Annotated in this window: 103 protein-coding genes and 1 pseudogene (1 of these 104 running past the window's edge); 47 read left to right on the top strand and 57 right to left on the bottom strand. The window is 67.3% G+C overall.

Translation table 11 applies throughout. The features are described 5' to 3' along the window. Window positions 1-1147, top strand: the 3' portion of a protein-coding gene (gene metC / locus BDO18943_RS10030) for a cystathionine beta-lyase (RefSeq protein ID WP_175022151.1). The gene continues 35 nt to the left of window position 1, outside the view; 1147 of the gene's 1182 nt are visible here — the last part of the coding sequence; its start codon lies beyond the left edge, outside the window; its stop codon occupies window positions 1145-1147. Between the two features lie 73 nt (window positions 1148-1220). Further along, complete coding sequence (locus BDO18943_RS10025; RefSeq protein ID WP_175022150.1) at window positions 1221-1565, top strand: DUF3088 domain-containing protein; 345 nt, start codon at window positions 1221-1223, stop codon at window positions 1563-1565. Window positions 1566-1648: 83 nt separating this feature from the next. Here the strand turns inward: BDO18943_RS10025 and BDO18943_RS10020 are convergent, their stop codons facing one another. Continuing rightward, window positions 1649-2350, bottom strand: a complete 702-nt coding sequence (locus BDO18943_RS10020; protein ID WP_175022149.1) for a helix-turn-helix transcriptional regulator — start codon at window positions 2348-2350, stop codon at window positions 1649-1651. A 77-nt stretch (window positions 2351-2427) separates the two neighbouring features. On the opposite strand from BDO18943_RS10020, the gene BDO18943_RS10015 reads away from it, so the two are divergent. Beyond that, window positions 2428-2796: a VOC family protein gene (locus tag BDO18943_RS10015; RefSeq protein ID WP_175022148.1), complete on the top strand. Its 369-nt coding sequence runs from the start codon at window positions 2428-2430 to the stop codon at window positions 2794-2796. A gap of 58 nt (window positions 2797-2854) precedes the next feature. Here BDO18943_RS10015 and BDO18943_RS10010 read toward each other — a convergent pair whose 3' ends face one another. Beyond that, window positions 2855-3742: a DMT family transporter gene (locus BDO18943_RS10010; RefSeq protein ID WP_175022147.1), complete on the bottom strand. Its 888-nt coding sequence runs from the start codon at window positions 3740-3742 to the stop codon at window positions 2855-2857. A 126-nt stretch (window positions 3743-3868) separates the two neighbouring features. Here BDO18943_RS10010 and BDO18943_RS10005 point away from each other — a divergent pair, with 126 nt between their 5' ends. Beyond that, the gene (locus BDO18943_RS10005; protein ID WP_175022146.1) at window positions 3869-5326 is read left to right on the top strand and encodes an aminotransferase-like domain-containing protein; all 1458 of its coding nucleotides are present in this window, start codon (window positions 3869-3871) and stop codon (window positions 5324-5326) included. 82 nt (window positions 5327-5408) lie between these two features. Beyond that, entirely contained in the window at window positions 5409-6083 is a 675-nt protein-coding gene (locus tag BDO18943_RS10000; RefSeq protein WP_175022145.1) for a hypothetical protein, read from the top strand. 51 nt (window positions 6084-6134) lie between these two features. Here the strand turns inward: BDO18943_RS10000 and BDO18943_RS09995 are convergent, their stop codons facing one another. Both BDO18943_RS09995 and BDO18943_RS09990 read right to left on the bottom strand, forming a co-directional pair. Further along, entirely contained in the window at window positions 6135-7568 is a 1434-nt protein-coding gene (locus tag BDO18943_RS09995; RefSeq protein ID WP_175022144.1) for a nicotinate phosphoribosyltransferase, read from the bottom strand. Between the two features lie 74 nt (window positions 7569-7642). Further along, entirely contained in the window at window positions 7643-8683 is a 1041-nt protein-coding gene (locus BDO18943_RS09990; protein WP_175022143.1) for a bifunctional nicotinamide-nucleotide adenylyltransferase/Nudix hydroxylase, read from the bottom strand. Window positions 8684-8864: 181 nt separating this feature from the next. Here BDO18943_RS09990 and BDO18943_RS09985 point away from each other — a divergent pair, with 181 nt between their 5' ends. The 3 genes from BDO18943_RS09985 (at window position 8865) to BDO18943_RS09975 (ending at window position 11336) form a co-directional block, all read left to right on the top strand. Further along, entirely contained in the window at window positions 8865-9317 is a 453-nt protein-coding gene (locus BDO18943_RS09985) for a type II toxin-antitoxin system RatA family toxin (RefSeq protein WP_027789550.1), read from the top strand. A gap of 213 nt (window positions 9318-9530) precedes the next feature. Then, window positions 9531-10418 carry a DUF4261 domain-containing protein gene (locus BDO18943_RS09980; RefSeq protein WP_175022142.1) on the top strand — a complete coding sequence of 296 codons (888 nt, stop codon included), beginning with the start codon at window positions 9531-9533 and terminating at the stop codon, window positions 10416-10418. Between the two features lie 129 nt (window positions 10419-10547). Continuing rightward, complete coding sequence (locus BDO18943_RS09975; protein WP_175022141.1) at window positions 10548-11336, top strand: lysozyme inhibitor LprI family protein; 789 nt, start codon at window positions 10548-10550, stop codon at window positions 11334-11336. Between the two features lie 168 nt (window positions 11337-11504). Here BDO18943_RS09975 and BDO18943_RS09970 read toward each other — a convergent pair whose 3' ends face one another. The 6 genes from BDO18943_RS09970 to BDO18943_RS09945 are packed head-to-tail and all read right to left on the bottom strand — an operon-like array spanning window position 11505 to window position 15437. Next, entirely contained in the window at window positions 11505-11891 is a 387-nt protein-coding gene (locus tag BDO18943_RS09970; RefSeq protein ID WP_175022140.1) for a hypothetical protein, read from the bottom strand. Window positions 11892-11917: 26 nt separating this feature from the next. Continuing rightward, window positions 11918-12301 (bottom strand): adenosylmethionine decarboxylase, encoded by a 384-nt coding sequence (speD, locus tag BDO18943_RS09965; RefSeq protein ID WP_175022139.1) that lies wholly within the window; start codon window positions 12299-12301, stop codon window positions 11918-11920. Next, window positions 12298-12447 (bottom strand): hypothetical protein, encoded by a 150-nt coding sequence (locus tag BDO18943_RS09960; protein ID WP_155291822.1) that lies wholly within the window; start codon window positions 12445-12447, stop codon window positions 12298-12300. The genes speD and BDO18943_RS09960 overlap by 4 nt, the downstream gene beginning before the upstream one ends. Next, the gene (locus BDO18943_RS09955; RefSeq protein ID WP_175022138.1) at window positions 12444-13961 is read right to left on the bottom strand and encodes a DUF4178 domain-containing protein; all 1518 of its coding nucleotides are present in this window, start codon (window positions 13959-13961) and stop codon (window positions 12444-12446) included. Before BDO18943_RS09955 ends, BDO18943_RS09960 begins: the two co-directional genes overlap by 4 nt. A gap of 9 nt (window positions 13962-13970) precedes the next feature. Then, on the bottom strand, window positions 13971-15023 hold the full coding sequence (locus BDO18943_RS09950) for an SPFH domain-containing protein (RefSeq protein ID WP_043180019.1): 1053 nt from the start codon (window positions 15021-15023) through the stop codon (window positions 13971-13973). A gap of 27 nt (window positions 15024-15050) precedes the next feature. Then, window positions 15051-15437 (bottom strand): DUF350 domain-containing protein, encoded by a 387-nt coding sequence (locus BDO18943_RS09945; protein WP_021163477.1) that lies wholly within the window; start codon window positions 15435-15437, stop codon window positions 15051-15053. A gap of 121 nt (window positions 15438-15558) precedes the next feature. On the opposite strand from BDO18943_RS09945, the gene BDO18943_RS09940 reads away from it, so the two are divergent. The 7 genes from BDO18943_RS09940 to BDO18943_RS09910 all read left to right on the top strand — a co-directional run bounded on the left by BDO18943_RS09940 (window position 15559) and on the right by BDO18943_RS09910 (window position 22212). Continuing rightward, window positions 15559-17073, top strand: coding sequence for a polyamine aminopropyltransferase (locus BDO18943_RS09940; protein WP_089452256.1), 1515 nt, complete (start codon window positions 15559-15561; stop codon window positions 17071-17073). Continuing rightward, window positions 17073-18692, top strand: a complete 1620-nt coding sequence (locus tag BDO18943_RS09935) for an NAD(P)-binding protein (RefSeq protein ID WP_175022137.1) — start codon at window positions 17073-17075, stop codon at window positions 18690-18692. Before BDO18943_RS09940 ends, BDO18943_RS09935 begins: the two co-directional genes overlap by 1 nt. Before the next feature lie 124 nt (window positions 18693-18816). Continuing rightward, entirely contained in the window at window positions 18817-19581 is a 765-nt protein-coding gene (locus tag BDO18943_RS09930) for an N-acetylmuramoyl-L-alanine amidase family protein (RefSeq protein WP_089452254.1), read from the top strand. Between the two features lie 54 nt (window positions 19582-19635). Then, window positions 19636-20025: a lysozyme inhibitor LprI family protein gene (locus BDO18943_RS09925; RefSeq protein ID WP_175022136.1), complete on the top strand. Its 390-nt coding sequence runs from the start codon at window positions 19636-19638 to the stop codon at window positions 20023-20025. 93 nt (window positions 20026-20118) lie between these two features. Beyond that, on the top strand, window positions 20119-20697 hold the full coding sequence (locus tag BDO18943_RS09920) for a hypothetical protein (RefSeq protein WP_175022135.1): 579 nt from the start codon (window positions 20119-20121) through the stop codon (window positions 20695-20697). A 157-nt stretch (window positions 20698-20854) separates the two neighbouring features. Then, window positions 20855-21697, top strand: a complete 843-nt coding sequence (locus tag BDO18943_RS09915; RefSeq protein WP_175022134.1) for a hypothetical protein — start codon at window positions 20855-20857, stop codon at window positions 21695-21697. Further along, window positions 21697-22212, top strand: a complete 516-nt coding sequence (locus BDO18943_RS09910) for a GNAT family N-acetyltransferase (RefSeq protein ID WP_175022133.1) — start codon at window positions 21697-21699, stop codon at window positions 22210-22212. The genes BDO18943_RS09915 and BDO18943_RS09910 overlap by 1 nt, the downstream gene beginning before the upstream one ends. A gap of 3 nt (window positions 22213-22215) precedes the next feature. On the opposite strand, the gene BDO18943_RS09905 is transcribed toward BDO18943_RS09910, so the two are convergent. Beyond that, window positions 22216-23136, bottom strand: coding sequence for a LysR family transcriptional regulator (locus tag BDO18943_RS09905; protein ID WP_175022132.1), 921 nt, complete (start codon window positions 23134-23136; stop codon window positions 22216-22218). A gap of 152 nt (window positions 23137-23288) precedes the next feature. Here BDO18943_RS09905 and BDO18943_RS09900 point away from each other — a divergent pair, with 152 nt between their 5' ends. After that, on the top strand, window positions 23289-24485 hold the full coding sequence (locus BDO18943_RS09900; RefSeq protein WP_175022131.1) for an FAD-dependent oxidoreductase: 1197 nt from the start codon (window positions 23289-23291) through the stop codon (window positions 24483-24485). 29 nt (window positions 24486-24514) lie between these two features. Here BDO18943_RS09900 and BDO18943_RS09895 read toward each other — a convergent pair whose 3' ends face one another. The 4 genes from BDO18943_RS09895 to BDO18943_RS09880 form a co-directional block, all read right to left on the bottom strand. Beyond that, window positions 24515-25594 (bottom strand): hypothetical protein, encoded by a 1080-nt coding sequence (locus tag BDO18943_RS09895; protein ID WP_175022130.1) that lies wholly within the window; start codon window positions 25592-25594, stop codon window positions 24515-24517. Between the two features lie 364 nt (window positions 25595-25958). Then, the gene (locus BDO18943_RS09890) at window positions 25959-27305 is read right to left on the bottom strand and encodes a glutamine synthetase family protein (protein WP_043180034.1); all 1347 of its coding nucleotides are present in this window, start codon (window positions 27303-27305) and stop codon (window positions 25959-25961) included. Window positions 27306-27457: 152 nt separating this feature from the next. Beyond that, window positions 27458-28015, bottom strand: coding sequence for a helix-turn-helix domain-containing protein (locus BDO18943_RS09885; protein WP_111018628.1), 558 nt, complete (start codon window positions 28013-28015; stop codon window positions 27458-27460). 17 nt (window positions 28016-28032) lie between these two features. Beyond that, the gene (locus tag BDO18943_RS09880) at window positions 28033-29322 is read right to left on the bottom strand and encodes an NAD(P)/FAD-dependent oxidoreductase (RefSeq protein ID WP_175022129.1); all 1290 of its coding nucleotides are present in this window, start codon (window positions 29320-29322) and stop codon (window positions 28033-28035) included. A 555-nt stretch (window positions 29323-29877) separates the two neighbouring features. On the opposite strand from BDO18943_RS09880, the gene codB reads away from it, so the two are divergent. From codB to BDO18943_RS09865, 3 genes are read left to right on the top strand one after another with little or no spacing between them, the layout of a single operon-like run. After that, window positions 29878-31173, top strand: coding sequence for a cytosine permease (gene codB, locus BDO18943_RS09875; RefSeq protein WP_374101831.1), 1296 nt, complete (start codon window positions 29878-29880; stop codon window positions 31171-31173). Window positions 31174-31217: 44 nt separating this feature from the next. Then, entirely contained in the window at window positions 31218-32471 is a 1254-nt protein-coding gene (codA, locus tag BDO18943_RS09870; RefSeq protein ID WP_175022128.1) for a cytosine deaminase, read from the top strand. Window positions 32472-32511: 40 nt separating this feature from the next. Further along, a complete protein-coding gene (locus BDO18943_RS09865) occupies window positions 32512-33189 on the top strand; it encodes a TetR/AcrR family transcriptional regulator (protein ID WP_175022127.1) in 678 nt (225 codons plus the stop codon). 72 nt (window positions 33190-33261) lie between these two features. Here the strand turns inward: BDO18943_RS09865 and BDO18943_RS09860 are convergent, their stop codons facing one another. Continuing rightward, window positions 33262-33690, bottom strand: a complete 429-nt coding sequence (locus BDO18943_RS09860) for a hypothetical protein (RefSeq protein WP_175022126.1) — start codon at window positions 33688-33690, stop codon at window positions 33262-33264. Window positions 33691-33772: 82 nt separating this feature from the next. Beyond that, window positions 33773-34102, bottom strand: a pseudogene (locus BDO18943_RS09855) (FAD-dependent oxidoreductase); the annotation flags it as partial. A 194-nt stretch (window positions 34103-34296) separates the two neighbouring features. Here BDO18943_RS09855 and BDO18943_RS09850 point away from each other — a divergent pair. The 4 genes from BDO18943_RS09850 (at window position 34297) to BDO18943_RS09835 (ending at window position 37641) form a co-directional block, all read left to right on the top strand. Beyond that, window positions 34297-34524, top strand: a complete 228-nt coding sequence (locus tag BDO18943_RS09850) for a hypervirulence associated TUDOR domain-containing protein (RefSeq protein ID WP_175022125.1) — start codon at window positions 34297-34299, stop codon at window positions 34522-34524. Continuing rightward, window positions 34521-35099 carry a DUF488 domain-containing protein gene (locus BDO18943_RS09845; protein WP_175022124.1) on the top strand — a complete coding sequence of 193 codons (579 nt, stop codon included), beginning with the start codon at window positions 34521-34523 and terminating at the stop codon, window positions 35097-35099. Before BDO18943_RS09850 ends, BDO18943_RS09845 begins: the two co-directional genes overlap by 4 nt. A gap of 124 nt (window positions 35100-35223) precedes the next feature. Further along, window positions 35224-35961 (top strand): sulfite exporter TauE/SafE family protein, encoded by a 738-nt coding sequence (locus tag BDO18943_RS09840; protein ID WP_175022123.1) that lies wholly within the window; start codon window positions 35224-35226, stop codon window positions 35959-35961. 300 nt (window positions 35962-36261) lie between these two features. Next, the gene (locus BDO18943_RS09835; RefSeq protein WP_175022122.1) at window positions 36262-37641 is read left to right on the top strand and encodes an amino acid permease; all 1380 of its coding nucleotides are present in this window, start codon (window positions 36262-36264) and stop codon (window positions 37639-37641) included. Between the two features lie 67 nt (window positions 37642-37708). Here the strand turns inward: BDO18943_RS09835 and BDO18943_RS09830 are convergent, their stop codons facing one another. The 7 genes from BDO18943_RS09830 to ftrA all read right to left on the bottom strand — a co-directional run bounded on the left by BDO18943_RS09830 (window position 37709) and on the right by ftrA (window position 46717). Continuing rightward, window positions 37709-38287, bottom strand: a complete 579-nt coding sequence (locus BDO18943_RS09830; RefSeq protein WP_175022121.1) for an NnrU family protein — start codon at window positions 38285-38287, stop codon at window positions 37709-37711. Window positions 38288-38596: 309 nt separating this feature from the next. After that, window positions 38597-39238, bottom strand: a complete 642-nt coding sequence (locus BDO18943_RS09825) for a TfoX/Sxy family protein (protein WP_175022182.1) — start codon at window positions 39236-39238, stop codon at window positions 38597-38599. Next, entirely contained in the window at window positions 39235-40344 is a 1110-nt protein-coding gene (locus BDO18943_RS09820; RefSeq protein ID WP_175022120.1) for a malate/lactate/ureidoglycolate dehydrogenase, read from the bottom strand. Before BDO18943_RS09820 ends, BDO18943_RS09825 begins: the two co-directional genes overlap by 4 nt. 40 nt (window positions 40345-40384) lie before the next feature. Further along, window positions 40385-41839 carry a M20 family metallopeptidase gene (locus BDO18943_RS09815; RefSeq protein WP_043180066.1) on the bottom strand — a complete coding sequence of 485 codons (1455 nt, stop codon included), beginning with the start codon at window positions 41837-41839 and terminating at the stop codon, window positions 40385-40387. Between the two features lie 79 nt (window positions 41840-41918). After that, the gene (locus tag BDO18943_RS09810) at window positions 41919-42989 is read right to left on the bottom strand and encodes an NAD(P)H-dependent flavin oxidoreductase (protein WP_175022119.1); all 1071 of its coding nucleotides are present in this window, start codon (window positions 42987-42989) and stop codon (window positions 41919-41921) included. 232 nt (window positions 42990-43221) lie between these two features. Further along, window positions 43222-45648: a DKNYY domain-containing protein gene (locus tag BDO18943_RS09805; RefSeq protein ID WP_175022118.1), complete on the bottom strand. Its 2427-nt coding sequence runs from the start codon at window positions 45646-45648 to the stop codon at window positions 43222-43224. A 94-nt stretch (window positions 45649-45742) separates the two neighbouring features. Beyond that, window positions 45743-46717: a transcriptional regulator FtrA gene (ftrA, locus tag BDO18943_RS09800; RefSeq protein ID WP_175022117.1), complete on the bottom strand. Its 975-nt coding sequence runs from the start codon at window positions 46715-46717 to the stop codon at window positions 45743-45745. Window positions 46718-46828: 111 nt separating this feature from the next. On the opposite strand from ftrA, the gene BDO18943_RS09795 reads away from it, so the two are divergent. Beyond that, window positions 46829-47248: a rhodanese-like domain-containing protein gene (locus tag BDO18943_RS09795; protein WP_175022116.1), complete on the top strand. Its 420-nt coding sequence runs from the start codon at window positions 46829-46831 to the stop codon at window positions 47246-47248. Window positions 47249-47349: 101 nt separating this feature from the next. After that, window positions 47350-47676, top strand: coding sequence for a superinfection immunity protein (locus BDO18943_RS09790; protein ID WP_011354384.1), 327 nt, complete (start codon window positions 47350-47352; stop codon window positions 47674-47676). 15 nt (window positions 47677-47691) lie between these two features. Here BDO18943_RS09790 and BDO18943_RS09785 read toward each other — a convergent pair whose 3' ends face one another. The 7 genes from BDO18943_RS09785 to BDO18943_RS09755 all read right to left on the bottom strand — a co-directional run bounded on the left by BDO18943_RS09785 (window position 47692) and on the right by BDO18943_RS09755 (window position 54223). After that, a complete protein-coding gene (locus tag BDO18943_RS09785) occupies window positions 47692-48867 on the bottom strand; it encodes a cytochrome P450 (RefSeq protein ID WP_175022115.1) in 1176 nt (391 codons plus the stop codon). Window positions 48868-48968: 101 nt separating this feature from the next. Continuing rightward, the gene (locus BDO18943_RS09780; RefSeq protein WP_122947699.1) at window positions 48969-49235 is read right to left on the bottom strand and encodes a YodC family protein; all 267 of its coding nucleotides are present in this window, start codon (window positions 49233-49235) and stop codon (window positions 48969-48971) included. A 335-nt stretch (window positions 49236-49570) separates the two neighbouring features. After that, complete coding sequence (locus BDO18943_RS09775) at window positions 49571-50431, bottom strand: isocitrate lyase/PEP mutase family protein (RefSeq protein ID WP_175022114.1); 861 nt, start codon at window positions 50429-50431, stop codon at window positions 49571-49573. A 175-nt stretch (window positions 50432-50606) separates the two neighbouring features. After that, a complete protein-coding gene (locus BDO18943_RS09770) occupies window positions 50607-52274 on the bottom strand; it encodes an ankyrin repeat domain-containing protein (protein ID WP_175022113.1) in 1668 nt (555 codons plus the stop codon). A 192-nt stretch (window positions 52275-52466) separates the two neighbouring features. After that, window positions 52467-52895 (bottom strand): GNAT family N-acetyltransferase, encoded by a 429-nt coding sequence (locus BDO18943_RS09765; protein WP_043180088.1) that lies wholly within the window; start codon window positions 52893-52895, stop codon window positions 52467-52469. 58 nt (window positions 52896-52953) lie between these two features. Beyond that, window positions 52954-53814: a MurR/RpiR family transcriptional regulator gene (locus BDO18943_RS09760; RefSeq protein ID WP_175022112.1), complete on the bottom strand. Its 861-nt coding sequence runs from the start codon at window positions 53812-53814 to the stop codon at window positions 52954-52956. Window positions 53815-53869: 55 nt separating this feature from the next. Then, window positions 53870-54223, bottom strand: a complete 354-nt coding sequence (locus BDO18943_RS09755) for a YgiW/YdeI family stress tolerance OB fold protein (protein WP_175022111.1) — start codon at window positions 54221-54223, stop codon at window positions 53870-53872. A 232-nt stretch (window positions 54224-54455) separates the two neighbouring features. On the opposite strand from BDO18943_RS09755, the gene BDO18943_RS09750 reads away from it, so the two are divergent. Both BDO18943_RS09750 and BDO18943_RS09745 read left to right on the top strand, forming a co-directional pair. Next, window positions 54456-55118 carry a response regulator gene (locus BDO18943_RS09750; RefSeq protein WP_011354376.1) on the top strand — a complete coding sequence of 221 codons (663 nt, stop codon included), beginning with the start codon at window positions 54456-54458 and terminating at the stop codon, window positions 55116-55118. Then, the gene (locus BDO18943_RS09745; RefSeq protein WP_175022110.1) at window positions 55115-56491 is read left to right on the top strand and encodes an ATP-binding protein; all 1377 of its coding nucleotides are present in this window, start codon (window positions 55115-55117) and stop codon (window positions 56489-56491) included. The genes BDO18943_RS09750 and BDO18943_RS09745 overlap by 4 nt, the downstream gene beginning before the upstream one ends. A 145-nt stretch (window positions 56492-56636) precedes the next feature. Here the strand turns inward: BDO18943_RS09745 and BDO18943_RS09740 are convergent, their stop codons facing one another. Next, window positions 56637-57194: a hypothetical protein gene (locus tag BDO18943_RS09740; RefSeq protein WP_175022109.1), complete on the bottom strand. Its 558-nt coding sequence runs from the start codon at window positions 57192-57194 to the stop codon at window positions 56637-56639. A gap of 135 nt (window positions 57195-57329) precedes the next feature. Between BDO18943_RS09740 and BDO18943_RS09735 the strand changes: the two genes are divergently transcribed. The 3 genes from BDO18943_RS09735 to BDO18943_RS09725 all read left to right on the top strand — a co-directional run bounded on the left by BDO18943_RS09735 (window position 57330) and on the right by BDO18943_RS09725 (window position 58951). Beyond that, window positions 57330-57776 (top strand): MarR family winged helix-turn-helix transcriptional regulator, encoded by a 447-nt coding sequence (locus BDO18943_RS09735; RefSeq protein ID WP_043180100.1) that lies wholly within the window; start codon window positions 57330-57332, stop codon window positions 57774-57776. 33 nt (window positions 57777-57809) lie between these two features. Further along, window positions 57810-58178 carry an antibiotic biosynthesis monooxygenase family protein gene (locus BDO18943_RS09730; RefSeq protein WP_175022108.1) on the top strand — a complete coding sequence of 123 codons (369 nt, stop codon included), beginning with the start codon at window positions 57810-57812 and terminating at the stop codon, window positions 58176-58178. 572 nt (window positions 58179-58750) lie between these two features. Next, a complete protein-coding gene (locus BDO18943_RS09725; protein ID WP_175022107.1) occupies window positions 58751-58951 on the top strand; it encodes a DUF805 domain-containing protein in 201 nt (66 codons plus the stop codon). A 479-nt stretch (window positions 58952-59430) separates the two neighbouring features. Here BDO18943_RS09725 and blaPEN-bcc read toward each other — a convergent pair whose 3' ends face one another. Next, the gene (blaPEN-bcc, locus tag BDO18943_RS09720) at window positions 59431-60378 is read right to left on the bottom strand and encodes a PEN family class A beta-lactamase, Bcc-type (RefSeq protein ID WP_175022106.1); all 948 of its coding nucleotides are present in this window, start codon (window positions 60376-60378) and stop codon (window positions 59431-59433) included. A 128-nt stretch (window positions 60379-60506) separates the two neighbouring features. Between blaPEN-bcc and penR the strand changes: the two genes are divergently transcribed. Further along, window positions 60507-61397, top strand: coding sequence for a beta-lactamase transcriptional regulator PenR (penR, locus tag BDO18943_RS09715; RefSeq protein ID WP_175022105.1), 891 nt, complete (start codon window positions 60507-60509; stop codon window positions 61395-61397). 498 nt (window positions 61398-61895) lie between these two features. On the opposite strand, the gene BDO18943_RS09710 is transcribed toward penR, so the two are convergent. The 5 genes from BDO18943_RS09710 to mreB all read right to left on the bottom strand — a co-directional run bounded on the left by BDO18943_RS09710 (window position 61896) and on the right by mreB (window position 75721). Continuing rightward, entirely contained in the window at window positions 61896-62147 is a 252-nt protein-coding gene (locus BDO18943_RS09710) for a hypothetical protein (RefSeq protein ID WP_175022104.1), read from the bottom strand. Between the two features lie 96 nt (window positions 62148-62243). After that, complete coding sequence (locus tag BDO18943_RS09705) at window positions 62244-64466, bottom strand: amylo-alpha-1,6-glucosidase (protein WP_175022103.1); 2223 nt, start codon at window positions 64464-64466, stop codon at window positions 62244-62246. Window positions 64467-64618: 152 nt separating this feature from the next. After that, complete coding sequence (locus tag BDO18943_RS09700; RefSeq protein WP_175022102.1) at window positions 64619-73231, bottom strand: autotransporter-associated beta strand repeat-containing protein; 8613 nt, start codon at window positions 73229-73231, stop codon at window positions 64619-64621. A gap of 565 nt (window positions 73232-73796) precedes the next feature. Further along, window positions 73797-74456, bottom strand: a complete 660-nt coding sequence (locus BDO18943_RS09695; protein ID WP_175022101.1) for a YdcF family protein — start codon at window positions 74454-74456, stop codon at window positions 73797-73799. 230 nt (window positions 74457-74686) lie between these two features. Next, window positions 74687-75721 (bottom strand): rod shape-determining protein, encoded by a 1035-nt coding sequence (mreB, locus tag BDO18943_RS09690; RefSeq protein WP_175022100.1) that lies wholly within the window; start codon window positions 75719-75721, stop codon window positions 74687-74689. A gap of 270 nt (window positions 75722-75991) precedes the next feature. On the opposite strand from mreB, the gene BDO18943_RS09685 reads away from it, so the two are divergent. Next, entirely contained in the window at window positions 75992-78385 is a 2394-nt protein-coding gene (locus BDO18943_RS09685; RefSeq protein WP_175022099.1) for a patatin-like phospholipase family protein, read from the top strand. 60 nt (window positions 78386-78445) lie between these two features. Here the strand turns inward: BDO18943_RS09685 and BDO18943_RS09680 are convergent, their stop codons facing one another. From BDO18943_RS09680 to BDO18943_RS09670, 3 genes are all read right to left on the bottom strand, one after another. After that, entirely contained in the window at window positions 78446-79069 is a 624-nt protein-coding gene (locus BDO18943_RS09680) for an FMN-dependent NADH-azoreductase (protein WP_175022181.1), read from the bottom strand. A gap of 309 nt (window positions 79070-79378) precedes the next feature. Continuing rightward, the gene (locus BDO18943_RS09675; RefSeq protein WP_043180132.1) at window positions 79379-80509 is read right to left on the bottom strand and encodes an ATP-binding protein; all 1131 of its coding nucleotides are present in this window, start codon (window positions 80507-80509) and stop codon (window positions 79379-79381) included. 64 nt (window positions 80510-80573) lie between these two features. Beyond that, a complete protein-coding gene (locus tag BDO18943_RS09670) occupies window positions 80574-81284 on the bottom strand; it encodes a response regulator (protein ID WP_043180134.1) in 711 nt (236 codons plus the stop codon). A 218-nt stretch (window positions 81285-81502) separates the two neighbouring features. Between BDO18943_RS09670 and BDO18943_RS09665 the strand changes: the two genes are divergently transcribed. Next, window positions 81503-82417, top strand: coding sequence for a glutaminase (locus tag BDO18943_RS09665; RefSeq protein ID WP_175022098.1), 915 nt, complete (start codon window positions 81503-81505; stop codon window positions 82415-82417). A gap of 303 nt (window positions 82418-82720) precedes the next feature. On the opposite strand, the gene BDO18943_RS09660 is transcribed toward BDO18943_RS09665, so the two are convergent. The 3 genes from BDO18943_RS09660 to BDO18943_RS09650 all read right to left on the bottom strand — a co-directional run bounded on the left by BDO18943_RS09660 (window position 82721) and on the right by BDO18943_RS09650 (window position 84977). Continuing rightward, complete coding sequence (locus BDO18943_RS09660; protein WP_175022097.1) at window positions 82721-83104, bottom strand: ATP-dependent protease; 384 nt, start codon at window positions 83102-83104, stop codon at window positions 82721-82723. Window positions 83105-83508: 404 nt separating this feature from the next. Beyond that, complete coding sequence (locus BDO18943_RS09655; RefSeq protein WP_235995901.1) at window positions 83509-84246, bottom strand: AAA family ATPase; 738 nt, start codon at window positions 84244-84246, stop codon at window positions 83509-83511. A 437-nt stretch (window positions 84247-84683) separates the two neighbouring features. Then, on the bottom strand, window positions 84684-84977 hold the full coding sequence (locus BDO18943_RS09650) for a GYD domain-containing protein (RefSeq protein ID WP_043181372.1): 294 nt from the start codon (window positions 84975-84977) through the stop codon (window positions 84684-84686). Between the two features lie 696 nt (window positions 84978-85673). Here BDO18943_RS09650 and BDO18943_RS09645 point away from each other — a divergent pair. Next, on the top strand, window positions 85674-86267 hold the full coding sequence (locus tag BDO18943_RS09645) for a flavin reductase family protein (RefSeq protein ID WP_175022096.1): 594 nt from the start codon (window positions 85674-85676) through the stop codon (window positions 86265-86267). A gap of 185 nt (window positions 86268-86452) precedes the next feature. Here the strand turns inward: BDO18943_RS09645 and BDO18943_RS09640 are convergent, their stop codons facing one another. Next, complete coding sequence (locus tag BDO18943_RS09640; RefSeq protein ID WP_235995898.1) at window positions 86453-86887, bottom strand: DUF4279 domain-containing protein; 435 nt, start codon at window positions 86885-86887, stop codon at window positions 86453-86455. A 514-nt stretch (window positions 86888-87401) separates the two neighbouring features. Here BDO18943_RS09640 and BDO18943_RS09635 point away from each other — a divergent pair. Beyond that, window positions 87402-87839, top strand: a complete 438-nt coding sequence (locus BDO18943_RS09635; RefSeq protein WP_235995897.1) for a hypothetical protein — start codon at window positions 87402-87404, stop codon at window positions 87837-87839. Window positions 87840-88092: 253 nt separating this feature from the next. Here the strand turns inward: BDO18943_RS09635 and BDO18943_RS09630 are convergent, their stop codons facing one another. Beyond that, window positions 88093-88479 carry a VOC family protein gene (locus BDO18943_RS09630; protein WP_043181377.1) on the bottom strand — a complete coding sequence of 129 codons (387 nt, stop codon included), beginning with the start codon at window positions 88477-88479 and terminating at the stop codon, window positions 88093-88095. A 334-nt stretch (window positions 88480-88813) separates the two neighbouring features. On the opposite strand from BDO18943_RS09630, the gene BDO18943_RS09625 reads away from it, so the two are divergent. Then, entirely contained in the window at window positions 88814-89449 is a 636-nt protein-coding gene (locus BDO18943_RS09625; RefSeq protein ID WP_175022094.1) for an isochorismatase family cysteine hydrolase, read from the top strand. A 188-nt stretch (window positions 89450-89637) separates the two neighbouring features. Here BDO18943_RS09625 and BDO18943_RS09620 read toward each other — a convergent pair whose 3' ends face one another. The 3 genes from BDO18943_RS09620 to BDO18943_RS09610 form a co-directional block, all read right to left on the bottom strand. Continuing rightward, window positions 89638-90369: a ribonuclease T2 gene (locus BDO18943_RS09620; protein WP_175022093.1), complete on the bottom strand. Its 732-nt coding sequence runs from the start codon at window positions 90367-90369 to the stop codon at window positions 89638-89640. Between the two features lie 204 nt (window positions 90370-90573). Then, window positions 90574-91152, bottom strand: a complete 579-nt coding sequence (locus BDO18943_RS09615; protein ID WP_089452131.1) for a hypothetical protein — start codon at window positions 91150-91152, stop codon at window positions 90574-90576. A 96-nt stretch (window positions 91153-91248) separates the two neighbouring features. Beyond that, window positions 91249-92652, bottom strand: a complete 1404-nt coding sequence (locus tag BDO18943_RS09610) for an HdeD family acid-resistance protein (protein ID WP_175022092.1) — start codon at window positions 92650-92652, stop codon at window positions 91249-91251. Between the two features lie 344 nt (window positions 92653-92996). Between BDO18943_RS09610 and BDO18943_RS09605 the strand changes: the two genes are divergently transcribed. The 8 genes from BDO18943_RS09605 to BDO18943_RS09570 all read left to right on the top strand — a co-directional run bounded on the left by BDO18943_RS09605 (window position 92997) and on the right by BDO18943_RS09570 (window position 100558). Further along, complete coding sequence (locus BDO18943_RS09605) at window positions 92997-93638, top strand: hypothetical protein (protein WP_175022091.1); 642 nt, start codon at window positions 92997-92999, stop codon at window positions 93636-93638. Window positions 93639-93691: 53 nt separating this feature from the next. Beyond that, the gene (locus BDO18943_RS09600) at window positions 93692-94258 is read left to right on the top strand and encodes a helix-turn-helix domain-containing protein (protein WP_175022090.1); all 567 of its coding nucleotides are present in this window, start codon (window positions 93692-93694) and stop codon (window positions 94256-94258) included. A 144-nt stretch (window positions 94259-94402) separates the two neighbouring features. Further along, window positions 94403-94615, top strand: a complete 213-nt coding sequence (locus tag BDO18943_RS09595; RefSeq protein WP_175022089.1) for a hypothetical protein — start codon at window positions 94403-94405, stop codon at window positions 94613-94615. Between the two features lie 154 nt (window positions 94616-94769). Further along, window positions 94770-95351, top strand: a complete 582-nt coding sequence (locus BDO18943_RS09590; protein ID WP_175022088.1) for an HD domain-containing protein — start codon at window positions 94770-94772, stop codon at window positions 95349-95351. A gap of 72 nt (window positions 95352-95423) precedes the next feature. After that, a complete protein-coding gene (locus tag BDO18943_RS09585) occupies window positions 95424-95621 on the top strand; it encodes a hypothetical protein (protein WP_235995896.1) in 198 nt (65 codons plus the stop codon). 296 nt (window positions 95622-95917) lie between these two features. Continuing rightward, entirely contained in the window at window positions 95918-97111 is a 1194-nt protein-coding gene (locus tag BDO18943_RS09580; protein WP_175022087.1) for an efflux RND transporter periplasmic adaptor subunit, read from the top strand. Between the two features lie 2 nt (window positions 97112-97113). Continuing rightward, a complete protein-coding gene (locus BDO18943_RS09575; RefSeq protein WP_175022086.1) occupies window positions 97114-99171 on the top strand; it encodes a MacB family efflux pump subunit in 2058 nt (685 codons plus the stop codon). Window positions 99172-99184: 13 nt separating this feature from the next. Next, window positions 99185-100558 carry an efflux transporter outer membrane subunit gene (locus BDO18943_RS09570; RefSeq protein ID WP_175022085.1) on the top strand — a complete coding sequence of 458 codons (1374 nt, stop codon included), beginning with the start codon at window positions 99185-99187 and terminating at the stop codon, window positions 100556-100558. Window positions 100559-100600: 42 nt separating this feature from the next. On the opposite strand, the gene BDO18943_RS09565 is transcribed toward BDO18943_RS09570, so the two are convergent. Next, on the bottom strand, window positions 100601-102139 hold the full coding sequence (locus tag BDO18943_RS09565; RefSeq protein ID WP_175022084.1) for an MFS transporter: 1539 nt from the start codon (window positions 102137-102139) through the stop codon (window positions 100601-100603). 178 nt (window positions 102140-102317) lie between these two features. On the opposite strand from BDO18943_RS09565, the gene BDO18943_RS09560 reads away from it, so the two are divergent. Continuing rightward, a complete protein-coding gene (locus BDO18943_RS09560) occupies window positions 102318-103223 on the top strand; it encodes a LysR family transcriptional regulator (protein WP_175022083.1) in 906 nt (301 codons plus the stop codon). A 72-nt stretch (window positions 103224-103295) separates the two neighbouring features. Here the strand turns inward: BDO18943_RS09560 and BDO18943_RS09555 are convergent, their stop codons facing one another. The 7 genes from BDO18943_RS09555 to BDO18943_RS09525 all read right to left on the bottom strand — a co-directional run bounded on the left by BDO18943_RS09555 (window position 103296) and on the right by BDO18943_RS09525 (window position 112612). Next, entirely contained in the window at window positions 103296-104339 is a 1044-nt protein-coding gene (locus tag BDO18943_RS09555) for an AbrB family transcriptional regulator (protein ID WP_175022082.1), read from the bottom strand. A gap of 708 nt (window positions 104340-105047) precedes the next feature. Then, the gene (locus BDO18943_RS09550; RefSeq protein ID WP_175022081.1) at window positions 105048-106187 is read right to left on the bottom strand and encodes an enoyl-CoA hydratase/isomerase family protein; all 1140 of its coding nucleotides are present in this window, start codon (window positions 106185-106187) and stop codon (window positions 105048-105050) included. After that, window positions 106184-106975 carry an enoyl-CoA hydratase gene (locus tag BDO18943_RS09545; protein WP_175022178.1) on the bottom strand — a complete coding sequence of 264 codons (792 nt, stop codon included), beginning with the start codon at window positions 106973-106975 and terminating at the stop codon, window positions 106184-106186. Before BDO18943_RS09545 ends, BDO18943_RS09550 begins: the two co-directional genes overlap by 4 nt. Next, window positions 106975-107874, bottom strand: a complete 900-nt coding sequence (mmsB, locus tag BDO18943_RS09540) for a 3-hydroxyisobutyrate dehydrogenase (protein WP_175022080.1) — start codon at window positions 107872-107874, stop codon at window positions 106975-106977. The genes BDO18943_RS09545 and mmsB overlap by 1 nt, the downstream gene beginning before the upstream one ends. 18 nt (window positions 107875-107892) lie before the next feature. Next, window positions 107893-109407 carry a CoA-acylating methylmalonate-semialdehyde dehydrogenase gene (locus BDO18943_RS09535; RefSeq protein ID WP_175022079.1) on the bottom strand — a complete coding sequence of 505 codons (1515 nt, stop codon included), beginning with the start codon at window positions 109405-109407 and terminating at the stop codon, window positions 107893-107895. A 108-nt stretch (window positions 109408-109515) separates the two neighbouring features. Beyond that, complete coding sequence (locus BDO18943_RS09530; protein WP_175022078.1) at window positions 109516-111222, bottom strand: AMP-binding protein; 1707 nt, start codon at window positions 111220-111222, stop codon at window positions 109516-109518. Window positions 111223-111478: 256 nt separating this feature from the next. After that, complete coding sequence (locus tag BDO18943_RS09525; protein WP_175022077.1) at window positions 111479-112612, bottom strand: acyl-CoA dehydrogenase family protein; 1134 nt, start codon at window positions 112610-112612, stop codon at window positions 111479-111481. A gap of 137 nt (window positions 112613-112749) precedes the next feature. Between BDO18943_RS09525 and BDO18943_RS09520 the strand changes: the two genes are divergently transcribed. Continuing rightward, a complete protein-coding gene (locus BDO18943_RS09520) occupies window positions 112750-113784 on the top strand; it encodes an AraC family transcriptional regulator (RefSeq protein ID WP_175022076.1) in 1035 nt (344 codons plus the stop codon). Window positions 113785-113905: 121 nt separating this feature from the next. Continuing rightward, on the top strand, window positions 113906-115343 hold a 1438-nt coding region (locus BDO18943_RS09515; protein ID WP_175022075.1), incomplete at its 3' end, for an NfeD family protein.

Genomic DNA, 115343 nt, shown 5'->3' with positions numbered 1-115343 from the left:
CCATGAAGGCCGCTCGCACGGCCAGCCCGGCTCGCCGGTCAACCCGCCGGTCTATCGCCAGTCGACGCTGCTCTTTCACGGCACCGACGCACTCGACGCCGTACGCGGCACGCCGCTCGCGTACGGGCGTCATGGCAGCCCGACCACGCGCGCGCTCGAGAAAGCGCTCGCGCGGCTCGAAGGCGCACACGCCGCGTTGCTGACACCCAGCGGCCTGAGTGCGATCACGACCGCATTGCTCGCGGTGCTGAATCCGGGAGACCATCTGCTGATGGCCGACTCGGTGTACGACCCGACCCGGTCGTTCTGCGACGAAACGCTGGCGCGCCTCGGCATCGCGACGACGTACTACGATCCGACGATCGGCGCGGACATCGCATCGCTGATGCGGCCGAACACGCGCGCGGTATTCGCCGAATCGCCGGGCTCGCTGACCTTCGAAGTGCAGGACATTCCGGCCATCTGCAGCGTCGCGCACCGGCACGACGCGGTTGTGCTGCTCGACAACACATGGGGCACACCGCTGAATTTCCGCTCGTTTTCGCATGGCGTCGACGTGTCGATTCATGCCGCGACCAAATACATCGCCGGGCACTCGGACGTGCTGATGGGGGCGATTCTGACGACCGAGGCGCTCGCGCCGAAGGTCACGCGCTTTTATCGGCAACTCGGCATGACCGTCAGCGGTGACGACGCGTATCTCGCGCTGCGCGGCCTGCGTACGCTGTCGGTCCGGCTCGAGCGGCATCAGCGCAACGCGCAGGTGTTGACCGACTGGCTGTCGCGGCAGCCGGAAGTCGCGCGGATCCTGTATCCGGCGCGCCCCGGCGACGCCGGCCATGCGCTGTGGCAGCGCGATTTCACGGGCGCGTGCGGGCTGTTCGGCGTGGTGCTGCATCCGCAGGCCGACGAAGCCGTGCGCGCCCTGCTCGACGGCATGACGTGCTTTGGCATGGGGTATAGCTGGGGCGGCTTCGAGAGCCTGATCATCCCGTCCAATCCGGCTCGTAACCGCACCGCCACCCAATGGGCGGCGACCGGCCCGCTGCTGCGGATTCATGCAGGGCTCGAGCATCCCGACGACATGATTGCCGACCTCGCCGCCGGCTTCGCGAGAATGCGCGCCGCCGCGCTCGCGGAAGCGTGACATTCGGCGACGTCACGCGCCCCCCACATCACGATTTCTTCGACGTTTTTCCCTCTGTCATAGCGAGACCATCATGAAAGACACACTGTTCATTCTCCGCCCTGGTTTCTTCAAGGACTCCGAAGGTCCGTTCTACTGCGGCGATTCGGTTTCCGTCGAAGGGCTGCTGAGTTTCTATCCGCAGTTGCGCGACGCCGTCGACGTCGAATACATCGACGCCCCGCGTCCGCGCCAGCCGATCGTCACACTGCTAGGTGCGGACAACCAGTCGGCACCGGTGCTCGTGCTCGGCGACGGACGGGCGCCGGACGACGACACCCTTGCGATTCGGGAGCACAACGGCAGGCGCTTCATCGATTCGCCTGCCGATATCCGGCGGTACCTGTCGGCGCAATACGGCGTGGCGCACGTCGCCTAAGCGCACCGGCGCGTGCGGTCGAGCGGCCGCACGGAACGGGGCGCGCGATGCGCGGCCCGTTCTCCGCCCCGCCGCCGGCCGCGCTACTTCACCGCCACGCGCACGTCGGCGCCCGCCGCGCGCCACGCCTTCAGCAACGCCGCACGCCGCCGCGGATAGCGCACCTCCAGCGGTTCGAGCCCGACGATGCGATCCGTCCGGAAATGCCGGAAATCGTTCCGGCCTTCACACCACGCCGCCACGATCCGCACGTCATTGAAATAGCCGAGCGCGAACGGCCACACGATCCGTTCGTCGATCGTTTTCCGGCCCTCGCCCGTGTAGCGGATCCTGAGCTTGCTTTCGGTACGGATCGCCGCGCGCACGACACCCATGTCGATGGTTTCCCGATCCACGATCGTGCGCGGGCCGACGAGCAGCGTCGTGCACTCCATCTCGCGACGCAACTCGGCAGGCAGCACGGCGGAGATCTTGGCGAGTGCATCGGCGGCAGCCGTCGTGAGCTGCGCATCCGCAAACTTCCCGACCCAGCGAAAACCGAGCATCAGCGCTTCCAGTTCCGTTTGCGAAAACATCAGCGGCGGCAGCATGAACCCGGCGCGCAGCACATAGCCGACTCCCGGCTCGCCGTCGATGTCGGCCCCCTGCGCCTGCAGCGACGCGATATCGCGATAGACCGTCCGGAGGCTGACGCCGAGTTCCCCGGCCAGCACGCGGCCGCTCACCGGGCGGCGGTGGCGCCGCAGCACCTGCAGCAGCGAGAGCAATCGTTCGGCACGCGTCATCGTTCCATGCTGCCACTTTCTGACAGCATCCATTCATAGAATGGAACGCATCTTAATCGATCCCAGGACGGCTCCGCATGACTTCCCCGAATCTCGTTCTTCTGTATGTCGAGGACCCGGCGCAAAGCGCGCAATTCTACGAGCGCCTGTTCGGGCGACCGCCGGTCGCCGTGTTTCCCACCTATGCGGCATTCACGTTCGACAACGGGCTGCATCTGGGCCTGTGGTCGACCAGCGCACGCGATTTCGTATCGGGCGGCGCCGGCCACCGCTCGGAGCTGGCCTTCATGGTCGACGACGATCGCGAAGTCCGGCGCCTGTACGACGCGTGGAAGGCACTCGGCGTGCCGTTCGAGCAGGCGCCGATGGTGGCGGTATTCGGCCTGACGTTCGTCGCGCTCGACCCGGACGGCCACCGCTTGCGCGTGTGCACGCCGGACGACTGAGCGCGAGCGGGCGCGACCTTCGACCGGTCGCGCCCGCGCATTGGCTCAGGCTCGCACGTCAGCTCGTACGCCGCACGGGTGCTATTTTCGAGAAGTATTTCGCACCCGCCACGCAGCCGACCACGACGACCGTCACCACGACCATCGATGGCGGCACCGTCTCGTGCAGCAGCCCGGCCGCGAGCAGCAAGCCGAAGAACGGCTGCAGCAGCTGCAACTGGCCGACGCCCGCGATTCCGCCGAGCGCGAGCCCGCGATACCAGAACACGAAGCCGATCAGCATGCTGAACAGCGACACGTACGCAAGCCCCCACAGCGCAGCGGCATCGACGCCGTCGAACGACACGGGCCAGGTGAGCCACGTGAGCGGCAGCATCAGCGGCAGCGACAGCACGAGCGCCCACGAGATCACCTGCCACCCGCCGAGCTCGCGCGACAGGCGTGCGCCTTCCGCATAGCCCAGCCCGCACGCGACGATCGAGGCCAGCATCAGCGCGTCGCCGACCACCGACGCCTGGCCGCCGTTGCGCAACGCAAACGCGGCCACCGCGCCGCTGCCGATGATCGAGAAGATCCAGAACGGCAGCCGCGGCCGTTCGCCGCCGCGCCATACGCCGAACAGTGCGGTCGCGAGCGGCAGCAACCCGACGAACACGATCGCGTGCGCGGAGGTCACGTGCTTCAACGCAAGCGCCGTCAGCAACGGAAAGCCGATCACGACCCCGAGCGCGACGATGGCCAGCGACACGGCCTCGGCACGCGTCGGCCGCCGCTGCTTCAGCACGACGAGCAGCAGCAGGCCGAGCGCGCCCGCGATCGTCGCGCGCGCGAACGTGAGGAACAGCGGGTCGAGCCCCTGCACCGCGATACGCGTCGCGGGCAGCGAGCCACTGAAGATGATCACGCCCAGCAAGCCGCTGAGCCATCCGTCGGTCGTCTTTTGCACGGGAAATCCTGAATGGGATAAGTGGATGACCGATGATCCGCCGCCCGCGAAAAGCGCGTAAGCTACAGCCCAATACAATTCGGACAAACTGTACTGGACAACCGGCCGTACAGTTCATTCTTCGCCATGAGCCAGGCCACCCCGCTTCCCGTTCCGCCCACCCCGTCGCGCACACGCGTGGAAACCGTGATGGATACGTTGCGCGCACGAATCGCGAGCCGCGCACTGGTGCCCGGCGCGCGCGCGCCGTCGATCCGGATGATGGCGGACGCGCTCGGTGTGTCGAAATCGACCGTCGTCGATGCATACGAACGGCTCGCGAGCGAAGGCGTGCTCGTCGCGCGCCGCGGCTCGGGTTTCTATGTGTCGGGGCACGCGCCACCGCTCGCGCTCGCCGATCTCGGCCCGCAGCTCGATCGCGGGCTCGATCCGCTGTGGCTGTCGCGCCAGTCGCTCGAGGCGGCGCCGACTTCCGTGAAGCCCGGTTGCGGTTGGCTGCCGCCGTCGTGGCTGCCGGACGAGAGCCTGCGCCGCGCGCTGCGCGCCGCGTCGCGCGACGAATCCGACGCGCTGACCGACTACGCGACGCCGCTCGGCCTGCCCGCGATGCGCCAGCAGCTCGCCTGGCGGCTCGCGCAGCACGGCGTCCAGGCCGAACCCACGCAGATCATGCTGACCGACGGCGGCTCGCACGCGCTCGATCTCGTCTGCCGCCTGCTGCTGGAGCCGGGCGACACGGTCGTGCTCGACGATCCGTGCTACTTCAACTTCCAGGCGCTGCTGCGTGCGCACCGTGCGCGGATCGTCAGCGTCCCGTACACGCCGAACGGCCCCGATCTCGCGCGCTTCGAGCAGGTACTCGCCGAGCACCGGCCGCGCATGTATATCACCAACTCGGCACTGCACAACCCGACCGGCGCGACGCTCGCGGCGCCCGTCGCGCACCGGCTGCTGACGCTCGCGGCCGAGCATGACCTGCTGATCGTCGAGGACGACATCTTCGCGGATTTCGAGAGTACGCCGGCCCCGCGCCTTGCGGCCTTCGACGGGCTGTCGCGGGTCGTGTCGATCGGCAGCTTCTCGAAGACGCTGTCGGCCGCGATCCGCTGTGGCTATGTCGCCGCGCGCCCGGAATGGATCGAGGCGCTCGTCGACCTGAAGCTCGCGACGTCGTTCGGCCATGCGCAGATCGGCGCGAACGTCGTCCACCGGCTGCTCATCGACGGCACGTATCGACGCCACGTCGACAGTCTGCGCGCACGCCTCGCGGATGCGATGGGCGAAACGCTCCGACGCGTCACGCGTGCCGGGCTCCGGATCTGGACGGAGCCACGCGGCGGCCTGTTCGTGTGGGCGGCATTGCCCGACGGTCTCGACGCCGCGCGCGTCGCGCGCCATGCGCTCGATCACGATGTGGTGCTCGCGCCCGGCAATGTGTTCAGCGCGTCGCACAGCGCGACGTCGTACCTGCGCTTCAATGTGTCGCGATGCAAGGGGCCGGCGGTGTTCGATGCGCTGGCACGGGCGATGGACGCGGCGCGGGCGGCACACGCCCCGGAATCGCATCCGACGAGTTGCCAATGATCGAGTTCGGCAATGCCGACAAAGCTTGCCGAACTCGATCGCGGATCACACAATGCCGAAATCCCCGTTCCGAACAAAAATCATGAGATCCATTTCCGGGAAAGCACTCTGGCTCGTCGTGGCGTTGCTACCGACCGCGCATGCGAACGCCGATGCGGTCTACGAGTACGCGAACCACAACGAGTATGTCGAGGCAACCAGGGCATCGTCCTATCTCGGTCACGACGGCAAAACCTTGCTTGTCGCCACTTATGCGTACACGTATACATTCAAAAGCAAGCGCGACATCACCGAAGACCTGAATGCCATCCACAATCCGGACGCAGTCTGGCGGCCCTATCTGTCGGACATCTACGCCGACGCGAATCAGGCCTCGTTTACGACGAACCTCGTCATTTGCTTCGGACATGACAATGGCAGGCCGTCGCCCGCCGAGCGCCTGACGTTGCTGAACGCAGGATTCAAGCCTGACGGTGAATACATCCTCTGCAAGAACTCACCGATGGTCGGCACGAGAGCGCCGTTCCTGAGCGACGCCGCGCTTGGCGCGCTGGCGAAACAGAACGACATGGAGTCGTTCTCGATCGGCGAACCGGCCCGTGACAGCCTGACTGTTCATGTACCGGATACGACCATGGGAAAAGCGGCCAAAGTCGTCAAGGCGCCGTTCAAGAAGGCGGGTGAATTCATCGGACATGCAATCGCACCGTTTGGGCTGATGATGTGCAAAGGCAGTTGCGGCCTGCCGGGCGGCTGACCGGTCGGCGCGGGGCGGCACACACACCGCGTGCCCCCCCGCCCGTCTACCTCACACCTCTCCCGCGTGCGCCCTCGCCCGCACTTCCGCAAACGACGTATCGACGAGCAACCGCCCCGTATCGAACACCGTTTCCAGCGCTTCCTCCCACTCGCTTTCCAGCATCCGGTCGTCCCACGCAGCAGGCAGCGTCGTCGTCCGATACTCACCGGTGCGGAAACTGCGCAGCAGCGTAAGCCGCCCCTTTTTCGAGCGCTTGCCCTGATCGGTGACCGGATCCTTGCAGACGTCGTGCCACACGCCGCCGCGCCGGATCGCCGAGCACTTCATCGCGAAGCGCTGCGTATCGCGATTCACCTGCTGCAGCAGCCCGCCGCCCATGCCGAACACGACGTTGCCGGCCGCATAGCCCGCGTCGTCGAGCGCCGAAAGAATCGCTTCGATCGACAGCTCGTCGACGCCGTCGCCCTGGATCACGCGCACGCGATTCAGCACGCGCCGCCCCTTGCCGTTCAGGGTCGAGCCGAACGATGCGTCGAGCGCACGAACGGTCTGCAGCACGATCGTCACGGGGTCGCCCGAATCGGGGCGCACGACCAGCGTCGCACCTGAATCGAGCACGGCCTGCCGAAGCTCGCCGCCCCACAGATCGAGCGCGGCAAACAGATCGTAGGAGTCCGATACGACCGATACGATCGCACCGGGCAGGCCAAAGCGGCGAATCATGTTCCGGTACGCATCGGCTTCGTGCTCACGCCCCCACGACGTGATCGTGCTGTGCTCGGCCGCGGGCACCGAATATGCAGCCATCGGCTCACGATAGAAGCGGTTCGCGGCCAGTACGCCGAGCACCGTGTCCGAACCCATGAAGTTCACGAGGTGCGCGGCACCGCCGATCGCGGCCGACTCCGCGCTCGACACGCCGCGCGCGCCGAAGTCGTGCAGCTTGAACGGCAGTTGCGCGAGATCGTCGTCGGTCTTTTCGAGGTAGTGGCGGATCGTCTGACGCAGGTGCCAGCTACGCGTCGCGACCGTCACCGGATACCACACGCGCAGCAGCATCGTCTCGAGATACGACGCGAGCCAGAACACCTGCGGGTCGTCGCATTCGACCGTCATCAGCACGTTGTGCACCGGCACGACCGAGCCCTCGGGCACCGCGCGGATCTTCACCGGCAGGTAGCCGTCGTAGCGTTCGACGATGGTGCGCCACCCCGCTTCGTTGAACGGCTCGCCGTGCACCGTGAAGAAATCGCGCGCTTCGTCGATCATCGCGTGCGTGACGGGCTTGCACAGATATTCCTTCAGCAGCATCTGCAGGCCGAAGAACACCGTCCGGTCGTAGCGGCCGCCGCGCGATTCGACGTACGAGAACATCGCCGACGCGTCGGGCGGATATTGCAGGAAGTGGGAAGCCTTGTACGAATCCGTGTTGAGAATCGGATTGGCGAGAACCGCGGCAAAGCCGCCGAGATCGTTTTGCATGGCTAGAGCTCCTCTAGGCCGTTGAAGTGCCGCCGCGTCTGTCGCGGCGGACCGTCGTGCGGGGAATCAGCGAATCACAGCTTCCCCAGGAAGTGATAGGCGATGTCGAAGTGATCCTCGAACATCACGTTGCGCATCTGCGCGAATTCGTTGAGCGGCACCCAGCGCGCCTTGTCGGCGTCGTCGCTGCCCTTCACGCGCGGCAGCTCGCCGGTCGGGAAGTTGAACAGGCACGCGTGCGTGATCGTGCGGCCGCGCAGCGAACGCGTCGGGTGATCGAACACCTGGCGATCCTTGATCGAACCGCGCAGCACGGGCTCCGGCAGCTTCAGGCCGGTTTCTTCGCGCAGCTCGCGGATACAGGCTGCGTCGAGCCGCTCGTCCTGGTTCACGAACCCGCCCGGCAACGCCCACAGGCCGCGGCCCGGTTCGCTGCGGCGGCGCACGAGCAGGATATGGCCCGAGTGCACGACCACCGCGTCGACCGTCACGAACGTGACGGGATACGGGGCGGCCGCCCACGCCTTGCGATACGCGGCGATGAATTCGGCTTCCGACTTCAGCTGCGCGAATTCCGGCTGCGTGCGGAAACGCTCGAGCCAGCCGAACACGGGTTCCGGCACGGCCCACTGCACGAAGCTGTTGGTGCGTTCGGCGAAATACTGGTCGCGGATCTCGGTGGCGGAAATGTCTTCCGTCGCGTCGACGTCAACGAGCTCCCATTGCGGGAACATCCGCAGGTAATACGACGTGGCGTCCTTCTCGTGGCCGATCAGCCCGACCTTGCGCTGCGCGATGTCGCCGAGCGCGGACGCGACAGCGTCCTGTACCCAGCGCACCCAGTCGCCGTCGTTGTAGGTCGAATCCTGCAACGGCGCGATCGTGACGCGGTCGCGCTCGGACGCGTCGAACAGCGAAGCCAGCATCTGGCGGCGCTCGTCGAACGAAAACGGATCCTTGACGGTGCGGGGCTTGTCGGTCGACCCGATCAGCACGCACACGCGCTCGGCCCGACTCAGTGCCGACTTCAGCACGTTCAGGTGACCACGATGCGGAGGCTGGAAACGACCAATGAAAACGAGCGCGTCGAAGCGCCGGTTCTGTTGCGTACTCATGAGGCTCCCTCAAGAGATTGAAACGCTTCGGGTCTTTCCCGAAGGGTTGGAATGAATCCTAGGGGAAATCCCGGAGGGCGTCAATCGAGCCCATCCTCGACTTGACGAAGTCTGAAGAAATGCGCGGCATGGGCGGGTTACACTCGATTTCATCCCAATCCGAGCCAGTGCGCCCGCCATCATGAGGATCTCAGTCAGCCGAACCGTCGGCGTCGATCGCAGACGCCTCTTCACGTGGTCGCAGGATTACGCGCGGCGGCTCGTGTGGGACAGCTTCCTCACCGACGCCTATCTGCTCGACGGCATGACGGCCGACGTCGGCGTCGACGCGTTCTGCCGCAGCCAGTCGGGCGCGACGATGGTGTCGCGCTACATCTCGTACCGTCCGCCGCAAGTCGCCGCCGTCGAAATGGTCGACGGGCCGAAAGTGCTCGAACGTTTCAGCGGCAGCTGGAACTTCACCGAGCACACACCCGGCACGACCGAGGTGAAATTCACGTACCACTTCCGCGCACAGCCGGCCTGGCTGCGCTGGCTGCTCGAACCGCTGATCGGCGCGTTCTATCTCGTGCAGACACGCCGGCGGCTCGATTCGTTCAAGCGCTGGGCCGAAGCCGAAGCACTGCCGCACTGACCGGCGGCCACCGGCCGCACGGCCCGGCGTGTCCGCGCCATCGCCTCCCGAACGGGTTCGAACGCGCCACCGCCGCGCCATCGGGCATGCCCCGCGCATTTGCCAGATTCGCCGAACCCGGGGAAACTACGGGCGGCCGCCATTCCGACGGCGCACCCCGACCGAGAGAACGGGGCCCCCTCCCTGAAACGGCTTCGACACGACCATAATCCAATGAGCCTGATATCCCGATTCTTTGGCCGCAAGGAAGAACCCGAACACACCGTCGCGCTGGTCGCGGCAACCGACATCGAGAATCCGCCGAACGTGACGGTCGTCTTCGACGGCCCGCTGCAGGTCGATATCGCCGCGCTGACCGCCGCGCTGCGCGCGTACCACCCGAGCATGAAGCAGGCGCGCGTCGAGACCGAGCCGACCCTCGAGCAGGTATTCGGGCTCGCCGGCTGGGGCAACCACGTCGTCCAGCTTGTCGGCTTCGACGCGCCCTATCCGTCCGAAGCACTGGAAGCGTGCGTCGCGCCGGCCCACTACGGGCAGGACCTGAAGCAGCAGGTCCGCGCGAGCCGCAGCCATGTGATCCTCTACTACGCCGGGCACGAAGCGGATCCGCTCGAACAGTATGTCGCGCTGGCAGCCGTCGCCGGCGCGCTGGCCGAACAGAACGGCCTCGCGGTGCTGAACGAGCACGCACACACGTCGCTGCCGGCCGGCGTCTTCAATGCGAAGGAACTCGGCGAGGAAAGCCTCGAAGTGCTGCGGGATATCCCGCTGAACCTGTTCTTCTGCGGCTTCGTGAAATACGACGTCGAAGGCGTCGACGGCGTGTGGATGCGCACCTATGGCGCCGACGTGTTCGGCCTGCCCGATTTCGCCGCGCTTGCGGAAGGTCATCACGAAGGCGAACGTTATTCGGGCATCTTCAACAACGTGATGCACTACCTGCTGGAAAGCGGCGCGCAGATGCATGCGGGCGAAACGATGCAGATCGGCGCGGAAACGTTCATGAAGCTGCGCGAACCGCTCGAGCACGAGTACTACCTGCAGGGGCCGGCCCCGGTGCTGGTGGCCGAGCTGATCTCGGCGGACCAGATCAATCGCTGAGCGGGCCCCGTCACACCGCTTCGCACCGTGATGCGCGGCGCCAGGTTCGATGCTTCGCGAACCGCGTGCGCCGCGGCATCACCTGACGGCGGCGTGACCGCCCCGCTCGAACCCGCTGAGGAACCGCCCGTGTTCGGTATTCGCCTGGGTCTCACGTTGGCCGCCATCGGCCTCTCGTTGTCGGCCCATGCCGACAGCATCGACTGCGCGCATTCGAAGACGCGCACCGATCGCCTGATCTGCGCCGACGAGGCGCTCCTGTCGGCCGACAGCGCATTGTCGAGCGCGTACGACGACGCCGTCGGCATCGCCGCCGACCAGCAGGCCGTGATCCGGTCGCAACGCGCGTGGCTCGCGCAGCGCGACGCCTGCACCGACGCCGCCTGCATCGCCACGGCCTACCGCGACCGTACCGTGGCGCTGAAGCAGGTGAAACACGCGGGCTGGAAAACCTATCGCGACCCAGCGCTCGGCGTCTCGTTCGAATACCTCGCGAACCGGCAGGTAAAGAAGCCCTGCCCCGAAATCGGCGGCAACCGCTGCATCGCGATCGTCGGCCGCAACATGACCTATAGCAGCTACCTCATCGCGTTCCAGATCGTCGACGGCGCGCTGGAGCCGGTCGCGGAGAAAGAAGCGGGATTCGAGAAGCAGGACGACGGCAAGTGGGTGACGTCATACGGCTCCGGCATCGCACAGGAAGTCGAGCGTTTCTCCGGTGCCGGCTGGCGCGGCATGCAAGCGACGATCATGTGTCGCATCAACGATCCGAAAACCGGCTTCTACTCGGCGGCCGGCGAGTGCTATTGGGCCGTGCTGAGCAACGGCAAGCGTGCGGTCGTCGCGACGACGCAGGGCTACGTCGGCACCGACGACGCGACGTTGCACAGCGTATCGTCGTTCCGGTTCGACCGTTAGCGGGAACGTCGCGACGGTCGATCGCCCGGCGCCTGAATCGGCGTGCGATGCGTCATCGCAACGAAGCCTCGGCAGCCTGTCGCCAACATCCGCAAGGGTAAAAGCGCACTGTCTGGCCCGATCCGCAACGCTCACTCAATCAGCCGCGCCATTCGAACCGCATCCGCGCTAACGTGCGCCGTCCCCGCGCAACGGGAACGTTTCCGCCCCCGTATCGCGGCGCAACGTGACCTCCGCACCGGTCAGCCATCCTGACGATTTCAGGATCGGTCGCGCCACCGCATACAGCCGGTCAGGGCTGGCGCCATACAGGTACAGATAACCGTCGTTGCCGTCGCGATGCAGTTCGGTCTCGCCCAGTTCGCCGGCGCCTGCCCGCCTCACTGCGCGATCCAGCCGTTGCTCCAGCGCGTAAAGACGCGCCTTGTCCTTCTCGTAGTAATCGAAGTGAACCATCACGACCGGCCCGGGCGGCTTCGGCGGCACATCGGCAGCGGCGTTGCCGGCGAGCAGCCCCCAGCCGAGCCACGCAGCAAACCGGATTCTGTTACGCATATCGATAAAGGGAGTGAATCGCCCGCTCACGTCGGCGCACCGCCGCGCGCAACCTGCTGCCTGACTTGTGCCTGCGCACCGAGCGCAGCGGCGATCGCATCGACCGCATCGGCTGCACGCGCCGCACCGCACATGAACGCGTCGACGGCCGCGAAGCGATGCTCGGGCCACGTGTGGATCGTGATGTGCGACTCGGCGAGCAGCACGACACCCGTCACGCCATGCTCGCCGCCGAAATGATGGAAATGCGCGCCGATCACGCGCGCCCCCGCCTGCCGCGCCGCTTCGGTGAGAAGCGCCTCGAGCCGCGTGGCGTCGCGCAGCAACGCGGCATCGATGCCGGCCAGGTCGGCCAGCACGTGCGAGCCGAACGTCGCGCGCGGTGATGCGATCCCGTCGCGTGCGGTCACTTGTGCGATCCGTACGACGAGTAGCCGCTGCGAGCCGACGAACTGCCCCAGCCGCTGCCGCCCGACCCGCTGCCGCCGATCGACGCGCAGCTGAACAGCGTGACGACGATCAGGCCATAGATGCCGTAGAGGATGTACCGGATCACGCGTTGCCTCCGTCCGACGCAAAACTCTTCCACAGCCATTCAGGCAGCCACAGCACCAGCAGGCCGACCAGCACGTAGACGGAGCGGCCGCTGAACGAAAACAGCGAGCTCATGTTCAGGATCACGAACAGCGCGCTGAACACCAGCGGCAGCGGCGCGAAACTGTGCGGGCCTTTCCGGCCGAACAGACCCGTCGACTCGGTGGCGCCCGTTGCCGCTGCCGCCGCGGCCGTCGCGAGCGCCGGTGTGCCGAAGCGTTCGGCGAGTGTGCGGCCCGACAGCGGCCGCGCGCGCGACCAGACGATCTCCGCGTCGCTGCGCTCGCGCGTCAGCTTGTCCTTCTGCCAGCCGTAGTCGATGATCGACGTGCGATCGCCGACCTGCACGCGCCAGTTGAACGCACCGACCACGTAGACGACCTCCGAGTCGTATTCCTCGCGCAAGCGGTAGGTCTTGTCGCCGTCGGTCACGTCGGCATTGCTGCCGATCGTCGGCCATTGATCGAGCACCTGCACGCGCTCCCAGCGCCCTTCGCTCTGCACGAGCCACAGGAAGCCGCGCTTCGGGTTCAGCAGCAGGTATTCGTCCCACGTCTCGTCGTCGTCCGGCACGCGGCAACGCATCATCCCGATCACCGTGTACTTCACGCCGTCGAACGTGCCGATCGCGCCGAGCTCCAGCGCACCCTTCACCGCTTCGAGCTTGCGCTGCGCCGAGAACACCGTCTGCTGCTCGGCCGTGCACTGCACGCCCGCGTGGCAACTGCCGCACACCACGTAGTCGGCGACGTTCGGCGCATACGACAGCGGCGCGCCGCAGCTCGGGCACGCGAACGGCACCATCTCCGCCCCGCGCTTCTCGCGCGTATCGTGTTCGGTATCGCGCAGCCCGGTGAACGCGAGCGCATCGAATTCGAGTGCTTCGCCCGTATAGACTGCCGGGCTCCCGCCGTTCGAATCGGCGTCGGAATAGTCGTAGGTCGCGAATGCGTTGCCGGTGCGCAGGTCGACGACGCGCGCCTCCCAGCCGGCATCGACGCGGAACGGCAGCTCGCCGTCGCCGCCCGTGCAGCGCGCGGTGCGCACGTCGGACACGAGAAACGCGCGGCCGCCGTGGTCGATCCGCATGCCCGGTTCCAGCGTGCCGAACGCCGGCCACGCGCCGCCGGACGCATCGTCGGGCTCGCGCACCGTGACTGCATACTGACCCGACGCATCCGACAGCCAGCCGAACGCGCCGTCGTCGAACACGACATACCACTCGCTCCATGCGCCGGCGTCGTAGGTCATCTGGATGCGCCCGAGCACCGTGAACGTGCGCTTGCCGTAGCGCCCGGCCGTGCCGATCTGGATCGGCGACGCATCGTCGAGTACCGCGGCCAGTTCGCCAATACGTTCGACGTCGGTGCCGCGCTTGAGCAGCGTGCTGCGGCAGAACGCGCAGACGGCCATCACCGCCGCCGCCGAGCGAAACTCGACCGGCGCGCCGCACTGGGGGCACGAGGTACTGAACATGCGCGACGCTTACCGGGTGAGCTTCGCGAGGATCTCGGCCTTCGCGCGCGAATATTCGTCTTCGGTCACGAGGCCCTTGTCGAACAGCGCCTTCAACTGTTCGAGGCGCTGCACGTAATCGGTGCCTTCCGCCGGCGCGGCAGGCTGCGCGGCGGCGGCCGGTGCCGCGGCGGGCGCAGGCGGTGCAGCCGGCGCCGGTTGCGCGGCACCCGCCATCTGGCCAGCCATCGCCTGCCCGATCACCGCGCCCGCGGCAAGCCCCGCACCCACACCCGCGATGCCGCCCGGATTCTGCGCGGCGAGCGGAATCGCCTGCGCGGTCTGGTATTGCGTGGCGCGGGCGAGATCGCCGGCCATCCCCGCGCCGATCCGCAGATCGAGCGCCTTCTGCAATTCGGCCGGCAGCGACACGCTCTCGACCGCGAACGCGTCGAGCGCGAGGCCATAGCGCGTAAACACCGGCACCAGCGCGTCGGCGACGCGCTGCGACAGCAGCGACTGGTTCGCGGCCATGTCGACGAACGGCACGTCGGCCGAGCCGAACGTTGTACTCATCGCAGTGACGACCAGATTACGCAGCTGCTGTTCGAGATCGTCGACCGTGTACTGCGCGCGCGTACCGCTGACCTCGCGATAGAACGCGCCCGCGTCGACGATCCGGTACGAGTAGATGCCGAACGCGCGCACCTGCACGAAGCCGAATTCGCGGTCGCGGATCGTCAGCGGCTGCGCGGTGCCCCAGCGCCGGCCGAGCTGCAGCCGCGTGCTGAAGAAGTAGACGTCCGACTTGAAAGGCGACTGAAAGAGCTTGTCCCAGTTCTTCAGGTACGTGAGCACCGGCAGCGTGTTCGTCTCCAGCGTGTACAACCCCGCCTGGAAGATGTCGGCGACCTTGCCTTCGTTCACGAAGATCGCGACCTGCGTTTCGCGCACGGTCAGCTTGCCGCCGTACCGGATTTCCATGTCTTCCATCGGATAGCGCCAGGCCAGCACGCCATCGGTGTCTTCCGTCCATTGCAGGACGTCGACGAACTGCTTGCGGATAAACGATCCCAGACTCATGTCGGTCTCCTCGAAACGCGTGGCGTGTCAGGTCAGGCAGGCGGCATTGATGATGCCGACGACGAGCGACGCGGTGCCCATCAGGCCGCCCATCGCGACGTTGCGATCCTCGATCGCATGATTCATGCCGGGCATCAGGCGCGTCAGCGCCGCATAGGTGATCAGTTGCACGACCATCGCACCGACGGCCCAGATCACGACTTCGCCGAGCGTGGAATTGTGCGCGATGCTGGACGCGAGCGTCAGGCAGAAGCCGATCAGCGCGCCGCCGAACGACAGCGTCGCGGCCGCGTTGCCGTCGCGGATCAGCGCCAGTTCGTCGAACGGGGTGACCTTCAGGTACACTGCCGCGAACACAAGAAGCAGCACGAACGCCGACAGTAAATGAACCGCATAGAGATAGGCACTATTCATTCTTTCCCTCGGATTTTGTGCTCGGTTCGCCGCCCCGTCGCCGGCCGGCCCGCGCAGGGCCAGCAGTCAAAATTCCGCGCCAGTATATCCACATTGCCGACCGCTGCACAACGGACGCACCATGCTGCATAAGCGCGCGCTCGTCCTGTCGATTCTCGTGCTCGCGTCGTGCGGGCTGGGCTACGAACTGATCAGCAGCGCGCTGTCCAGCTACCTGCTCGGCGATTCGATCCTGCAGTTCTCGTCGGTGATCGGCTGCTACCTGTTCGCGATGGGGATCGGTTCGTGGCTCGCGAAGTTCGTCGAGGACGACGACGTGCTCGACCGCTTCGTCGACATCGAGCTGCTGGTCGGCCTGCTCGGCGGCGTGTCGGCCGCGCTGCTGTTCGCGGTGTTCGCCTGGCTCGCCGCGCCGTTCCGCGCGGCGCTCTATGCGCTCGTGCTGGCGCTCGGCATGCTGATCGGGATGGAGATCCCGCTCGTGATGCGCGCGTTCCAGCAGCGTCGCCAGGCGTTCCGCCATACCGTCAGCGAAGTGCTGACCTTCGACTATCTCGGCTCGCTCGCCGTATCGCTGATCTTCCCGCTCGTGCTCGCGCCGCGCCTCGGCCTGCTGCGCACCAGCTTCCTGTTCGGGCTCCTGAACGCGTTCGTCGCGCTGTGGACGACGCACCTGTTCCGCGACGAGATCCGCAACGTGCGCGGCAAGCTGATGCGCGCGTCGCTCGTGATCGGGCTGCTCATCGCCGGCTTCGCGCTGTCGGATCGCATCACGCACTGGGCCGAACACGGCGTGTACGGCGACGAGACGATCTATTCGGAAACGACGCCGTACCAGCGCATCGTGCTCACGCAGTGGCACGACGACATGCGGCTGTACCTGAACGGCAACCTGCAGTTCTCGTCGCGCGACGAGCACCGCTATCACGAGGCGCTGATCCACCCGACGATCGAGGCGCTGCCGTGGGCGAAGCGCGTGCTCGTGCTCGGCGGCGGCGATGGCCTCGCGGTGCGCGAGCTGCTCAAGCACCGCAACCTCGAACAGATCACGCTCGTCGATCTCGATCCCGCGATGACGAAGCTGTTTTCCACGTCCGCGCCGCTCGTCAAGCTGAACCAGGGCTCGTTGAAGGACCCGCGCGTGCACGTGATCAACGACGATGCGGTGCGCTGGCTCGAATCGAACGCCGACGTGTACGACGCGATCGTCGTCGACTTCCCCGACCCGACCAACTTCGGGCTCGGCCGGCTGTATTCCGTGCCGGTGTTCCGGCTGCTCGCGCGCCACCTGTCGGAGAACGGCTACGCGGTGATCCAGTCGACCTCGCCGTACTTCGCGCCGCACGCGTACTGGACCATCATCGCGACGCTGCACGAAGCCGGGCTCAACACGTGGCCGTACCACTGCTACGTGCCGTCGTTCGGCGACTGGGGTTTCGTGATCGCCGGCAAGCGCCGCGACTTCACGGTGCCGACGCACTACTCGGTGCCCACGCGCTGGCTCGACGCGCAGACGGCCGCCGAGATGTTCCACTTCCCGGCCGACATGCCGGCGCTGCCGATGTCGCCGAACGAACTCAACGACCAGCCGCTCGTGCGCCGTTTCGACGACGACTGGAAGCACGTGCTGCGCTGATGGACCGCCGCACGTTCCTCGTCGCGTCGGCGGCCGCGTCGCTCGCCGCCTGCGGGCGCACCGGCTGGATCGAGACGACGCCGCAGGTCGGCTACCCCGGCATGCGCGAAGGCCATGCGCTGCGCGACCATGCGACACTGCCGCCGCCGTCCGGCACGCTCGAGACCGACGTCGCGATCCTCGGCGCGGGCGCCGCCGGGCTGTCGTGCGCATGGCAGCTCGCGCGCGCCGGGCACCGGCACTTCACGGTGCTCGCGGGCCCCGAATTCGGCGGCAACGCGGCCGGCGGCCGCTTCGGTGATCTCGGTTATCCGAAAGGCGCGCACTACCTGCCGCTGCCGTCGCTCGAATCCACGCATCTGCGCGACATGCTCGCCGATCTCGGCGTGATCGAATCGGCGCCGTTCTCGGCGCGCCCGGTGTACGACGAGCGCGTGCTCGTCCATGCGCCCGACGAACGGCTCTTCATCGCCGGGCAGTGGCGGGACGGCATCGTGCCGACGGCCGGCCTCGGCGCCGACGCGCTCGCGCAACAGGCACGCTTCTTCGCGTACACGGACACGCTGCGCACCGCGCGCGGCGCCGATGGCCGCAAGGTGTTCTGCATCCCGATCGCGGAATCGTCGCACGACCCGCGCTGGCGCGCGCTCGACCGGCGCTCGCTCCGTCAGTGGCTGCTCGACGAGGGCTACACCGCGAAGGCCCTGCACTGGTATCTGAACTACTGCTGCCGCGACGACTACGGCGCCGGATACGAGCACGTGTCCGCGTGGGCCGGCCTGCACTATTTCTCGTCGCGCGGCGGCCACGCGGGCGACGCGAGCGACGGCGCGGTGCTGACCTGGCCCGACGGGCTGCACACGATGGTGACCAAGCTCACCGATTCGATCACCGCGCGTACCGGTTCGAACGCGTGGTCGCGCGACGGCTTCGCGGTGCGCGCGACCGAGCGCGCGAGCGGCGTCGACGTGCTGTGCGCGCGCATCGGCGACGACGGCGCGCTGTCGACGTTCACGCTGAAGGCGCGACGCGTCGTCTGCGCGATGCCGCTGTTCGTCGCGGCGCGCGTGTTTCCGCAGCTCGGCGCGTATGGCTTCGACCCCGCGCGCGACCTGCCGCCACGCGCGCCGTGGCTCGTGTCCAACTTCCTGCTCGACGGCATGCCGGCCGAAGCAGCGGGCGTGCCGCTCGCGTGGGACAACGTCGTCTACGACGGCGCGGGGCTCGGCTATGTCGTGTCGACGCACCAGTTGATCCGCATGTCGCCGCCGACGCGCTCGGTGTTCTCCGCGTACCAGGCGTTGAGCACGCAAGCGCCGGACGACACGCGCCGCTGGCTCGCGCAGGCGAAGCCCGATGCGTTGCGCGAACAGGCGGCGATCGACCTGCAGGCCGTCTACGGGCGCGACCTGTGGAAACACGCGACGGCGCTCGAGATCACCGTGCGCGGCCACGCGATGGCGACGCCCGACGTCGGCTTCCTGAGCCGGCCGGGGCTGCTCGCGCTGCGCGATGCCGATGGCCCCGTCGTGTTTGCGCATGCGGACCTGTCCGGGCTGTCGCTGTTCGAGGAAGCGTCGTACTGGGGCATGCTCGCCGCCCGACGCGTGCTGGCCTGACGGCCGTCATCCGTCATTGCGGCGGCACCGCCACCCGCTATAATCGCGCGACATTCCGACTGCATTGAGCAGGCCGATGGTGCCGCGCCGTCCGACGCGCCGTATGCCCGCCTCGACAACAACAATGACGAACCGAACCATCCGACGCCTTCGCCCGTTCGCGCGCGCCGCCGCGCGCATGCTCGCCTGCGCCCCGCTGCTCGGCGCGCCGCTGGCACTGCATGCGGCCGACACCGCAGCCCCCGCCGGCACCACGCCCGCCGCCGGGCGCTACATCGTCGTCGACACCGGCCATACGCCGGCGCACCCGGGCTCCACCGGCGCGAGCGGCCGCGTCGAATACCTGTACAACCTCGATCTGTCCGCGGCGGTCGCCGAAAAACTCGCCGCGCATGGCGACCGCGTGCTGCGCACGTCGGCCGACGGCCGCGAGATCGCACTCGACCAGCGTTCGACGCAGGCACCCGACGCGAACCTGTTCGTGTCGATCCATCACGACTCGATGCAGCAGCAGTTCATCGACGCGGGCCGGCAGCGCGAATTCCGCGGCTTCTCGGTGTTCGTGTCGGAACGCAATCCGCACTATGCGGAAAGCCTGCGTTGCGCAAAGGCGATCGCCGAGCGGCTGGTGGCGGCCGGCGAACGGCCGTCGCTGTATCACGCGCAGCCGATCCGCGGCGAGAATCGCCCGTTGATCGACCCGCAACTCGGCATCCACCGCTTCGACGATCTCGTCGTGCTGCGCACCGCGCCGATTCCGGCCGTGCTCGTCGAGGCCGGCGTGATCGTCAATCCGGACGAGGAAGCGCGGCTTGCGCGTCGCGAGACGATCCAGAAGCTGTCCACCGCGATCGCCGGCGGCATCGACGCGTGCACCGCGCCGAAATAAACGACGATGACGCCCGTCGGGCCCAACGGTTTTCACCCAGTCAGGAGCATCACCATGAAAATGAAGAATCTGCTCGCATCCTGCGCCCTGCTCGCGCTTGCCGTTCCGTTCGCCGCGCACGCGGCCGGCTGTGCGAAGCCGCACAGCGCGTTCGACCAGGTGTACTGCAGCAGCACGCAATTCTCGCAATCCGACCGCGACCTCAACGACGAGTACGGCCGCCTGCGCAAGCAACTGAGCAGCGACCAGCAGGCGACGCTGAAGGCCGGCCAGCTCGCGTGGCTGAGGCAGCGCGACGCGCAGTGCAGCGAGACGCGCAACAACGGCTACCTCGTCGATCTCCAGTGCGCGACCGACATGACGCAGTCGCGGCTGTCGTTCCTGCGCGAGCGGGAGCGCGAGTGCACGAGCACCGGTTGCGTGGCGTCGAAGCTCGGCGACTAAGGGCTTCGCGCGTGCCGCGCCGCGAAGCGTTTCGCGACGCGGCGCTTCATGCCCTTGCGATCCCCGCGCGTCGGCACCGCGAAAGGAGCGGCAATGCGACATGAATTCCCGGAAGTCCTCAACGATCTGGTCGACTATTTTCTCGTCGGCGATCTCCTGCTGCTGAAGCGCTACCAGGAGCAGCACGGACTGTCGAACGACGTCGCGACGGCGTTCACGACGAGCGACAGCGGCGACCGCGCCGTGCTGGAAGGCGTCGTCATTCCGCTGGCCGGCATCGAGAACCATCCGTACACGGTGATCTTCACGCTCGATGACGCAACACCCGAACTGCTGAAGACGGGAAGCCGCCTGCAGCATCGGCGTGGCGGGTACGTGCTGCGCGTCGAACATCGTTCGATCATGCTCTACACGTGGCGGATTCTCGAACGCTTCAACGACGCAACGGTCAACGCACTGCTTGCGCGTTACCGCGAACCGGGCAGGCCCGTGATCGAGATCGACAACGGCTGGTATCAGGTCGACATCCTCGGCGGAGAAGTCCCGCGCAACGGCTGGTTCGAGCCTGCGTTCGAATTCGTGCTGAAGAAAACCGCCGCACCGGGCGATGCATCGCAGGTGGACATCAACTACCGTTTTTCGATCGACGGCAGCCTGGATCCGGCGAAATGAATCCGGCAGCAACGCGTGACGACTTCATGGCTTCTTGATGCGTACTCAGTCCGCCCCGTTTCGATGGATCCCCGAAAGCGGGTGTTCCCCTTTCGCGTTGGCCAGACTGCGATCGGCATTTCCGCGCCCGGACAAGCCGATGGGCGAAGCGTGGTTCATGGGAGAACCGCGACGGCTATTCGCCGTGTTGCAAGGCGATCTGCAATCGATCGACATCGCAGAACTCGACACGCCGCTCGAAGAAATCGTCGTCGGCACGATGTCGTTCGGCCTGAGCGACGAATGGCAGCGGTGGTACCACTACTTGCTGGCGCACCTGACCGCGCGCAGCCACGATGGGCAGCACCACGCATTGCTGGAGTGGTTGATCACCGGGTTCGTTTCGCAGCACCCCGATCGCATCTCGCCCGAACCGTACCCGGGGTTCCGCCGCGATGTGCTCGACACGCTCGGGCAATGCCTGATGGAGGCCCGATGCTGGCCATCGGGCGCACTCGATACGGCCGCATGCTTCAATCACGCTCACGAACCCTCATCCGGTAGCGGAGACTGGTTCCATGCGAGCGGACAATTTTCGTCGTCGATGTTCCTGTGCATCAAATACCTGGAAGCATCGGACATCCACGCGTGGCTGACCTCGGTGCTGGGCATCGACGATCCGCTCTGGCGCGCGCAGCTCATGCTCTGGTGTGTCGGTGCGAACGACCTGCTCTCCGGCCGTATCCGGCATCCGTCGGCATTCAGCCCCACCGACTACCCGCGGATCGACTGGCAGGGATCCCGCTGCCTGACCGGCTCGCCCGGCCGCAACACCGCAACGTTTGACTTCATTCATCCCGCGCAGCGCGAAGCAGTCGTCGACACGTTGCAATCGTTCATGACCGAGGCCACCTTTCTCACGTGGCTCCAGTCGCTTGGCCAGTACGAGCGCGTCGAAAGCGAACTGGGCGACCTGCCGTATCGGTTCTATTCTCTTTACGGCGCCGACCAGCGAACCTGATGAAAATCGACATCCGCCCTGCTACGCCCGCCGATGCCCCGGCCATCGCCGCGATCCACGTCGCGTCGTGGCAGGCCACCTATCCGGGTATCATGCCGGCCCCGTTCCTCGCCGGCCTGTCGGTCGAGAAGCGCACCGCTTCGTGGCGTCACGCGCTCGACGCAGGACGGCCGCATGTCGCACTCGCGTTCTCGGAAAGCGGGCCGACAGGCTGGATCGCCTACGGCCCGACGCGCGACACCGACAAGGACCGCACCTGGGGCGAAATCGAAGCGATCTATCTGCATCCGACGCATTGCGGGCAAGGCGTCGGCGCGGCACTGGTCGACCATGCCTGCGATGCGCTGCATGACGCGGGCCATGCGTGGGTGTCGCTCTGGGTACTCGTCAAGAACCGCCGCGCACGGGCGTTCTACGAACGCGAAGGTTTCGTCGCCGAAGACGACATCAAGACGTTCGAGATCGACGGTGCGCCCATCGACGAAGTGCGCTACTGGCGCGCATTGCCGAAATGATCGTCATGACGGCATCGCCCCTGCCGCCGCCAAACGCGCCTGCATCAACTGCAGCAGCTCGCGGATCTTCGCGTTGACGGAATTGCGGCTCGAATAAGCGGCCAGCAGTTCGAGCGGCGCCGGCGCCATCTCCAGCGGCACGCGCACCAGCCGCCCGGCGGCCAGCTCGGCCGCGCACCCGCGTTCGACGAGAATCGCGAAGCCGATCCCGTTCACCGCCGCCAGCCCCGCCATCTCGCCGCTGTTGACGCGATACCGGCTCGCGACCGGAATCTTGTGAACCCGCCCGTCGCCGTCGGCGAACTGCCACGGCTGCCCTTTCAGCGTGCTCAACGTCGTGATGCACGGCAGTTGCCTGAGCTGCTCCGTCCGGGTCGGCATGCCCGTGCGTTCGATCAGCGACGGCGCGGCCACGACGACGCTCGGCAAGTTCACGAGCGGCCTGACGACGAACGTGCTGTCGTCGAGCTTGCCGCGATTGACGATGATCGACAGGTCGAACTCGTCGCGCAGCGTCGATACGCCTGCGAGGCTCGTATCGCAATCGATTTCGACACGCGGATGCCGGCTGGCGAATTCCGCGACGATCGGCCCGAGCATGCGCGGCCCGATTTCACCGGGCACGCAGAGCTTCAGCAGGCCGCGCAGCTCCGTCTGCTGCGAGGTCAGTTCGAACTCGGCGAGCGTCAGCGCGTCGAGCATCGGCTTCGCTCGCTCGTGCAGCAGGCGCCCGGCCTCCGTCATGCGCAGGTGCCGCGTGCTGCGCTCCAGCAGACGCACGCCGAGCCGCGACTCCAGTTGCGCCACATGGCGGCTCACGTTGGAACCGGGTATCGACAGCACGCGCGCGGCACCGGCGAAGCTGCCTTCGTCGACGACCGACACGAACACGCGCACCGCGTTCAGATCCAGCTTGCTGCGCATCATTATCCCGTTTCAGGTATCAAAGCTCGCCGTTTTTCACGGCTTATCCCGTTCGAGACCGTAATTTACGATGCGGATCCAGTCAAGCGTGGCCGCCGACGCACGAACCCGCGCCGACGCGAGCGCACGCACGAACCTACGGGAGCATCAACATGGATATCGCCATTCTCGGCGCCGGCGTGGCCGGCATGAGCACCGCGCTTGCGCTTGCCGGGCAGGGGCACCGGATACGGCTCTACGAACGCAGGCCGTCCGAGACGACGATGGGCGCGGGCGTCGTGCTCTGGCCGAATGCCGGCTTCGTGCTCGAGCAACTCGGCCTCCTGCCGGACATCGTCGCGGTCAGCGGCCACCTGCGCGCGATGCGGTGCATGGACCGTGACGGCGCCCCGTTCAAGCGCGTCGACATCGGCACGCTCGACCGCCGCATGGGTTTCCCGACGCGCTCGATCCTGCGGCGCGACCTGCAGGCCGTGCTGGCCCGGCACGTCGCCGCGCACGACATCGAAGTCTGCTTCGGCCACTGCGCGACGGCCATCGACACCGGCACCGACGGTCGCGCGGTCGTTCGCTTCGACAACGGCGCGACGATCGCCCCCGACCTCGTGATCGGCGCGGACGGCCGCATGAACTCCATCGCGCGACGCCATGTGGTCGGCAACGCCACACCCGTCTACCAGGGCTTCGTCAACTGGATCGGCGTCGCGCAGAGCGATGTGCCGCTCGTCGACGACGTATCGATATTCGACTACTGGAGCCGGCGCGAACGATTCGGCATCGTCGCGCTGGACCCGCATCGCATGTACTGGGCGGCGGCCCGGGCCGAGGCCGAATTCGACGATAGCGACCACGACGACGCGGCGCCGGACGATCCGGGCCCGCTGCTGGAACGGCTCTTCGACGGCTGGCCGGCGCCCATCGCGGACGTGATGCGCGCGACGCCACCGGGCACGATCGCGAAGATCCGCGTGCACGATCTCGACCCGGTGGACGTGTGGCACCGCGGCAATGTGCTGTTGATCGGCGATGCCGCGCACGCACCGCTCCCCACCTCCGGACAGGGCGCATGCCAGGCGCTCGAGGACGCGTGGCATCTCGCGCGCTGCCTCGATGAACACGGGAACGGAAACGGCAACGTCCGCGACCTCGACGCTGCGCTCGCAGCGTTCACGCTGCGGCGCAGCCCGAAAACCGCGGCAATCACGCTGCGCGCACGCGACTTCGCGCAGCGGTTGTTCGGCAACGACACGCACGAACCCGCCCGGCAGGCCGATCCGGTCGCCGAAATCGAAGCGCTCGCGAGCGCGTGGGGAGCGGGCCTGCCGATGACGCCCGCGCGGGACCGATAAGCACCCGAGGGGTCACTCGACGGCGGCGATCAGTTCGCGTCGTCGTCGCACACGGAATCCGGTACTGGCTTGTGAGGATGATGGATCGGGTCCTGCATCGCATCGAAACGCGCCCGATATTCCGGCGCCAGATCGGCAACGCGATATCCGTGTTGCAACAACACCTGCACGAGTACCGGTGTACCGACATACACCGCCCGCTCGAGCGGTGCGATACGATTCTGCGCCGCCGCGCCATCCATCGGTATCTTCGCGGATGCGACGAGCCACGCTTCCGCGCCCTTGCGAGCGATTTCCGGCAGATTCGCGTCGGTCCACTCCGCGAACCAAGCCCAGACCTCGTCCACATCTTCCGCGGCATGGAGCGTGACGCCTGCATTGGCCAGCCAGTCGACCGATGCGATTGCCGCGCCCGCGGCCGCGCTCGCATACAGACTCTCGAAGCGGCTGTCGCCTTGCAGATGCTGCGGATCGACACCCAGCGCAACGAGCTGGTTCATCAGTGCGATCGACCCGCTCATGACAGCGCCTTGCAGCGCGGCGCTCCGCTCGTCGGGGCCCCACAACGGCAGGAACTGGGCCGTGATCGCCGGCACGTTTCGAAAGCCGACGCGCAGCGCGATGTCGGGCGGCATCACATAAGCCACCCCGTCCTTGCAGAACGTCTGCAGTTCGCTCCCGCCCAGGCGTACCTCGCTCGCATGCCTGACGCCTTCGAGCGTGACCGCGAGGCTGCGCGGCGCCGTCTTGCGGACCGCCTCGCTCACCCATGTCGCGCGATCGCAATCGTCCGCACAGTCGGCAAACGCCTGCCGAAACGCGACTGCATCGTCGGTGCGCAATGCGGCTGCCATGCGGGCATAGTCGTCATTGATCTGCTGACCGCGGGCCGCCTCCCGAGGGTCCGGGTGATTGCGTTGGTAATCGTCGATCTTGAACGTGGCAATCAGCGCTATGGCCAGAACCAACAGCAGCACCTGTAGCCAGAACGCCCACGCAAATCGCGGGGCACGCCATGGCTTGCGACTCACTGCGTAGGCCAGCAGCACGACGGCGACCACGGCATACAGCGCGATGCCGACCTCGCTGAGGAAGATCAGCGCACCCATGAACACAATGACCGACAGGTCGCGATCGATCCGCGACACGCATATCACGGCGGCTGCCAGCAGCCCCCAGAGCGGAATGCCGGACACCCACAGCAACACGGCCGGGAGACGCGGCGTGCCGGCCGGTGGCCCGGCATGCTCACTCACGACTTCATCGACGCGCGTGGACGGCGGTTCGGTATCTCGGTGATCGGTCGTCACGGGGCCCTCTCTTTTTGATTATCGAGCGAAGCCGGGATCCGAATCTGCCCATCCGCTGCGCGTCGGGGCAGCCGGTCGCCCGCGGCGGAACCGGAACCGGCCGCCGTGTACGCCGCAGCTTATCAAACACGCAACCGCACAGGAACCGCCGCCCCGTCACCGATCACAAAAACCACCGATACTCCCGCGCGCCAATCTCATTGCGGAAATCCAGCTCCTCCTGCCGCTTGTTCTCGCAATACACCATCACGAACTCGCTGCCGAGCCCTTCGCGCACGGCCGCATGGTCCTGCATCGCCGCGACGGCCGACAGCATCTCCTTCGGAAAATCGATCCCGCTGCCGCGATCCTCGTTGAGCGGCGCGATCGGCTCGATCCTCGCATCGAGCCCGTGCTCCATCCCGGTGAGAATCGCCGCGAGCACCAGATACGGGTTCGCGTCCGCACTCGCGAGCCGGTGCTCGATCCGCAGGTTGCGCGCATCCGACTCGGGAATCCGGATGCACGCATCGCGATCCTCGAAGCCCCAGCTCGCGCGGCTCGCCGCGTTCACCATCGAACCGTAACGCCGGAACGCGTTGTGATTCGGCGCGAACACGGGCATGCAATGCGGCAGCAGCGCGAGGCATCCGGCCACCGCGTGCCGCAGCGGCCGCTGCCCGTCCGCCGCAAGCAGGTTGCGCCCTGCATCGTCGTAGAGGCTCACGTGCACGTGCATCCCGCTGCCCGGCGCATGCAGGTACGGCTTGCCCATGAAGCTCGCGCGATAGCCGTGCTGCAACGCAACGCCGCGCGTGCTGCGGCAGAACATCGCCGACCAGTCGGCCGCGCGCAGCCCGTCGTCGCAATGGCCGAAGTTGATCTCGAACTGGCCCGGCCCGAGCTCGGCGGTGATCACGGTCGCGTCGACCCCCTGCTTGCAGGCGACGTCGACCATCTCGTGCAGCACGTCGGAGAAGCGCGACAGCCGCTCGATATGCATGTTCGGCTGATCGTCGCGATCGTCGGACAGGCGGTCGCGCGGATACTTCGGCATCCCCTCCTCGAGCTGTGCGTCGAACAGGTAGAACTCGAGCTCGAACGCGACGACCGGCCGGATGCCGCGCCGCGCGAGCCGCTTCAGCACGCGCGCGAGCACCTCGCGCGGCTCGAACTCGACCGGCGCGTCGGTGCCGTCCGTCGTGATCAGCATCTGCCCGAGCGGCTGCTTCTCCCAGGTCACCGGCTTCAGCGTGCCGGGGATCAGCCGGCGCACGGCATCCGGGTCGCCGTCGTTGAAACAGTAGTCGCCGATCTTGTAGAGCCCGCCCTGCGTGCCGAGCAGGATGCAGTTCTGCGGCAGCTTCAGCAGCGAGCCGGCCGCCACCTTTTCGAGCGCATCGATCGGGTAGCGCTTGCCGTAGAAATGTCCGGGCAGGTCGAGGCAGATCAGGTCGACATAACGGATCTCGGGGTACGCCTGCCGGAATGCGCGGACTTCATCGACCAGCGCGGGAACGACGTCAGCCATGTCTCATCCTTTCCATGTCTTGTATGGCGGTGCCGCAGCGCGGCGAACCGGATTCACGCGGCACGCCGGACCGCGAGCGCCGCATTTAAATCAGTACTGCAAACAGGCTGCGTGGCGCGGCGGCCTGCATCACCGCCCGCCCCGCCGACTACTCAGGTGAATACCCAGATCACGCGCGTCGGCGCGTCGGTCAGGTTGGCATAGCGAAAGCGCTTGTGCGCGGGAAGCTGGAACGCGTCGTTCGGGCCGAGCGTGATGGGCATATCGTCGCCGTCGATCCAGATCGTCAGTTCGCCTTCGAGCACGAAGCCGCCCTGCTCGTCGCTATCGTCGACGGGCCGCTCGCCGCTGCTCGCGCCCGGCGCGAGATGGCTTTCGAGAATCGAGAAGCGCGAGCGCATGTTCGGCGACACGAGGATGTCGGTAATGCCGGCCGCGTAATACACGGTGCGCCGCTCGTCGGGCCGCGTGACCCACGGCACGCTGCGCGGCTTGCTCAGGCTGTAGAAATAGGTGGTCGGCACGCCGAGCGCCTCGCCGATCGCGGTGAGATCCGCCACCGTCGGGCGCGACAGCCCGCGCTCGACCTGCGACAGAAAGCCGACCGAGCGGCCGATCCGTTCCGCGAGATCGTTGAGCGTGACCTTGCGATGCTTGCGCAGGTCGCGGATCAGGATGGCCAGGCTTTCTATCTCTTCCTGTTCGTTCATGGTGGGTTCCGGTGCAGTCAGACGGTATCGCGCAGACGGTACCAGGCCTTGCCGATCGCTTCCAGCGGCGCGGCGAGCCGGTCGCCGCCGGGGAAGCGCGGGTTGCGGATGCGCTGGTACTGCGCGAGCAGGCGTTCGTCGCCGAGCACCGCGTCGGCCACCGCGCGCGCACCGGCGAGCGTCGGCAGCACGCCGTGCCCCGAGAAACCCTGCAGCCAGAAGCGCTGCCCGTGGCGGCCAATGTCCGGCGTGCGGCGCATGCTGATATCGATATGGCCGCCCCACGCGTAGTCGAGCGGCACGCCGGCCAGTTGCGGGAACACGCGTTCGAGGTGCGGGCGCGTCGCTGCCGCGATATCGGCCGGGATGCCGCCGAGATACGTGCAGCCGCCGCCGAACAGCAGCCGGTGGTCGGGGCTCAAGCGGAAGTAGTCGGGCACGAACTGGTTGTCGATCACGCAACTGTTCTGCGGCAGCAGCGCACGGGCGACGTCGGGCGCGAGCGGCGCGGTCGCGACCTGGTACGTGCCGACCGGCAGCAACCGGCGCGCGAGATCGCGATCGAGCCGGTCGACGTACGCGTTGCAGGCCAGCACAAGCACGTCCGCGCGCACTTCGCCGCGCGCCGTGCGGGCAATGTGACCGCCGGCCGCCTCGCGGCAGTCGAGCACGCGGCTCTGCTCGAAGATGCGGCCGCCCGCGCGCTCGATCGTCTGCGCGAGGCCGAGCGCGAGCTTCAGCGGATTCAGGTGGCCGGCTTCCGGATCGTGCAGCGCCGCGAGATAGCGCGTGCCGCCGATCCATTCGGGCATCTCGTCACGGCCGATCACGCGCAGCCGATCGTAGCCCCAGCGCTCGGCTGCCTCGTCGCGGGCCTGTTCGAGCATCGCGATGCGCCGCGGCCGCACCGCCGCCCACAGGCTGCCGGGCCGGTAGTCGATGTCGAAACCATGCCGAACGGGCAGTTCTCGCACCTCGGCCGCGGCCCAGCGCATGCTGTCCCACAGCAGGCGCGCGCCGTCGCGGCCGAGCGAATCCTCGAGCGGCTGCATGTCGCACGACCAGCCGAGCAGCGCCTGTCCGCCGTTGCGGCCCGACGCGGCCCACGCGACGCGACTCGCTTCGAGCACGACGACGCGCTTGCCGGCAAGCGCGAGACGCAACGCCGTATGCAGCCCGCTGAAACCCGCGCCGACGACGAGCACGTCAGCGTCGATGCGTTCGTCCAGTTCCGGACGATGCGGGATCGGCGCCGGATAGGTGCCGGCGTAGTAGCTTGCGACGTGGCGGTCGGACTGCGCGAACATGCGGACTCCCGTGAAATTTTCGCCGAGAAATTTCATGAAAAATTAGCACGGCAATTTCACGGAAGCAAGCGAGCAAAAAAACGGCGTATCGGTCTGACGAATCAACGCTGCGCCGTTAGTCTGGTTAGCTGAAGATTCGCAGCCTAGGCAGACTCAGCCAGCGCCGAATTCGACGTCCGTGAAAACCGCGAAGATCGATGGCGTCCAGGTCTGGCGGGTTCGTGCTTCCATCCTCGATCGCCGTTGTCGGACGGGTCGGCCGGCCTGCCGCCAGCCGCACGTACCTGCGTTGCCCATGGTGCAGAAACCGGAAACATCGGCTCGACATGCGGCCCGCCCGCGGCATGACGCGCGCCGGACCGGCCGATACCCGAAACGCCGCGCGCGTGAACCGCACGGGCCCGGTGAATGTTCCTGCCATCCACTCGGACGAAATTTTTACCCTTGTAAAAATTTTGAACTGAGAGAATGACCCGCTGAAACAGCGCGTCACCCATCCAAGCACGGCCCCCGTAACCCCTTTCAGACCCAACCCAATCGCTGACGGGAGACAAGATGCCTACGAACCGGGATGCAAGCCCGATGGACGAATCGGATCACGGAGAATTCTCGCTGAGCGAAGTCCCGCTCGAGAAACGCACCGGATTCCTGTCCATCACGATGGTGTTGTTGAGTTTCACGTTCTTCACGGGAACGATGTTTGCCGGCGGCAAGATCGGTGTCGCCTTCGACGTCGTCAGCATGATCCAGATCGCCGTCATCGGAAACCTGTTGCTCGCCGCCTATGCGGCATCGCTTGCGCTGATTGCCGCCCGCAGCGGCCTGAATGCGGTACTGATGGGGCGATTCTGCTTCGGGGAAGTCGGCAGCAAGCTGTCCGATTTCCTGCTGGGCTTCGCCGAACTCGGCTGGTACGCATGGGGAACCGCGACGGTGGCGATCGTCTTGGTCAAGCTGTTGGGTTGGCCGGCCTCCGTGACCACGCCGCTGATGATCCTCTTCGGCTTCGGATTTTCCATCACGGCCATCATCGGCTATCGCGGCATGGATGTGCTGTCGCGCGTCTCCGTGCCGTTGATGTTCGTGCTCCTGATGACGTCGATGTGGATCGCCACCCGCGATATCGGCGGGTGGGCCGGCCTCACGCATATCGCGCCGTCTCATCCGATGCAGTTCTCGGCCGCCGTGACCATGGTCATCGGTACCTTCGCCAGCGGCGCGACCCAGGCAACCAACTGGACCCGCCTCGCACGCAGCGCGCGCAGCGCCGTCTCGGCCAGCATGATCGGATTCTTCGCGGGCAACGGCCTGATGATCATCGCGGGCGCATACTGCGCGATCGTCTATCAGCAAGCCGACATCGTCGAGGTGATGATGCTGCAGGGCCTGTCGATCGCGGCGGTCGTGATGCTGTGCCTCAATCTCTGGACCATCCAGGGGCCGACGATGTACAACGTGGCGGCCGCCGGATGCCATCTGCTGCGCACCGAACGGCGCCGCACGCTCGTACTCGTGGGCGCGGCGATCGGCATCGTGCTCGCGGTCGGCGGGATGTACGAGTTGCTGATTCCGTTCCTGGTGCTGCTGGGCTCGATCATTCCGCCGGTCGGCGGCGTGATCATGGCGGACTACTGGTACCGCCATCGAGGGCAATACCCGTCGCTTGCCACCGCCCGCCTTCCGCGCTTCAACCTGGTCGGCCTGGCCGCGTATGCAATCGGCGCCGGACTCGCCTATACCTCGCCGTGGATCGCGCCGATCGTCGGCATCGCGGCGTCCGCGGCCGCCTACGTCGTGCTGCTGCAGATTGCCCGCGCGTTCGCGCGCGAGCCGTCCGTTCAGGGTGATTGATTCCGCTGCGCGCCCTCCCGCTCCCCCGAACCACAGGAATACTCATGAAAATCATCAACGCCAGATTGCGCGGCCGTAGCGGCCTCTTCACGATCGACATCGATGCGGGCACGATTCGCGGCATCGACCTCCAGCCGTCGCCGCTGACGTCACAAGGGGACGACGTCATCGATGCGGGCAGCAATCTCGTCATCCCGCCGCTGGTCGAGCCGCATATCCACCTGGATGCGACACTGACCGCGGGCGAACCCGAGTGGAACATGAGCGGCACGCTGTTCGAAGGTATCGAGCGGTGGGGCCAGCGCAAGGCCACCATTACCCATGAGGATACGAAAGCCCGCGCCCACACCACGATCGGGATGTTGCGCGACAACGGCATCCAGCACGTGCGCACGCACGTGGACGTCACCGATCACACGCTTGCCGCGTTGCAGGCGATGCTCGAGGTCAGGGACGAAGCGCGCGATCTCATCGATCTGCAGATCGTCGCCTTCCCTCAGGAAGGCATCGAGTCGTTCGAGAACGGACGTGCGCTGATGGAGCGCGCGATCGACATGGGGGCCGACGTCGTCGGCGGCATTCCGCATTTCGAGAACACGCGCGACCAGGGCGTGAGCTCCATCAAGTTCCTGATGGAGCTCGCGGAGCGCAAGGACTGCCTGGTCGACGTTCATTGCGACGAAACCGACGATCCGCAATCGCGCTTCCTGGAGGTGCTTGCCGAGGAAGCGCGGGTTCGCGGGATGGGCACGCGCGTCACGGCCAGCCACACGACCGCGATGGGTTCCTACGACAACGCCTACTGCTCGAAGCTTTTCCGATTGCTGAAGCGGTCGGAAATCCATTTTGTTTCGTGTCCGACCGAAAGCATCCACCTGCAGGGGCGTTTCGACACCTTCCCGAAACGGCGCGGCATTACGCGTGTCGCGGAACTCGATCGCGCCGGCATCAACGTGTGCTTCGGACAGGATTCGATCAAGGATCCGTGGTATCCCATCGGCAACGGCAATATCCTGCGTATCCTCGACGTCGGCCTGCACGTGTGCCACATGCTCGGCTACGAAGACCTGCAGCGATGCCTCGACTTCGTGACGGAGCACAGCGCCGATGCGATGTCCCTGGGCGATCGCTATGGCATCGCGGTCGGGCGGCCGGCCAATCTGCTGATCCTCGACGCGGATTGCGACTATGAAGTGGTTCGCACACAGGCCAAGGTTCGCCTGTCGCTCCGTGCCGGGAAGGTCATCATGCAGCGCGCGCCCGAACGCATCACCTATCCTGAAGCAGGCACGCGTTGAGCGGGCGACGACGCTGGTCCGACATGCTGGAGGAAACATCGTGAGGCACCCGTCCGAGCCGACTGCAGGAACGCCCGGCCGGCCTCACGGCCGGCGCGAAGCGCTGCGCGACACGCTCGAGGCGACCATTCTCGCCGCTGCCGAAGAATCGTTTGCCATTGACGGATTCGAGGGGAGTTCCGTTGCGACTATCGCAGCGGCCGCCGGCCTGTCGAAGCAGAACCTGATGTACTACTTCCCCACGAAGCTGGCGCTCTACCAACGCGTGCTGGACGACGTATTGCGGGACTGGCTCGGCAGGATGCGGGAGTTTGCGGCGCCCGATCGCGAGCCCGCGGAAGCCATGTCGGCCTATATCCGGGCCAAACTCGAATTCTCCAGAAATCGCCCGCATGGATCGCGGGTGTTTGCGCTGGAGATCATCGGCGGGGCCAGGACCTACGGAAAGGAAATCCGCAAACAACTGATTCCGGTGTTGCGTGACGACATCAGGGTGCTCGAACGCTGGATCGAGGAAGGCAAGGTCAGACAGGTCGATGCCGAGCACCTGTTCTTCCTGATCTGGGCGGCCACGCAGGCGTATGCGGATTTCGCCCCCCAGATGCTGCTGGTGCTCGGCAAGCGTGCGCTGGGAAACGACGATTTCGACGCGGCTTACCGCACGATCTCGAATCTGGTACTCAACTCGCTGATCACCGGGGACGGAAAGACGGGTTGACCGCTTGACCGCCTCCGTCGCCATTCATGCACGGCACCCCGGCGCCGTCGACACTCACCGGGGAACCGCCGGTCAGTCGTGCTTGTAGCGCTTCTTGTGCTTGTTGCCGTGGTGGTGATCGTTGGAACGCGAGTTGTTGCGCGACACGTGGCCGCCCAGCGCCGCGCCCGCACCGCCGCCCACGGCGGCGCCGACGAGCCCGCCGGCCGTGCCGCCCATCGCGTTGCCCGCAGCGGCGCCTGCGCCGCCGCCCAGTGCGCCGCCGACGATCGCGCCCGTGCGTTCGCGTTTGTTCGACGTCACCGCACCGCCCGCGCCACCACCCACTGCCCCGCCGATCACGGTGCCCGTGCTGCCGCCAACCGCGTTGCCGACCGCCGCGCCGGCAACGCCACCCAGCGCGCCGCCCAGTGCGTTGTTCGTGTCGCCTGCCACGGCCGGCACCGACGCCACCGCCGCCGCACCGACCACCACGGCCATCCCTGCCAATTTCTTCAGCATCTGTCTGCCCTCTCCGATTGCGAGATATCGATGGGCGAATCTAGCACCTTTCCGGAAGGTCCATCGTAATGAAGCGTTAAATCAGGCATTGCCCTGGCCGGAGCGCAAGCTTTTGCGGATTCAGGTGGCCGGATTCCGGATCGTGGAACCGCGTGAGGTAGCGCGTGCCGCCCGGCCATTCGGACCTCTCGTGACGCCCGATCACGCGCAGCCGGTCGTAGCCCCGGCGCTCGGCCGCTTCGTCGCGGGCCTGCGCGCACATCGCGACGCGCCGCGGCCGCCCCGCCGCCCACAGGCTGCCGGGCCGGTAGCCGATGTCGAAACCGTGACGCGCCGGCAGTTTGCGCACCTCGGCCGCGGCCCAGCGCATGCTGTCCCACAACAGGCGCGCGCCGTCGCGGCCGAGCGAATCCCTGCCGTCGTCAAAATGAAAGGTTGACCGTGTGCCGGCACGCCCATTGCGCCGGCAGCACAGCGCCGCGCCACCGTCTGTGTCTTTTTCCATGGGCGGTCGCGGCCGATAATGGACACGCCAATCCTCGCGGCACGACAACACGCGCCGCGAGGATCGACGCACACCGCAACCGCGCAAGGAGGGCCTCCTGCATGACCACACCATTCAGGTTGGGCGACCACGTCCGGTGGAATTCGGAGGCCGGCTACGTGACCGGCACGATCATCGCGATCCACACCACGGACTTCGACTACAAGGGCCACCGCCATCGCGCATCGCCCGACGATCCGCAGTACGAGATCAAGAGCGACCGCACCGACCACATCGCCGCGCACCGTGGCCGCGTGCTCGAGCGCATCGCGGGCAAGGGCGACGCATGACGCTCCCGTTCTATACGATCGGCCATTCGAACCGCACGCTCGACGAATTCGTCGACATGCTCGGCGCGGTCGATATCGCGCTGCTCGCGGATATCCGCAAAATGACGCGTTCGCGTACCCATCCGCAATTCAACGAAGCGACGCTGCCGGACGCGCTGGCTGCAACCGGCATCGCCTACGAACACATCGCCGAGCTCGGCGGCCTGCGCGGCAAGTCGCACGACGTGCCCGACGACGTCAACGACTTCTGGACCAACCAGAGCTTTCACCGCTACGCCGACTACGCGCTATCACCCGGGTTTCGCGACGGCCTCGACCGGCTGATCGCAGACGGGCATCGGCAGCGCTGCGCGATCATGTGCTCGGAAGCGGTGTGGTGGCGCTGCCACCGGCGCATCGTGTCCGACTACCTGATCGCGCGCGGCGAAACGGTGCTGCACATCATGGGCCGCAACCGCGTGGAACCCGCGCGCCTCACGGCCGGCGCGGTCATCCGGCCCGACGGCTCGATCGTCTATCCGGACGTCGAAAACGACCCCGCCACACCGGAAGCCGGCACGCCACCGCACGCGTGACGTCGCCCGCACGGCCGCGCACCCGCGCCGGCTTCCGACCATCGCGATCTGCATTATCATCGGGCCTCCACCGCGCCTGCCCGCTTCCGGCAAGCGGGCCCCGCCACCTCGCCCGTTGCACCCCATGCTCACTCTCGTCATCGTCGCCGGCTTGTGGGCCGGACTGCAGAACGCCCTCGCGGGCGGCGGCTCGTTCGTCACGCTGCCCGCCCTGATCGTGTCGGGCATGTCGCCGCTCGCGGCGAACATCACGTCGACGGTCGCGCTGTTTCCCGCGCAGGTCACGACCGGCTGGGCGAGCCGCAACATGGTGCGCGGCGTAGGCAAGCTGTCGTTTCGCACGCTGTTCTTCATCAGCGTGGTCGGCGGTGCGCTCGGCGGGCTGCTGTTGCTGAAAACCCCGTCGTCGATCTTCTCGCGCCTCGTGCCGTGGCTCGTGCTGTTCGCAACGATCGTGTTCGCGTGGGGCAGCTTTTTCCGCAAGCCCAGCGAAGGCACGGGCCACCTCGGCACCGTCCCCGCGGCGCTCTCGCAGTTCATGATCGCGATCTACGGCGGCTACTTCGGCGGCGGGCTCGGCTTCCTGATGATGGCCGTGCTGACGATGGCCGGCCTGTCGCCGCGTCACGCGATGTCGACGAAGAACGCGCTCGCGGGCGTGATGAACGCATCGGCCGTCGTGCTGTTCCTGACGTCGCCGCACCTGCACTGGGGCTCGGCACTTGCGCTCGGCGGCGGCGCGATCGTCGGCGGGCTGCTCGGCACGTGGGCGCTGCAACGCGTGAACGAACGCATCCTGCGGATCGGGATCGTCTGCATCGGCGCGGTGCTGACCGTCGGGCTGTTCGTCAAGCCGATCTGACGCACGCCCCTTGCCGCCGCCGCAGCGGCAATTGATGAGCAAACCGCAAGACGTCTTTCGCATATCTCGTTTGCCGTGACGGCGGTGTCCGCCCACAATCGGGGATTGCCGTCGTCATCGCCCGCTCGCGGGCACCGACCGGCACTTCGCGGCCGCCATTCCGATTCACCGCCGGCGGCCCCGCCCATCGCGTCACACACGCTCCCTCGCCATCGGCGCCCGGTGCGGCGGCAGAACGCCTGCCGACGCACCGCCCGATGCGTTCCCGGCCGACAGGCCAACAATAAAAAGAGGTAGGAGATGCAGGACAACTCGTTGAGGCAGAGCCTCAAGCAACGGCACATCACGATGATCGCGCTTGGCGGCGTGATCGGCGCGGGCCTGTTCGTCGGCTCCGGCGCCATCATCGCGACCGCCGGCCCCGCCGCGATCCTGTCGTACCTGATCGGCGGCGTGATCGTGACGCTGGTCATGTTCATGCTCGGCGAAATGGCATCCCGCAATCCCGACAGCGGGTCGTTCTCCACCTACGCGAGCAGCTATCTCGGCGAATGGGCCGGCTTCGCGGTCGGCTGGCTGTACTGGTTCAAGTCGATGATGACGATCACCGTCGAGGCGATCCTGCTCGGCGCGATCCTCCACGATTTCCTGCCGTGGCTGCCCGTGTGGGCCGGCGCGCTGTTCATGCTCGTCACGCTGATCGCGAGCAACGCGTACTCGGTCCGCTCGTTCGGCGAGGCCGAATACTGGCTGTCGTTTGCGAAGGTCGCGACGATCATCGTGTTCATGGCGCTCGGCGCATCGATCCTGCTCGGCTTCCAGCCGCGCATTCCCGCGCCCGGACTCGTGAATCTCACGGATCACGGCGGCTTCATGCCGAACGGCATTTCGCCCGTACTCGCCGGTGTGATGGTCGTGATCTTCTCGCTCGGCGGCAGCGAAATCGCAGCCGTCGCGGCGGGCGAATCCGAGAACCCGAGCAAGAACGTGATCCGCGCGATCAAGAGCGTGATCGTGCGCGTGATGGTGTTCTACGTCGGCTCGGTGTCGATCCTGATCCTGTGCATGTCGTGGACGGACAAGGCCAACCTGAAATCGCCGTATGTATCGCTGTTCAGCTTGGCCGGCTTCACGAGCGCGGCCGTCGCGATGAAGATCGTGCTGTTCGTGTCGTTCATGTCGGTGATGAATTCGTTCCTGTTCTCGAACTCGCGCATGCTGTTCTCGCTCAGCCAGCGCGGCCACGCGCCCGCGATGTTCGGCCGGACCAACGCGAAAGGCGTGCCGATGAACGCGCTCGTGCTGTGCCTGGCGATCTGCGTGTCGATCCTCGGCATTCACTTCGTGAGCGGCAGCGACCTGTTCCTGATGCTCGCGAAGAGCAGCGGCGCGTTCGTGATGATCGTGTGGATCTTCATCATCGTCGCGCACTTCGCGATGCGCCGGCAGGAGAAGCACGCACCACGCGATCCGCAGGCGTTCCGCGCGTGGTTTTATCCGGTGTCGAACTGGATCGCACTGCTGGCGCTGGTCGCCGTGCTCGGCTCGCAGGCGTTCAACCCGGATTCGCGCTTCCAGTTCTGGTTCACGGTATTGACGGCGCTTGCGATCGTCGCGGCGTACTTCCTGCGCCGCAAACCGGCACAACTCGGCGACACGGCCAGCGCGAAGCTGCGCTGACCGTTACCCTCGGCGAGCGAGCGGCACGCCGGCGTGCCGCCGCTCAATCGCCCAACCTCTCGGCCGCTCAGCCGAACGGCCGCACGCCGATCAGCCAGCCGTGCAGGAACAGCGCGAAGACGGCCCACACGACGAGCCCGGCCACGATCGCCACGGCGTCGCCCGACAGCTTGCCCGCCGGATAGCGGACGCCATCGCGGCGGTCACGCGCGCGCCACACGACGAAATCGACGAGCGACCACACGAAGAAGGCACCGAACAGCACGACGGCGTGCAGCGTGCCGTTCGCGAGCAGGTGCGCGATCGCCCACACCGCCACGCCGGCCACCATCGGATGACCGACCAGCGTCTTGATGCGGTTGCCGGGCACGTAGGAGGCGGCGATCAGCACGAAGGCGATCGCGGTCAGCATGCCGGTGAGGTGGCGCACACCGACCGGCGACACCCACAGCAGCGTCGCGCCCTGGCGCGCCATGCCGTACCCCCAGATGATCAGCACGAAACCGACGATCGACGCGATCGCATAGGGGCCCTTCCAGCGTTTCTCGCCGATCCGCGCGATCGTCGCCGACCGCCAGCCGTCCGCGACGATCCGGATCGAGTGCACACCGAGGAAGATCGCTAAACCGAGAATCAGGACGAGCATCGGCTGTCTCCGTCTGGAATGATGAGTGGGGAAGCGTCCCGCACGGCGTACGATGCGCCGTTCGCGGGGCCGGCGGCGAGGCCGGCACGGGTTGCGCCAGGCACGGGTGCGATCCGCGCCGATCATAAACGCCGAGGCCGCCGTTGTGAAGCATGGGGATGTGCGGTGCGGCAAGCCGGAGGTTTTTGCGCACCTGTGCGGTGCGCGCCGCCGGGCATCACGCGCCGCGCACCATGCGTATCGGCCGGCGTTCGAGATCGAAAGAAAGGAAAACGAAATGCGCGAAGCTGTCGCTTCGCTCGATCGGTATTAAGTTTGCTTGCGTTTCGCCGGTGGTTTCGGTGCCGGCTTTGCTATCGGTTTCGCTGTCGACTTTGCTGCTGGTTTCACTACCGGTTTTGCTGGTGGTTTCGCTGTCGGCTTTGCCACCGGTTTCGCCGTCGGTTTCGCTGTCGGTTGCGCTGCTGGTTTTGCCGCCGGTTTCGCTGTCGGTTTCGTCGCCGGTTTCGCTACCGGCCTCCCCACCGATTTCGCCACCGGCTTCTTAGTCCGTGCCCCCGCCGCCTTCCCTTCGGCCACAGGTTTCGCCACCGCCCTCGCCTTGCGCTTCGGCGGCCCCGCCAGCAACGCCGCGCGATACGCGCTGCGGCACCAGTCGAACAGCGCGCCGGCGTCCTCGAGCACGTCGGCCGGCGTTTCGTAATAGCCGTCGAGCGAAACCGTGCGCGTCGGCCGCTCGTACGAGAACGGCCCCATCCCCGCCGCGACGAACGCCGGACGGTTCACGTCATCCACACGCAGGAACAGCGACCCGCGCGACATGAAGCCGAACATCACGCCATCGAGCCGCATCGCCGCACCGCTGAAGAACCGCACAACCGTGACGTTGCCGAGCGGCGCGAGCTGATACGCGATCTCCTCGCCGTGCGCCTTCTCCGACTGCCAGCTCATGCGCGCCCCGTGCAGCGCCGCGTCCACGTGTCGAGCGCCGCGTCGTCGAAGCCGACTGCCGCCGCGCTCTCGCGAATCTGCCGCCACGTCGCGCGGTCGACCGGGATGCCGCCGACACCGCGCGCCGCGCGGCTGGCCTCTTCCGGTTCGCCGGGTACCTGCACCGGCGCATCACCGGCCTGCGGCGACGCCTTCGCCCAGGCGACGAACGCATCGGCTTCGCGCTCGGCATCGGCCGCATCGAATGCGTTCGGATCGATCAGCACCGACAGCATCCCGTTGACGATCGCGCTCGTCTTCTGCAGCGTGTCGCCGTAGGTCGTATGCCCGCCGACGAGCGCGCCGCCGAAAATCTCGCACATCGCCGCCAGCGCATAGCCCTTGTGCAGCCCGAACGGCAGCAGCGCGCCGAACGGCTGCTCGTGCATCACGGCCGGATCGTCGGTCGGCTGGCCGCGATGATCGATCAGCGACCCGGCCGGCACGCGCTTGCCCTGGTTGTACGCGACGCGCGTCTTGCCGTACGCGATCGCGCTCGTCGCGAAATCGAGCAGCAGCGGCGGCCTGCCCGCACGCGGATACGCGGCGCAGAACGGATTCGTGCCGAAGCGCGGATCGGTGCCGTGCAGCGGCGCGACCAGCAGGTCGCCCGGCACGTTGACGAAGTGGAACGACACGAGCCCCGAGCGCGCGCACTGCTCGGCCCAGTGCCCGATGCGGCCAAGGTGATGCACGTCACGCAGCCCGATCGCGCAGATGCCCATGCGTCGCGCGCGCTCGATCCCCTCGACCATCGCCTCGAACGCGATCACCTGGCCGAAGCCGCGCCCGCCGTCGATCGTCAGCACCGCACCGCCGTCGCGGACGATCGACGCATGCCCGTTCAACTGCAACTGCCCTTCCCGCCACGACGCGACGTAGTTCGGAATCATCCCGATCCCGTGCGAATCGTGGCCCGCGAGATTCGCGCCGACCAGATGATCGGCGACGAGCGTTGCTTCGCGCTCGCTGCTGCCCGCCCGTTCCCAGAGTGCCGCGACGAATGCATGCAGCGGTTCGGCGCGCATGCGCAGCGGTTCGGTATCGGGCGTCGGCAGTGCGGTCATCGGCAAGGCTCCGTCAAGTCGGGTCGGGCAGTTGTCACGCTCAGCGCGCGGTCGCGATCACGTCCGCGACCGCCGCCGTCAGCTTCTTCGCGTACGGCACGTGCAGGAATTCGTTCGGACCGTGCGCGTTCGACTTCGGCCCGAGCACGCCGCACACCATGAACTGCGCGGACGGGAATCCTTCCTGCAGCACATTCATCAGCGGGATCGTGCCGCCGAGGCCCATGTACGCGCAATCGGCGCCGAAGTGGCGGCGCGACGCGGCATCGAGCGACGACGCGAGCCACGGCGCGAGATCCGGTGCGCTCCAGCCGGTCGCGGCGCCCGCGTCCGGCTTGAACGTGACCTTCGCGTTGTACGGCGGATCGAGTTCGAGCAGTTCCTTCAGCTGCTGCACGGCCTGCGCGGCGTCGACGAGCGGCGGCAGACGCAGCGACAGCTTGAACGCGGTGCGCGGACGCAGCACGTTGCCCGCATCCGCCAGCGCCGGCATGCCGGCCGCGCCCGTCACCGACAGCGACGGACGCCACGTCGAATTCAACAGCGCCTCGCGCGGATCGGTCGTGGTCGGCAGCACCGGCTTGCCGTCCGCGCCGCACGCCCACGGCAGCCCCTTCCACACGGCGTCGCCGAGGATCGACGCGGCCGCGTCGGCTTCGCGCACGCGGCTGTCGGGAATCTCGCAATGGAACACGCCCGGCAGCAAGTTGCCGTTCTTCGCGTCTTCGAGGCGCTCGAACAACTGGCGCATCACGCGGAAGCTCGACGGCGCGATGCCGCCGAAGACGCCCGAGTGCACGCCTTCCTCGAGCACCTCGACCTGCAGGTCGCCGGACACGAGCCCGCGCAGCGACGTGGTGAGCCACATCTGGTCGTAGTTGCCGGCGCCCGAATCGAGGCACACGACGAGCGACACCTGGCCGAGCCGGTCGCGCAGCGCGTCGACGTACGGCAGCAGGTCGTAGCTGCCCGACTCCTCGCAGGTCTCGATCAGGCCGACGCAGCGCGGCCGCTCGATGCCCTGCTCGTCGAGCGCGCCGAGCGCGGCGAGGCTCGCGTAGATCGCATAGCCGTCGTCCGCGCCGCCGCGGCCGTACAGCTTGCCGTTCTCGTACTTCGGCGTCCACGGGCCGAGGTCCGCGCGCCAGCCGTCGAATTCGGGCTGCTTGTCGAGGTGGCCGTACAGCAGGATCGTGTCGGTGCTGCCCGAACGCGTGGCGGGAGATTCGAAGAAGATCACCGGCGTGCGGCCCGGCAGGCGCACGATTTCGAGCTTCAGTCCCTTCACGGGCTGCCGCTCGGCCCACTGCGCGGCATCGGTGACCACCCGCTCGAGATAGCCGCGCTTCGCCCAGTCGGGGTCGAATGCGGGGCTCTTCGCGGGGATCGCGATGTAGTCGGTCAACGCGTGGAGGATTTCATCGTTCCACTTGCGCTCGATGAAGGTAACGAGCTTGTCATGGTCGAGGACGGGGGTAGTGTCGACGGAGGTCATGGTGGGGGTGCCTGGATCGGGCTGACGAAAACCCAGATCATACGCCGATGCACCCGCGCCGGCGCCCCTTCCCGGTCGTTCAGACCGCCTGCGGGAACGCGTCGCGCAGCCCTGCCGCGCACGCCAGCGCGTCGCGCCACAGGCGTCGCGTCAGTTCGCCCGCCTCCTCTTCACGCGCGAGCGCCGCAGCCTCGCCCGACCACAGCAGCGAGAAGTCGTCGCGGCCTTGCCGCTCGAACGCGCCGCGCAGCGGATCGACCGCGGCCGTCGCGAGCGGGAACGCCGGCGCGAGCGCGCTCATCGGCCCCTGCTCGCGCATGAAGCGCGTCAGCAGCCCGCGCGCGGGGCGGCCCGTGTACAGGTTGGTCATGCGCGTGCCGTCGTCGCGCGCGGCACGCACCGCCGCGCGATGCTGCGCCGAGCGGCCGGCCTGCGGCGTCAGCAGATAGCCGGTGCCGATCTGCACCGCGCGCGCGCCGAGCGCGAACGCGGCCGCGATGCCCCGCCCGTCGGCGATCGCGCCGGCCGCGATCACCGGCGCGCGCACCGCGTCGACGATCTGCGGCAGCAACGCGAACAGGCCCGGTTGCGCGTGGATGTCGTCGGTCAGGAACATTCCGCGATGACCGCCGGCCTCCGCGCCCTGCGCGACGATCGCGTCGACGCCGCGCGCATCCAGCCAGCGCGCTTCCTCGACGGTCGTCGCGGACGACACGACCAGCGCACCCGTGCGCCGCACGCGATCGAGCAGCGGGTCGTCCGGCAACCCGAAGTGGAAGCTCACGACAGCCGGCCGCCATTCCTCGACGACCGCGCACATCGCATCGTCGAACGGCGCGCGGCCGGGGCCGCCCTTCACGCCGGCCGGATCGAGCCCGGCTTCCGCGTAGTAGCCGGCGAGCGCAGCACGCCAGCGCGCGTCGACCTCGGCGTCGGGCGCCGGCGGCGTATGGCAGAAGAAGTTCACGTTGAACGGTGCGGGCGTGCGGGCGCGGATCGCCGCGATCTCGTCGCGCAGTTGCTGCGGGCCGAGCGCCGCGCACGCGAGCGAGCCGAGCCCGCCGGCTTCGCATACCGCAATCGCAAGCGGACTCAGCGAGCCCACCATCGGGGCCTGGATCAGCGGCAAACGGGAAGGCAGCATCGTCATCGGAATCGTCCTTGGGGAAGATGTGAATGTCGCAAAAGAGCATGTTACAAGGCAGTCTTGCGAAGAGGCCGAGTGCGTCTCGCCTCTTCGGTCAAGGACGCCCCTGATCGCATCATCGGGCTTGCCATTGCGTTGGTTGCACCACGGTGCGATCGCGTCTGCAGGCTGCGCGGCCTGCAGACTCTCCCGACATTCATTCCACGAACGCCGGAAAAACGTCGCCGCGACCGCGTCAGCCCGCGTCCGGTTCGGGTACGCACGTGGCGGCCTCGATGCGAAACAGCAGCCGGTCGTCGAGTGCATCCCAGATATCGACCTCGCCGCGCCCGCTCTTCGGCAGGCCGGCAAACACCGGACGCCCGTCGATCCAGCCGGCCTGGCTCTTGAACCACTTCCGCTCGCACCAGCCGCCGCGATGCAACGCGAGCCGCTTGCCGCTGCCGACATCGAACTCGCGCAACACGCATTTCGCATCGCGCGCCAGCACGCTGGCGCCGTCGTCGGAAAACGCGCAGGGGAAGCCGTTGTCCGCCCCCGGCAATTCGCAATCGGCCTCGCCCTCCGTACGCACCGTCAACGCCTCGTCCCGTGCGAACGCACGGCGACGCCGGCCGGCGCTCACCGCGAATGGCGCATCGTGGAAGCGCTGGTCGGCCAGGTCGTAATCGAGCACGTCGAGCGTGCCGCCGTCGGTGAGCGGCACACGGTAGAGCCGGTTGCGGACGCGCACCCACGCTTCGCGCGCGTCGGATGACAGGTGGATCCGCTCCAGATAGTCGTACCGGCTTTCGGCGCGCCAGCACAGGTGCGCCGCACCGCTCGCGGCGTCGACCCGGTAAAGCGCCGTGTTGTCCCAGTACGCGACGATCAGCGTCGACAGCGCCGCATCGGCCGATGCGCTCACCGGCAGGTTGCGCAGCCGGTCCGTGGCCGTCGCATCCGCTTCGTCCGGCACGAACGGACGCGGCAGTTCGAACGACGCGACCACCCGTCGCTGCGCAAGATCCCAGATGTCGCAGAATCCTTCGCCAGCCACGACGAGGCGCGGATCCCCCTTTGCGTCGCGCGTCCATTCGAGCACGCACGCACGACGGGCCGCAACCGTCCCGGCGAGCGCTACTTGCGACGACGCATGCGCCGATACCGATTCGAGCGCCGGAGCGGCAGCGGCCTGCGCGCCCGCTTCGGGCGCCACGTAATCCGGCGGCACGTAGTCGGGCATCGGCGCCCGGTGCCGCGCGCGCCATGCGGCAAGCCACGCCTGATACACATAGCGGCGGCTACCGTCCGTGCCGGTATCCGGCTGCTCGAGGCGAAAGCCGGCCGGATCGACGCCCGGCAGCGGCACGAGTTCGGCACCGTTGCAATAGACGTAGACTCGCGCACGGTCCCGTGCGAAATATTCCGAGAGGAACGCGAGCGTCGCGCCATCGACACCGCGCCGATATGGCTGGTTGTCGTGCAGCAACCGCCCCTGCCCGTCGCGCAGGAAGCCGGGCCCGACGACTTCGGCGGTCGCGCCATCGAACCGGGCCTTCACTTCCTTGCCGAAATAGAACAACCGGTCGCCATCGCGCAGGTAATAGTCGCCGACGGCTTCGATCCGTGCCGGATCGATACCGCGCTTGCGGACCAGCATGCACAGCACGCCATTGCGATCCTTCGCGTAGGTGTCGTTCAGGACTTCGAATGTCTCGCCGTCGACCTTCGCGGCTTCCGAATGACCGCGCCACTGCTTCAGATAGCAATGGTCACCGGCCTGATACCACGGCCCGGCCAGATGTCGCCACCGGGCAGGATCGCCGGGAAGCGGGCCGCCGTCGAGAAAACCCTTGTGGTACGTCGCGTATGAGTAGAGTCGCGACCGGTCGGCGATGAACGAGTCGCCGAGCCACCGGACCGTCGCCGCATCCGGTTCGAGCAGCGGCAGGTCGTGCAGATACACTTGGTTGCCGACTACCCGGAACCCGCCGCCGAGTTCCTGCGCCGGTATATCCACCGCAGTCTGCCCGACGATGGTATGCCACCAGTAGCCTTGCAGCTCGGGGTGCGCGGCAAAAAACGGCGACCAGTCGCGCTCCCATTTCTCGCGCGAGCCGGGATCGGCCGCGTGCCCGTAACGGTACGGCCGCGCCCGGTCGGTCGCGTGATCCTGCGCCACCTCGTCCGCGCTGACGAAGCTTGCCGCTTCGGCGCCTTCGACCTCTCGCCCGTCATACCAGACCCGCTGCGCATCGACCAGATACGCGCCGACCCACCGCAGCGTCGCGGGATCCGCACCGCGCATGCGCTTGCCGTAGTGATACAGGTAGCGATCGTCGTGCCCCCAGGCATCGGTCAGCAACCGGAAGCGCGCGGGCGACGCGCCAGCCAGCTTGCGGTTCTGGAAGTAGACATGGTTCGCGTCGACGGCATGCGATTCGTCCAGCGGTCGAAACGTCGCGGCGTCGACGTCGAGCACGGTGAAGCGCAACCACGTGAACGTGCGCGCGTAGGCGCGCACGCCGTCCGTCGCCAGGTACTGGGACAACGGCCGGAAGCCGTCGATCACGATGCCTTCGATGAGGTTGCCCGCGCGGTCCCGCAACGGGTCGTCATGGCAATACACGTGCGCGTCATCGCGCATGAAGCCGAAGCCGAGGTTCTCTCTGAGTGTCATGTTGTTGTTTGATTCCGCTTTCGTCCGGAATGCCCCGGTCAGACGATGCGCCGCCGGGTACGAAAGCCGTCGCCGCCGCGCGGATGCGCGGCGCTCACGCGTCCTGCGATCTTACGCCACGATCCATCCCGCGCCGGTACGCGGCCGGACTCGTCGCCGCGACGCGCCGGAAATGCCGGCGCAGCGATTCCTCGGAACCGAACCCGGCGCGCGCCGCGACCTGCGCGAGCGACAGCGCAGGGTGCGCTTCGAGCATGTCCTTCGCGACGTTCACGCGTTCGCGGATCAGCCACGCGAGCGGCGACATTCCCGTCGCATCCGCGAACTGACGTTGCAGCGTGCGCGTGCTCATCGCGGCCTGCGCGGCGAGCGATGCGAGCGTGTGCGGCTCGGCCGCGTGCGCGCGCATCCAGTCGATCAGCTTCGCGAGCCGGTCGGTGCCGCCCGGCGCGACCGGGCGCGGCACGAACTGCGCCTGGCCGCCGTCGCGATGCGGCGGCAGCACGAGGCGCTGCGCGACCCGGTTCGCAATTGCGCCGCCGTGATCGCGGCGCACGAGATGCAGCAGCATGTCGAGCCCCGCCGCCGATCCGGCCGATGTGATCACCTGCCCTTCGTCGACGTAAAGCGCATCGGGATTCACGCGCAGCGCCGGATAGCGCGCCTGCAATTTCTCCGCATAGCGCCAGTGGGTCGTCACCGTGAGGCCGTCGAGCACGCCGGCCGCGGCCAGCACGAACACGCCCGAGCAGATCGAGCAGAGCCGCGCGCCGCGGCGATGCGCGGCCCGCAGTTTCTTCAGCAACGGCTCCGGCGGCAGTTCTTCCGGATCGCGCCAGCCGGGAATCACGATGGTATCGGCGCGATCGAGCGTCGCGAGCCGGTACGGCGCGGCGACCGTGATGCCGCCCGCCGCGCGCACGGGCCCCGGCTCGCTCGCGCAGACCGCGAAGCGATACCAGTCGACCCCGAGCTCGGGGCGTTCGAGGGCGAACAGTTCGACCACGCAGCCGAATTCGAACGTGCAGAGGCGATCGTAGGCGAGCGCGACGACGAGATGATTGAGCATGGCGCGATGTTACCGGAACTTGTCGATCGCGCCACTGCCGCGAAACGTGCGGAACCGCGATACTGCCCCTCATTCCACCGCGTTCCGCGCAACCTTCTGGAGAACCTGCTCATGTCCTACGTCACCGACGTGCCCGCCGCCGACAGCCCCGCCGCCCTCGCGCACTTCGAGGCGACGCTGCGCTTCGAGACCGATTGCTGGGACGTGCACGACGCGCTCGCATCGGGTGCACCCGATTTCGTGCTGCTCGACGTGCGCGGCCCCGACCTGTTCGCCGCCGGCCACGTGCCCGGCGCGCGCAACCTGCCGCACCGCAAGATCATCGAGAGCAAGCTCGCCGGCTATCCGACCAGCACGCTGTTCGTCGTCTACTGCGCAGGCCCGCACTGCAACGGCGCCGCGCGCGCGGCAATCCAGCTCGCGCGCCTCGGCCGGCCGGTCAAGCTGATGATCGGCGGCGTGACGGGCTGGCGCGACGAAGGTTTCGCGCTGAGCAACGAAGTGCAGCCGGCGGACGCCGAAGCCGGCTGATCGTCATTAAAAGCGCAACAATCAATTGCCTGTGCGCGGCCTGCACGCGAACGAAAAAAGCGCGACAATCGGTCCCATTGCAGTTCGGATGGAGCAGCAACATGCAGAACGCAGTCCTGATTCAAGTGGCCGGTTCGGTGGCCGCGATCGCGATCTATTTTCTGCCGGCGGTCATTGCCGACCGGCGCGGCCGGCACGACAAGCTGACGGTCGCGATGTTCAACGCGCTGTTCGGGTGGACCGGCATCGGCTGGCTGATGACGCTGTACTGGGCCTGCCAGCCGAACCCGCGCACCGATGTCGCGCAGACGATCCTCGCCAAGCGCCGCGGCATCAGCATGCGGACCTTTTCCACCGGTCTCGTCGAGCGCGTGCAGCGCCGTGTCGCCGCCCAGGAGCAATGGGCGGAAAAGCAAGGCTGCCGTTAAGTCCCTCTTTCCCCGTTACCGTACCGCGTCGAACTTCGGCATCCTGACATTGGTCGACGCGCGGTAATCCCAAGCAAGCCCGTCGTGCGGCAGCCCGCCGCCCGCACGCAGCCACGCCCCGAACGACCCCGCCGTTACCGCCCGCGCGATCCGCTCGCCCGGGCAGCCATGCGGCCCCGTGCCGAAGCCGAAATTCGGCCCGGCCGTGCGGACGGGCATGAACCGGTGCGGATCGCGATGTACGGCCGGGTCGCGGTTCGCCGCGGCGAGCACGACGAGGATCGCGTCGCCGGCTTCGACGGTCACGCCTTCGATCGTCGTGCGCGATGCGACGAAGCGGCGCGTGTTCTGTACGGGTGAATCGAAGCGCCCGACTTCGGCAACGAATGCGTCGAGCGCGGCATCGTCCAGCACGGCGTGCGCGGCGCCCGCTCCCGCCTCACCGTTCCACGCCACCAGCGCATTGCCGAGCCACGCGGCGGTCGCCTCGCAAGTCTGCGACAGCAGTCCGACGAGATTCGCAATCATTGCGCCGCTGCCCTGCCAGCCCGACGCGCGGGCCGCCTGCTGGACGGCGGCGACGAGCGTGCCGTCGTGCGCATGCGTCTGCGCGACGCGCTCCGTCATCCGGTCGAGCAGCTGCCGCGCGGCGTCGCTCGCGCGGGCCAGGGCGACGGTATCCGACAACGGTGACAGCGCGGCGACGAAATCGACGACCCGCGCCGCGATATCGTCGAGCTGCGTCTCGTCGAAGCCGAGCAGATCGGCAACCGCGCAGACGGGCACCGTCATGCACCACGCATTCAGCGCGCCGGCATCGCCCGGCGCCGGCAAGCGCCGCGCGGCAAGCTGCGCGGCTCGGGCGTGCAGCGCAGCCGTGTCGATCGGCGCGAATGCGGTGCGCAGCGCCTGCTTCGGCACGTCGTGCCGCAACGTGCCGTCGTTCATCCGCACCAGCTCGCCGAACAGCGCGCCGGCCGTCGTACCGCGCAACGCGGGCGGCACCGGCGCGTCCAGCGGGCGCACGCGGCAGGCCGGATGGCCGAGCACGGCCGTCACGGCGGCCGCGCGGCTCGCGACCCACAGGCCGAGCGTGGCGTCGAACGCGAGCGGCGGCCCGTCGACGAGCGCCGCATAGTAGGGATAGGGATCGCGGTGCGTGACCGCTGCGATGGGATCGGTCGGGTTCATGCGGACAGTATCGGCGTAGCGCGCCGCCGCAAGTTTCGGGCTGGCGTGAAATGTCGCGGCGCGGGCATCGCGCATGGCCGCATCGCGACGACAGGGGAACGTCAGGCAGCCGACCGGTAGCGATGCGACTGCATGCGCATGCGGACGCGCCCGGCCGAAATCGCGCGCGGCTCGGGCACCACCGTGTCGTGATGGAACATTTCCTGCCGGAATTCGCCGTTTTCGTCGAACCACTGGCAGATCAGCCAGTCGCCGTCGTCGAACACGACCGGCCCGGCATAGGTGACGGTCATGCGCGGCCCGCCCGTCTTCAGCGTCACGACATCGCCGACGCGAAACCGGACGCGTTGATTTTCTCGGATCGTCATCGCTCTCTCAGCATTTTTATATATCGATATTCTCGGCGGCTCACCGACCGTTCTTGCGAAGGTGCCGCAGATTATCAATCAAAAAACCGGCCGGCAACTCCCGCGTAAAAAACTCACGGCGGGGAAAATGCAACAATGCGCGGCATCGATGCGCACGGCGGGCGCCCACTCGGCCGATCCGGCGCGGCTTGCGCGCCGGCCCCGGTCGAACGGGCGGAATGCGGAGAATAGACGATGAATTTTGCGTCGTCACCGACGTTTAATTCAGACGCGAAATCGGTTGATTATTGTCAATCAATATATCGGCTGGAAACGATCCCACGATTTATTTGCGCTCATTCCCCGAACAAAACCGGTGAATTATCGGGCGACGCAAACCAGCGGTTGATATCGCGCCCGGGCACGGCCGCTTGCGTAAACGTGAACGTGCCGTCCTGCGCCATCTCCTTCGCGGCGCGCAGGAACGCGCCGAGCGCGGCCCGCGCCAGCGCGCCGCCGACGCTCACGCGCTTCACGCCGAGCGCCGCCAGTGCGTCGAGGCTCAGCAACCCGCCCCGCAACCCCATCACGACGTTCACGGGCGCACCGACCGCCTGCGTCACCGCCGCGATTTCGTCCGCATCGGTGATGCCCGGCGCATACAGCACGTCGGCGCCCGCGTCGCGATACGCAACGAGCCGCGCGATCGTATCGGCGAGGTCGGGCCGGCCATGCAGGTAGTTTTCGCAGCGCGCGGTCAGCGTGAACGGAAACGGCAGCGCGCGCGCCGCGTCGACGGCCGCCGCGACGCGGTCGATCGCCGCATCGCGCGCGTAGATCGGCGCGTCGGCACGGCCCGTCGCGTCCTCGATCGAGCCGCCGACCGCGCCGGCCTCGGCCGCGAGCCGGATCGTTTCGGCCACCGTGTCGGGCGCGTCGCCGAAGCCGTTCTCGAGATCGGCGCTGACGGGCAGGCCGCCCGCGGCAACGATCTCGGCGATGTGATCGAGCATCGCGTCGCGGTCGATCGCATTGTCGGGCTGACCTTTCGAAAACGCGTAGCCAGCACTCGTGGTCGCGAGCGCCTCGAAGCCGGCCATCGCGAGCAGGCGCGCGGTGCCGGCGTCCCACGGGTTCGGGATGATGAAGGCGCCGGGGCGTGCATGCAGGGCGCGGAACGCTTCGGCTTGGCGGGCTTGCAGGTCGGAACGGGTCATCGTGGACTCCGGAAGGAAGTTGACGACTGAGCTTACGCCGGTCGTGCACACGACGTTTCAGCGTTCATCGAAATGTCGTCGCGCGACAGGAAAAAACCGGTGCGCCGACTGCGTGCCGGCAGTCGGCAACGAGCGGGCGGGCGCCGCCGCCCGCTCGTTGCCGGCCCGCCGTCGTTTACTTCGCGGCGGCTACCCCGCCGTCGATACCGAGCAACACGTCGGTGACGGCCTCGGAGAAACGCATCGCGCGACCGTCGATCAGCACGCCGTCCGGATTTGACGGGTCCCGCGCGGCTTGCGGCACGCCGTGCGCGAGCAGCAGCCGCGCGCAAGCCTCCCAGTCGGACGCGCCGACCTGCTCCGGTTCGTTGACGGATGCCCAGGACAAGGTGCCGAGCGCATCGCTCTCGAACCCGTGCAGGTCGCGCCAGTTCGCGCCGTGCGCGAGCAGGAACGCGAGCAAGCCCGCATCGCCGCGGAACACCGCATGATTCAGCGCGCTCGCATCCCAGTCGCCGCCCCGCGCCGCGATCGGCCAACCCAGTTCGACCATGACCTTCACCGCGTCGCCCGACCCCCACGCGGCCGCATCCGGCAGCAGTCGCAGCCGCTCGCCGGGCAGCGCACCGGGCAGTTCGGGATGGCGCATCTGGATGCGCCGTGCGTCGTCGGCATCGGCGCGCGCGCAGGCCGCCACGAACGCGTCTGCCGCGTCGAGCGGCTCGTCCGCGCCGGCCGCCCCCAACAGCGCCGCGACGTCGGACAGCCCGGTCTGCATCGCCAGCCGGTACGCACTGACGCCGGTCGGGGTCCGCGCGCGCGGATCGGCGCCGGCCGCCAGCAGCGCGGCGACATGGCGTGCCGAGCAGCGCACGCCGATCGCCCGCAACAACGGCGCGCCCCAGGTCTGCGCCAGCCCCGCGCCGGGCGGCTCGTTCGGGTCGCCGCCATGCGCGAGCAGCAGTTCGAGCGCGTCCGCGTCGCGCATGTCGAACGCGCGCCGCAACGCATTCGTGCCGCCCACCCGCGCGCCGTGTTCGAGCAACAGGCGCGTACAGGCCGGATTTTCCACCGAGTGATACAGCGATTCGCCGTCGTTCGGATCGGCGCCGGCTTCCAGCAGCATGGCGGTGAGCAGCGGATCGCGATTGACGCCCGCCGCACCGTACAGCGCCGACAGCGGCTCCGCTTCGTCGGGCGCGGCGAGCGAAGCCGGCGGAAAGCGGTTGCCGATCCGCTGGTTCGGATCGGCGCCGGCATCGAGCAGAAGACGCGCGCAAGCGCGCAGCCTGGCGGCAAACTCGGGAATCTGCCCGAGCCGCGAATGCGTGACGGCGACCAGCGGCGGCAGCTTCAGCACGCCACCGGCGCGCGCGATCCAGCCGGAACCGGCGGCCAGCGCCGCCTTCACCGCGTCGAGATCGCCGGCCGCGCATGCGACGGTCGGATCGCCCGCAACGAGATCGGGATGGTCGAGCAGCAGTTGCACGGCAACACGCGGCCGGGGGGCGTCGTAGCCGCCGGTCACGTCGCCGCCGTACGCCAGGTCGAGCCAGCGCCGGATCAGTTGCGACCGCGGTTGCCCCGCCAGCGCGTGCGTTTCGACGAACGCGCCGAGATCGGCCCATGACGCAAAACCGTACTCGCGCGCAATGCAGGATTGCGCGTCGTGCAGCCGGAGCCCGAGCGCGAGCGTTTCGTCGTGTGTGCGGTGCGCGGCGGCAGGCAGAAACCGGATGAAGTGCGCGACGGCATCGGCGTCACCCTGCCGGTACAGGCGCAACAATGCCTTGGCCTGCTTTTTCAGATGTTCGGGATTGGCCCTGGGGGGCAGCTTTTTCATGCGAATCCTCGTGCAGTATTGGCCGAAGGTCCGCAATACCGCCAGCACAAAGGACAGGTGGAAAGCTGAATTTGCTGCGACAGGTGGGTTCAACCCTTTCCGCGGACCCGGAAGCGACCTGCATCGCTGACCGGTATCCTAGGCGACGGCCGGCGACCTCGTCAACCGCGCCGCGCCATGCGGCGGCGGCACTCAGCCCGCGGCCAACTTCTTGGTCAGGAAAATGCGCGAGTGTCCGGCTGGATAATCCGGCAGTTCGCCGAAGCGGACATAGCCGCGTTTCTCGTAGAACGGCCGCGCCTGGAAGTCGAACGTGTCGAGCCACGCGCTATGGCAGCCGCGCGCGACGGCTTCCGCCTCGGCCAGGTCCATGATGCGCGTGCCCGCGCCCTGGCCGCGCGCGGCCTCGGGCACCACGAGCAGGTCGACATGCAGCCAGCCGTACGCGGTACTGCCCCACAGGCCACCGACCACCGCGCCTTCGCCATCGGTCACGACCACGGCCAGCGAACGGGCATCGATCGGGCCCGCCTGGCTTTCGTTGAACCGGATGAGCGGCGCGACGATCTGCTTGCGAACGTTCGCGTCGCCCGCGTCCGTCACCTCGTATGTGAACGTCATCGGTTGAATCCGCTTGAATCGAAAATGATAACGAGGCGTTAAAGCCGCACGTACCGCGTCAGACGACGTAAGCGCCCTTCGCGTGCAGTTCCGCTTCCGTGCGTTCGAGCGCGGCGATCGCATCGCTGCCTTCGAGCGCCAGCAACTGCGCGACCAGCGCTTCGGCCATCGCATGCGCGGCCACCAGCGACGGGAAGAACGACGGACTGTCGTGCGTGAAGATCAGCTGTGCATCCGCGTGCAGCGCGATCGGCGACACCGCGCTGTCGGTGATCGCGACGATCCGGCTGCCCTGCGCCTTCGCGGCCTGCGCGACGCGCGTCGCTTCCGCCGAATACGGCGCGAAGCTGACGACCACGGTCACGCTCTGCTTCGCGATCGTCCGCAGCTCCATCTCGAGCGAACCGGCGACACCGCTGAGCAGCGACACGGTTGGGCGGAACAGCCGGTAGCCGTACACGAAACCGAACGCGACCGGATAGCACGAGCGAAACCCCGCGACATGCACGTGTGACGCCTTGCGGATCAGTTTCGCGGCATCGGCGAGCGCGTGCTCGTTCTGCGCGGCGGTGGCCGACAGGTTGTGTTGTTGCGCGGCGAGCAGGTCGTGCGCGAGCGACGCCTTCGCGTCGGGCCGCACGAGCGAGCGCGCCCGCTGCGTGAGCGGCTCGGGGCGCGTGCGCACGCGCGCGACGCACAGGTCGCGCAGCTCGTTCCAGCCCGGGAAGCCGAATTGCTGCGCGAGCCGCACGAGCGACGCGGGCTGCACTTGCGCGCGCTGCGCGACCTTGCGCATCGACGAGGTGGCGACTTCGTCGGGATGATCGAGCAGGAAGGCAGCGCCCGCCTGGAATTGCGGGCTCAGCTCGGAAAATTGCGCCCGGATCCGGGACGCGAGTTCGTCGAAATTGGCGGCCATCTTGGTGGGAACGGGAACCGGTCGTCCATGGTATCACCGGCCCCGTGCGCACCGGTCAGCGCAGCACTTCGACGTGATCGGCGTCGACCTTCACGCTGCCCGACCATTTGCGCTCGAATTCGCCGGTCACCTTCACTTCGTTCTTGTCGCTGACGGGCTGGCCGGCCGCCCACAGCTTGTGGTCGATCTCGACGCGGATCGCGCCGGTTGCGTCGGCGAATTCGTAATCCTCGCCGCCGACATGCTTGACGATGCGCCCCTGCAACTGCACGTGCTGGTCGTCCTTGCCGTTCGCGAGCAGCTCCTTCACGGTCGTCGGGGTCAGCGTGGACGGCCCCGTGTATTGCGCGTAGACGGCGGCAGGCAGCGTGGCGAGCGCAACCGTCAGGATTCTGGCCAGGTGTTTCATGATCTCGGTCCTCTTCTTCGATGTGACGCCGCGCCCCGTTGAACGCGACGGCGCCAGATTACGGACCGTAAGATTAAGCAAACCTGAAGGTCGCGCCGAGGCGACATGGCGCCGCATTGGACGCGTACGAAAGCCCGCCGCGCGCCGCCCGCATTTAAGGTCCGCCTAAGACACGTGCGCTTATCATGGGAACCCCGGGTGCCACGGCACCCCGTTGAAGAGACACCAATTCATGCGCGTATTGCTCGTCGAGGACGATCCGCTGATCGGCAGCGGGCTCGAACAGGGCCTCAAACAGGAAGGCTTCGCCGTCGACTGGGTGAAGGACGGCGACGCCGCGTCGCTCGCGCTGCGCGCGACCGGCTACGGCCTGCTGCTGCTCGATCTCGGGCTGCCGAACCGCGACGGCCTGTCGGTGCTCGCCGCGCTGCGCCGCCGCGACGAAAACCTGCCCGCGATCATCATCACCGCGCGCGACGGCGTGCCCGACCGCATCGCGGGCCTCGACAGCGGCGCGGACGACTATCTCGTCAAACCGTTCGAGCTCGACGAACTGCTCGCCCGCATCCGCGCGGTCAACCGCCGCCACGCCGGCCGCGCGCAGACGACGCTCGTGATCGGCCCGCTGCGGCTCGATCCCGTCAAGCACCTGGTCTGGCTCAATGACGACGAAGTGCCGCTGTCGCCGAAGGAGTTCGTGCTGCTGCACGAGCTGATGCGCGACCCGGGCGCGGTGATTTCGCGCGAGCAGTTCGAGGAGCGGCTGTACAGCTGGGGCGAGGAAATCGAGAGCAACGCCGTGCAGGTGCATATCCACAACCTGCGCAAGAAACTCGGCCACGACATGATCCGCACGGTGCGCGGCGTCGGCTACCGGATCGGTGACGGCGCATGACGCACATGCAACGCGCGATCGTACGCTGGCGCCGCGCATCGCTGCGGCGGCGCCTGCTGATGTGGCTGCTGCCGGCCGCCTGCGTGATCGGCCTCGTTGCGAGCGCAGGCACCTACTGGGGCGCGCTGCGCGAGCTCGACGACCTGCTGGACGACCAGATGCGCAGCATGTCGAAGCAGATCGTCGTCGGCCCGAACGGCGAGCTGTCGTTCAGCAACCACGCCAACGGCAAGCACGGCTTCGAATCGAGCGACCCCGACGCCGTGCTGCTGCAGGTCTGGCGCAACGGCACGCTCGTGTATTCGACCGACCGCGATTCGAAACTGCCGCCGCCCGCGCAGAAAGGCATCGCGAGCGTCGACGTCGGCGGCCAGCCGTGGCGCACCTATGTGACCGAGCGCGGCGGCACGACGATCCGGCTCGCGCAGGCACGCCATGCGCGCTGGGAAGCGATCGCGGCCATCGCCGTACACCTGCTGTGGCCGGTGTTCTCGATGCTGCCGCTACTCGCGATCAGCCTGTGGTTCGGCATCGGCGCAGGGTTGCGGCCGCTGCGCACGATTGCATCCGGCCTCAAACGCAGGAATGCGAATAATCTGGAACCGGTCGACGTCGGTGCGATGCCGAACGAAGTCCGTCCGCTCGCCGAAGCGATCAACGATCTGCTCGCGCGCCTCGACCGCTCGTTCACGCTGCAGCGGCACTTCATCGCCGATGCCGCGCACGAATTGCGCACGCCGATCATGGGGTTGTCGATCCAGTCGCAGTTGCTGCGGCGCGCGTCGACCGCCGAGGAGCGCGAGCACATCCTCGCGCAGATCCAGGCCGGCACGACGCGCCTCGGCCACCTCGCCGAGCAGCTGCTGACGCTCGCGCGCCTCGAACCCGATGCGCAGGCGGCCGCCTCTGCATCGACGCCCGTCGATCTCGCCGCGCTGTGCCGGTCGGTGGTATCGGATCGCACGCGCGTCGCCGACGCGCACCGGATCGATCTCGGTGCGATCGTGTCGACGCCCGTGATGACGTCGGGCAATGCCGACACGCTGCGCGTGCTGCTGAACAACCTCGTCGACAACGCGATCCGCTATGCGGGCGACGGCGCGCGCGTCGACGTGTCCGCGCGGATCGACGGCACGACGCCCGTGCTCGAAGTCGCCGACGACGGCCCCGGGATCCCGGAAGCCGAACGCACCGACGTGTGGGAGCGCTTCTATCGCGGCGAAGGCGCGCAGGCCGTCACGTCGTCGGGCAGCGGGCTCGGGCTGTCGATCGTCAAGCGGATCGCCGAACAGCATCGCGCGACGGTGGCGCTCGGCACCACGCGCGGCGGACGCGGGCTGACCGTCACCGTGCGCTTTCCGCTGCCGGCCTGACGCGCGGGCGACGCGCGGCTTTTCCACAGATTGTGTTGGCAAGCTTGTGGACAACCTTCCATTAACGGCATCAAGCCATTGATCGGAAAGGGTTTGTCGGTGGTGCGCGGCAAATGCGCCAGCCGGGGGCGGCGCCGCGCCCGGATCAGTTGTCGGTGACGATCCGCTCGACCTGCAGGCCGGTCGACGTTTCGAGGATGCTGGCGTGCTCCCTCACGACGCAAAACAGGCGGCCCTTGGGATAGTCGTCCGGCCTTTGCCGGGTCCGATCCTCGGTGTGAACGATCACGGTACCGTTGAGCGGATACGCGCCAACATGTTCACCCATGAAATAGAGCTGACCGTTCAGCTGGTAATAGCCATTCCCGAGGTACCAGAACGAATCGCTCCCCGTCGCGATCCGGTCAGCGCCCAGGTAGACCCCGTCGCCCTTCCTGACGATCGGGAAGAACAGCAAGCCGATTTTCGATTCGATGATCGTGTAGTGATTGGCGCGGATGTCGTCGATCACCTTGTCGCGCAGTTCGTCTTTCATGCGTTCGGTCTTGCCGAAGTACCCGGTCTCGTACCTGGCCGGGATGCACGCATGCGCAAGCGTGCCGCATGCCAGCGCCACCAACGGCACGGCGATCGTTTTCCAGATCGTTCTCACTGATTTCTCTCCAGGTTCTTTATTGTCGGCCTGCCATCCGGCGCGGCACATCGCGGTACTTGTTACCGGTGCCGGATCGCGTCGCCAGTTTACCTACCCGCTCTCGTTCAGGGACTTTTATTCCCCACATTGACAACCAGTTGTCCATTACGTAAAGTAGTTGTCAATTCATCACGCATCTCGAACATGACGAAGTCCGCGAAGTTGACCGCCGTCGCGCTGTCCGTATTCCGGTTGAACGGCCTGCTGATCGAATGGGGCAACACTTTTGCCGGGCCGCACGGCCTGACCAGTGCGCGCTGGCAGGTGCTGGGCGCCATCTCGCTGGCGCCGGAAACCCCGAACATCCCGCAGATCGCCGACGCGATGGGCATCACGCGGCAGGCCGTGCTGAAACAGATCAACGTGCTGACCGACGAAGGGCTGGTGCAATCGCGGCCCAACCCGGCACACAAGCGCTCGCCTTTGTACGCGCTGACGCCTCGCGGCGAGGCGGCCTATCAGGCCGTGGTCGAGCAGTGGCAACAGCATGTCCGCGACATCGCCGGCGACTTCAGTTCGGCTGACCTGGATGCGGCGATCCGCGTCCTGTCGGCGATGTCCAGCGCGCATGGCGCCGATGCGCCGACGTGATGCGCCGAATCCCCCTCACCCGAAGGAGTTCCCATGCCTCATTTCAAGCCGATGGATCCGGCCTTTCCGATCCAGCAACAGATCGCGATCGACGCGGAACCGGTCGTCCTCGTCAACGTGTTCACGTTGGCCGCCGACGACGAAGCGGACTTTCTCGCCGTATGGAAGGACGATGCCGAATTCATGAAGCGGCAGCCGGGATTCATCTCGACCCAGCTGCATCGCGCGCTCGGCGACAGTCCGACTTACCTGAACTACGCGATCTGGGAATCGACCGAAGCGTTTCGCGCGGCCTTCACGCATCCGGAGTTCGTCGCCAAGCTGTCGGCCTATCCGTCGTCCGCGGTCGCGAGCCCGCACCTGTTCCAGAAAGTCGGCGTGGCGGGTATCTGCACTGCGTGAGTGCACGCTCGAAGCGAGGCAACGCGTGGCATTCGCAGGGGTGTTGCGCGTCGCTCGCGCACCCGGACTTCTCCACAGAAAATGTTGGCAAGCTTGTGGATATCCTGCGCACCGCAACGCTAAGCCCTTGATCCGATGGACTTTGGCACGCGTGATGCAGACGAGGCCCCGTTGGTGGCCGTCACGGACACCGCGTCGCCGCAGTTCGCGTCACGACGCCACGACGATGCACGCCGCAGTCGGCGCACACGTGCCCGCCATGCGCGGCGCCACTTACCCACAGATTTTGTTGGCAAGCTTGTGGATATCCTGCGCAAGCCTGCGCTAACCCGTTGATCGAGCTACGGTTCATGCGCGGCGTCACGGTTGCGGCAACATGCGGCCCGGGCGGGCGCGCAGGCGGACGATCCCGCGCAACAGCAGCGCACCACCGTCGCCTTGACGCTCGCGACCGTCACGCGTCAAGATCACGCGAGCCGCACGCGGCCGCGCATCGCCGGCTGCGCGCGACGGCTCAACGGCCCGGCCGTTCCGCCGGTGCCGCACCACGACACATCACTCCGAGGAAGACCATGGAACACTTCACCGCGTTGCAGTGGGTCGTCTCACTCGTGCTCGTCGCCGTCGTCATCTATCCGTATGTCCGCATCGTGCGGCGTACCGGGCATTCAGGCTGGTGGATCCTGACGATGTTCGTCCCGGTCCTGAACTTCATCATGTTGTGGGTGTTCGCGTTCGCGCGCTGGCCCACCGTCGACGATCGGCAGCTCTGACCGCCGCCATCGCGGCCGCGTGGCTTGTCCACAGATTGTGTTGGCAAGCATGTGGATAGCCTGCGCATACCCCGGGCAAGCACTTGATCCGAAAGACTTTGTCCGCGCCGCTTCAAATGCGGCATGCGGCCGGGAAAGTGTTGCTCACACACCCGTTCGCCACGTGACGTTGCGCCTTCCGCGCGTGCGAACCGGCTTGTCCACAGATTTTGTTGGCAAGCGTGTGGATAGCCTGCGCATACCGCAGGCAAGCGCTTGATCCGAAAGACTTTGTCCGCGCCGCTTCAAACGCGGCACGGCGGCCCGCGCCGCGCCGAATGCGGCCGCGCACGAGCTTGTCCACAATTTTTGTTGGCAAGCATGTGGATATCCTGAGCATGCGTGACCTAAGTCGTTGATCGCACAACGTTTCGATGCGCCGGTCACGACAGAGTCACGGCGTGCATGCGGATCTCGTCACGCACGCCGCGCCGCCCTGCTCAACCGAACGCCTTGGCCACGATGCGCGCGACCCCGGCAATCACGTCGTCCTTCGCCTTCGCATCGGCACGCGCCTGCGTGTAGTACACGACCAGCACGATCGGCGCGCTCGACGTCGGCCAGATGACGCCCGCGTCGTTCGTCGTCCCGTAGTCGCCAGTGCCCGTCTTGTCGCCGACCTTCCACCCGGCCGGCACGCCGGCACGAATCCGCTTGTCACCGACCTTGTTGCCGCGCATCCACGTGACGAGCTGCGCACGCTGCGCGGCCGGCAGTGCTTCGCCGACCATCAGCACGCGCATGCTCGCGGCCATCGCGGCGGGCGTCGTCGTGTCGCGCAGGTCGCCCGGCAGCGCGGTATTCAGTTCGGTCTCCCATCGATCGAGCCGGAACGCATCGTCGCCGATCGAGCGCGCGTAGGCGGTCACGGCCGACGGGCCGCCGATCAGCTTCATCAGCAGGTTCGCGGCCGAGTTGTCGCTGTACTGAATCGCGGCCTCGCACAGCGCGGCGACCGTCATGCCCGCATCGATATGCTTCTCCGTCACCGGCGAATAGTTGACGAGGTCGGCCTTTGCGTACGTCACGCGCTGTTGCAGCAATGCCGGACGGTCGACGCTCTGCGCGAGCACCGCCGCACTCAGCATCGCCTTGAACGTGCTGCAGAACGGGAAGCGCTCGTTGACGCGATGCTCCGCGCGCCGGCCGCTCGCGGTATCGATCGCGCACACCCCGAGACGGCCGCCCGCGTCGCGTTCGAGCGCAGCCAGCGCCTCGTACATCTCCGCATCGAGCCAGGCGGCCGTGGCCGCCGCGGCCGCCGCGGTGGCCTCGCTCGCCGGGTCCGGTGCGGCGGTCTGCTGCGCCGCGCACGCGGTGGCGGTCAAAACGAGCGGCGCCGTCGCGGCAGCCAGCAACAGGGTTCGACGTTTCGGTGAATGGGTCATGTCGGTTGTCTTGTGGTGGAATGAAGGCGAAAAGGTGGTAAAAACGCCCGGCCGGCGAGACAGCACTATCGACACTTTACGGTTACCTGACAAGCAACGATAATTGAGCGCTGACGATAGAAATTCTTATGACTAAGCTCCGCCCTCATCTTCCGCTCAATGCGCTGCGCGCGTTCGAATCGTCGGCGCGCCACCTGAACTTCACGCGCGCCGGCCTCGAGCTGAGCGTGACCCAGGCCGCGGTCAGCCAGCAGGTGCGTTCGCTCGAGGAGCGGCTCGGCTGCACGCTGTTCATACGGCTGCCGCGCGGCCTCGGGCTCACCGACGAGGGGCGCGCGCTGCTGCCGGTGCTCAGCGACGCGTTCAGCCGCATCGAGACGGTGCTCAAGCAGTTCGACGGCGGGCGCTTCCACGAGGTGTTGACGCTCGGTGTCGTCGGCACCTTTGCCATAGGCTGGCTAATGCCGCGCTTGAAGCAGTTCGGCGATACGCACCCATTTGTCGAGTTGCGGCTGCGAACCAACAACAACGTCGTCGATCTCGCCGCCGAGGGCCTCGACTTCGCGATTCGTTTCGGGGAAGGCAACTGGCCGACGACGCGCAACGAGCGCCTGCTCGACGCGCCGCTCACCGCGCTGTGCGCGCCGGATATCGCGCGGCGCCTCGCGCAGCCGGCCGATCTCGCGAACGAAACGCTGCTGCGCTCCTACCGCACCGACGAATGGCTCGGCTGGTTCGAGGCCGCGCAGCTCGCGCCGTGGGCGGTCAACGGTCCCGTGTTCGATTCGTCGCGGCTGATGGTCGAGGCCGCGATGCAGGGCGCGGGCGTCGCGCTCGCGCCGGCGCGCATGTTCGAGCGCGAACTGCAGCTCGGCCTGCTCGCGCGGCCGCTCGACATCGACGTGTGCGCCGGCGGCTACTGGCTCACCTCGCTGAAGTCGAAGCCGCTCACACCGGCCATGACGCTCTTTCGCGACTGGATCGTGGCCGAAGCGGCCGAGACTGCGCAGGCCGAATGACACGGCCCTGCTTGTCCACAGAAAGTGTTGGCAAGGATGTGGATATCCTGGGTACCCGGGATCTAAGCCCTTGATCGCGCACGAATTAGCGCACCGACGCAGACATCGGGCAGCCCGTGTGCACGGGCTTCGCACGCCGGCCTCCGGCGCGCCCGATCCTCAACTGTCACGACGCAATCGATTGCGAGTTATCCACAGAATATGTTGGCAAACCTGTGGATATCATTTCAATGCGACGCGTAACACCCTGATACAAAAGGGGATTCAATACACGAACCTTACACGGTCAACCGTGTGGCAGCGCACGCGCTTTCGCCCGGCCCGCGCCGCGCACCCGGCCGGAGGCCGGCCGGTTCTCCACAGATTGTGTTGGCAAGCTTGTGGATATCCTGCGCATCAGCCGCCTAACTCATTGAGCGCACGGGGTTTTGTGCTTCTTCTGCAGAATCGGGCAGCACCGGCGCAGCCCGTGCGGCAAGCGCCGGCGCCATCCGCGCATCAATGCCGGTCAAGCCCGCCGCGCAATTCGCTCGCCTTGTCGCGCAGCGCCTCGTAGCCCGAGCGCGCATGCTCGGGCAGGTCGGGATCGCCGATCAGCGCGCCAAGCGTTTCGATCAGGCTGAACAGGATCCCCTTCGCCGCGCCGACCGCGATGCTCCGCGATTCGATCGACTTGTGCAGGTGGTCGACCGCCGCTTCCAGATTCTCGAGCTTGTGCTCGCTGTCGTCGGGCCGGTTGTCGGTCGTCATCGTCTACCTCCGCCATCGTTCAAGGGTCATGTCACGATTCTATGCCGCTGCGCGCGAACGTGGCGCGACATCGCGCAACGCTCGCGCAGCACCACGTTACAGCACCGCGACCACCTTCACGCGGCCCGGCTGCTCCGCCGATGCGACAACCTGGCCGTCGACGCGGCGGAAGGTGAGCGACACGGTTTCGTCGCCGACGCGCAGCGCGTCGATCCGCAGCCAGTCGACGCCTTCCGGCAGCGCCGGGCGCTCGACCCGCACCTCGTGGCGCGACGCATCGATGCTCACGCCGAGGCAGGCCTGCAGCATCATGAACGGCGCACCGGCCGCCCACGCTTGCGGCAGGCAGGCGACCGGATACGCGGTCGGCGGTTCGCCGCGCCGGCGCGGGAACCCGCAGAACAGCTCGGGCAGGCGCATCTCGAAGCTCACCGCCGCCTCGAACAGCGCGCGCAGCAGGTTCACCGCGGCCGTCTTGTCGCCGTAGCGCGCCAGTCCGCGCGCGATCAGCGCATTGTCGTGCGGCCATACCGAGCCGTTGTGATACGCCATCGGGTTGAAACGCGGCTGGCCGGCCGCGAGCGTGCGGATACCCCAGCCCGTCTGGAACAGTGCCGAGCCGAGCACACCGGCGACCGCCGCACCGCGCTCGGCATCGGGCAGCCCGAACGCGAGCAGGTGGCCCGCGTTCGATGCGAACACGCGGCACAGGTCGCCATGACCGTCGAGCGCGATGCCGTAGAAATCGCCTTCCGGCATCCAGAACAGTGCATCGACCTGCTCGCGCAGCGTCTTCGCGCGCAATGCGTAGCGCGTGGCGTCGGCCGCGTGGCCGCGCCGGTGCGAGCACATCGACATCGCATCGAGCGCCGCGCACGCATACGCCTGCACTTCGACGAGCGCGATCGGCCCGTCCGGGAAGCGGCCGTCCGCGTGGAACACCGAATCGTGGCTGTCCTTCCAGCCCTGGTTCGCGAGGCCGCGCTCCGACGTGCGCTGATAATCGAGCAGTCCGTAAGGATTGCGGTCGCACTTGTCGATCACCCATTGCGCGGCACGCTCGAGCGCGGGCCACAGCTCGTCGATCAGCGCATCGTCGCCGGTGCGTTCGACATACGCGCCCGCGAGCACGATGAACAGCGGCGTCGTATCGACACCGCCGTAGTACAGCGCGAACGGCACCTCGCCCGTCGCGGCCATCTCGCTGCGGCGGAACTCGTGCATGATCTTGCCGGGCTCCGCGTCGCGGAATGCGGACGTCTCGCGCGCCTGGTGCTCGGCCAGGAACCGCAGCACGCCGCGCGCGAGCGACGGCTGCAGCCACAGCATCTGCAGCGACGTGATCACCGCATCGCGGCCGAACGGCGTGGAGAACCACGGAATGCCCGCATACGGGTACGGCCCCGTGTCGAGCTGTGTCGTGAGCAACCCGAGATCCGCGAGCGAACGGTCGAGCCACGCGTCGAACAGCGGATTGCCGGTGTTCACGCGCGCCATCGATTCGCGTCGCGCGCGCATTTCGCGGTGCACGCCGACGAGCGCGGTGCGCAGCGCGACACGGCCACACCCCGGTGCTTCCGCATGCACCGGACCGAGCGTCGCATCGACGGTCAGGTAGATCGACACGCAGGCCTGTGCGGCGATCGTCAGCGTGTAATCGGCACGATCGACCGACAGCGCGTCGGGCGCCGGCGAAAAATGCACGGTTACGTTGCGCTCGACACTGTCGAGGCCGTCGTAGCGCAGCCGCACCGCGCCCGCGTCGACGCGCGGCGCAACGACCGTGCCGCGCTTCGGGCGCTGCGTGCCGCGCACCTCGAACATGTCCTTGAAATCGGCCGCGAACGACAGCGACAGCGGCACCTCGGCTTCGCTCGCGCCGTAGTTCGTCAGCGTCAGCGCCTCGTAAAGCACGTCGCCCGCGAGCACGCGCATCCGCTCGATGTGGATCACCCCTTCCGGCGTTTCGTGGCCGCCGAGCGGCGGCAGCGGGCGGTTCGTCAGGTGCGCGGTGAACGATGCGTTGTCGGCGCTCGTCGCGCCCGACAGCAGCGACGGCGCGCGGCCGCCGAAAGTCAGGCGCCACTTCGACAGCACGCGCATGTCGTCGACGAACAGGCCGTCGTCGTGACCGCCGATGTCGCCGAGCGCGTCGCTGACCACGAACGCGTCACCGGATTTCAGGACGTACTGGTTGTTGCGCGCCAGTGCCTGCGGATCGGCTTCGGGCGCGATGAATGCGGGGACCGACGCTGCGGTCGGGGCAACAGGCGCGGCTTGCGGCGCCTGGGTCGTCGTGGCTTCAGCGTGATTCGGCATCGATGCTCCTGTGTCGGGTCGCAACGCGCGGCGCGTCGCGTGTTTCGCACAGGATAGGACAGAACGGGGGACGTGCGCAGCGACGAAAAAGACGCGATGCCCTGCGACGGGGTCGTCGCCGCGGGGCATCGCGCAGGCACGTCAGGCGTCGGTCAGAACTTCCACAGGATGTTGCCGAGGATGGCGTTGTCGCGCACGCCGCTGCCGTACTGGCCGCTGTACGTGACGCCGAGCGTCAGGCGCTTCGTGATGTTCGCGTCGATGCCGGCCTCGAGGACGGCGCTGTCGCGAGCAATCGGCACGCCCGATACCTGGAACGACGTACCGCCGTTCGCGAACGTGAACGCCGACGACGGCCGCACGTTGCCGAACGCATGCCGCCAGCCGACCGTTCCGCGCGCGGTGAACGTGCCGCTCGCGATCGCGCCGAGCTGCGACGCCGCGCGCAAACCGAGCGTCGAGAAGCCGACGTGGGTCGTCTCGCCGCCGGCACGCAGCGCGGCCGCGCCACCGGTTTCCGAATAACCGTCGGTATGCAGGTTCACATACGCGAGGCCCGCGAACGGTTCGATCGCCACCGGCCCGACCGGCAGCGCGTAGCCGACTTCGCCGAACACCTGCGCCGAATTCGCGTCGTAGCCGGCCGAGTCGTGATCGGAGAAGCCCGCGAAGCCCGGGGAACGGTCGCTGTTGATCCGGTACCACGTGTACGACGCGCCGCCGCGCACACCGAGCGCACCGTACTGCGCGCCGCCGTACAGCGACAGGTAGTAGCTGTTCACCGACGCCGACGAACTCTGGTCGTTGTCGAGCGAGCTGTGCGTGACACCCGCGGCCAGACCCGCCCGCCACTTGTCGTTGAGCGCCATGTCGGCACCGGCGATGAAGCCGGTCATGCTGCGGTTGATCGTCGACGCGTTGCCGTCGCCGGTGAGCCGGCTGCGGCCGCCGAACGCCTGCCCCCAGACGACCGGCTGGTAAGGCGTGCCGCCGTAGCAGCCCTCGCGCGAGCCGATCCGGCGCTCCGGCGGCACCGTCGGGTCGACCGCGCCGCCCGTGTTGTCGCCGCACAAGGCTGCACCACCCGACGACAGCGCGGCGAGCGGGCCCGATCCGGGCGCGAGGCCCTGACGGACGCGATCGGTCACCGCGTCGCGCACATAGCGGCTGTCGAGCAGCAGCATGCTCTTCAGGCTCGCCTGCAGTTCGCCGTCGAGCAGCCCGTAGGCGCGGCGTGCGGTGGCCACGTCGGTCGTCAGCACCGCGTCGTACAGCGGATTGCCGGCGCCGAGCCCGCCGAGCGCGGTCGCGACCGAGCGCTGGTTGGGCGTCGTCGCGACGTCGGGCAGCGACGTGCCGTTCTCGACCAGCCGCAGGTACACGTGATTCGGGTCGTAGCTGAGCGTCGGCGCGAGGAACGCGTAGTTCGCATTCACCTGGCTGAACGCGCCCTGCACGCCCGACGCCGCGGTCACGATCGTGTAGGTCGTGCTCGGCTGGTAGCCGCTCTGGTTCGCGAGCACCTGCACGGTACCGCCGTTCAGCGTCGCCGTGCCGCCCGCCGCGAGGCTGCCGCTTTGCTGCGGCGAGGCCGCGACCTGGAAGGTCGAGCCCGGCTGGAACGTGACGTTGCCGCCCACGTTCAGCGCCGCGCCAGGCTGCGGCGCGGCCGCCGTCGCGCCGCCCTGCACCACGAGGCCGCCGATCGTGCCGGTGCCCGTGACCGTCGCACCGTTCTGCACGGTCACGGTCGACTGGCCGAGCGAACCATTGACGGCGAGCGTGCCCGCGCTGACCGTGGTCGGGCCGCTCAGCGTGCTGGTGCCCGTCAACGTCAGTTGCCCGCTGCCGGCCTGCGTCAGCGAACCCGCACCGGACAGCACGCTTGCCATCGTCACGTTGCCGGATTGATTGACGATCAGCGCGCCGTTGTCGACGACATTGCCGGCGACGCTGCCCGACGTGCCGCCGTTGCCGAGTTGCAGCGCGCCACCGGCCGCGATCGTCGTGCCGCCCGTGTAGGTGTTCGCCCCCGTCAGCGTCTGAATACCGGTGCCGGCGATCGTCACGCCGCCCGCCCCGCCGATCGTCCCGCCGAAGCTGCCGTTGCCGTTGCCGCTACCGTTCAACGTCAGCGCATTGGCGCCGAGATTGACGCTCGCGCCGGCCGCGCCGTTCAACGTGCCGATCGTCTGCGCGCCCGTCGCGCCGCTCACGTCGAACGTCGCCCCCGTGCCCGCGAGATTCACTGCGCTGCCCGATGCCAGGCTGCCGCCCGCGCCGAGTGCCAGCGTGCTGCCGCCGTTGATGGTCGTGCCGCCCGTGTAGGTGTTGGCACCCGTCAGTGTCTGTGTGCCGCTGCCGGCAACCGTCACGCCGCCCGACCCGCCGATCGTCCCGCCGAACGCTGCGCTGCCACTACCGTTCAAGGTCAGCGCGTTCGTGCCGAGGTTGACGGTCGTGCCGGCCGCGCCGTTCAACGCGCCGATCGTCTGCGCGCCCGTCGCGCCACTCACGTTGAACGTTGCACCCGAGCCGGCGAGGTTCACTGCGCTGCCCGACGCGAGGCTGCCGCCTGCGCCGAGCGCCAGCGTGCTGCCGCCGTTGATCGTCGTGCCGCCGGTGTAGGTGTTCGCGCCCGTCAGCGTCTGCGTGCCGGTGCCCGCGAACGTCACGCCACCCGTGCCGCCGATCGCACCGCCGAACGTGCCGTTGCTACTGCCGTTCAGCGTCAGCGCATTCGCGCCGAGGTTCACGTTCGTGCCCGCCGCGCCGTTCAATGCGCCGAGGGTCTGTGCGCCCGTCGCGCCGCTCAGGTTGAACGTCGCGCCCGCGCCGGCGAGATTCACCGCGCTACCCGATGCGAGGCTGCCGCCCGCGCCCAGCGCCAGCGTGCTGCCGGTGCCGATCGTCGTGCCGCCGGCGTAGGTGTTCGCGCCCGTCAGCGTCTGCGTGCCGGTGCCCGCGAACGTCACGCCACCCGTGCCGCCGATCGCACCGCCGAACGTGCCGCTGGCGGTTCCGCTCAAGGTCAGCGCGTTCGCGCCGAGATTCACGTTCGTGCCGGCCGCGCCGTTCAACGCGCCGAGTGCCTGTGCGCCCGATGCACCGCCCAGGTTGAACGTTGCGCCCGTGCCGGCCAGATTCACCGCGCTGCCCGATGCGAGGCTGCCGCCTGCCCCCAGCGCCAACGTGCTGCCGCCGTTGATCGTCGTGCCACCCGTGTAAGCGTTCGCGCCCGTCAGCGTCTGCGTGCCGGTGCCCGCGAACGTCACACTGCCCGTGCCGCCGATCGTCCCGCCGAACGTGTTGTTGCCGCTGCCGTTCAACGTCAGCGCATTCGCGCCCAGGTTCACGTTCGTGCCGGCCGCGCCGGTCAGCGCACCAAGCGTCTGCGCGCCCGACGCGCCGCTGAGGTTGAACGTCGCGCCCGTGCCGGCCAGATTCACCGCGCTGCCCGATGCGAGGCTGCCGCCCGCACCCAGCGCCAACGTACTGCCACCGTTGATCGTCGTGCCACCGGTGTAAGTGTTCGCGCCCGTCAGCGTCTGCGTGCCGGTGCCCGCGAACGTCACGCCGCCGGTACCTCCGAGCACGCCACCGAACGTGCCGTTGGTGCTGCCGTTCAGCGTCAGCGCATTCGCACCCAGATTCACGTTCGTGCCAGTGACACCGCTCAGCGTGCCGAGTGTCTGCGCACCCGTCGCACCGCTCAGATTGAACGTCGCCCCCACGCCGGCGAGATTCACCGCACTGCCCGACGCGAGGCTGCCGCCCGAGCCGAGCGCGAGCGTACTGCCGGCATCGATCGTCGTGCCGCCCGTGTAGGCGTTCGCACCCGTCAGCGTCTGCGTGCCGGTACCCGCAAACGTTACACCGCCGGTGCCGCCGATCGCACCGCCAAACGTACCGCTAGCAGTCCCGCTCAACGTCAGCGCATTCGCACCGAGGTTCACGTTCGTCCCGGCCGCGCCGTTCAACGCGCCGATCGTCAGTGCGCCCGATGCGCCGCTCAGGTTGAACGTCGCGCCCGTGCCCGCAAGATTCACTGCGCCGCCCGACGCGAGGCTGCCGCCCGCCACCAGTGCCAACGTGCTGCCGCCGTTGATCGTCGTGCCCCCCGTGTACGTGTTCGCGCCCGTCAGCGTCTGCGTGCCGGTGCCCGCGAATGTCACACCACCGGTGCCGCCGATCGCCCCACCGAACGTGCCGTTGGCGCTGCCGTTCAGCGTCAGCGCATTCGCGCCGAGATTCACGTTCGTGCCGGCGATGCCGCTCAGCGTGCCGAGCGTCTGCGCGCCCGACGCGCCGCTGAGGTTGAACGTCGCGCCCGTGCCGGCCAGATTCACCGCACTGCCCGATGCGAGGCTGCCGCCCGCGCCGAGCGCCAGCGTGCTGCCGCCGTTGATCGTCGTGCCGCCGGTGTAGGTGTTCGCGCCCGTCAGTGTTTGCGTGCCGGTGCCTGCGAACGTCACGCCACCGGTACCGCCGATCGCGCCGCCGAACGTGCCGCTGGCGGTTCCACTCAGCGTCAGCCCGTTGCCGCCGAGGTTCACGTTCGTCCCGGCCGCACCGTTCAACGCGCCGATCGACTGCGCGCCCGATGCGCCGCTCAGGTTGAATGTCGCGCCTGCACCTGCGAGATTCACCGCGCCCGTTGCGGCCAGGCTGCCGCCCGCACCGAGCGCCAGCGTCCCGCCGGCGCCGACCGTCGTACCGCCCGTGTACGTGTTCGCGCCCGTCAGCGTCTGCGTGCCGGTGCCCGCGAACGTCACACTGCCCGTGCCACCGATCACGCCGCCGAACGTGCCGTTGGTGCTGCCGCTCAACGTCAGCGCGTTCGCGCCGAGGTTCACGTTCGTGCCGGCCACCCCGGTCAACGCGCCGAGCGTCTGCCCGCCGGATGCGCCACCCAGGTTGAACGTCGCGCCCGCACCGGCGAGATTCACCGTACCGGTCGACGCGAGGCTGCCGCCTGCGCCGAGCGCCAGCGTGCTGCCGCCGTTGATCGTCGTGCCGCCCGTGTACGTGTTCGCGCCGGACAGCGTCTGCGTGCCCGTGCCGGCCACGGTCAGGCCGCCGGTGCCGCCGATCGTCCCGCCGAAATTGCCGCTGGCGGTCCCGCTCAACGTCAGCCCGTTACCGCCGAGGTTCACGGCCGAGCCGGCAACGCCGCTCAGTGCGCCGATCGTCTGCGCGCCCGTCGCGCCGCTCAGGTCGAGCGTCGCGCCCGCGCCGGCCACGTTCACCGCGCCCGTCGCCGCCAGGCTGCCGCCGGCACCGAGCGCCAGCGTGCCCGCGTTGATCGTCGTGCCGCCCGTGTAGTTGGCCGCACTCGTCAGCGTGGTCGTCGCCGCGCCATCCTTCACGAGACCGCCTGCGCCGGTGATGCCGCCGTTCAGCGTGAGGGCGTTGCTGCCGCCGAGCGTCAGCGTCGCACCGGTGGCGAGGTTGACCGCGTTGTTGACCGACAGGCTCGCGCTCGTATCGAGCGTCGCCGCGCCGCCGACGTTCAGCGCGCCACCGCCGAGCGCCCCGCTGTTGCCGAGCACCAGGCCGCCGCTGTTCAGGTTCGTGCCGCCCGTATAGACGTTCGCGCCCGTCAGTGTCTGCGTGCCGGTGCCGGCCAGCGTCAGGCTGCCCGCCCCACCGATCACGCCACTGAAGGTGCCGCTGGCCGTCCCGCCCAGCGTCAGCCCGTTGCCGCCCAGGTTGACGATCGTCCCCGTGACACCCGACAGCGCACCGACCGTCTGGGCACTCGTCGCGGTGCTCAGGTCGAGCGCCGCGCCCGCGTTGGCGAGGTTCACCGCGCCCGTCGCCGCCAGGCTGCCGCCCGCGCCCACCGCCAGCGTGCCCGCGTTGATCGTCGTGCCGCCCGTGTACGTGTTCACGCCCGTCAGCGTCGTGGTCGCCGGGCCGTTCTTCACGAGACCGCCCGCGCCGGAAATGCCGCCGTTCAGTGCGAGCGCATTGCTGCCGCCTAGCGTCAGCGTCGAACCGTTCGCAAGATTGACCGCGTTGGCGACCGACAGGCTCGCGTTCGTGTCGAGCGTTGCCGTGCCTGCGACGTTCAGCCCGCCCGTGCCGAGCGCCGTATTGTTGCCGAGCACCACGCTGCTGCCGGTGTTCAGGTTCGTGCCGCCCGAGTAGGTGCTCGCGCCGTTCAGCGTCTGCGTGCCGGTGCCGGCCAGCGTCAGGCTGCCACTGCCGCCGATCGCACCGCTGAAGGTGCCGCTCGCGGTGCCGCCGAGCGTCAGCGCATTCGCGCCGAGGCTCACGTTCGTCCCCGCGACACCCGACAGCGCGCCGATCGATTGCGCGCTCGTGGCGGCACTCAGGTCGAGCGCCGCGCCCGCGCCGGCCAGGTTCACCCCACCCGTCGCCGCAAGGCTGCCGCCCGCGCCGAGCGCCAGTGTGCCCGCATTGATCGTCGTGCCGCCCGTGTAGGTGTTCGCGGCCGTCAACGTCGTCGTCGCCGCGCCGTCCTTCACGAGACCGCCTGCGCCGGTGATGCCGCCGTTCAGCGTGAGCGCGTTGCTGCCGCCGAGTGTCAGCGTCGAACCGGTGGCGAGGTTGACTCCGTTGTTGACCGACAGGCTCGTGGTCGTATCGAGCATCGCCGCGCCGCCGACGGTCAGCGCGCCCGTGCCGAGCGCTGAGTTGTTGCCGAGCACGAGGCCGCCGGCATTCAGCGTCGTGCCGCCTGCGTAGTTGTTCGCGCCGGACAGCGTCACGGTCGCCGCGCCGTTCTTCACGAGACCGCCGCCGCCCGAGACCGTGCCGCCCAGGCCGAGATTGGTGCTGCCGCCGAGTGTCAGCGTCGTGCCGGTGGCGACGTTGACATTGTTCGCGAGCGACACGTTGGTGGTCGCATCGAGCGACGACGGGCCGTTGACGTTGAGCGCGCCACTGCCGAGCGCCGTATTGCTGCCGACCACGAGGCTGCCGCCGTTCAGGTTCGTGCCGCCCGTGTACACGTTCGCGCCGGACAGCGTCTGCGTGCCGGTGCCCGCAAGCGTGACGCCGCCCGAGCCGCCTATCGTGCCCGCGTACGTCGTATTGCCGGTGCCGTCCAGCGTCAGCGAATTGCCGCCGAGGTTCACGTTCGTCCCGGCCGCGCCGGCCAGCGCGCCGATCGTCTGCGTGCCCGATGCATTGCTCATGTCGAACGTCGCGCCCACGCCGCTCAGGTTCACCGTGCCGGTCGCCGCGAGGCTGCCGCCCGCGCCGAGCGCCAGCGTGCCGCTGTTGATCGTCGTGTTGCCGGTGTACGTGTTCGCGCCGGTCAGCGTCAGCGTCGCCGCGCCATTCTTCACGAGGCCGCCGGTGCCGTTGATGGAACCGGCCAGCCCGAGATTGTTGCTGCCGCCAACCGTCAGTGTCGTGCCAGTCGCGAGATTGACCGTGTTGTTGAGCGTGGTGTTCGCGCTCGTATCGAGCGTGGCCGAGCCGTTGACGTTCAACGCACCGGTGCCGAGCGCCGCGTTGTTGCCGACCACAAGGCCACCGGCGTTCAGGTTCGTGCCGCCCGTGTAGGTGCTCGCGCCCGACAGCGTCAGCGTGCCGCCATCGTTCTTCGTCAGCGCGCCGCCGCCCGCCACCGCGCCCGACAGCGTGAGCCCGGTCGAGCCCTGCACCGTCAGGCCGCCCGCGCCGAGGGCCACGTTGTTGCTGACGTTGAGCCCGGCCGCTCCCGCCTGCAGCGTGCCGCCGGTAGCCGTGATGGTGCCCGTGCCGAGCGATGCGTCGTTGCCGATGATCGCGACGCCGCCCGACAAGGTCGCATCCTGCACGTTCGATGCGCCGTTGATCGTCCAGTTTCCGGTCGCGACGTTCAGGTGATTGAAGTTGATGTAGTTGTTGACCGCGATCGTGCCGTTCGCAGCGGCGCCCTGCTGCAGCACGAGCGTGTTGTTGCCGCCCGCGCCGCCGTCGACCGTGCCCGTCGTCGCGACACCGAGCGTCACCGGGCCGACCGTGATGTTGAACGCGCCGCCAGTGCCGCCCGCCGAGTTGACCGACGAGCCCGTCACCGCGGTGAAGGTATTCGTACTGTTCGCGCCCATCGACACGCCGCCGTTGATCGTGCCGGAGTTGACGAACGTGTTGCCCGCGCCGGGCGTGCCGTTCGAACCGAGCGACACGCGGCCGGTGATCGTCCCGCTGTTCGTCATGTTGACCGCGGCACCGCCGTACGCGGCGACCACGGGCGCGTCCGCGCCGACGAGCGTCGCACCGACCAGCGGCGTCGAGCCGATCGAGCCGGTGTTGTTGATCGTCGTCGTGCCGCCCGTGCCGTTCTGGACCGCCAGCGCCATGCCCGTTACACCGCTGATCGCCATGCCGGTCGAGCCGTTCATCGTGCCGTTGTTGGTCACGTTGGTTACGCTCGCCGCCGAGTTGCCGACCACCGTGCCGCTCGACAGCACGCCGAGCCCGGTGCCGAGCACCGACGGATCGATCGTGCCGTTGTTGGTCAGCGTGACGCCGCTACCGGTCAGCGACATCGCGGTGCCGCCGACGCCGAGCAGCACGCCGACGCTACCGCCGGGGTTGACGGTCGCGTTGATGTTGTTTGCGCTGTTCGAGTAGCTCGGCGCAAGCGGGTTCGCGGCGCCGGAGCAGCTCACAGTCGTGCCCGCCGCGACGCAGCCCGCATAGGCGGGCACGATACCGGCGCCGGACAGCGCCAGGAACACACCTGTCGGCAACAGCAATCTCGGAAACGGCTCGCCGGCTTTGTATGAACGCGCAAGATTCATGCTTTCCCTCGTTATTGGAATTGGCATTACCGTGAAATCGAACGGCCGGCAGCAGAAAATCGGCGGACAAAAGCATCCGCGCCGGCTGTCGCGATGCGACGTCGGCTTATTCATGGACGAATCGTGAATTGCCCCGGAAGGCAGGCGCGAAACTAGTCGAATGACATGTCGATGGCCCCTGTTTTTCTGCAGCGACTTTCTGGTTGATTTGATTACCGCCCTGCTTTTTGTCAGACAAGGCTAGTTCAAAAAAACAGGCTTTTCCAGTCGATCTTTTCCCCGTCGGGCCGGGGCTTGGCGGGCGTGCATTTTTTACTTATCGGCACATTTCAAACAGGTAATTTCTTATACCCCTTGTCAGCCAATTTAAATCTTCCCAAAAACCAATGTAATTAATTGCCCTGCGAAAACACCGATATAAAATTGATTATCATTCTTGTTTTTGCAGCGCAATATCTTCACACCCGGGAAGTATCGGAACAAAATAATCCCCAGGCATTCATCAGACTAAATCAAAAAATTTCCGGCATTTATCCGAGCACGTCGATCAAAAAACCGCATCGCGTTACGAAAACAGACTCATCAGATAAAGCATCGGCCGGAACGAGACAGGCTTCGCATCGGGATTCACCCACAACCGCACCGAATACACCGCGTAGGCCGGCACTTCGCGCCAGCTCGAATAGATATCGCGCAACTGGAAACGGCCCGGATACGCGGCCGAGATGTTCCCCCGTGCAATGCCGACGCGCTCGAACGCGAGACGCACCCGCGCGAGGTGGTAATACTGGCTCACGATCAGCACGCGCGACACGCGGTGCGCGTGCAGGTACGCGAGCGTGTGCTGCGCAGTTGCCAACGTGTTGTCGCCCTGGTCGTCGACGGCGATCCGGTCGGCCGGCACGCCACGCGCCACGAGATAGTCGCGCATCGCGTTCGCCTCGTTCAGCCCGGGGCCGTCGATCGCGCCGCTGACGAGGAACGCCGGGCACTGCCCGGTGCGGTAGCAGCGCACGCCGACGTCGAGCCTGGCGGCGAGCACGGGCTTCGGCGCGCCGGTCTCGTCAAGCGCGTTGCCGAAAATCACCGCGACATCGGCCGGCTCGCTCGGCATCCGCATCCCGTACGCGACGAGCGCGATGGCCGCGGCAACCCAGAGGCACGCGATGACGGCCAGCAGGCGGCCTGCTCGGGCAAACAAGCCCCGTTTGGTGTGGTTTTTCAAGGTTTTCGGTCTCTCAGGTCGTCGGGCGGATCGGCTTGCCCGGCCCCGGACGGGCGCGTAACGCTAGCACGGTGCGCGTTCGGGTGTCCACGCGACGGACCGATGCCGGGCGGCAGCCGGCCTTCCGGCAGGTCGCCCGGAACAGCGTGCCCGGCGAAGCGGGCAGGCAATACGGAGATCGAAAGAAGATGAATGGCCGCGCCGCGATGCACGGCCCGGCACGGCCCGAATCAGTCGACCGGGCACATCGCGAGCCGCCCCATCGCCTCGCCGGCGCCGCGCACCGCACAGGTGGCCGGCTCGTCGGCGATCCGGGCGACGAGCCCCGTCTCGTCGTACAGCAGGCGTTCGAGATCCGCGAGCAGCGCGCCGCCGCCCGTCAGCACCACGCCGCGATGCGCGATGTCGGTCACGAGCTCGGCCGGCGCATTTTCCAGCACCGACTTCACCGCGCCGATCACCTGCTTGAGCGGCGCGGCCAGCGCGTCCGCCACATCGTGGTTGGACAGCTCGATCGAGCGCGGCAGGCCGTCGCCGATGCTGCGCCCGACCGCGCGCGTCGAGGTGCGCGGCACCGCCCTGGTAGCCGAACCGATCGTCTTCTTCACATGCTCGGCCGTCTGCTCGCCGAGCAGCACGCCATACAGGTTGCGGACGTGGTTGACGATCGCCGCGTCGAACTGGTTGCCGCCGACGCGAATCGCCTCGCGATAGACGATGCCGCCAAGCGCGATCACCGCGACCTCGGTCGTCCCGCCGCCGATATCGACGACCATCGAGCCGACCGGCTCGGTCACCGGCAGGCCTGCGCCGAGCCCGGCCGCCAGCGATTCCTCGATCAGTTCGACCTCCGATACACCCGCCGCGAACGCGGCCTCGCGGAGCGCGCGGCGCTCGACGGGGGTCGCGTCGGACGGCACGCACAGCGTGACTTCCACGCGGCGACCGAAGCGCGAACGCGTGCGCGACATGTCGATGAAGCTGCGAATCATCTGCTCGGCCGCGTGCGCATCGGCGATCACGCCGTGCCGCATCGGCCGCACGGCTTCGAGATGCCCCGGTTCGCGGCCGAGCAGCGCCTTCGCGAGCTCGCCGACGGCCTCGAGCGTCGGCCGCGCGTCGGTCGCGCCGGCCTTGCGGAAGCAGACGACCGACGGCTGGTTCAGCACCACGCCGCGTTCGTGCGTATAAATCCGCGTACTCGCCGTTCCAGGGTCGATCGCAACGGGTTGCGCAAACAACTTTCCGAACAGCGGTGTCGACATATCAAACCTTTGTAAGCGAACGAACCAGGACAGCCGCGCCGCATTTCCGCAGTGCGTTCATGCAGCCCCATCAAGGCCTTAGCGGCAAATCGTTCCGATACTTTAGGCAATTCCGATGATTATTTCGCGACGAAATTGTCAAAAATGCCGGTCAGGACGCATCCCGCTACGCAACAGCCTCTCGCATGGTGTCTGTAAAACACGGTAATCTCTCGGTCTTGCCTGCTCCCGGCAGGCCTCAGACGCCCGATCACGCCAGGTATTTCCACCATGACAGCGACCGTTTCCTTCCGCTGGGCGCGGGTGCGCCCGCTTTGCACGACGCTCGTCGCCTTCTGGTGCTGCACGGTCGCAGCACAACCGCTGCCGGCCGCCGAATCCGCCGCCGCCCAGGCCAGCGCCGCCAGCGCGCCGGCTGCCACGCCCGCCGCATCCGGGCACACCTGCGAGGCCGACGGCGGCCCGGCCGGCCGGCCGTCGATCGGTCTCGTGCTGTCCGGCGGCGGCGCGCGCGGCTACGCACATCTCGGGGTCCTGAAGGTCCTGGAGGACAACCGCATCCCGATCGACTGCATCGCGGGCACCAGCATGGGCGCCGTGGTGGGTGGCCTGTACGCGAGCGGCATGGCTGCCGGCGAGATGCAGAAGCGGCTGTCGGAGGTCAACCTCGCGGACATCGCGTTCGACGTGACGGACCGCGCGGACCTGCCGCAAACCAGCCGGGAAGACGAACGCCTGTACATCAACGGGCTGACGCTCGGCTTCGGCAAGAACGGCGTGAAGGCGCCGGTCGGTCTCGTCCAGGGCAACCGGCTGCAGGCGCTGCTCGCGAACTGGACGGCCGCCGTGCCGACCAACCAGCCGTTCGACCGCCTGCCGATCCCGTACCGCGCGGTCGCGACCGACCTGCAGACGGGCCAGATGGTGGTGCTCGACCACGGCTCGCTGCCGCTCGCGATCCGCGCGAGCATGGCGATGCCGGGCCTGTTCGCGCCCGCCGAGATCAACGGGCGCGCGCTCGTGGACGGCGGGCTCGTCAGCAACCTGCCCGTCGACACCGCGCGGCAGATGGGCGCGAACGTCGTGATCGCGGTGGACATCGGCTCGCAACTGCGCCCGCTCGATGCGCTCGCATCGCCCGCCGACGTGATGCAGCAGATGGTCGGCATCCTGATCCGCCAGAACGTGACCGCGCAGCGCAAGCAGCTCGACGCGCAGGACGTGCTGCTCACGCCGGACCTCGGCTCGCTCGCGTTCACCGATTTCCAGAACGCGAAGCAGGCGATCGCCGCCGGCGCGGCCGCCGCGACCGCGGCGCTGCCGAAACTGCAGCGCTTCGCGCTCACGCCGGAACAGTACGCGGCGTACCGGTCGGCCCACGCGCAGCCGCTGCCGCCGCCGATCCGGATCACGCGCATCGAGATCCAGACGAGCGGCGGCGTGCCGAAGCGGGTCGTCAGCAACGCATTGCACGTGAAGCCCGGCGACATCTACGATCCGCAGGAAGTCAGCCAGGACCTGCTCGGGCTGACGACGGGCGGCAACTTCGAAAGCGTCACGCAGCAGATCGTGAGCCACGGCGACGACAACGTGCTCGAAATCAACGCGCGCGAGAAATACTGGGGGCCGAATTTCCTGCTGTTCGGGCTCGGCATGTCGAGCAGTTCGACCGATGAGGGCGGTTTCCGCCTGCACGTCGGCTACCGGCGGCCGTGGCTCACCGATTCGGGGCTCGAATTCCGCGCGGACACGACGATCGGCAGCGACCTGCAATCGGCGCGCATCGAGTTCCGCCAGCCGCTGTCGATGGCCTATGGCGTCTATCTGTCGCCGTACGCGGAATACCAGCGCCGCTACGCGAACCTGTATGACGACAGCGGCAACGTGAAACTGAACCAGTACCTGATGCAGACGACGCGCGCCGGGCTCGATCTCGGCCTGCCGATCGCGCGGCTCGGCGATTTCCGGATCGGTATCGGTTACGTCACCGGGCATGGCTCGCCGACCTACAACCTGCCGTTCGACGACGGCAGCGGCCAGACGCTGCTGTGGCCAAGCTTCACGTCGCAGGCGCTGATCGCGCGCGCGCGGCTCGTCATCGACCAGCTCGACGATCCGCTGTTCCCGCGCAAGGGCTATTTCACCGAGCTGCGCATCGAGCGCTCGCTGGTGTCGCGCAACGGGGGCTCGGCGCAGGCGTTCGACGACAGCATCAACAACGCGCCCTACACCGAGATCTACGGCAAGGCGATGGTGGCGCAGCAGTTCGGCCGGCACAGCGTCAGCGCGACGATCGAAGGCGGCAAGAGCATCGGCGGCACCAACCTGATCAACGCGTTCAACTTCACGCTCGGGGGCTTCCAGCATCTGTCCGCGTATGCGGCCGACCAGTTGAACGGCAACGAGCTCGCGTACGCGCAGGTGACCTACATGAACCAGTTGATGACGTTCAACGCGTCGCCGATCAAGGCGCTGTCGGTGGGCGCCAGCGCGGAGGTCGGCAACGTCTGGTCGAGCGGCCAGCAGATCGGCGGCGGCGCCCTCAAGCAGAGCTATACGTTCTTCACGAGCCTGTCGACCGCGTTCGGGCCCGTCTACATCGGCGTGGCGCTCGCGCCCGGCGGCCGCCGCAACTTCTACCTGCAGCTCGGCCGCACGTATTGATGAGCGTATGCGGATGCCGCTTCGGCGGCATCCGCCCATCCGTCGCGCCGCGCGCCCGGATCAGAACGCCGCGGCCATCGCGACCGCCCGGGCTTGCGCCCGCTCGAGGCTGTCGCTGGCCCGCGCCCCCCACGTGTGTTCGACGGTCAGGCTTCTGACCTCGCTCACGCCAATGAACCTCAACCAGAATTCGATGTAGTCGGCCTGATGCCGGAACCCGGGATTGTCGGCGCCCGCGCCGGCGTCCTGGCTCTGTCCGCGCACATGGATGACCAGCGCGCGCGGAATCTCCAGCAGCGGCGCGTAGGCGTTGCCGTCGAACGTAAACAGCATGTTCCGCTGGCTGACGAGATCGATCAGTTGCTTGAGCTTGTACGGATAGCCGAAATTCCACATCGGCACGCCGACGACGATCCGGTCCGCTTCCTGAAAGCGCTTCACGAGCGACTGGATGCGCCGCCAGATCGACTGTTCCGCCTCATCCATCGGCGCGTTTGCGACGCCCTTGTACTTGGCGCCGATCGCGTCGCTGCCAAAATCCGGCAAGTCTTCTTCCCAGACATTCAGCGTATCGACGTCGATCGTTGCGCCCGTCTCCCGGTACGCATCGACAAAGGCATTGGCGACCGCGATCGAAGCCGACCTGGCGCCGCGAGGAGATGACACGATATTCAAAAGCCGCATGATGTATGACCCGGACAGGAATGCATGAACAAGGGGGCAGCCATCATGGCGGCCCCGGCTTCTCTGCTGCGTCGCGGGCCGCCCGCCTCCGCCTGCACGGACTGGCCCGCCCATATAGTTGCAATTGCAATCGTAATGCAAAGCGCGCACGCGCTGCAAACGAATCGTCATGCGACGGCGCGGCGGGAAGGCATCGATACGGGAACGGTACGGCGGGAAAGGCCGGCGACGCGCCCGAATCCGGCGCGCGCGGCTGTGTGCTGTCGTGCGGTTGCTGCTGTCGACGGTTGGGGCGCGTGCGGCGTATCGCTAGACCGGCCAGCTGATCTCGAAGCGCGCGCCGCCCAGCTCGACCGGATCGACGACTGCGATCCGGCCGTTGTGCGCATGCAGTACCTGCCGCGTGATCGACAGGCCGAGGCCATAGCCGCCGGTGCGGCGGTCGAGGCGCACGAATGCGTCGAAGATGCGCTCGCGCTCGCTTTCCGGCACGCCGGGGCCGTCGTCCTCGACGAAGATCCCGATGTTGCCGTGCACGAGCGAGATCCCGACGATGATCCGCGATTTCGCGTACTTGCTCGCGTTGCGCAACAGGTTGCGCATCGCGTACGACATCAGCCGCCGGTCCATCTTCACGCGCAGGTCCGACGCGATCGCGATGTGCGCGTCGATCGCCCGTTCCGGATACAGCAGTTGCGCATCGTTGACCTGATGCTCGAACCACGCGACGGGGGCCGTCATCTCGAGGTTCGACTGCAGCGAGCTGTATTCGAGCCGTGCAAACGTGAGGCTCATGTCGATCAGTTCCTCGAGCTCGGTCACGTCCTGCGCGATGCTTTCGAGCGCCGCCTGATATTCGGCCGCGGAACCCGGCTCGCGCAGCATTTCGAGCGCGAAACGCACGCGCGCGAGCGGTGTGCGCAGCTCGTGCGAGATACCGTTGGTCAGATCGCGCTGCGCGGCGATCAGCCGTTCCATGCGTATCGCGAGCGCATTCAGCGTCCGCGCGAGCGGGCCGATGATCACGCTGTGCGATTCGCGCGCGCGGGTGTTGAAGCGCCCGCCCGTGAAATCGATCGCGCGCTCGCGCACCATCACGAGATCCGACCACACCGGCCGCATCCACCGGTACGCCGCCAGCGCGGGCGCGGCGAATACGAACACGAGCACGATCCAGATGTCGCCGGGCAGCGAGTCGAACGCATGCCACACGACCTGCGGCGACAATTCGACGCACAGCGCGAGCGCCGGCACGAGCGCGGTCAGCAGCACGAGGCCGAGCAGATGCAGGTAAGTGCGCACGTAAAGGCGCGACCAGCTCGGAATACGGTCGGCGCGCGTGTCGGTCCACGCGCGGCGGAAATGCAGCCAGCGCCATTTGACATAGCGCAGGGTCGGCAGCGGCGGTGCATCGGGGTGCGAACGGGTTCGTCGGATCATCTCGGCTCCCGGCCGGCGGGTGGAATACCCGCGCGGAACGTGACGGCGTCGCACGAAGGCCGCGTCATTCCCACGCGTGCTTGCTGAATTGATAACCCTTGCTGCGGATCGTCTTGATCCGCTGCGGGTTGCTCGCGTCGTCGCGCAGCTTGCGGCGCAGCTTCGAGATGCGCCCGTCGATCGTGCGGTCGAGGCCGTCGAATTCGACGCCGCGCAACTGCAGCATCAGGTCGTCGCGGCTGACGACTTCGCCCGCATGGCACACGAGCGCCCACAGCAGGTCGAATTCGGCCGACGTCAGGTCGGGCGTGCTGCCGTCGGGAAGCACGACGGAACGGTCGGTGCGGTCGATCGAGAACTTGCCGAACGCGTAGCGCTCGGGTTGCGGCGCCGCACTCTCGGCCACGCGCGCCGGCGCGCGGCGCAGCTGGGCCTTGATCCGCGCGAGCAGGATGCGCGGCTCGACCGGCTTGTGCACGTAGTCGTCCGCGCCGAACTCGAGGCCGAGCAGTTCGTCGAACGGCTCGTCGCGGGCCGTCACCATGATGATCACGCCGTCGTACTGCTTGCGCGCCTCGCGGCAGATTTCGAAGCCGTCCTTGCCCGGCAGGTTCACGTCGAGAATGACGAGATCGGGGCGAATGGACAGGATCGCCGGCACCGCGGCGTCACCATGCAGCACAGTGTCGACTTCATAGTCGTTCTTGCGCAGGTAGCCAGCGATCAGCGTGGACAGGCGGGTGTCGTCTTCGACGAGCAGGATGCGAAAAGACATGGGCAGCGTTCGAATCATCGGGGAAGCCGCGACGGCGCCGGCCGGTGCCGGACGCCGGCCATCGGCCGAAACGTACCGCATGATACTGCGCCCGCCGATTGCCTGTTTAGAGGTCTTGAAAATAAGGGCGCGATAACGGCCATGCTTGACGAATCGGCGCCGGGACGGTTCCATACGGGCTCGCCTGAATCCGGGCCATGCCCTGCCCGCCTGACTTGATGAATTATCAATCGATCCTCGAACGCATCCACGCCGAACTTGCCCCCTGGATTGGCCAGGGGCGGGTCGCCGACTATATTCCCGAGCTCGCGAAAGTGCCCGCCGACAAGTTCGGGATGGCCGTCGTCACGCTGGACGAAAACGTTTGCACGGTCGGCGACGCGCACGAGCGCTTCTCGATCCAGAGCATCTCGAAGCTGTTCGCGTGCACGCTCGCGTTCCAGCTGCTGGGCGACGAACTGTGGGAACGGGTCGGCCGCGAGCCGTCCGGCAACGCGTTCAACTCGCTGGTCCAGCTCGAAAGCGAGCGCGGCAAGCCGCGCAATCCGTTCATCAACGCGGGCGCGCTGGTCGTCACCGACGTGCTGTGCCGACGCTTCGTGAAGGCCGAGACGGCACTCGTCGAATTCGTGCGGCGGCTGATCGGCACGAACGACATCGACTACGATTCGCGCGTCGCGCAGTCGGAGCTGCAGCACGCGGAGCGCAACCGCGCGATGGCGCACTTCATGGCGAGCTTCGGCAACATGCAGATGCCGCCCGACACGGTGATCGACGCGTATTGCCGCCAGTGCGCGATCACGATGAACTGCGTCGAGCTCGCGCGCGCCGCGTTGTTCCTCGCGAACGGCGGTGTAGCGCCGGTCACCGGTGAGCGGATCGTCGATTCGAGTTCCGCGAAGCGACTGTCCGCGCTGATGCTGACCTGCGGCACCTATGACGCGGCCGGTGACTTCGTGTACCGCGTCGGGCTGCCGGCTAAAAGCGGTGTCGGCGGCGGGATCGTCGCGGTGCTGCCCGGCGAAATGGCCGTGTGCGTGTGGGCGCCGGGGCTCGATGCGAACGGGAACTCGCTGGCAGGCCAGCTGGCGCTGGAGTGGCTGACGACTTATTCGGGACGGTCGATTTTTTGAGGTGGCGAAGGCCCGCGTGCGCCATGTGGCACAACGGCGGCCGATTCGTAGCGGCGCGTGCCGGCGCGCTCAATGAGAAATCGGGGCGTCGGCGGGTTGAATCCGCAACCCATTGCTGCCAGTCGAGCCGTTGCACCTCCGAGGGCACGTGTCAACGCACAACGGCCACGCGTTCCGGGGATCCTATGGCTTCTCCCCCGTTAGCGGATCGGTTGCAGCAACGGAGCGCCCGGCGCACCGCGTGACTGATCTGACGCCAGCCCCGCACCCGGCACGACTCGAGCCCTCAATGGCAAGCGATGATCAGAGATCGCCGCGCACTTCACCGGTGCCCAGCGCGCTTCGCTGCCGGTTGACTTCCGCCCACAGCTCGTCGCTGTCGTCATTGCGCAGCACGACCATCCAGTCCAGTTGATCGTCGGTCACGCCGAAGTATTCCAGGATTTCCCGGCGAACCGCATCGACGAACTGCGCGTATTCCGGGGTTGCCTGGGCCTGCGCGTGCAAGGCGTCGTACGCCGCATCGTCCACGCCGCCGCCGTCCTCGTCGATGTAGCGCGAGATCCACTGATCCAGTTCGCGGTCGTAATCGGCCTCGGCGCGCATCGCTTGCACAGCCGTGTAGAAATCCAGTTGGGCAAACGCGGCGATCGCCGCCGTGGTTGCCTCGTCGAATGGTGTCGTCATTCCATCTCTCATTTCAGTCATCGCACATCGTCGCACGGGCCGCACCCGGGCAGGTGCCGCAAATCCGGACGGCACAACACGCGGCCTCGCAGCCGACATTTGCGCCCCATGATCGGGAGGTTCACGCCTTCCCGCGCGCCACGCATCGGGGCCGCCCGGGCGACAGGACACGCATTTTGCTGCACGGCAAGCACGGCGATCAAGACAATCGGGGGCGGTAGACCGCGGAACAAGTTTCGAGCGTATCGCCGCACGCGTCACGCCGACACTCAAGGGCCAATGCGGGCGCCGGTCGTGAACGGCTCATCGTGGCCGGACCGAACGCCGTCGGATACCTCCCCGGTGGTCCGTTATCGGCTCGAAACGACCCGAAGCGGCCGATCATGCTTCCCCAAAGCCGGCCTTTAACAACCGGGGCGGTGATCGCTGATCTGCTGAATGGAATCGAATGCATCGCCGAGAATGACCACTTCACGGAAGCCCTCGCTGAGCGATGGCGGCTCGAAGATTTTGAAGACGTTCTCGACAGCGGCGTCGGGAACTATCTCGTCGACCGGTCGGTTTCTGTTACGGCGAAGCGCGGTCTCCAACTCGACCTTCAGCCACACCGCAGAGATCGGGACTCCGGCTGCTTTTGCAATTGCAATAACGTTCGAGCGGCGATTCGCGGTTGCGAACGTCGAATCGACGTAGATGGCGTCGTTTGATGTCGATACCTGGTTCTGGGTCCAGGTTGATTTCCCCGCTCCTTGAACCCCTATCACCATGACTATCCGTCGCCGGTCCGTCAGGAGCGCCGCTGACAAATCCGCGTACAACTGTTCCCATGCCGCAGCGTTACGTTCAATCGTAAAGACCCGGCCGGCATCGGTCTGCAAATAATGGTCTGGATTGAGATGCATCAGATGCCCCTTTTCGATGTCCGTCCGCAATCGGCAATTTTCGACGAAATAGACGCTTCTGTCGAAAGACCGTTCCTGGCCGACTGTCGGCTCGTCAGACGCACGACGGCAGATATCAGAGCCAAACGGTCGCTCGGTACGGCCACTCGCGGACAAGTATTCGGTGCGGACACCTATCGTCTTGCCGATACGGCGGCGTCTGCGATCGCGTTTCTCGCCAACGCTGGCGAACGTCAGCACGCCAGCACCTGAGCCCACCTGAGCGGCGGCCGACGCAGACGCGAAAACAGCCCGAGTGCGGCCCGGCAATGGCAACAATGATTAGACGGATGATTTCGAGCGTTTCGTCGCGAGGTGCGAGGATGCCGGCAGTGACCCGGTTACCGATGTCGCGCAGGAAAGCTGCCCGCTCATACAACCCTCCCGTATAAGCGGCGCCGTTCCTTGTCGTTGATCGACCACCGGGAGCATAGCAGCGCAGGCACCTGGCTCATGTCGAGACGCGCGAGAATGGCGTCACGCCACACGCTTGCCGCCCGCATCGTTGGCCTTTGCCTGCACGATGCGCGTGGCGCGTGAGCCATACCCGTGACGCCACGATGCGACGGCAACCCGCCGGCTTCCAGAACGCCTGCTTCATCTCGGTCGATGGCTGTTGCATCTCGCGCGTCAAGGCTTCACTTCATGCCGCCGACGATCCTCTCCATTTCCGCCTCGCCGAAAGCACGCATACTGACGGTTCGAACATTGCCTAATTGCGCCACCATCAGTCCCAGCCGCGTCGCGGTTTCGTCGTCGGGCGCATCGAGTGTCGCGACGATGTCGTAAGGCCCGAGTGTCCATTTGAGCGAGCTGACGGTGACGCCCATCGCCTGCGCCCCTTCCTGAAACGATTTCGCTCGCTGGACCGTGTCTTTCACCGACTGCGCGCCCTGATCGGTCCAATTCATCAATACGATGTATGTCGCCATATTGCCTCCGATGGTTAAGGAGCCCATCCACGTTATCCCGTCCATGCACGGGACGAACTTCACCGACCGGCCACAAGCGTTTGCGGCAGGTGCAGTTTTCGTTTACCCCGGGATTTGTCGGACGTGTGCGTTGCTGACGCACGCATGCCCTTGATAACTCGGCAACGTAAACAGTATAGAAAGCGAATCAGCCGCCAGCGGGCCAATGATTGCGTCGTGCGCGATACCCGCGTCGCCGCAGATCGCGTGTCATGTCAGCGCATGTATCGAGGTGAAGAGAATGAGCGCAACCCGAACGGTGGAACCGGGTGACCCGGTGCACCGCATGACGCGCGGCGAAAGTCATCTCGCGCTCGAGATCGGCGCAGGGTGTCGGCCTTTCGCGAAATCTCTCGTCAACACGACGATTGAGCGACGCTCCACCCTCGACGTCCAACGATCGTTTGCGAAGTATGCGGCGACGTCCGAGCGCCCTGACCTCGGAAGTCGCGGGTCAATCGTCATGGCCGACAGTCGACCTCCGCAGATGACCCTGATCGACCCTGAGCCGCTCTTCGATATTCCTCGGAGCGGACATTCGTCTGCGCCCTCTCTTGTAGTGCGACGAGCCCTCGACGCCGATATTTCATCGCGGACTGAAACGTATCGCTGAGTATCGCGTCGAGAATGGGCGGAATCAAACTTTGCGAGAGCGCAATGCGAAAAGACGTTGTCGAACTACCTGTCCTGTACTTCGGAACTCCTGTGGCGCTAATATCCAGCGTGAATCCCGATGGGGCGACCAACCTGAGTCCTATTTCTTCATACTGGGCGTTATCGGATACGCTCTTGATCGGGTTGAGTACGGCAGGCCAATGCTATAGCAATATTCTCCAGCGTCCAGAAGCGGTGCTCAACTTGCCGGATGCTTCGCTGTGGAAGAACGTCGAAGCGATCGCCGCGACGACGGGCTCCGAAGTTGTTCCAGACAACAAAAAGCAGATGGGCTACCGATTTGAGCGCGACAAATTTCGACGCGCAGATTTGAATGCGAAAGCAAGTGAATGTATAGCACCCCATAGGGTCGAGGAGTGTCCGATTCAGATCGAAGCAAGCGTCGTACGCATGCACAAGATCGGGAACGGCCATGAGCTGGTTGCCGCAGAGTTGAAGGCTTTGCGAATCCACGTCCATACTGGTTTGCTCACGCCAGCCGGCCGAATTGATATCGAACGATGGCAACCGCTGCATTACGTCTTCCGGCACTACTACACACTGAGCAACTGTCTCGGCAAGAATTTCAGGGCATAGCTGACCGCGAGGCGCTGTCGATGTTCGGTGGCGAACAGTCGGTTGCACACGTGATTGGCTGAAGGTGGCATAGGCCTACGGCTTAGGTTTTAACGATCTGGACACGGGTGTCGAACGTTTCTTCATGGCCGACTATCGACCGCCGCAGATGCCCCTGATCGACCTACAAGGGATAGTCGCGTCGCCTATAAACGGACGTTGGACATTTTGCTCGCGCCTTCTGGCTCGTCAATGGCGGCCCCGTATATGTCGAGATCCAGCTGAATGTGTCGTGATCCTAGCGCTAACAGGGAGGCAGCGGAGATGGATTCACCGTCGTTCCACTGATCCATGAAGAGACCACAAAATAGATCGACTTTGTAACGTGCGGCAATTGATTGCCACGCATCGAGATCGCCCGTTGTTGCAGTCAACAGCCAAGCGACCTGTGCGTTCAGGTTACCCGGTTCTTGTGCAGGAGCCTTCAACGACCAGCGTCCGAATGCAGCGATGCGTAAACGCCCGTCTTTTTTGCCGACCAGTTCGTCACCCTTCGATTGAGACTCTGTCGGGGTACAACGGAGCAGGCGTGTAATTTCATCCGGGTGGAGATCGTCGCCAATGATACGAATCGATGCCATTGTCATTCGTAGGCGGCCCATTTTCCCTCTCGTAGCGGGTAGTGCTGCCGCAGGCTCTCTACCCTCAAGATCCGTGCGGCGCGTTGGACGGAAGCGTTGCGGGGCTCATTGTCGACGATCCAACTGGCGACGTCGACCTTCTGCTCATGGCCGAACCCGATCGTCGAAGACAGCGCGACCCTCGTCCGCCGGGTCGGCGCCGGGATAACATGGTCGGTTTATATTGCCGGCGTTCCAGCACGCCGCCGCTGGAGTGACTGCCGACGTATTCGGGGCGGTCGATCTTCCGACGCGCCGGCGCCATGCCCGACTGAGCCGCTGAACCGACGGCCGGCTGATATCGGCATGCGCCAGCATGCTCGAAGACGGCATGACCCCGCAGCGGCCCGCTCTTATGGCCCATTGAGCCCATGATATGGATAGCCTGACGATGCATTCGAATCTGCTCACGCTGCCGCCTGGTGTCCACGCCGGCGTGCAGATCCGGCCGCGCTGGCCCGCGCGACACGTCCACGTGGATGCGCATGTCCTCGGCAAGCTGCAGGCGATCCAGACCGGGTTGCCCGCCGGGATCAGCCTGATCCTGACGCGCGGCTACGAGCCGCGAGCGTCCGGGCTCGGTTTTGCCCGTCGTCAGTTTCGCGCACTGGGCATCGCCACGTTCCGCCTGCTCTATCCCGCCCGCCGCGACGAACTGGCCGATATTTTCGGCAGCAACGGACACGATGTCGATGGAACGCATATCGACGTTTCATTCAGTTTGAACGGCCGGCGCGTACGGATGTTGCCGCTGGGCGTATTCACGCCGCCGTTCTTGCAGCAGCACCGCGTGCGGCAATGCGCGTCGGCCCTCGCGCAGATCCAGGCCGCGCTGATGCGGCACGGGTTTCAGATTCACCGCAACGCCACCGAAAGCCTGCAGATTCATTGCGATCTGGCGCGCTCGCTGTGAAGCGTCAAGCGCTAGCCGATCGCCGAATGTCGTCGATTTTGGTGCTGCGGTCGCATCGCCCGCGTCAGCTCCGGATTCGAGCCGCCGTCGAAGATGGGGTAGCCCGGCCGGCGTTTGCCGAACCGATTACGTGCCGGTCGATTTTTTCCTGTATCCGGCACGCCGGTGACGGAGCGGTCGCCGTTCCGAAACGATCAGCCCTGGCGCGCGACCAACCACGCATGCGTCGCTCGAAGGCAAACGCCCGGCGCGGTCATTCGGCTTGCGCGAAATTCAACTCGACGCCGTTGCCCGCCGGATCGCGGAAGAAAATCTGCACTTGCCCCGTGAGCGGAACGTGCTCGCGCCTGAATGCCACGTTGGCCTCGGTCAGATGAAGCGCCATTGCGTCGGCGTCTGCACAGGAAAACGCAACGTGATCGAACGTATTGACGACGTTTGACGGACGAGACTCGTCCGGCCGCGCTTCCGTCAGATGCAGCACGGCCTGCGTGCCCGCATACAACCAGTACCCGAAACGCTTGAACGGCGGGCGAAACCCTTCCCGCAAGCCGACGATGTCGACGTAGAAATCGCGGAGTGCATCGAGTGTCGGCCGATCCGCCCGCAGATTGTAGTGATTGAATCCGGTAACTGGCATGACGTGTAGCTCGTGTTGGCGCAACGTGACATGAAATGGCATCGCGCCGGGCCTGGCCGCTTCGGGCACGATCCGCGCGAAGCGGCAGGCTGGCAGCGGCGGGCAGTCGCAGCCGACCATCGACATCGGCGTTGCACTGCCCCGAACCGACCGTTGGCCGATCGAACGCACGCCAGTATATTGCGGCCGCGAGAAATCGTGGCGCCGGTTTGACGGAAGCTGCCGTGCGCCGCAGCAACATGCCCCTACGAAAATCGCATCGACGGCCGACCCGGTTTTCCGGTACAAATCGGGGACGCTGAAATTCCCCGCGGACGATCGGAGACCCTCGTTCATGACTCGGCAAAACGCACCGGATATCGCAACGGCAGCCCGCACGACCCCCGACGACAGCACGTCCGCACCGATTCCCGCGATCGTGCCGGCAAGCACCGCGCTGCTCGTCATGCATTACCAGACCGACATCCTCGGCCTGTTTCCGTCGGTCGCGCCCGGGTTGCTCGCCAATACGCGCCGGCTCTGCGATGCGGCACGGGCAAGCGGCATCGGCGTCTGGTTCGCGAACCTCCGGTTCAGCCCCGGCTATCCGGAGGTCAGCCCGCGCAACAAGAACGGCCAGGGCATCAAGCAGCTCGGCCTCTTCATCGACGACGGCCCGTCGCCGGAGCTCGGCCGGCAGGCCGACGAACCGCTGATCGTCGCGCACCGCGCCAGCGTGTTCTTCGGCACCGATCTGCAGGCACGGCTGGTCGAGCAAGGCGTCGATTCGCTGATCATGGTCGGCATCGCGTCGACGGGCGTGATGCTGTCGTCGATCGCCCACGCGAGCGACGCGGACTTCCGCCTGTATACGGTCAAGGATTGCTGCTACGACCCGGATCCGGTGGTCCACGAGCACCTGTTCGCCACCGCCTTCGAATCACGCACGACGGTGCTGTCGCTCGCGGACGCGTTGCGGCTGCTCGAGTAAGCGCAACAAGCGTACGCGCGAGCGTGACGGGTCAACGGCGTCGGCCGGATCGCGCGGATGCAGCCGGGCACCCGCCGTGAATTGGCCAGGCGGCCCGAAGTTGTCGCGCATCCGCGCGGATGCCGTGTCGAATTGCGCGGGATCAGGCACGCGCAGCCCCTGCCGCTGCGGGCCGCCCCGCTTCCGCGTTACTTCGCGATATACACGCCCGACGTCGGGCACGTGCCCTGCGTATTGCCGTCCGTCACGAGCGATGCGGCGCTCGGGAACTGCGTGGTCGCATTCGTCTTCACCGCAATCCACGCTTCGGTGAAATAGCTGACGCCGTTCGTCTTCGTGCACTTCAGCGACACCGCGCTGCGCGTATTGCTGCCGAACGCGCCTTCGAAGGCCGACAGCAACTGGTTGCGCGTGACCGTCTTGCCCGCGTTCGCCTGCAGGAACGCGTTGAACGACGTGTTGCCGAGCCGGCTGATCATCCCGGACGCCTGGTTCCAATACGCATCGGGCGATGCCGAGTTCGAGCACGTGCCGTGCTTGAACCATTCGTGCTTGTCGAGGCACGACGCGACACCCGGCATGTACGTCGACAGCGTGTTGCGGGTCGCGCTGCCGATCGGGTAGGCGTCCATGCTGCACCACTGGTGCGCGTTGTCGAGGTCGATGTCGCTCTGCGGCACGCCGCAGTAGAACGGCTGGTTGCCGTCGTAGTTGTTCGGCCACAGGCCATGCAGCGACAGGCTCGTCGCCGCATACGTGCCGGCGAGGTTCGTGCATTCGGGCGTATCGTGCGACGCGCAGAAGCCGGGCTCCCACGACGCGGCGAGCAACAGGTAGTCGTAGCTGGTCTGCGCGGTGGCGGGCAGTGAAGCGGAAGCGACGGCGAGTGCGGCAGCGGCGCGGGCGAGCGTCTTGAGCATGGCGTTTCCTCGGAAAGGGCTTGCGGTCGCGGGATGCGCCGCAAGATTGTCGACTATCTGCCCGCGATTGTTGCCGACGCAACGTGGCATGAATGTGAAGGTGGACGAATGATGTCCCGCAGCACGGGCGCGTGCACGCACCGTCGCGTCGCGCGCTGCTTCACACGGCCGACGCGACCCGCCCTGCCGGCGGCACGCCGTCGCTCACGATCCGGTGCCCAGCTGCGTGCACGCGCGCGCGGCCGATTCGGGGCCTTCGAGCGCGAGGATCTGCCACACGCCGATGCTGACGCGCTGGCGCGCGGCCGTCGACCCATCGGCCAGCAACGCCTCGACGCGCGGCGCGGCGTCCGGCGCCTGCTGCTTCAGCGCCGCGTGATGCCGCGCACGCGACGCCGGCTCGGACTCGTACACGTCGCACAGGCGCACCATGCCGGCGAGGCCGGCAAGGTCGTCGTCCTTGTCGATCGCGCCCGGCTCGACCGGCGCGAGCCCCTTGCGCTCCGCCGCCGGCAACTTGTTGCGCGCGCCTTCGTCGATCGACGTGGCGGATGCCGGCGGCAGGCCGCCGATCGCCGCGACGATCCGGCTGCCCGCGGCGATCATGTCGCCCTGGCACGCGATCTTCTCGCTGGCCGCGACGTTCGAGCAGAACGACACCGACGTCCGGTACACATCGTTGCTCATGCGCGGCACTTCGTCCGCGCTCGCCTGTGCGAAGCCGGCGCACGTCAGCGCCAGCGCGGCGGGAATCAGGATGCGGAAAGCGCTCGTCTTGTTCATTGTTGTTTGCGTAGGTGGGTTCTCGTGGCGGGCAACATCGCGCGGCCGCGCGGTGGCGGCCGCTGTGACGCCGGGCCCTCGTCCGGCGGCACGCGATCACTTCATCGACGCCGCCTCCGATCCACCGGGCGACAACGCCGCATTGTCCTGCTCACGCCACGTGCGGCGCGACGCCATGATCGCCTTCACGGCCGAGCGCGCGACCTTCCACCACGCGAACGGCCGCGGGTCGGCAAGCATGCTGAGCGCGCGCGCATAGTCGAGCGTGAGACCGGGGGTCCACGCCATCGTCACCGCGCGCTTGCGGATCTGTGCGGCGACCCACAGCTCGGGTGTGAGCAGCAGCCGCACGAACGCGCCCCACCCGGCACGCGTGCCCTTCAGCCGCCACACCGCGCCGTCGAGCGCGGCTTCGAGCGCGTTCGACACGGTGCTCGAGCAGTTGCGATGCGTGAGGTTGTACGTCACGTTCTGCCGATACGACGACCAGAACGCGTCCAGCTTCGCCGGATCGTAGTTGCGGATCCGCACCCGCACGGTCGACGGGCACCAAGCCTTCGACTCGGTCGCGTAGTCGGGCTGGAACAGGCCCGGCACGTCGTTTTCGCGCGTCGCGCGCAGGATGCGCGTGAATTCGTCCGGAGAACGATCGATTTCCACGCCCGGATACAGGCTGATATAGATGCCCTCCGGCGACTCCAGCGCCGCGTGCCCGGTCGAGATCACGCCGTTGACGTCCACCGCCGCGATATAGCGGTCGATCACCGGATAGCGCTGCGCTTCGGCCTTCGACGTGCCGGTCGGCGTCCACACGTGCACGGTGAGCGCATGCTCGCCGTCGGCGGGCGGGCCGTCCCATTCGGATTGCGCGAAATGCGGCGTGTCGCGCGCATCGTCGAGATCGGGCGCGAGCGCCGGCACCGGCGACGTCGCGAACGCCGGATTGCGCGTCAGCCGCCGCACGCGCGCGGCGAGGCTCAGCATGTGCATCCCGCCGAACATCAGCAGCAGGCCAAGGCAGTACGGCACGGTGCCCACGTAGTGCGTCGGGTACGGCTGGTAGAAGAAGATTGCCAGCAGGATCTCGACGACGCCCCATGCGAAGGCGACGTTCCAGCGGCGATAGCGCACCATCCACGCGGAAGTGCACTGCAGCAGCCCGTCGACGAGGAACAGCGTGCCGAAGATCATCGACAGCAGGAAATGGCCGTGGTGATGGCCCGCGAACACGAGCCCGGCGGCGAACACGACCGCGATCCCCTTGACGTAGCGCAGGATGCGCTGCCCGCCGACGCCGCTGCCGGCCACCGCGAGCGTCGCGAGCCCCTCGATCAGGAACAGCCATGCAAAGATCTGGATCGGAAAGTGCAGCGCGCCGTCGAGCGCATCGACGAAGATCACGCCGCCCGCGACGACCCACACCCAGCCGAACACGGTCAGCCCGCGCCAGCGGGTGCGCAGATATTCGATACCCAGCAGCAGCAAGACCAGTCGTACCATCGCGCCCTCTCGTCATTTTTTCGGAAAACGCGCTGGTCACGCTTTTCCTGCCGTTTCAACCGCGCGTCGTGCGGCGTAGCAGCCAAAATGCGGTAATTCGTACCGGCGCGTCATGCCTCGACATGACCGATGGCGGCCGGTACGCGTCCGCACCGGCCAAATAATAAGATATGGCGGTGACGGTTGAAAGCGTGACGAAAACGTTGTCGGCACGGCATGGACGGGGCCGGCCGGCCGCTGCCAGGGCAGATTTCCCGTTCGACAACGCGCGGCGGATACGCGAGAATCCGGCTTCCGAGGGCGAGAGCCGCTGAACCAAACCGCATCAGACGGGACCACAAGAAATGAGCACATCGATCACGCGCCGGCGCCTGCTGGGCGCCGGCGTGGCCGCGAGCAGCCTCGCGCTGTCGGGCTGTTTCACCCGGGCGCTGTACGAGAACCACGACGAGCCCTACGTCGAGCACGTTTCCGCTTTCATGATCACGAAAGACGGCAAGAAGCTGGTGGTGCTGGGCGAACGCTATCACTACATCTTCGATCTGCCGGACACGCTGCGCCCGGTGCTGGCGGCCAGCTATCGCAAATCGCTGCATACGTCGTTCATCAGCTTCCGCGCCGACGGCAGCGACGTGACCGGCCAGTACGACACCGTGCTGTCGAAGGATGCGCCGGACGACGAGCGTCAGGCGGCAACCGCCGACGGTTTCAGGAACTGGCGCGACCGGCTCGAACTCGGCGGCAACGTCGTCGGCAAGCGCTATTCCACCGAAGGCTTCACGTTGAAACCGGACGGCACCGCACAACCGTTCAACGAGCGCTATACGGTCGGCATCGACGAAGCGCCGTCCGCCTTCGCGAAGGGGCTCCGGATCCTGGCCACACCGGTCACCGTGGCAGCCGACGGCGTGCTCGTGCTGGGCGGGGTCCTGCTGCTGCCGGTCGCGTATTTTTCGTTCAAGGACCGGCCAATCGGCGGGTTCTAGATCGGCCCCGTCCGTCATGGCACCCGGCCAACGCCCGAACGAGGAGCATCGACATGCGTGACCCTTCGCTTCATCCGTCCTCGCTCGGCCCGCAACTCAAGCGCTGGCGCGCGCTGCACCGCGTCAAGCAAAGCCATGCGGCCGACCTGTTCGGCGTCGCGCAATCGACGATCTCCCGCTGGGAAGCCGGCCGCCAGCAGATGTCGCCCGACGAACGCGCGACGGCCGAGCGGCTGCTCGCCGCGCGTCTCGATTCCGCGGGCGACTACGCGCTCGCGCGGCTCGTCTCGGGCAGCGCGGGCCGCATGCATCTCGTGTGCGATCTCACGCACCGCCTGCTTGCTTCATCTTCGGCACGTGCAGCCGAATTCTCACCGCCGCTGTCGATGCTGCTCGGCACGTCGCTGTGGCGCTACGCGAGCCCGGAGATCGTCCGCATGGAAGCCGCGCTCGATACGCTCGGCTGGCACGACCATGCGGGGCCGCCGAGCGTCGAATTCGACACCGGCGCGAATGCGTCGCAGGTCGTGCCGATCCGCGGCAGCATGTGCAGGTGGACGCGGATGACGCTGTCGGATGGCTCGGCCGCACGGCTCGTGGAGACGCTTGAGGATGCGTAGGCGCTGGATCGCAACGCGTGGTATACAACCGCCATCCGATTCGGTGACGGCGCAGCGCGCTTCGACGCTTGGCGCCCGCCACGCGGAGGACTTCATCGTGAATGGCAGTCCCGCCGCAGGGAGCGGCGGATGTTGAGGCTAATCGTGCTGGACCTCGTGTTCGGCGTGCTCGCTTTCTCCATCGGCGCCGCGGTACTGCACGCGCTACGCTCGGGCGTCGCCAACGCAGGTGGTACACGGGTGGCACGCCGCAGCCGCCCCCATGCATTCGCCCTGGTCGTGATTGTTCAGATCGGCTTCGTCGTCCTGTTGTGCTGGTCCGGAATTGCGCTGACGTTCGGACTTGGGCCGAAGTAAGCGCACGGCAAAGCATGCCCGTCGGCGAGCTCGCCCCGGCCCGCGACCGCTCCACGACATCGCCCCATGCTCGCGCCCACCACGCATATTTCATGCGTGGACGAACCGCCCCCACCCGCACTACGCTGGACGGCTCATCGCACGGAAGCCGACCATGAACCCCGATACGATCCACGCACGGCTCGCTTTCCTGCGCGAAGCCGAACGCCTCAAGGACGTGCTGCGCAGCGGCCACACGTCGTCCGGACGCGCGGAAAGCACGGCCGAGCACAGCTGGCGGCTGTGCCTGATGGTGCTCGTGTTCGCCGACGCGCTGCCCGGCATCGACACGCTGAAACTGTTGAAGCTGTGCGTCGTCCACGATCTCGGCGAGGCGCTGCACGGCGACATTCCCGCAATCGAACAGGCCGCGCATCCCGACAAAAGCGCGCACGAACGCGACGACCTGCTGACGCTGACCGCATCGCTCGATCCCGGGCCACGCGACGAGATCATCGCGCTGTGGGATGAATACGACGCGGCGGCGTCGCCGGAAGCACGCGCGGCGAAGGCGCTCGACAAGCTGGAGACGATCCTGCAGCACAACCAGGGCAGCAATCCGCCCGATTTCGACTACGCGTTCAATCTCGGCTACGGCCGCCGCTATACCGACTCCGCACCGCTGTTCAGCACGATCCGCGACATCGTCGACGCCGACACGCAACGCCGGATCGACTCGGGCGGGCAGCGCGCGTAAGCTCGGGGGTCGGGCGCGCGGCACCACGCACCCTGCCCGCACGAGGCTCGACACCAGCGTGAAAGCGAACGCGTGACCGACCGGCTCGCGTCCCGCGTTGTCAAGCAGCACTGCACGCTCGGCGCGCTCGTGAACCTGCTGATCGGCAGCGGCTTCACGCTCACGCACCGGGACGAACGGGGGCCGACGCAGGCGCAGGTCGATGCGCTGCCCGCGCTCGACGAGGAACGCGACCGGCCGATGATGGCGCTCGTCGCCGCGCAGCGTTAACGCACCTGAATGTAGGCCGCAACACGCTCACGAGCCTTCGCCCGGCCTTTTCACAGATCGCAACAATGACGCCGCACGTCCCCCGCTCCGATGCGGCGTTCGCACAATTCAGCACAATTTCCACACGATTTGGCGTGATGTCCTCCCTTACCATGAGCGGCTGATTCGATCCGGCACGGCCGCGCGATGCGTACGCGGATGCCGTCGCGGGCACCCTGCCCGGCATGCGACGCCGACCGGATCGTCCCGCCCGGCCGCACGCATCGCCGGCATCGCTTCATCCTTGCCGCACGCTCATGACTCAGAAGAACCCTCGCCGCCGGCGCATCGTGCTGGCTTCCGTTGCCATCGTCGCGATCGCCATCGGCGTCACGCTGAAGGCGTGCGCGCCCGACAAGCATCCGCAATACCTGTCCGCGCCCGTCTCGCGCGGCGATCTCGAGAACGCGGTGCTCGCCACCGGTGCGCTGCAGGCATTCAGGCAGGTCGACGTCGGTGCGCAGGTGTCGGGGCAGTTGAAGTCGTTGAAGGTCAAGCTCGGCGACAAGGTCACGAAGGGCCAGTGGCTTGCCGAGATCGATCCCGTGATCTCGGAAAACGCGCTGCGCCAGGCGCGCGCCAGCGAAGAAAGCCTGCGCGCACAGCAGCAATCGACCGCCGCGCAACTCACGCAGGCAGAACTCGCGTTCAAGCGCCAACAGGCGATGCTGCCCGACGATGCGACCTCGCGCGAATCGTTCGAGGCCGCCCGCGCGACGCTCGACGTGCAGCGCGCGACACTCGCGTCGCTCGCCGCGCAGATCCGCTCGGCCCGCATCCAGATCGAGACCGCGCAGGCCAATCTCGGCTACACGCGCATCGTCGCGCCGATCAACGGCGAGGTCGTCGCGGTCGTCACGCAGGAAGGCCAGACCGTGATCGCGCAGCAACAGGCGCCGGTGATCCTGAAGCTCGCCGATCTCGACACGATGACCGTGAAGGCGCAGGTGTCGGAAGCCGACGTGATCCGCGTGAGTGGTGGCCAGACCGCGTATTTCACGATCCTCGGCGAACCGGACAAGCGTCACTACGGCAAGCTGCGCGCGATCGAGCCGGCGCCGCAGAACTACGCCGAAGCACAGAGCCCGCTCGGCGGCGGCGCGGGCGGCGGCACGAAGCCGAATTCGGCCGTGTTCTACAACGCGCTGTTCGAAGTGCCGAATCCCGAGCATCGGTTGCGCATCTCGATGACCGCGCAAGTCAACATCGTGCTCGGCAACGCACGCAACGCGCTGAGCATTCCGGCCGCCGCGCTCGGCGAAAAACGCAAGGACGGCACCTATGCGGTACGCGTGCTGCGTGCCGACGGCAGCACGGAAACGCGCAACATCCGCATCGGCATCAACAACAACGTGCGCGTCGAAGTGCTGAGCGGCCTGAAGGACGGCGAACGTGTCGTGATCGGCGAAGCGGCCGGCGACGACCATGCGCCGCTGGCGGACGTGGTGTGACGATGAGCCAGCCCCTGCTGAAACTCGCTGCCGTCACACGACGCTTTCCGGCCGGCGACAAGGATGTCGTCGTCCTGAACAACGTCAACCTGTCGATCCACGCGGGCGAGATCGTCGCGATCGTCGGCGCGTCAGGCTCCGGGAAGTCGACGCTGATGAACATCCTCGGCTGCCTCGATCATCCGAGCGAAGGCACCTACACGGTCGGCGGCCGCGACACGCACATGCTCGACAGCGACGAGCTCGCGCAACTGCGCCGCGAACACTTCGGCTTCGTGTTCCAGCGCTATCACCTGCTGCCGCACGTCGACGCGGTCGCGAACCTCGAAATGCCCGCGATCTATGCCGGCACCCCGCGCGCGGAGCGGCATGCACGCGCACGCGAGCTGCTCGCGCGCCTCGGGCTCGCGGATCGCGCGCACCATCGTCCCGGTCAACTGTCCGGTGGCCAGCAGCAGCGCGTGAGCATCGCACGCGCGCTGATGAACGGCGGCCACGTGATCCTCGCCGACGAACCGACCGGCGCGCTCGACACGAAAAGCGGCCAGGACGTGATCCGCATCCTGCACGAGCTGAACGCACTCGGCCATACGATCGTCATCGTCACGCACGACAAGGCCGTCGCGCGCCATGCGCGGCGCATCATCGAGATCAGCGACGGCGAGATCGTCGCCGACCGGCCGAATCGGCACGACGCGGAAGCGCTCGCGGAAGCGGGTGTCGACGCAGCGGAAGCGAGCGAAGCAGAGGCCAGCGCGCTACCCGCCCGCGATCGCCATGACACACCGCCGCCCGCGGCTGTCGACGCCGATGTGCATGCCGACACAAGCACCGGCACGCGCACGCGCCGCTTCACGGCCGGCTCCGGCCGCTTCGCCGAGGCCTGCCGGATGGCGTGGATCGCGCTCGTGTCGCACCGGCTGCGCACGCTGCTGACGATGCTCGGCATCATCATCGGCATCACGTCGGTCGTGTCGATCGTCGCGATCGGCGAAGGCGCGAAGCGTTACATGCTCGACGAGATCGGCAGCATCGGCACGAACACGATCAACATCTATCCGGGCACCGACTGGGGCGACAGCCGCGCCGACGCGATCCAGACGCTCGTGCCCGCCGACGTCGCCGCGCTCGCCGAGCAGCCGTACGTCGACAGCGCGACGCCCGAAACGTCGCGCACGCTGCTGCTGCGCTACCGCAACATCGACGTGAACGCGCTCGTGAGCGGCGTCGGCGACCGCTTCTTCCAGGCGCGCGGGATGCGCTTCGCGCTGGGCGTCGCGTTCGACGAGGACGCGGTGCGCCGCCAGGTACAGGTGGCCGTGATCGACCAGAACACGCGCCGCAAGCTGTTCGGCGCGACGCGCAACCCGATCGGCGAAGTCATCCTGGTCGACAACGTGCCGTGCGTCGTGATCGGCGTGACGGCCGACAAGAAAAGCGCGTTCGGCAGCGTGAAAAGCCTGAACGTGTGGGTGCCGTACACGACCGCGAGCGGGCGCCTGTTCGGGCAGCGCTATCTCGACAGCATCACCGTGCGCGTACGCGATGGGCAACCGAGCGCCGCCGCCGAAAAGAGCCTCGAAAAGCTGATGACGCAGCGCCACGGCCGCAAGGACTTCTTCACGTACAACATGGACAGCGTGGTGAAGACTGTCGAGAAGACCGGCCAGTCGCTGACGCTGCTGCTGTCGCTGATCGCCGTGATTTCGCTCGTCGTCGGCGGGATCGGCGTGATGAACATCATGCTGGTGTCGGTCACCGAGCGCACGCGCGAAATCGGGATCCGGATGGCGGTCGGCGCGCGCCAGTCCGACATCCTGCAGCAGTTTCTCGTCGAGGCCGTGCTCGTCTGCCTGCTCGGCGGCACGATCGGCATCGCGCTGTCGTTCGGGCTCGGCGCGCTGTTCTCGATGTTCGTCGCGCAGTGGAAGATGGTGTTCTCGGCCGGCGCGATCGTGACCGCGTTCGTCTGCTCGACGCTCACCGGTGTGATATTCGGCTTCATGCCCGCGCGCAATGCATCGCGGCTCGATCCGATCGATGCGCTCGCGCGCGACTGACGCAAGGCCCGCCATGACGCATTCCTCACCGCTTCACCGCCTGGGCGCCTTCGCGTGCGCGGCCGCACTGCTCGCCGGCTGTGCAGGCGCGCGCCATGAGCCGCTGCCCGCCGTCGCGATGCCGGCGAACTGGGCGGCGCCGGTTTCCGCCGACGCGCCGGCCACGACGCGCGACTGGTGGCGCAGCTTCGGCGATCCGCAACTCGACGCGCTGATCGACGATGCGCTGCGCGCCAACAACGATCTCGCGATCGCGGCGATCCGCGTGTACCGCGCACAACTGCAGGCCGGCCTCGCGAATACGAACCTGACGCCCACCGTGTCGCTCGGTGCGAACGGCGCCGTGTCGCGCACGCTCGATACGCACCAGATGAGCCGGTCGAGCGGCGCGAGCGTTTCGCTCAGCTATGAAATCGACCTGTGGGGCCGGCTGGCCGCGCTGCGCGACGCCGCGCGCTGGGAAGCCGACGCGACGGCCGCCGATCTCGAAGCCGCGCGGCTGTCGCTGATCGGCACGACCGCGTCGCTGTACTGGCGGATCGGCTATCTGAACCGGCAGATCGCGCTCGGCGACGCGAACATCGCATATGCGGTACGCACGCTCGCGGTCGTCCGGTCACGGCACACGGCCGGTGCCGTGTCAGGGCTCGACCTGGCGCAAGCCGAACAGAGCCTCGCCGCGCAACGTGCCGCGCAGACCCGCCTGATCCAGCAGCGCACCGAGAACCGTCACGCACTCGCGATCCTGTTCGACCGGCCGCCGCAGCAACACGCGGCCGAACCGTCGGCGCTGCCCGTCGCGGCACCGCCGGAGGTCGCGGCCGGCCTGCCGGCCAGCCTGCTCGGCCGGCGCCCCGACCTGCGCGCGGCTGAGTTCCGGCTGCGCGAATCGCTCGCGAACGTCGACGCGACGCGCACGAGCTTCTACCCGACCTTCACGCTGACCGGCCAGGCCGGCACGTCGAGCACGAGCCTCGAGCGCGTGCTGATGAATCCGGTCGGCACGCTCGGGCTCGGCCTTGCGCTGCCGTTCATCCAGTGGAACACGATGCAGTTGCAGATCAAGGTGTCGAAGGCGCAGTACGAGGAAGCGGTCGTCGGGTTCCGCCAGAAGCTCTACACGGCGCTCGCGGAAGTCGAGAATGCGCTGTCGGCACGCGTGCAGCTCGAACGCGAAGCCGAACAGCGCGCGCTGTCGCTGGCCCAGGCGCAGCGCGCCGAGCGGCTGGCCGCCGCGCGCTTCGCGGCCGGCGCGACCGCCGTGCAGCCGTGGCTCGACCAGCAGCAGCGGCTGCGCGACGCGCAAAGTGCCGACGAACAGACGCGGCTGGACCGGCTCAACAACCAGATGACGCTGTACCGCGCGCTCGGCGGCGGGATGTCCTGACCGGCGCGCGCGCCGGGCTGGCCGCGCCGGCCACGCTCGCAGTCATTCGCACACGGGTGCCCCGCGCCGCGCCGGCGCGAACGCCACCGCGCTTGCCGTCGCGAGTACGGCCACCCCTGCCGCGCCGTACACCATCACCCAGCCGAACCCGTGCACGAGCGCCGCATGCAATGCCGCGCCGGTCGGGTCGGCCTGCGCGAGCGCCGGTGCGATCTCGTGCAGCCCGTCGGTCCGGCCGGATGCAATCTCCTGCGCGAGCCGGCGCAGCGCCGCGTCGCCGATCGTGCCCGCGACACCGGCCTTCAGGCTCGCGACGATCCCCGCGACCAGCACGAAGCCCATCGCCGCGATGTTCAGCGCGAGCGAGATCATCCGCGCGCTCATGTCGATGCCCGACGCCATCCCGGCCCGCGAGCTCGGCACCGCGCCCGTCGTCGTGTTGGTCACCGGCGTGTTCGTGAGCCCGAGCCCGATGCCGGCGATCACGCAGCCGGGCAGCATCGTGATCCAGCTCGCAGGGTCGGCCGCGCTGCCGATCCGCATCAACGCGAAACCCGCCGCGATCGTGAACAGGCCGCCCGGGATCACGACGCCCGGCCCGTAGCGCAGCGCGAGCCGTTCGCCGAACGGCGGCGCGACCAGCGTCGGCAACGTGTACGCGAGCAACGCGAGGCCGGCCGTCACGCTGTCGTAGCCGAGCGCGACCTGGAACCAGATCGGCAGGTAGATCATGAACGGCCAGAAGCTGAAGTTCATCCCCATCGAGCCGAAGATCGCGCCGGTGAACGGGCGGATCCGGAACACCGAGAAATCGAACATCGGCCGCGCGCTGGCGCGTTCCGCGATGAAGAAGCCGGCCAGTGCCACCACGGTCGCGCCGAGCACGCCGAGGCCGGCGGCGCTGGTGAGCCCGAGCTCCGCGCTTTGCGTGATGTAGAACGCGAGGCCGAGCACCGCGAGCGACAGCGTGACGATGCCCGCCACGTCGAGCGAGCCCGCGTGCGGATCGCTCGACTCCTGCACCGCGCCGCCGATCATCGCGAGCGCGATGGCCGCGAGTGGCGCATGGACCAGAAACACCCACGGCCAGCTTGCCAGCGCGACGATCGCGCCGCCGACGATCGGCCCGAAACCGAGCCCGATGCCGAACACGATCCCCCAGATCCCGAACGCGCGGCTGCGCTCGCGGCCCTCGCGGAACTGGTGCGACAGCACGGCAATCTGGCAGATCAGCATCGCGCCGCCGCTCGCGCCCTGCAGCAGCCGGCCCGCGACGAGCACCGGCACGTTCGGCGCGAGCCCGCACAGCAGCGACGTCGCGCCGAACAGCACGGTGCCGATCACGTACACGCGCTTGCGGCCGAACCGGTCGGCGAGCGTGCCGGCCGCCATCAGCACGGTCGTGCACGCGATCGTGTACGCGTTCATGATCCACTGCATCCCGTTGAAATCGCCATGCAGTACGTGTTCGAGCGTCGGCAGGATCACCGGCACGCTCGAGATTTCGAGGCCGAACATCAGCGACGTGAGACAGACGGCCGCGAGCGCGACCGCATTCCTGCGGGAGTCGGATAGCGTCATGCGTATTGCGCCGTGGCCCGGCAACGGGCCGCGCGCCTCCAGGTGAGAAGGATTCGCCGCGTGCGGCCGGCGACGCACGCTGGACGGGAATCGGTACTATAGTGAGAATTTCCATCCCCATTGACGCAGCTGTTTCTCCAGACTGGGGAACTGCAGGACTCAATCAATTCACCCTTCCATGACCGACAGACTCGACGGCGTGACGACCTTCGTCCAGGTAGTGGAATCGGGCAGCTTCGCGCTCGCCGCGGAGCGGCTCGACATGACGCGTTCGGCCGTCGGCAAGGCGGTCGCGCGGCTCGAGAAGCGGCTCGGCGCGCGGCTGCTGCAGCGCACGACGCGCAGCCAGAGCCTGACCGACGACGGCCAGGCGTACTACGACCGCTGCGTGCGCGCGCTCGCGGAACTGGAGGCGGCGGAAGCCGACCTCGACTGCGGCCGCAACGAGCCGCGCGGCAAGCTGCGCCTGAGCGTGCCGCTCGCGTTCGGGCACCACTGCGTGACGCCCGTCGTGCTCGACCTCGCGCGCACCTATCCGCATCTGCGGATCGACGTGTCGATCACCGACCGCTTCGTCGATCTCGTCGAGGAAGGCATCGACCTCGCGGTGCGGATCGGCACGCTCGCGGACAGCACGAGCCTCACGGTGCGGCGGCTCGGCACGCAATACGGCAGCCTCGGCGCGGCGCCGTCGTATCTCGCCCGCTACGGGATGCCGAAGACGCTCGACGATCTGAAGCACCACCGGACGATCGCGTATTCCCGTTCGGGTGTGGTTCAACCGTGGGACCTGCGCGCGCCGGACGGTTCGACGGTACGGATCGACATGCCGCACCAGCTCAGTTTCGACGACGTGCAGGCGATCGCGGCAGCCGGCGCATCGGGGTTCGGGATCGCGTGGCTGCCGAGCTGGCTGCTCGATCACTACGTGAAGCGCGGCGAGATGACGGTCGTGCTCGACCGCTGCTTCGTCTGCGAAGGCGACATCCACGCGATCTGGCCGAAGACGCGCTACCTGCCGCGCAAGACGCGCTGCGTGATCGACGCGTTCGCGCAGGCGATTCCGCCGATGATCGAGCGGTAGGCGGGACGGCGCACGGCGCCGGGGATCGCGCCGCGCCCGCACGGGCACGCGCGACACTCCGCCCTGCCCGCGCTATTTCGCGTTGCCGCCGTCGATCGCCAGCATGCGCCGGCGGCGCGCGCGGGCGAGTGCCGCCGGCGCGAAGTGCAGCACGACCAGCCGCGTCAGATGATGAGACAGCACGAACACGACGTTCAACCCGCCGCCGTAGGCGACGATCGTGATCGTCTCGATGGCGCCGGGCGCATACGAGAGCCACAGCGGCAGCACCCCGTAGCCGGACAGCCGCGCCATCCCCCACGCGAACGCACCGGCCACCATCAGCATCAGCGCGATGCATGCGAGCCCGGTGCGGCCGTATCGCAGCCCTTCCGCCAGCGTGATCTGCCTGAACTGCGCGCCGATCAGCGCGCCCAGGATGACCGACGCCGCATCGACGCACCACGCCGGCACCTCGAAGTCATGCAGCCATCCCGCTCGCACGAACACGCCGGCCAGCACGATGGCCGTGATCATGAACGGTGCGGGAATACCGAGCCCGAGCAACGCCCGCCCGACCAGCACGCACAGCACCACCAACCCGGTCAGCGCCAGCAACGTCTCGACCGGCAGCGCAGCGACAGCCACTGGCTGCGGCGCGCCCACCTGCGCCGGAATGAAACAACTGACCAGGACCGTGATCGACAGGAGCCGCACGAGATGCACGACGATCACCTTGGCCGACGCGCGCTCGGATTCCAGCAGGTCGAACACCGCGGCGAGTGCGCCGGGATAGACGGCCAGCAATGAATCGGCCAGGTTCCAGCGCGAGACGCGGGACAGCCAAAGACTGCCGACCGCGATCTGCACGGCCAGGCATACGAGCAGCACACCCAGGCTCGGCACGATCGAGACGACCATCTGCGTGTCCCACGACCGGAACATCAAGCCGGTCGCCGTGCCGAGCACGATCTGCACGAACTCGAGGCCGAAGCGCAGCCTGGGCGCGAAACCGAACCGGCTGGTCGCGATCGATGCGGCGAGAATCGCGCCGAGCAGCAGGCCATGCGGGACGCCCGCATACCGCAGTACCAGCCCGACCGAGGTCAGGCAGGCGAGATACGCGAGCGTCTTCATCGGGCAGCGCCCCGGCCGCCGGTCAGGCTTCGGCAAATCCACATGGAAATGTAATTTGAAGTAGTTGAAATGAAATTTCAGACTCGAAAACAGATCGCGCGATTATTCCGGATTCAATCACCCGTTATTCACGAATCCAGTCAAGGCGCGATGACAGGCGTGTCAACTCACGTCGAAGCACCGAGTGCGCATCGAATCCATCAGGAAAAACCGTTGATGCACGAATGCCGCCAATCGAGCAGCAGCCACGAACCCGGACGCCAATAGATGCCTCGACCGATAGCCGAACTCGTGATTCATCTCGCGGAGCCCGCGCATCCGGGGTGGCTCAGCGCCTCAGCCCGTGCCCCACGGACGGAATAGCCCCCTTTGTCTCATGCTCGCCTCGGATCTTTATCGAATAGCGGCATTTTCATGCACGCCTTCGATGAGGCGACTTTAAATTATCAAACTGACAATCAAATTTTGTTTGAAGATATTAATGGCTTTTCATATTCCTCGACAAGCAGAGCCCCTCGCCCACCGCGCTTGAATTCGCAAATTATTATTGAGATTTTCGTCTATTCCCGGCGGTTGTGATTTCAAGCGGCTGATGGTAACGCGCGTCATCGCATGTGCTGCGCTGGATGCGTGCCGACCTCGAAAAAGAAAAACGGCGCATGCCGAAGCATGCGCCGCCTTGCAGGTCATCGGCCGCGTGCCGGCCGTTCAATCCGCGCCCAGCGCCGCCAGCGGATGCGCGAACAGCTTCCACGGTGACGTGAGGAAATGCCGCACGCGTTCGGCGCGCAGCTCGACGAGCGACGCGGGCGCCCAGCGCGGTTTGCGATCCTTGTCGACGAGATGCGCGCGCACGCCTTCGCAGAAGTCGCCTTCCTCGATCGCGCGCGCGACGATGCCGAGCTCCATCCGGAACGATTCGGCCAGCGTCATCTGGCGGCCGCGCAGCAGCGCCTCGCGCGTCACGTACAGCATCGTCGGTGAGTGGCCCGTGAGCGCATCGAGCGTCGCCTGCAGCCATTGACGGTGCTCGCGCGACAGTTCCTCGCGTGCGAGATCCTGCATCAGCGTCGCGACGATCCGCTCGACGGTCGAGCGCTTGTCGAAGTGACGCACGATCCACGGCATCTGGCTGTCGAGCGCCGCATGCGGCACGACGTTGCACGGCGGCTCGAATACCTTGCGCAGCAGCGGCAACGCATCGCCTTCCCACTTGACGCTTTCGATGCGCGTCTCGAACGTGTCGAGCCACGCGGACGGCACGCACAGATCCGCGAGCTTCGCGGTCAGCGCGTCGGCGCCTGACAGCATCGCGCCGGTCAGCCCGACGTACAGTTCGAGTTCGACCGGCATGCGCGACAGGAAATGCGTCGCGCCGACGTCCGGCACGAGGCCGATGCGCGTCTCCGGCATCGCGATCTTGCTGCGCTCGGTCGCGACGCGCAGCGTCGCGCCCTGTGCGAGGCCCATGCCGCCGCCCATCGTCACGCCGTCCATCAGCGCGACCACCGGCTTCGGGAACGTGTGGATCGCGTAGTCGAGCCGGTATTCGTCGACGAAGAACGGCAGCCAGGTTTCGCGCTGCGCAACCATCTTGTACAGCGCGCGCACGTCGCCGCCCGCGCAGAAGCCCTTCTCGCCGGCGCCGCGCAGCACGACCGCGACGATCTGGTCGTCGTCACGGCAGCGCTCGAGCAGCGCGGCCAGCTCGCCGATCATGGCGTACGACAGCGCGTTGAGCGCCGCCGGCCGGTTCAGCGTGATCAGCGCCACGCGGTTCACCACGCGGAACAGCACCTCGGGGGCCTGCTCCGCGAACGCGTCGTGATTCATGACCGGCGTGCTCATCGTTGCGACTCTCCATCGGTGTGCCACTGCGGCGCGCGCTTGCCGAGGAACGCGGCCACGCCTTCGCGCGGATCGTTCGTCTCGAACAGGTCGACGAAGCGTTCGCGTTCGACCGCGAGCGCCGCGCTGCGCGGCACGCCGCGGCGCGCGAGACCGATCAGCTCCTTGCTGTACGCGACCGCGTGCGGGCTCTGCCGCGCGACGTTGCGTGCGAGCGCCAGCGCCGCATCGCGCGCCGCGCCCGACTCCACGACGTCCTCGACGAGGCCGATCCGCAGCGCGGTGGCCGCATCGACACGCGCGCCGGTCAGGATGATCTTCTTCGCCCAGCCTTCGCCGACGAGCCAAGGCAGCGTCTGCGTGCCGAGCCCGCATGGCAGCAGGCCGACCGACGGCTCGGGCAGCGCCATCTGCGCATGCGTCTCGGCAATCCGCAGGTCGCACGCGAGTGCGCATTCGAGACCGCCGCCCATCGCGTAGCCGTTGATCGCCGCAATGGTCACGACGCGCGCATCGTGCAGCGCCTCGAACGCCGCGCCGAAGCGCGATGCCATCGCACGTGCAACCGCGCGGTCGCCTTCGGCGAACGTGTTCAGGTCGGCGCCCGCGCTGAAGAACTTCGGGCCGTCGCCCGTAATCACCAGCGCGCGCACGCGCGGATTCGCATTCAGTTCGGCGACGGTTGCCTGCAGTTGCTGCAGCCCGTCGGCGGTAAAGGCGTTCGCGGGCGGACGCTTGAGCGTCGCGCACGCGATCGCGCCGTCGTCGACGTAGTCCAGTTCGATCATCACGCGTCCTTCTTCGTTACTGGTTGATACAGGCGGATCACCGCCGAGAAATCGAGCTGGCCGTCGCCACGGCTGCTCATCGTCTGGTACAGCTGCTGTGCGAGCGCGCCGAGATAGACCGGCTGGCGGGCCTGCTTCGCGGCGTCGTTCGCGAGACCGAGATCCTTCAGCATCAAGTCGGTGCCGAAGCCGCCCGAGTAGCCGCGCGACGACGGTGCGGTGTCGATCACGCCCGGATACGGGTTGTACGTATCCGAGCTCCAGCAGCGGCCCGTCGACGTGTTGACGATGCCGGCGAGCACCTTCGGGTCGATGCCGAGCGCGACGCCCAGCGACATCGCCTCCGACACGGCCGCCATCGAGATGCCGAGCACGAGGTTATTGCAGACCTTCGCGACCTGCCCCATACCCGTCGCGCCGCAATGGACGATGTTCTTGCCCATGCCCGCGAGCACGGGCTTCACGCGCTCGAAATCCGCATCGCTGCCGCCGACCATGAAGGTCAGCGTGCCGGCCGCCGCGCCGCCGGTGCCGCCCGACACGGGCGCATCGACAAACGCGCCGCCGTGCTCGCGCACGAGCGCGCCGAACGCCTGCGCGCTCGCTGGGTCGATCGTGCTCGAATCGATCACGGTCGCGCCCGCGCCGAGGCCGGCGAGCACGCCGTTCTCGCCGGACAGCACCGAGCGCACATGCGGCGCGGCCGGCAGCATCGTGATGACGAACGTCGCGCCCGATGCCGCGTCGCGCGGCGAAGCAGCCACCTGCGCACCGGCGTCCTGCAGGGCGCGCAACGCGTCGGCGCTCAGGTCGAACGCATGTACTTCATGGCCCGCTTTCAGCAGGTTCAGCGCCATCGGCGCACCCATATGGCCGAGGCCGATAAAACCGATTTTCATGTTCGTGTCCTCCGCCGCTCAATGCAGCCGGATCGTCGTATTCACCGGGCCGGCCGTCGTGTCGTCGTCGAACCAGCGTGCGGTGACCGTCTTGGTCTGCGTGTAGAACTGCACGACCTGTTTGCCGTACGGGCCGAGATCGCCGAGCTTCGAGCCGCGCGAGCCCGTGAAGCTGAAGAACGGCACGGGCACCGGGATCGGGATGTTGATGCCGACCTGGCCGATGTCGATTTCGCTCTGGAACTTGCGGGCGGCCGCGCCGCTCTGCGTGAACAGGCCCACGCCGTTGCCGAACGGGTTCGCGTTGACGAGCGCGATCGCTTCGTCGAGCGTGTCGGCTTCCATCACGACCAGCACGGGCCCGAAGATTTCATGCGTGTAGACCGACATGTTCGTCTTCACGCCCGAGAAGATCGTCGGGCCGACGAAGTTGCCCTGCTCGTAGCCGGTCACCGTCACGTCGCGGCCGTCGAGTTCGAGCTTCGCGCCTTCCTTCACGCCCGCGTCGATCAGCGACAGGATGCGTTCCTTCGCGGCCTTCGACACGACCGGCCCGACGTCGGTGCCGGCTTCCGCGCCCGCATTGACCTTCAGCGCCTTCGCCTTCGCCACGATGTCCGGCAGCCAGTCGCGCGCGTTGCCGACGAGCACCGCGACCGACGTCGCCATGCAGCGCTGGCCGGCCGCGCCGAAGCCCGCGCCGACGAGCGCATTGATCGCCTGCTCGCGGTTCGCATCGGGCAGCACGACTGCGTGGTTCTTCGCGCCCATCATCGACTGCACGCGCTTGCCGTTCGCGCTGCCGAGGTTGTACACGTGCGTGCCGACCGCCGTCGAACCGACGAACGAGATCGCCTTCACGAGCGGATGCGTGCAGATCGCGTCGACGACTTCCTTGCCGCCGTGCACGACGTTCAGTACCCCTTTCGGTACGCCGGCCTCGACCGCGAGCTCGACGAGTTCCATCGTCGACAGCGGATCCTGTTCCGACGGCTTCAGCACGAACGTGTTGCCGCACACGATCGCCATCGGGAACATCCACAGCGGAATCATCGCGGGGAAGTTGAACGGTGTGATGCCCGCGCACACGCCGAGCGGCTGGCGCAGCGTGTAGGTATCCACACCACCCGCGACGTTCTCGGCGAATTCGCCGAGCTGCAGCGAACCGATCGAGCACGCATGCTCGACCACTTCGAGGCCGCGGAAGATGTCGCCCTCGGCATCAGGAATCGTCTTGCCCTGCTCGGCCGTCAGCGTCTTGGCGATGCGCTGCTGGTTCGTGCGCACGAGATCCTGAAACTTCAGCATGATGCGCATGCGCGCGGCGATCGGCGTGTTCTTCCATGTTGCGAACGCGGTGTGCGCGGCCTGCACGGCCGCGTCGACTTCCGCGACGGTCGCGAACGGCACGCGCGCGAGCACCTGCTGCGTCGCCGGGTTGACGATGTCGCGCCACTCGTTCGTGGCGGACTCGACGAAGGCGCCGTCGATCAGCAGCTTGACCGTCGGCACGTCTTTCGAATTCGCGTTCATCGATCCAATCTCCTTGCAGAGGGCCGCCAAGCGCGATATCGCCGCGCGGCCGGTTCAATTCGGCTGCGGGCGGCGGCCGCGACATGCGGCGCGCGGCCCGCGGTCACGTCACTTCAGTTCCGCGGCAAAATCTTCTTCCCAGTATTCGCCGGGCATCCGCGCGGACGCATCGTCGCCACGCTCGATCTCGCGGCGGCGCAGCTCGACGCGGCGGATCTTCCCCGAGATCGTCTTCGGCAGCTCCGCGAACTGCAGGCGGCGGATCCGCTTGTACGGCGCGAGCTTCTCGCGCGAGAAACGGAAAATCTCCAGGGCCAGCGCCGGACTTTCCTCGTAGCCCTGCCGCAGCATGATGAAAGTCTTCGGCACCGACAGCCGCACGGGGTCGGGGCTCGGCACGACGGCCGCCTCGGCGATCGCCGGATGCTCGATCAACACGCTCTCGAGTTCGAACGGGCTCAGCCGGTAGTCGGACGACTTGAACACGTCGTCCGCGCGGCCGATGTACACGTAATAGCCGTCGTCGCCGCGCATCGCGATATCCGACGTGCGGTAGTGGCCGTCGCGCATCGCGTAGGCCGTCGCGACGGGATTGTTCGCATAGCCTGTCATCAGCCCGACCGGGCGCGTGACGTCGGCACCGATCGGCAGTGCAACCTCGCCTTCGGTCACGGGCGCGCCGTCCGGGTCGAGCAACTCGATCCGGTAGCCGGGCAGCGGCCGGCCCATCGAGCCCGCAACGACCGGCTGGCCCGGCGAATTGCCGATCAGGCAGGTCGTCTCGGTCTGGCCGTAGCCGTCGCGGATCGCGATGCCCCACGCCTTCTTCACGCGCTCGATGATCTCGGGATTCAGCGGCTCGCCCGCGCCGACGATCTCGCGCAGCTTCACGTCGAACGACGCGAGCGGCTGCTGCACGAGCATGCGCCACACGGTCGGCGGCGCGCACAGCGTCGTCACCTGGTATTTGACGAGCGCATCGAGTACCACCTTCGGCTCGAAGCGCGCGTAGTTGAATGCGAACACGCACGCCTGCGCATTCCACGGCGCGAAGAAGCAGCTCCACGCGTGCTTCGCCCAGCCCGGCGAGCTGATGTTCCAGTGGATGTCGCCCGGCTGCAGGCCGACCCAGTACATCGTCGACAGATGGCCGACCGGATAGGTGCGGTGCGTATGCTCGACGAGCTTCGGCTTCGACGTCGTGCCCGACGTGAAGTACAGCAGCATCGGATCATTCGCGTGCGTGACGGCGTCCGGTTCGAACGCGGCGCTGGCCGCGTAGCCGTCGTTCATCGCGAGCCAGCCCGCGCGCGGCGCGCCGGCGACGATCTTCTGCGCGAGGCCGAGGTCGGGCTGTTCGAATTTGGCGGTTTCGTTCTCGTCGACGATCGCGTATTTCGCGCCGCCGATCTGCACGCGGTCGCGCACGTCGTCAGGTGACAGTTGCGTGGTGGCAGGCAGCACGATCGCACCGAGCTTCATCGCGGCGAGCATCGCGTCCCACAGCTCGACACGGTTCGGCAGCATCAGCAGGATCCGGTCGCCGCGCACGACACCGATCGAACGCAGCCAGTTCGCGATCCGCGACGAACGCTCGGACATCTGCGCGAACGAATACGGATCGCCCGTGCCGGTCGCCGCGTCGACGATCCACAGCGCGGGCTGGTCGTTGCCGCGTGCCATCGGGTCGAAGTAGTCGAGCGCCCAGTTGAACGCATCGAGCACCGGCCACTCGAACTCGCGGTAAGCGGTTTCGTAGTCGGTGCGATGGCGCAGCAGAAAGTCGCGTGCGTCCAGGAATGCCTGTACCGTCATCATTGTCTCCTGTCGGCCAGCGTTAGTGCTTTAGCACTTACGCTGGCCCCATGCCTCGTGCGGTCGGCCAGCGTGAGTGCTTTAGCACTTACGCTGGCCCCATGCCCTGGAAAGTCTCCATGCGTCGAACCGGGCACGCGCTGCAGCCCATGCCCGGTTGCCTCTGTTGCGGCGCACGGTCACGTCGTTGCGTGCCGCGTTCGCCGCGCTGCCCTCGTGCCCTGCGCAATGTTGTCGCCGGGGCAACCGTCGCGGCTCAAAGCTGCCGCGCGATCACCATCCGCTGCACTTCGCTGGTGCCTTCGTAAATCTGCGTGATGCGCGCGTCGCGATAGTGCCGCTCGACTTCGTAATCGACCAGATAACCGTAGCCGCCGTGGATCTGGATCGCGTCCGAACACACGCGCTCGGCCATCTCCGACGCGAACAGCTTGGCCTGCGACGCTTCCGACAGGCACGGCAGCCCGGCCGTGCGCAGCTTCGCCGCGTGATGCACGAGCAGGCGCGCGGCGTTGATCTGCACAGCCATGTCGGCGAGCTTCTGCTGGATCGCCTGGTGTTCGGCGATCGGCTTGCCGAACTGCACGCGCTCGCCCGCATAGCGGCGCGCCTTGTCGAACGCGGCGCGCGCGATGCCGAGTGCCTGCGCGGCGATGCCGATGCGGCCGCCTTCGAGGTTCGACAGCGCGATCTTCAGCCCTTCGCCGCGATTACCGAGCAGGTTCTCTTCCGGAATCGCGCAATTCTCGAACGTGATCGGGCAGGTATCCGACGCACGGATGCCCATCTTCTTCTCGGGTTTGCCGACGATGAAGCCCGGCGTATCGGTCGGCACCAGGAACGCGGAAATGCCGCGCTTGCCGGCTTCCGGGTCGGTCATGGCAAAAACGATCGCGACACCCGCACGCTGGCCGTTGGTCACGAACTGCTTCGCGCCGTTCAGCACCCATTTGCCGTCGCGCAGTTCCGCACGCGTGCGCAGGTTGTTTGCCTCGGAGCCGGCGTGCGGCTCGGTCAGGCAGAACGCGCCGATCACGCGGCCCGCCGCCATGTCGGCCAGCCAGCGATCCTTCTGGGCCGGCGTGCCGAAGCCGAGGATCGGCCCGCAGCCGACCGAGTTGTGCACGCTCATCATCGTCGCGCACGCGGCGTCGCCGGCGGCGACCTCTTCCATCGCCAGTGCGTAGGCCACGTAGTCCGTATACGAGCCGCCCAGCTCCTGCGGCACGATCATCCCGAGCAGGCCGAGTTCGCCGAGCTGCGCGACGATCGCGTCGGGCAGGTGCGCATCGTGGTCCCATTGCGCCGCGTTCGGTGCCAGCATCTCGGTAGAAAACGCGCGTGCGGCATCGCGGATCATCCGCTGGTCTTCGGTGTAAAGCTCGTCCATGGTGCTGCTGTCTCCCGCGGCCGCCGGGCGCGACCGTCCTTGCGTTTCGATGCAACAAGTGTAGGCAAGCAGGCGCGACTGTTCGATGCTCGCGTCGCTCATTTACACTGAGCGTTTTTGCCACACCGGCGGCACGGATGAAGCAGGAAGACAAGGGAACCGTCGCGATCAGCCTCGTCGCTTACAGTGTCGCGCTCGCGACCCGGCGCGGCGTCGCGGCCGAGCCGCTGCTCGAGCAGGCCGGCATTACGCCCGCGCTGCTCGGGCAGCCGCGCGCACGGGTATCCGCGCAGCAATATGGCGCGCTGTGGAACGCGATCGCGCGCACGATGGACGACGAGTTTTTCGGGCAGGATCGCCACCCGATGCGCAGCGGCAGCTTCATCGCGATGAGCCAGGCGGCGCTGTCAGCCCGCGACGGGCTGCACGCGATGGCGCGCGCGGTGAATTTCTTGCACTGCGTGCTCGACGACCTGCACGCGGAGCTCGACGCGAACCCGCAGCGCGTGCGGCTGCGCTTCGTGCACCGCAACAACGGCGCGACGCCCGCGATGTTCACGTACGCGACCTATTTCATCATCGTCTACGGGCTCACCTGCTGGCTGATCGGGCGGCGCATCCCGCTGCTGCACGCGAGCTTCCGCTGCGACACGCCACCCGCCGATCACGAATACCCGTCGATGTTCTGCGACGACATGCGATTCAACGAACCCGATTCGTATGTCGATTTCGATCCCGAATTCGCGACGCTGCCGGTCGTGCAGAACGCGAAGACGCTGAAGACGTTCCTGCGCAACGCGCCGGCCAGCTTCATCGTCAAGTACCGCAACCCGAACGCGCTCGCGCAGCGCGTGCGCGCGGTGCTGCGCGGGATGCCGCCGGCCGCGTGGCCCGGCGCGGGCGGAATGGCCGCGCGGCTGCACGTGGCCGAGGCCACGCTGCGCCGCAAGCTGCACCAGGAAGGCCACGCGTACCAGTCGATCAAGGACACGCTGCGGCGCGATCTCGCGTTCGAGGCGCTGGCCGACCCCGCGCGCACGATCGCCGACGTCGCGGCCGCGACCGGTTTCGCGGAACCGAGCGCGTTCTACCGCGCGTTCCGCAAATGGAGCGGGCGCAGCCCGGCCGACTATCGCGACGAAGTGCTCGCACGGGGCGGCGGCGCGGGCTGAAACCGGCCGGCACGGCCGTCGCTTCGCGCTTTCTGCCGAAACCGCCTAATCTTTAAGCATCGGGCCCAGGCCCTTTCCGCCAGCCGGACGGCACGCGGCCGCGCGCCGCCCGGACGTCGCGATGCACTTTCTCCGTCACGGGCCGTCGCCGGCGCCTGCCACGCCCGGCGGCCACCCTCGTCACCCGCTGTCTGCGCGGGTCGCGCGCGCCGCGCTGTTCGCGGCGCTGCTCGTCGTGTGCGCCGCGGTCGCCGCGCCGCCGCCCGCCGAAGCACCCGCCGCGGCCCGCCCGGTCGTCGTGATCCCGATCAACGGCGCGATTGGCCCGGCCAGCGCCGATTTCATCGTGCGCTCGCTCGACCGCGCGGCACGCCAGCACGCGCCGCTCGCGATCCTGCAACTCGACACGCCCGGCGGCCTCGACACGTCGATGCGGCAAATCATCAAGGCCATCCTCGGCTCGCCAGTACCGGTCGCCGCGTTCGTCGCGCCGGGCGGCGCGCGGGCCGCGAGCGCGGGCACCTACATCGTCTATGCGAGCCACTTCGCGGCGATGGCGCCCGGCACCAATCTCGGCGCGGCATCGCCCGTGCAGTTCGGGATCGGCGGCGCTGCGCCGCCGGGCGGGAACCCCGCCGCACCGCGGGCGCCGGGCGGCACCCCGGGGGCGTCAGGGACATCAGGTGCGTCCGAGGCCGCCACGCAGGCCGCGCTGCCGAGCGACACGCAATCGACCGAGATCCGCAAGGCGATGCAGGACGCCTCCGCGTATATCCGTGGCCTCGCGCAGCTGCGCGGGCGCAATGCCGAATGGGCCGAGCGCGCGGTGCGCGAGGCCGTGAGCCTGTCGGCAAACGAGGCGCGCGCGCAACATGTGGTCGACCTGATCGCGCAGGATCCGGCCGACCTCGCTCGCCAGCTCGACGGCCACACCGCGACGACCACCGCCGGCACGGCGCGGCTCGCGACCGCGCATGCGCCGCTCGTCGTGCTCCAGCCCGACTGGCGCAGCCGCTTCCTGGCGATCATCGCCGACCCGAACGTCGCGCTGATCCTCTTGACGATCGGCATCTACGGCCTCTTCTTCGAATTCGCGAACCCCGGCTTCGTGCTGCCGGGCGTCGTCGGCACGATCTGCCTGCTGATCGGGCTGTTCGCGATGCAGTTGCTGCCGATCAGCTATGCGGGCCTCGGCCTCGTGCTGCTCGGTCTCGGCTGCCTGGTCGCCGAGGCGTTCCTGCCGACCTTCGGCGTGCTCGGGTTCGGCGGGATCGTGTCGTTCACGATCGGCGCGCTGATGCTGATCGACACCGACGTGCCCGGCTACGGGATTCCGTGGCCCGTGATCGCGAGCCTCGCGCTCGGCGGCGGGCTGCTCGTCGCGGGCGTATCGAGCGTCGCGCTGCGCGCGCGGCGCCGCCCGGTCGTGACGGGTGCCGAGGCGATGGTCGGCAGCATCGGCGAAGTGCTCGACGACGGCCTGCTGGCCGACCAGCCGCACGGTGCGGCTGGCGCCGCGCCGTCCGCCGCCGGCTGGGCGCGCGTGCGCGGCGAGCGCT

This window comes from Burkholderia aenigmatica (genome assembly GCF_902499175.1).
In the GTDB taxonomy this organism is placed as follows: Bacteria; Pseudomonadota; Gammaproteobacteria; order Burkholderiales; family Burkholderiaceae; genus Burkholderia; species Burkholderia aenigmatica.
This window is presented reverse-complemented; position numbering and strand designations above follow the sequence as displayed.

Coding starts and splice junctions, on each gene's coding strand:
- BDO18943_RS09770 (WP_175022113.1), bottom strand. CDS start 52,274: ATGAAAAAGCTGCCCCCCAGGGCCAATCCCGAACATCTGAAAAAGCAG.
- BDO18943_RS09980 (WP_175022142.1), top strand. CDS start 9,531: ATGAGCCTGATATCCCGATTCTTTGGCCGCAAGGAAGAACCCGAACAC.
- BDO18943_RS09890 (WP_043180034.1), bottom strand. CDS start 27,305: ATGGCTGACGTCGTTCCCGCGCTGGTCGATGAAGTCCGCGCATTCCGG.
- BDO18943_RS09645 (WP_175022096.1), top strand. CDS start 85,674: ATGCGAAAAGACGTTGTCGAACTACCTGTCCTGTACTTCGGAACTCCT.
- BDO18943_RS09525 (WP_175022077.1), bottom strand. CDS start 112,612: ATGGACGAGCTTTACACCGAAGACCAGCGGATGATCCGCGATGCCGCA.
- BDO18943_RS09630 (WP_043181377.1), bottom strand. CDS start 88,479: ATGCCAGTTACCGGATTCAATCACTACAATCTGCGGGCGGATCGGCCG.
- BDO18943_RS10005 (WP_175022146.1), top strand. CDS start 3,869: ATGAGCCAGGCCACCCCGCTTCCCGTTCCGCCCACCCCGTCGCGCACA.
- BDO18943_RS09650 (WP_043181372.1), bottom strand. CDS start 84,977: ATGGCGACATACATCGTATTGATGAATTGGACCGATCAGGGCGCGCAG.
- codA (WP_175022128.1), top strand. CDS start 31,218: ATGAAAATCATCAACGCCAGATTGCGCGGCCGTAGCGGCCTCTTCACG.
- BDO18943_RS09550 (WP_175022081.1), bottom strand. CDS start 106,187: ATGAGCACGCCGGTCATGAATCACGACGCGTTCGCGGAGCAGGCCCCC.
- BDO18943_RS09895 (WP_175022130.1), bottom strand. CDS start 25,594: ATGGGTGCGCTGATCTTCCTCAGCGAGGTCGGCATCGCGCTGTATGCC.
- BDO18943_RS09675 (WP_043180132.1), bottom strand. CDS start 80,509: ATGATCCGACGAACCCGTTCGCACCCCGATGCACCGCCGCTGCCGACC.
- BDO18943_RS09950 (WP_043180019.1), bottom strand. CDS start 15,023: ATGAGTCTGGGATCGTTTATCCGCAAGCAGTTCGTCGACGTCCTGCAA.
- BDO18943_RS09545 (WP_175022178.1), bottom strand. CDS start 106,975: ATGATCGAACTGGACTACGTCGACGACGGCGCGATCGCGTGCGCGACG.
- BDO18943_RS09625 (WP_175022094.1), top strand. CDS start 88,814: ATGACTCGGCAAAACGCACCGGATATCGCAACGGCAGCCCGCACGACC.
- BDO18943_RS09745 (WP_175022110.1), top strand. CDS start 55,115: ATGACGCACATGCAACGCGCGATCGTACGCTGGCGCCGCGCATCGCTG.
- BDO18943_RS09825 (WP_175022182.1), bottom strand. CDS start 39,238: ATGAGCTGGCAGTCGGAGAAGGCGCACGGCGAGGAGATCGCGTATCAG.
- BDO18943_RS09915 (WP_175022134.1), top strand. CDS start 20,855: ATGGGAGAACCGCGACGGCTATTCGCCGTGTTGCAAGGCGATCTGCAA.
- BDO18943_RS09735 (WP_043180100.1), top strand. CDS start 57,330: ATGACGAAGTCCGCGAAGTTGACCGCCGTCGCGCTGTCCGTATTCCGG.
- BDO18943_RS09930 (WP_089452254.1), top strand. CDS start 18,817: ATGACGAACCGAACCATCCGACGCCTTCGCCCGTTCGCGCGCGCCGCC.
- BDO18943_RS09605 (WP_175022091.1), top strand. CDS start 92,997: ATGAGCACATCGATCACGCGCCGGCGCCTGCTGGGCGCCGGCGTGGCC.
- BDO18943_RS09815 (WP_043180066.1), bottom strand. CDS start 41,839: ATGACCTCCGTCGACACTACCCCCGTCCTCGACCATGACAAGCTCGTT.
- BDO18943_RS09940 (WP_089452256.1), top strand. CDS start 15,559: ATGCTGCATAAGCGCGCGCTCGTCCTGTCGATTCTCGTGCTCGCGTCG.
- BDO18943_RS09685 (WP_175022099.1), top strand. CDS start 75,992: ATGACAGCGACCGTTTCCTTCCGCTGGGCGCGGGTGCGCCCGCTTTGC.
- BDO18943_RS09795 (WP_175022116.1), top strand. CDS start 46,829: ATGTCCTACGTCACCGACGTGCCCGCCGCCGACAGCCCCGCCGCCCTC.
- BDO18943_RS10000 (WP_175022145.1), top strand. CDS start 5,409: ATGAGATCCATTTCCGGGAAAGCACTCTGGCTCGTCGTGGCGTTGCTA.
- BDO18943_RS09710 (WP_175022104.1), bottom strand. CDS start 62,147: ATGACGACCGACAACCGGCCCGACGACAGCGAGCACAAGCTCGAGAAT.
- BDO18943_RS10020 (WP_175022149.1), bottom strand. CDS start 2,350: ATGACGCGTGCCGAACGATTGCTCTCGCTGCTGCAGGTGCTGCGGCGC.
- BDO18943_RS09805 (WP_175022118.1), bottom strand. CDS start 45,648: ATGACACTCAGAGAGAACCTCGGCTTCGGCTTCATGCGCGATGACGCG.
- BDO18943_RS10025 (WP_175022150.1), top strand. CDS start 1,221: ATGAAAGACACACTGTTCATTCTCCGCCCTGGTTTCTTCAAGGACTCC.
- BDO18943_RS09810 (WP_175022119.1), bottom strand. CDS start 42,989: ATGACGATGCTGCCTTCCCGTTTGCCGCTGATCCAGGCCCCGATGGTG.
- BDO18943_RS09880 (WP_175022129.1), bottom strand. CDS start 29,322: ATGTTCGCGCAGTCCGACCGCCACGTCGCAAGCTACTACGCCGGCACC.
- BDO18943_RS09555 (WP_175022082.1), bottom strand. CDS start 104,339: ATGAAGACGCTCGCGTATCTCGCCTGCCTGACCTCGGTCGGGCTGGTA.
- BDO18943_RS09615 (WP_089452131.1), bottom strand. CDS start 91,152: ATGAACAAGACGAGCGCTTTCCGCATCCTGATTCCCGCCGCGCTGGCG.
- BDO18943_RS09765 (WP_043180088.1), bottom strand. CDS start 52,895: ATGACGTTCACATACGAGGTGACGGACGCGGGCGACGCGAACGTTCGC.
- BDO18943_RS09885 (WP_111018628.1), bottom strand. CDS start 28,015: ATGAACGAACAGGAAGAGATAGAAAGCCTGGCCATCCTGATCCGCGAC.
- BDO18943_RS09535 (WP_175022079.1), bottom strand. CDS start 109,407: ATGAACGCGAATTCGAAAGACGTGCCGACGGTCAAGCTGCTGATCGAC.
- mmsB (WP_175022080.1), bottom strand. CDS start 107,874: ATGAAAATCGGTTTTATCGGCCTCGGCCATATGGGTGCGCCGATGGCG.
- codB (WP_374101831.1), top strand. CDS start 29,878: ATGCCTACGAACCGGGATGCAAGCCCGATGGACGAATCGGATCACGGA.
- BDO18943_RS09835 (WP_175022122.1), top strand. CDS start 36,262: ATGCAGGACAACTCGTTGAGGCAGAGCCTCAAGCAACGGCACATCACG.
- ftrA (WP_175022117.1), bottom strand. CDS start 46,717: ATGCTCAATCATCTCGTCGTCGCGCTCGCCTACGATCGCCTCTGCACG.
- BDO18943_RS09575 (WP_175022086.1), top strand. CDS start 97,114: ATGAGCCAGCCCCTGCTGAAACTCGCTGCCGTCACACGACGCTTTCCG.
- BDO18943_RS09750 (WP_011354376.1), top strand. CDS start 54,456: ATGCGCGTATTGCTCGTCGAGGACGATCCGCTGATCGGCAGCGGGCTC.
- BDO18943_RS09840 (WP_175022123.1), top strand. CDS start 35,224: ATGCTCACTCTCGTCATCGTCGCCGGCTTGTGGGCCGGACTGCAGAAC.
- BDO18943_RS09850 (WP_175022125.1), top strand. CDS start 34,297: ATGACCACACCATTCAGGTTGGGCGACCACGTCCGGTGGAATTCGGAG.
- BDO18943_RS09620 (WP_175022093.1), bottom strand. CDS start 90,369: ATGCTCAAGACGCTCGCCCGCGCCGCTGCCGCACTCGCCGTCGCTTCC.
- BDO18943_RS09560 (WP_175022083.1), top strand. CDS start 102,318: ATGACCGACAGACTCGACGGCGTGACGACCTTCGTCCAGGTAGTGGAA.
- BDO18943_RS09820 (WP_175022120.1), bottom strand. CDS start 40,344: ATGACCGCACTGCCGACGCCCGATACCGAACCGCTGCGCATGCGCGCC.
- BDO18943_RS09845 (WP_175022124.1), top strand. CDS start 34,521: ATGACGCTCCCGTTCTATACGATCGGCCATTCGAACCGCACGCTCGAC.
- BDO18943_RS09530 (WP_175022078.1), bottom strand. CDS start 111,222: ATGACGGTACAGGCATTCCTGGACGCACGCGACTTTCTGCTGCGCCAT.
- BDO18943_RS09580 (WP_175022087.1), top strand. CDS start 95,918: ATGACTCAGAAGAACCCTCGCCGCCGGCGCATCGTGCTGGCTTCCGTT.
- BDO18943_RS09640 (WP_235995898.1), bottom strand. CDS start 86,887: ATGGCATCGATTCGTATCATTGGCGACGATCTCCACCCGGATGAAATT.
- mreB (WP_175022100.1), bottom strand. CDS start 75,721: ATGTCGACACCGCTGTTCGGAAAGTTGTTTGCGCAACCCGTTGCGATC.
- BDO18943_RS09565 (WP_175022084.1), bottom strand. CDS start 102,139: ATGACGCTATCCGACTCCCGCAGGAATGCGGTCGCGCTCGCGGCCGTC.
- BDO18943_RS09760 (WP_175022112.1), bottom strand. CDS start 53,814: ATGGCCGCCAATTTCGACGAACTCGCGTCCCGGATCCGGGCGCAATTT.
- BDO18943_RS09670 (WP_043180134.1), bottom strand. CDS start 81,284: ATGTCTTTTCGCATCCTGCTCGTCGAAGACGACACCCGCCTGTCCACG.
- BDO18943_RS09985 (WP_027789550.1), top strand. CDS start 8,865: ATGAGGATCTCAGTCAGCCGAACCGTCGGCGTCGATCGCAGACGCCTC.
- BDO18943_RS09730 (WP_175022108.1), top strand. CDS start 57,810: ATGCCTCATTTCAAGCCGATGGATCCGGCCTTTCCGATCCAGCAACAG.
- BDO18943_RS09780 (WP_122947699.1), bottom strand. CDS start 49,235: ATGACGATCCGAGAAAATCAACGCGTCCGGTTTCGCGTCGGCGATGTC.
- blaPEN-bcc (WP_175022106.1), bottom strand. CDS start 60,378: ATGACCCATTCACCGAAACGTCGAACCCTGTTGCTGGCTGCCGCGACG.
- BDO18943_RS09600 (WP_175022090.1), top strand. CDS start 93,692: ATGCGTGACCCTTCGCTTCATCCGTCCTCGCTCGGCCCGCAACTCAAG.
- BDO18943_RS09920 (WP_175022135.1), top strand. CDS start 20,119: ATGCGACATGAATTCCCGGAAGTCCTCAACGATCTGGTCGACTATTTT.
- BDO18943_RS09925 (WP_175022136.1), top strand. CDS start 19,636: ATGAAAATGAAGAATCTGCTCGCATCCTGCGCCCTGCTCGCGCTTGCC.
- BDO18943_RS09725 (WP_175022107.1), top strand. CDS start 58,751: ATGGAACACTTCACCGCGTTGCAGTGGGTCGTCTCACTCGTGCTCGTC.
- BDO18943_RS09680 (WP_175022181.1), bottom strand. CDS start 79,069: ATGCGGCTTTTGAATATCGTGTCATCTCCTCGCGGCGCCAGGTCGGCT.
- BDO18943_RS09700 (WP_175022102.1), bottom strand. CDS start 73,231: ATGAATCTTGCGCGTTCATACAAAGCCGGCGAGCCGTTTCCGAGATTG.
- BDO18943_RS09995 (WP_175022144.1), bottom strand. CDS start 7,568: ATGCAAAACGATCTCGGCGGCTTTGCCGCGGTTCTCGCCAATCCGATT.
- BDO18943_RS09520 (WP_175022076.1), top strand. CDS start 112,750: ATGAAGCAGGAAGACAAGGGAACCGTCGCGATCAGCCTCGTCGCTTAC.
- BDO18943_RS09905 (WP_175022132.1), bottom strand. CDS start 23,136: ATGCGCAGCAAGCTGGATCTGAACGCGGTGCGCGTGTTCGTGTCGGTC.
- BDO18943_RS09570 (WP_175022085.1), top strand. CDS start 99,185: ATGACGCATTCCTCACCGCTTCACCGCCTGGGCGCCTTCGCGTGCGCG.
- BDO18943_RS09970 (WP_175022140.1), bottom strand. CDS start 11,891: ATGCGTAACAGAATCCGGTTTGCTGCGTGGCTCGGCTGGGGGCTGCTC.
- BDO18943_RS09860 (WP_175022126.1), bottom strand. CDS start 33,690: ATGCTGAAGAAATTGGCAGGGATGGCCGTGGTGGTCGGTGCGGCGGCG.
- BDO18943_RS09740 (WP_175022109.1), bottom strand. CDS start 57,194: ATGTGCCGCGCCGGATGGCAGGCCGACAATAAAGAACCTGGAGAGAAA.
- BDO18943_RS09755 (WP_175022111.1), bottom strand. CDS start 54,223: ATGAAACACCTGGCCAGAATCCTGACGGTTGCGCTCGCCACGCTGCCT.
- BDO18943_RS09610 (WP_175022092.1), bottom strand. CDS start 92,652: ATGGTACGACTGGTCTTGCTGCTGCTGGGTATCGAATATCTGCGCACC.
- BDO18943_RS09590 (WP_175022088.1), top strand. CDS start 94,770: ATGAACCCCGATACGATCCACGCACGGCTCGCTTTCCTGCGCGAAGCC.
- BDO18943_RS09945 (WP_021163477.1), bottom strand. CDS start 15,437: ATGAATAGTGCCTATCTCTATGCGGTTCATTTACTGTCGGCGTTCGTG.
- BDO18943_RS09830 (WP_175022121.1), bottom strand. CDS start 38,287: ATGCTCGTCCTGATTCTCGGTTTAGCGATCTTCCTCGGTGTGCACTCG.
- BDO18943_RS09900 (WP_175022131.1), top strand. CDS start 23,289: ATGGATATCGCCATTCTCGGCGCCGGCGTGGCCGGCATGAGCACCGCG.
- BDO18943_RS09705 (WP_175022103.1), bottom strand. CDS start 64,466: ATGCCGAATCACGCTGAAGCCACGACGACCCAGGCGCCGCAAGCCGCG.
- BDO18943_RS09785 (WP_175022115.1), bottom strand. CDS start 48,867: ATGAACCCGACCGATCCCATCGCAGCGGTCACGCACCGCGATCCCTAT.
- BDO18943_RS09990 (WP_175022143.1), bottom strand. CDS start 8,683: ATGAGTACGCAACAGAACCGGCGCTTCGACGCGCTCGTTTTCATTGGT.
- BDO18943_RS09955 (WP_175022138.1), bottom strand. CDS start 13,961: ATGTTCAGTACCTCGTGCCCCCAGTGCGGCGCGCCGGTCGAGTTTCGC.
- penR (WP_175022105.1), top strand. CDS start 60,507: ATGACTAAGCTCCGCCCTCATCTTCCGCTCAATGCGCTGCGCGCGTTC.
- BDO18943_RS09775 (WP_175022114.1), bottom strand. CDS start 50,431: ATGACCCGTTCCGACCTGCAAGCCCGCCAAGCCGAAGCGTTCCGCGCC.
- BDO18943_RS09665 (WP_175022098.1), top strand. CDS start 81,503: ATGAATTATCAATCGATCCTCGAACGCATCCACGCCGAACTTGCCCCC.
- BDO18943_RS09660 (WP_175022097.1), bottom strand. CDS start 83,104: ATGACGACACCATTCGACGAGGCAACCACGGCGGCGATCGCCGCGTTT.
- BDO18943_RS09790 (WP_011354384.1), top strand. CDS start 47,350: ATGCAGAACGCAGTCCTGATTCAAGTGGCCGGTTCGGTGGCCGCGATC.
- BDO18943_RS09910 (WP_175022133.1), top strand. CDS start 21,697: ATGAAAATCGACATCCGCCCTGCTACGCCCGCCGATGCCCCGGCCATC.
- BDO18943_RS10015 (WP_175022148.1), top strand. CDS start 2,428: ATGACTTCCCCGAATCTCGTTCTTCTGTATGTCGAGGACCCGGCGCAA.
- BDO18943_RS09935 (WP_175022137.1), top strand. CDS start 17,073: ATGGACCGCCGCACGTTCCTCGTCGCGTCGGCGGCCGCGTCGCTCGCC.